This is a genomic window from Brevibacterium sp. RIT 803 (assembly GCF_016892625.1).
In the GTDB taxonomy this organism is placed as follows: Bacteria; Actinomycetota; Actinomycetes; order Actinomycetales; family Brevibacteriaceae; genus Brevibacterium.
In genome coordinates this window covers 228,328-342,210 of the sequence record NZ_JAFEMW010000004.1, presented here as the reverse complement: position 1 = coordinate 342,210, position 113,883 = coordinate 228,328, and the positions used below count along the sequence as shown (strand labels likewise).

The window sequence follows — 113,883 nt, the reverse complement described above, 5'->3', positions numbered from 1 at the left end:
GGTCCCAGCGCATAGCCGCGGTTGGGCAGCTGCCGCACCACGCCGAGGTTGACCAGAGTATTGAGCAGGCGGTGAATCGTCGGGAGAGGAAGGCTCACCTCGGCGGCGATATGACTCAGCGTGGCAGAGCCGGAGGAGTTCGCGATGCACTCGAGCAGCCCGAAGGCGCGCTCGACGGACTGGACGCCGCCCTTTGTCTGGCGGATCGCGGGGGCCTTCGTATCATTGCTGGTCATCCCAGTTCCTCTTCCTCGTCCATCGGCTTCGTGTTCATTGAGTTCGTCTTCATTGACGTGTGTGGCAGCTCGACGATGAGTGCCGACGACATGAAAACCAGCATCGCTGCGCGAAACTGCCCCTCAGTCTAGTCCTGAAATGGAAGAAAGTTTCCGCTGGTGGCAGTTCTGGCTAGATTTTCCACTATACAGAAGATATTATCCGTAATACGGAAATGACTTATCAGAGAGGATAACTCCCATGGCTGTTCCAAGCCCCGGATACTCAATCACTCTTCGAGTGGAGACTGCGGTCGGTCGGACATCGACGTCCGACCTCGTAGCCGCCGCTGCAGCCACCGGCGCAGCGATCACCGCGCTCGACGTCGTCGAATCCACCCCGCATACGGTGATGATCGACGTCAGCGCCGATACCCGCGATGTCGCACACGCCGACGAGGTATCGGCTGCACTCGACACACTTGATGGAGTCGAGGTCCACAAGGTCTCCGACCGGACCTTCCTGCTCCACCTCGGCGGCAAGCTCGAGTCCACGCCCAAGGTGCCTCTGCGCAACCGCGACGACCTCTCTCGTGCCTACACCCCGGGCGTGGCCCGCGTGTGCATGGCCATCGCGGAGAACAAGGCCGATGCCCGTCGTCTCACGATCAAGCGCAACACCGTTGCTGTCGTCACCGACGGCACCGCAGTCCTGGGTCTCGGAGACATCGGGCCCGAAGCGGCGATGCCGGTGATGGAGGGCAAGGCTGTCCTGTTCAAGCAGTTCGCCGGTGTCGACGCTTGGCCCGTGGCACTGGATACCAAGGACACCGAGGAGATCATCTCGATCTGCAAGGCCATCGCCCCGGCCTACGGCGGCATCAACCTCGAGGACATCTCCGCCCCGCGCTGCTTCGAGATCGAGGCCAGGCTCCGTGCCGAGCTCGACATTCCGGTCTTCCACGATGACCAGCACGGCACAGGCATCGTCACGCTCGCCGCGCTGAAGAACGCGCTCAAGGTCGTGGGCCGCAAGCTCGAAGATCAACGCATCGTCGTCTCCGGCGTCGGTGCTGCCGGCAATGCGATCATCCGGCTGCTCCAGGTCGCCGGTGCTGCGAACATCATCGCCTGCGGCCGTGACGGCGCGATCGGACCGAAGTCCACCGTCGACACGGAGCACAAGGTGTGGCTGCAGCGCAACACGAACCCCGAGGGCTTCGACGGCACTCTGAAGGAAGCCGTCGTCGGCGCTGATGTGTTCATCGGCGTCTCCGCTCCGAACGTGCTCGACGGCGCTGACATCCAGGCCATGAACAAGGACGCCCTCGTCTTTGCGATGGCCAACCCCGACCCGGAGGTCGAACCCGCCGAGGCGCTCAAGTACGCCGCCGTCGTGGCCACCGGACGCAGCGACTACCCGAACCAGATCAACAATGTGCTGGCCTTCCCGGGCATCTTCCGCGGACTCCTCGACGCCGAGGCGACCGACATCGACGAGAACATCATGGTCGCCGCGGCGGACGCGATCGCTTCGTGCATTCCCGAAGACGAACTCCATCCGGGCTACGTCGTTCCGTCGGTCTTCGACCCCGAAGTGGCGAAGAAGGTAGCTGAGGCGGTCGCCGCTGTCTCCTCCTGATCTTCGACCGGTCTCCTGAAACAGGGGGCCGGTCGCTGTTTTATGAGAGACAATATTGGAAGACCAGTCCTCCCGCGCAATGATGCTACGAAAGAGAATGTGAAATTGGATCAATCAACGTTGGCCGACATCGACTCACTCCTGGCGGACACGGACGAGCTGCTGAGCACGCGGTATCCCGGCGAGCGCGAGGTCAGGCAGCCCGTGCACACCGTCTACGTCCCCGGGTACCTCTCGTCCCCGGCCCTGCCCCGAGAATGGGGTGAGCAGGCGCTCGAATGCGTCGAGGCCAACGGAGGGATGGTCCAGCTGGCCGAACGCGTCATCATCGCCTCCCGCAAGGAGACGTTGGCCCACGACAGCCAGTCGATGCCCAATCTGCACCAGGTCGCCCGGGAAGCGGAGATGCTCGCCGAGGCGGTCACCAAGAAGCTTGCCGTCGAACCGATCGAGGACCTGCGGATGGACTTCGAAGACGGGTTCGGAGATCGTGGTGATGCGACCGAGGACGATTGTGTCCGTCAGGCCGCTCGCAACGCGATCGCAGGACAGAGTGAGACGGGTGCACCGGCGTTCTTCGGCATCCGGTTCAAATGCATGGAGGCCGATACCCGGGCGCGCGGTCTGCGCACCTTGGACCTGTTCCTCGCCGAGGTGATCGCCGCCCATGGATCCCTGCCCACGGCGCTGGTCCTCACTCTGCCGAAGGTGAGCACCGTTGATCAGGTGTCCGCCATGGTCCTTGCCTGTCGTGGTCTCGAGGCCCAGCACGGGCTCGCCGAGGGGTCGATCACCTTCGAGGTGCAGGTCGAGACCCCGCAGCTCATCCTCGGCGCCGACGGCACTGTGCCGCTGGCTCCGGTCCTCGACGCCGGTGCCGGGCGCATCACCTCCCTGCACTACGGCACCTATGACTATTCGGCTTCGATGGGAGTTGCCGCTGCCTATCAGGCCATGGACCACCCGGTGGCCGACTTCGCCAAGAACCAGATGATGCTCGCGGTCGCCGGCACCGGCGTCCACCTCTCCGACGGTTCGACGAACATCATGCCCCTCGGCGAGCCCGAGGAGATCCAGCGAGCCTGGAGTCTGCACGCCGGACTGGTCCGCAGGCATCTCAAGCGCGGCATCTACCAAGGGTGGGATATGCATCCGCACCAGCTGCCCACACGCTTCCTCGCTACCTTCCGCTTCTACCGCGAAGGCGCGGAGCGTGCGGCGACCCGACTGCGCAACTACGTGTTCCAGGAGGACTCGGCCGTCCTCGACGAGCCGGCGACGGCACGGGCGCTGGCCCGCTACCTGGGCCGTGGACTGTCCTGCGGTGCCCACACCGAGGAATTCGTGACGGACCGGACGAAGATGTCGATCCCGACCCTCAACCACATCGCCGCCACCGGCGCGGCCGAGTGACCTGCCGCGAACCTCGGCGACACACATCCACCTGGTGCTGACCAGCCCCGATCCGAAGGAGAACACGCACATATGACGACGACCGAGCCCTACACCTACTTCGCACCGACCGGCGGGCACCCGCCGCAGACGGACCTGCTCACGGACCGTGCGATCGTCACCGAGGCCTACACGGTGATCCCACGCGGAGTCATGCGCGACATCGTGACCTCGAATCTGCCCGAATGGACGGGGACCCGTTCCTGGGTGCTGAGCAAGCCGGTGGCAGGGGGTGCGGTGACGTTCTCACAGACCATCCTCGAAGTCGCTCCGGGCGGAGGCGCCGAGAAGCCGGAGCCGCAGGTCGAGGTCGAGGGGTTCATCTTCCTCATGGCCGGCGAGCTCGCGATCACCCACGAGGGCCAGGCACACACCCTGACGCCGGGCGGCTACGGTTTCCTGCCCGCCGGTTCGACGTGGAGCGTGAAGTCCACCGGCGCCGAGGCGGCACGCTTCCATTGGATCCGTAAGCGCTACCAGCCCGTGGCCGGCCTGAACCCGGAGGCCAAGTTCGGCCAGGAGTCCGATGTCGAGCCCGCAGCGATGCCGGGCACCGACAACCGGTGGCGCACGACGCGTCCGTTGGATCCCGACAATCTGGCCTATGACATGCATGTCAACATCGTGACCTTCGAACCCGGTGCCGTGATCCCTTTCGCCGAGACCCATGAGATGGAGCACGGCCTCTACGTGCTCGAGGGCAAGGCCGTCTACCGTGTCAACGGCGACTGGGTCGAGGTCCAGGAGGGTGACTTCATCTCGATGCGCGCCTTCTGCCCGCAGGCCTGCTACGCCGGTGGACCGGGCCGATTCCGCTACCTGCTCTACAAGGACGTCAACCGCCAAGTCGAGCTGTAGCTGCAGCTCGACTTGGGGTGAATGCAGTAACCGCTTGCCGGAAGTGCCTTGGTAGAGCACAAGTGACGTGCTCTGGCACTTCTGGCAAGCGGTTACTGCATTCGACCGGCTGCACGGCCGGGTGTTGCCGGCTGTCAGCCGATCAGATCAGCTGCAGGGTGCGCGCCGTGTATTCGGAGAGCTCCTTGAGCAGGGTCTCATCGTCGGCGAGGTTGTGGCCCAGCGAAGGCACCATGTCCTTGATGGAAGGCTCCCAGCTGCTGTACTGGCGAGGGAAGCAGGTCTTGAGCAGGTTGAGCATGATGGACACTGCCGTCGATGCACCGGGCGAGGCGCCCAGCAGAGCGGCGATCGAGCCATCGGCGGACGAGATGAGCTCAGTGCCGAAGCTGAGCACACCGCCCTTGTTCGAATCCTTCTTCATCACCTGCACGCGCTGACCGGCCTGGATGAACTCCCAGTCGCTGGGGTCGATGTTCGGGATGAACTCGTGCATCGATTCGAAGCGGGCCTTCTTCGACGCGGCCAGCTCGGAGACGAGGTAGGTGACGAGGTCGGTGTTGTCCTTGGCTACGTTGAGCATCGTGGGCAGGTTGTTCCCGCGCACTGAGAAGGGCAGGTCGGTGAAGCGGCCGCCCTTGAGGAACTTGGGGGAGAAGCCGGCGTAGGGTCCGAACAGCAGGTAGTCCTTGCCGTCGACGACACGCGTGTCGAGGTGGGGCACCGACATTGCCGGGGCGCCGAATGATGCCTGGCCGTAGACCTTGGCATGGTGGCGGGCGACGAGGTCGGGATTCGAGGTCCGCAGGAAGATGCCGGAGACAGGGAAGCCGCCGTAGCCGCGGCCCTCGGGGATACCCGACTTCTGCAGCAGCGGCAGAGCACCGCCGCCGGCGCCGACGAAGACGAACTTCGCGTTGACCTTGTGGGTCTCATGGGAGAGCAGGTCCTTGACGGTGACGACCCAGCCGTCGGAGGAGCGTTCGAGGTCGGTGACCTGATGGCTGGTGCGGATCGTGGCACCCTTGTCGCCGACATAGTTCAGCAGCTGATGCGACAGCGAACCGAAGTCGACGTCCGAGCCGATCTTCGTGCGCGAGATGCCGTTGACCTGGCCGGGTCCGCGGCCCTCGAACATCAGCGGCAGCCACTCGGCCTGGGTGTCCGGATCGTCGGTGTACTCCATCTCGGAGAACAGTGGATTGCGGACCATCTGCTCGTAGCGGTTCTTGATGTAGTCGCGTCCCTTCTCACCACGGCCGTAGCTGATGTGAGGGACCTGGTTGATGAAGGACTTCGGCTGGGCCAGGACGCCGTTGTCGACGAGGTGCGACCAGTACTGGCGTGAGTGATGGAACTGCTCGTTGATCTGCGAGGCCTTCGCGAGGTCGATGTGGCCGTTCTCGTCCTCAGGAGTGTAGTTGAGCTCGCACAGGGCGGCGTGTCCGGTGCCGGCGTTGTTCCACGGATCGGAACTCTCCTCGGCGACATAGTCGAGCTTCTCGTAGACCCGGATATCCCATTCGGGCTGAAGTTCGGTCAGCATGGCACCAAGAGTGGAGCTCATGATGCCGCCGCCGATCAAGACAACGTCAACCTTTTCCTGCGTTGAGGGCATTTCGACTCTCATCCTTCGTCACTGACTACATGTATTCGACTCACAGACTACTCTGCGCGTCAGGCGAACCAGTAACCCGCCCCCAGGCACAGGAGTCCCATGCGAGGAACCTCACAGCCGATGTTCGTCCGCGGTCCGAGACATTTTCCGACCATTCGGACTTTTAGCCCCTGGACGCCTTGTGTCGCCCGCCACAGGATGTGCAAATATGGGCACATGTCGAATCACTTCCTTCTTCGTGATGCCCTGGCCGAATTCCCGCCCTATGTGCCGGGCAAACCCCCGGCCAGCGCGCCGGGCCTGAAACCGTACAAGCTGTCCTCGAACGAGAACCATCTGGCACCGCTGCCGGGTGTCACAGACGCGATCGCAGACGCCGGGCGGGTACCCGCGAACTACCCCGACCCGAAGGCGTCGAAGCTGGTGAGCGCTATCGCGGCCCACCTCGACGTCGATGAGGCCGAGATCGTCCCCGGCGCCGGAGCCTCGGAGATCCTGTCTGCGCTGACGAACATCACGCTCGAGTCCGGGACCTCGGTGGTCTACCCGTGGCCCTCGTTCGAGATGTACCCGATCCTCGCCTCGGCGCGCGGTGCGGAGAAGCGCCCCGTGCCCCTGCTCGAAGACGGTCGGCACGACTTTCAGGGACTGGTCGCCGCCATCGATGACACCACCCGACTCATCCTGCTCTGCTCGCCCAACAACCCGACCGGACCGTCGGTCTCGACGACCGAGCTCGACGGTTTCATGGCCGAGGTCCCCGCCGAGGTCATCGTCGTCCTCGACGAGGCCTACTTCGAGTTCGCCACTGCCGCCGAGGTGGTCGATGGGGTGGACGCCTACCGGAAGTTCCCGAATCTGGTGCTGGCACGGACCTTCTCCAAGGCACATGGCCTGGCCGGTCTGCGTGTGGGCTACGGCGTCGCCGACCCGACGATCGCCAGCGCACTGCGTCAGGTGATCGCACCCTTCAGCGTCACCTCGGCGGCACAGGTCGCTGCCGTGGAATCGCTGTCGCGCAATGACGAGGTCCTCGTCCGAGCCAAGGAGGTCGCGGCCACCCGTGACCAGCTCGAACAGGACCTGCGAGATGCCGGGCTCACCGTCTCCGACTCCCAGGGAAACTATGTGTGGGTCAGCCTCGGCGCAGAGGATGCACAGGCATTCGAAGCCGCGTGTGCCGAGCAGGCCGTCGCCATCCGACGCCTGAGTGGGGGAGTGCGGATCAGCATCGGCGCCGACGAAGCGCTCGAGAGAGTGCGTGAGGTGGCCAAGTCCTTCGCAGAGTCCAGAACCGCATGAGCATCACAGCCCAGACTCCGACGCAGGACCTCGAGGCTCGGTTGAGCCCCGGCGCCCTTGTCACTGACCGCGATATCATCGACAGCTATGCCGTCGACAGGGCCCTGTTCTGCCCGGCCGGGCAGGCACTGGCCTTGGTGCGGGCGCGAACGGTCGACGATGTCGCGGCGGTGATGGTCTTCGCCACCGAGCATCGCATTCCTGTGGTCACTCAGGGTGCACGGACCGGGCTTTCGGGTGCCGCCAACGCAGTCGATGGCTGCCTGCTGCTCAATGTCGCCGGGATGGACGAGATCCTCGAGATCGACGCGGTCAACCAGACCTGTCGGGTCCAGCCCGGAGTCATCAATCAGGACCTCAAAACGGCGCTGGCCGAACACGGATTGTCCTATCCTCCCGATCCCGGGTCGGTGGCGATCTCGACGATCGGCGGCAATGTCGCCACCAACGCCGGCGGAATGTGCTGCGTGAAGTACGGGGTGACCAAGGATTACGTGCGCGCCATGACCGTGGTGCTCGCCGACGGCACCGTGACGAAGCTGGGGAGACAGACGGCCAAGGGTGTTGCCGGACTGGACCTGGCGGCCCTGTTCGTCGGCTCCGAAGGTACTTTGGGCACCATCGTCGAGGTGACGCTGGCCCTGAAACCGGCACTGCCCTCGCCGATCACCGCAGTCGGAATGTTTCCCGATACTGAGTCCGCCGGTCGTACAGTCACGGAGTTCATGGGGTCAGGGGCCAGCCCGTCGCTGCTCGAACTCCTCGACGGCCCCACAGTGAAGATGGTCAACGCCTACGGTGACTTCGGACTGCCTGACGATGTCGGTGCGCTGCTGCTTGTCCAATCGAATGCCAAGGGCGCCGGAGCTGTTGAGGAGCTCGAAGCCTTCCAGCGCGTCGCCGAAGCCAACGGCAGCAGTGAGGTCTTCGTCTCCGATGACCCGGCCGATTCCGAGATGCTTGTCGCTGCCCGTCGTGCGGTGGGGCCGGCGATGGAGAAGTATGCGCACACGCGTGGTGGGGGAGAGCTCATCGACGATGTCTGCGTGCCGCGTTCGGCTCTCGGGGAGTTCTTCGAGAAGCTGCGCCTCATCGATGCTCGATTCGACGTTGAGGTCGCCACGGCAGGTCACGCCGGCGATGGGAACATGCATCCCTCTGTCGTCTTCGACGCCGGTGATGAGGATCAGGTGTCGCAGGCACAGGAGGCGTTCGCCGCGATCATGCAGCTCGGTCTCGATCTGGGTGGCACGATCACCGGTGAGCATGGAGTCGGGTACCTCAAGCGCGAGTGGTTGAGCAACGAGCTCGATGCCGGGGCACTGCTGATGCATCAGCAGATCAAGGATGCCATTGACCCTGCGGGGATCCTCAATCCGGGGAAGATGCTCGGCTGAGCTCTCTCGCCGAGGCGACGAGACCGGCGATGTCGCCCGGCGTCGTCCGGCAGCAGCCGCCGATGATGCGGGCACCGGAGGACACCCACGATGACAGGGTCGTCGGGTTCGAGTCGAAGGCCGCACCGTCGCGCCATTCCATCGCGGCCGCATCGTAGGTCTCACCCGAATTCGGATAGGCGATGAGCGGAAGGTCCGTGGCACTCGCCAGGGCTTTCAGTGCGGGTGAGACCAACGATGGTCGCACGCAGTTGACGCCCAGTGCGCGGATCATCGGTGAACCGACAACCGCCTCGGCGAGGTCGATCAGGGGTGTCCCGTCGGCCATGTGATGACCATCGGCCAAGGTCACGCTCAACCAGGCAGGAATACCGAACTCTGCGGCCAGGTCCGCGAGCACCCGGGCTTCCGGAAGTGAGGGCTGAGTCTCGATGGCCAGCAGATCGGCACCAGCACTGACCAGGGCCTCGATGCGCGAGCGGTGAAAGTCAGTGAACTCGGCATCGCTCAAGCTGTAGTCGCCGGTGTACTCGGCGCCATTGCCGATAGCGGCCCCGTACGGGCCGACGGAACCGGCGACGAGGGCAGCGCCAGTTCGGGCGGCAACCTCCACGCTGGTCACGATGAGTCCACGCCCCTCCTCGGCGGAGATCGATGCCCGCTCGAAACCCAAGGGCGTCGCCTGATAGCTGGCGGTCGTGACGATTCGGGCACCCGCGCGGATGAAGTCGGCGTGCACCTCTGCGAGCGTGTCAGGGGAATCCCGGAGCAGGGCCGCCGACCACAGCTCATGGCGCAGATCGATTCCGCGGGACTCGAGCGCAGTGCCCAGGCCACCGTCGATGATGATGGGTTCGCCGCTGACTTCCGCGGCCCGGAGCATCTGGATGAAGGTTGTCGACATGCTCCCAGTTAAACTTGTCGGGTGACCCGAATCGAATCCTCCGCAGAATCTGAGACAGCCTCCTCAAACGACGGCGCCGCCGACGCCTCGGCCATCAACGACCGCTCCCGATTCGGGTTCGAGATCGGAACTCGCCTCGACGAGGGTGGGCGCACCGGCGTCATCCACACCCCGCACGGCGACATCGCGACTCCCGCATTCATTCCCGTCGGCACGAAAGCCACGGTCAAGGCCGTGCGCCCCGACGAGGTGGAAGAACTCGGCGGTCAGGCGGTCCTCTCCAACGCCTACCACCTCTACCTGCAGCCAGGGTCCGAGCTCGTCGACGAGGCAGGCGGGCTGGGGAAGTTCATGAACTGGCCCGGCCCGACGTTCACCGACTCGGGCGGATTCCAGGTCATGAGCCTGGGCTCGGGCTTCAAGAAGGTCATCTCGATGGAGTCGACGGGGGAGCAGAACGATGATCTCGTTGCCGTCGGCAAGGAACGCATGTCGAATGTCGACGACGACGGCGTGACCTTCAAATCCCATCTTGACGGCAGCATGCACCGCTTCACCCCCGAGGTCTCCATGCGGGTCCAGCACGAACTGGGCGCCGACATCATGTTCGCCTTCGACGAGCTGACGACGCTGGTCAACACCCGCGGCTACCAGGTGCTGTCCTTGGAGCGCACCCGCCAGTGGGCACTGCGCTGCATCGAGGAGCACAAGCGCCAGACCGAAGCGCGCACGCACCGGCCCTACCAGGCGCTGTTCGGCGTGCTCCAGGGCGCACAGTATGAGGACCTGCGACGCAAGGCCGCGAGCGACCTGGGCGCGATGGACTTCGACGGCTTCGGCATCGGAGGAGCCTTGGAGAAGGAGAACCTCGGCACGATCATCCGCTGGGTGTGCGAGGAGCTGCCGGAGAACAAGCCCCGTCACCTGCTGGGCATCTCGGAGCCCGATGACCTGTTCGAGGCGATCAAGACCGGTGCTGACACCTTCGACTGCGTCTCACCCTCGCGTGTTGCCCGCAATGCGGCCATCTACACGCGCGACGGGCGCTACAACCTCACCGGAGCGAAGTATCGCCGGGACTTCGGCCCGCTTGACCCGGACTGCAAGTGCTACACCTGTGAGAACTACTCGCGGGCCTACCTGCGGCATCTGTACAAGGCGAAGGAGATGCTCTTCTCCACCCTGTGCACGATCCACAACGAGTACTTCGTCGTCAATCTCGTCGCCGAGATCCGTCGGTCCATGGAAGAGGGCCGCTTCTTCGAACTCGAGACCGAGGTGCTCGGCCGCTACTACGCGAAGCAGCGCAGCTAGGCTGCCTTGCCGCCACCGGGCAGTTCGTAGCTGGGTTCGTGCTTCTTCACCAGCTTGATCACCCGATAGGTGACGGGCATGAGGATGACTTCGACGGCGACCTTGTAGACGAAGCCGAAGACGATGTAGTTGATGAAGTCGAGGCCGGGGATAACTCCGGCGAAGGCGATGACGCAGAACAGCAGGGTGTCGACGAACTCACCGACGCCCGTCGAAGTCAGCAGACGGACCCATAGCTTCTGCTCGCCCATCCGCTTCTTCACGGCCACGAGCACATAGGAATTGAGCAGCTGCCCGAAGAAGTATCCGACCAGGGATGCTGCGACGATGCGCGGGTAGAAGCCGAGGACGGCGGCGAACGCGTCCTGGTTCTCATAGCCAGGTCCCGGCGGTGAGATGAGGACGAGCCAGAACACGAAGGTCGCCAGGATCTGCAGCCCGAAGCCGGTGATGACGGCCTTGCGGGCGGCCTTGAAACCGTAGACTTCGCTGATCACGTCGCCGAGGATGTAGGCGATGGGGAACAGGAAGGCACCGCCGTCGGTGACTACTGGGCCGAAGCCGATGACCTTCGTCGCGGAGATGTTGGAGATGATGAGGATCGCCGAGAACACGGCGAGGATCACAGCGTAGTAGCGACCCCTGGAGGAGGCGAAGGCTGCAAATCTGCTCGCAGCGCTCAGCGCATTCGAGCCTTCAGGGCTCGGCTCTTCCGAGCCCTCAGCCTTCGGCACCTTCTTCGACAACAGTGATTTCCTTCCCTCCGGTGATCGCCAGCAGCTGCTCGTATGTCAGCGGCATCACCGAATTCGGTGTGCCGGCGGCAGCCCAGAGAACAGGATAGTCCTTCAGCGCTGTGTCGACATACGTGGGAATCGGCTGCGGGTGTCCACAGGGTGCGACACCGCCGATGACCTGGCCCGTTGCGGTGCGCACCAGATCCTTGTCGGCTCGGTCAAGGGAGTCGGCGCCGATGAGCCCGGCCACATGCTGCGTGTCCACGCGGTGACGCCCGGAGGTCATGATGAGCACCGGCTCCCCGCCGGAGGCGAAGATCAGGCTGTTGGCGATCGCGCCGACCTCGACACCGACCTTCTCCGCCGCCGAGGCTGCCGTGGGCGTGGCATCGGTGAACAGTCTGATCTGCGGCTCGATTCCCTTCCCCTCGAGGACCTTGGCGACTTCAGCATGGTTGCGGTGTTCCTGTGGTTCGACGGCTTCGACCGCGGTGGGCTCTTCGACGGCTTCGGCCGGTTCATCCACCGGCTCCGCCAGTCCGCGGCGGCGCAGCAGCGGCGCCACATCAGGGCGCTTGCCGAAGAACCGTTCGATCGCGCTCATCGGATCGATGGAGAAGCCGGGGGCCAGTATCGCTTCGCGGAACGCATCCCCGGCCTCACGGTTGAGTCCGCCTTGAGCGTCGAACCATTCGCTGACCCAGGCCGCAATGACCTCCGAATAGAGGTAGGAATAATAGCCGGCGGCATAGCCGGAGGCGAAGATGTGGCCGAAGTAGGTGGTGCGATAACGGGGTGGAACGAGAGTGGAGAACCCGGCAGCGGCGAGGACCTCGGATTCGAAGGAGAGGACGTCGGTGATGTGCTCGCCGGCTTCAAGGGAATGCCACGACAGGTCGAGCATGGCCGCGGCGAGATATTCGGTCGTGTCGAATCCCTGCCCGAACTTCTCACTTTCGATGAGGGCTGTGACCAGAGACTCGGGCATCGGCTCGCCCGTGTCGACGTGTTTGGCGTAGTGGGGGAGGACCTGTGGGTGGAAGCGCCACATCTCATTGAGCTGGGATGGGAATTCCACGTAGTCGCGTGGAACGGCGGTGCCGGCTGTCGACGGGTAGGTCGAGTTCGCGAACAGGCCGTGGAGGACGTGGCCGAATTCGTGGAAGAAGGTGTTGAGCTCGGTGGGGTTGAGCAGCGTCGGTCGGCCCTCGCCGGGTTTGGCCAGGTTGAGTGAGAGGGTGACGACGGGCAGGTGTCCGGTCAGTCGTGAACTCGTGACCAACTCGCCCATCCAGGCGCCGCCGCGCTTCGTGTCCCGGGAATACGGGTCGAGGAGGATGAGTCCCAGAGTGCGTTCATTGGCGTCCGTGACCTCGAAGGAGCGAACGTCTTCGTGCCAGCCGATGACTGACTCGCGCGGGGCGAAGGTGATTCCGTAGAGGCCCGTTGCGGCGCGGAAGACGCCCTCATTGAGGACAGTGTCGAACTCGAAGTACTTGGCCACCTCGTCGGCATCGATGCCGAACTCATCCGCCCGGTATCGCGCTAGCTGGTGTTTGACATCCTCGGATGCGACATCATCGAGGCCGTAGCGGTCCTTGACCTGCGCCAGCTCCGCCGCCAGTTGAGCATTGGCCGGGGCGATGAGTGAGGAGACGATGTCCGCGGCCGCATCCGGTCCGCCGGCTGTCTGGTTGTCGACTGCGAATGATGAGTACGAGGGGTATCCCAGCAGTTTCGCCTGCAGCGCTCGCAGCGCAGTGGTGTCGGCGACCTGGGTGCGGGTGTCGCCTTCGCCGCCTCGAGCGCCGCGCGAGGTCGAATTGCCGAGCACCAGTCTGCGGGTCTCAGCGGATTCCAGGGACTCGAGGACGAGTTGCTGAGTGAAGTTGTTCAGTGGCAGCAGATACCCGTCCGTGCCGCGTTCGGCGGCCCGGCTCGCGGCGGCGGAGACCTGGTCCTCGCTCATGCCTGCCAGCTGCTGCGCGTCGCGGAGGTGGACTGCGAGATCCAGGGTGTCCTTCTGCAGTGCACGGGAGAACGACGTCGCCAAGGTCGTGAGTTCGGCCGCGATCGTGCTCATCTGATCCCGCTCCTCTTCGCCGAGGCGGGCTCCTGCACGCACGAACTCTTCGATCGTGAGCTCCTGCTGACGTTTGTCCTCGGGGTTGAGATCGGTGGAGGGGACCTGTTCGATGCGGTGGAAGAGATCGACGTCGAGGAAGATCCGGGTCCGTGCCGCGGACAGGCGATCCCACACCTCGGCGACGGCATCGGCGAGTTCGGGACGGAAATGATTCGACTCCACGGCGCTCACCACGGCCGCGATCCGGGCCATGGGAATGGTCGCGGATTCGAAGCGCACGGTTGTCGACACGAACGTCGGATCGTTCTCATCACCGATGATGTCTTCGACCTCGGACCGCGCGAAGTCGGTGGCCGCCCTGACCGCAGCGATCAGTGATGCTGGAGTGACCGCGGAGAAGTCGGGCAGTGAGAAGTCGCCCTGTGGGTCGAGGAAAGCCTCCCAGACATCGATGCTGTTCGGATCGGAGCTCATCGTCGACGTACCACTTTCTACACGGTTGAAGGATTGTGCCAGGTCTCGCCCTCGATCCTAACGCGTGAACACGCTGAAGCGCATGGTCGCTGGTTACACTTGTCACCATGGGCAAAGGGCAGGGAAAGACGCTGACTCTCCACAGCGCATTCCGGGTCGGCTTCACCGGAACGCTCGGAGTGGGACTCGCATTCGGGCTGATCACGGCCCTGCAGTCCGTGGCGACCGTCATCATCTACATCGGCCTGGCCCTGTTCCTTGCCCTCGGCCTCGAACCGATCGTGCTGTGGCTGGTCGAGCGCAAGCTGCCCCGGTCCCTGTCGGTCGTCCTCGTCGTTCTGGCGTTCATCGCCATCGTCGCCGGGGCCGTGCTGCTCATCGCCCCTGCCGTCATCAGCCAGATCCAGCAGTTCATCGGCGATCTTCCGGACATCGTCGCGAGCCTGGCGGCTACAGGGTGGGTCGCCGACCTCGAACAGAGGTTCACCGGAGCCGTCGATCTCGACAAGATCTTCGCCAACCTCGGCGAGTGGGCATCCGACCCGAAGAACGTGGTGTCGTTGGGCGGCGGGGTCGTGTCCATCGGAGCCGGCATTCTCAGCTTCCTCGCCGGTGTCGTCATCGTCGTCATCCTCACCATCTACTTCGCTGTGACGATGCCGACGATCAAGTCGGCCATGCTCTCCATCGTCGCTGCGAGCTCCCGACCGACCGTCGAATCCGTCACTGAGGAAGTCACCCGATCCATCGGACGCTACGTTCTGGGACAGGTGTCCTTGGGCATCGTCAACGGCGTGTGCTCGGCGATCTTCCTCACCATCATCGGTGCCCCGCTGCCGGCGCTGTTGGCGTTCATCGCGTTCCTCGCCTCGCTCATCCCGCTCGTCGGCCCGATCACCGGTGCGATCATCATCACCGGATCCTGCCTCATGGTCTCACCCGGCCTGGGGATCGCCGTCGGCATCTACTACCTCGTGTACATGCAGGTGGAGGCGTATCTGCTCAGCCCTCGCATCATGAAGACCGCGGTCAATGTGCCCGGTGCGCTCGTCATCATCGCGGCCATCGCCGGCGGCACCCTGGGCGGAGTCCTCGGCGCCGTGGTCGCTGTGCCCGTGGCCGCTTCGGGAATGATCATCATCCGCAAAGTCGTCGTGCCCGCGCAGGATAAGCGGTAGCGGCTAGTCCTGCTCGTCGGTGCTGCTGCGGCGGTTGCGGACGATGAGTCCGATGACATACCTGACAAGGTAGTAGGTCACGAAGTAGGCGACTGCGATGACGACGACGGCCGTCAACAGGTCTCCGTTGCCCATCACAGGCAGGCCGACGAACACCGCGACCGTGAATGCCCCGAGATAGGGAATCAGGCGGAGAACCGGGCTGTCGACGTCGCTCATGTTCGTCAGCGTACCAATTGCCGGTCCCCTCGCCGAGGACGCCCTGCCTGATCATGGTCATGCCGTTGGTATGAGCTCGCGTCGCACCCGGTCAGAGGAAACGACAGTGCGACTCGGGCTCAGCTGCTGAGACGTGACTGTAGTATGGAAAACGGCATGATATGTGGCACACATCACAGATGGGAACAGTCATCATGGCACTCCAGCAGAAACCCACCCTAGTCTCAAAGATCTTCGCCGAATTCCTCGGCACCTTCGTCCTCGTCTTCGGCGGCTGCGGCGCGGCCGTATTCGCAGCAAAGGTCGTCGGTGATGACGGCATCAATATGGGCATCGGATTCCTCGGCGTCGCGCTGGCCTTCGGCCTCACCGTCGTCGTCATGGCCTACGCCGTCGGACATGTCTCCGGTGGACACTTCAATCCCGCAGTGACGTTGGGCTGTGTACTAGCGGGCAGGACCCCGATCAAGGACGCCGTTCCCTACTGGATCACACAGCTGGTCGCCGGAATCGCCGCCGGCGGAGTCGTACTCCTCATCGCTTCGGGCAATCCCGACTATTCGCTTGCGAAGGACGGACTGGCGACGAACGGCTATGGCGAATTCTCCCCGAACGGATTCTCCTTGGTCAGCGTCCTCGTCGCCGAGTTCGTCCTCACCGCCATCTTCCTCTACGTCATCCTCGGGTCGACCGACGACAGGTCCCCGGTCGGAATGGCTCCTCTGGCGATCGGCCTCTCACTCACACTCATCCACCTCGTGGCCATTCCGGTGTCGAACACCTCGGTCAATCCGGCACGTTCCTTCGGTGTCGCGGTATTCGCCGGTGGAGACGCGCTCGGTCAGGTGTGGGTGTTCTTCCTCGCACCGCTCGCTGGTGCCGCCGTGGCCGGACTCACCTATAACCTGCTGTTCCCGAAGGCTGCCGAAGTTCCGATCACCGAGGGCGGATGACGCTGCCACCCTGGCCCGCGGAGGCACTGGTCTCTGGGCAGGTTCTGCTGCGAGCAGTGGACGCGCGGGACGTCGCAATGGCTCGGCAGCTGTCGACCGATCCCTATGTGCCGCAGACGGGTTCACTGCCAGGAGACGCCACCATGCAGGAAGCCAGTGACTGGGTCGAACGCCAGCAGGGTCGTCATGCAGAGGGAGCTGGCTTCTCCTTCACGATTGCGCGTCGAACCGATGATTTCGCGATCGGTCACTGCGGTCTCTGGCTGAAGGAACTCAACGAGGGGCGGGCGAGCGCCGGATATGCCCTTGCGCCGTCCGAGCGCGGGTGCGGCTACGCGGCCGAGGCGCTCGCGGCCCTGACCGAGTTCGGGTGGACTGTTCGGGGAGTACAGCGGATCGACCTGTTCATCGAACCGTGGAACATCGCATCGATTCGCACCGCCGAGCGAACTGGCTATGTTCGGGAGGAACTCCTGGTCAGCCGTCAGCTGGTCGGCGGCGAACGTCGCGACATGATCCTGTATTCCTCGGTACGGCGGGGGCACTCCACGAGGTGACCCACCCCATGACCGACTTGCTCGATATGGACTACCCATTCACCGGCCGATGGCTGGTCCAGAACAGTCCCGCCGACCGGGTGCCGAGTCACGGCACGACCCTCTTCGCGACCTCATACGCAATCGACTTCGTGCCGGTCGATGGCTCTGGGAGATCGGCGCCCTTCACCTTCGACTCCCTCCTCCGTCCGGAACCTCCGGAGAACTTTGTCGGCTTCGGCCGTCCGGTGCTCTCTCCGGTCGCAGGAACTGTCGTGGCTTCTCATGACACGGAGCGCGATCATCTCTCGTACCGCGGTGTCCCCTCGATCGGATACTCGCTGACACAGGCCCGCCGTGTCGGCGCGGGCTGGCTTGCCCTCGCCGGCAATCACGTCATGGTCAGATGCCTCGGCGGTATAGTCTCGCTCTGCCATCTCCAGCATCGCAGCACACGGGTTCGGGTGGGACAGCACGTAGAGGTCGGCGAGGAGATCGGCCGGTGTGGAAACTCCGGCAACAGCACCCAACCGCACCTGCATGTCCAAGCGATCGACCGTGTCGACATTGAGCACGTAGTGGCTGCGCGCCTTGCGTTCAGAGGCGCCTTGCTGTCGAACGGTTCGATCATCTCGGGAAGAACGCCCGTATGAGAACCCTGCGACCAACAGGCCTTCTATAGGTTTCAAACAATGATCGGTACAGCTTGATCGTGGTCACCGTCTCCGCCTCTGAGCACGACCGACTGATCTGAATCATGCTTGCGGCTTGCTGCCAGACACTGAAGAACGTGCCTACGGTCGACAAGAATCCGGATTGGGGCTTCGACAGATCGCTGGTGATCACAGCGCCGGCTGCCCATGTCTGGCCGCACGTGGCAGACCCGATTCGATTGAGCGGATGGTGGTCTCCGCCGCCGACAGTGCAGATCGACTTCGAACCACGAGTCGGCAGCCCCTACGAGGAGCACTACAGCGACCGTGCCTACGAGTATGTGCTCGCTGGTGAGATCACTGTCTTCGACGAGCGGCGCTGCATCGCGATCCTTCGTTGGACGAATGGGCGCTTCGGCCGATCCGACAGTGTCGAGATCACGCTGCAACCTCATGGCGAGGAGACGAGGGTGACCATCGTGCATTGCTTTGACGACATTCCAATCGAACGCCGAGGCGAAGCGCGGGACTTCTTCGCCGACGGGTGGGACTTCAGCCTCGAACTCCTCCGGCGAAATATACTCAGAATCGATGAGAACCAGCGTTATCGTCTGTCGTACCTGGTGCCGAACGCATCCCGTATGAGAACGGCGAACATCTCCGTCATACGGACAGCGACACTCGCATGCTCAGCGATCAGGTCGGCACCCTTTCCACCGAGGGCTGCGCGAACCGGCTTCAGCGCTGAGGCTGCCGGATCAGCTGCTGCAGCACGCAGCAGCTCCAACCGCCTGGACCTGGAGGTGTAACCGAGTTCGAACAGCGTCCAGTGAAAGAGGTGCATGAGGCCGGTGTCACGGTCGAAGCCGCGATGAGTGGACAGCGATGACTCCTCGTCCGCGGTGAGCTCGAAATTGCGGTGGAGCGAGAGTCCGAAATCCGTGAAGATCAGTCTGCCGTCGTGGATGAGGATATTTCCCGGATGCACGTCGAAGTGGTGGAATCCCTGCTTCTCCATCCACGCCGTGGCATCGATGATCTGGCCCACGGCCTCAGCGAACACGGTCGATCCGCTGCCTTCGGCCACGCTTCGGCGCACACAGGACCCCAAGGTCTCAGGCACATGTTCAAGGAAGAGCACCACACTTGTGGGCGCGGACGACATCTCGGCGAGCTTCGTCTCAACGTGCGGCCACGAGGTGCCCCATCGGTGCTTCGGTCCGTCTCCGTCGAATTCGCTGAGGTCGGATTCGCACGGAAGATCGACGACTCTCCACCCGAGCAGAAGCGGAAAGAAGTCTGCCTCCCCGGAGCGGACCCAATCGGAGGTGAGCGTGTGTGCTGCCAGCTCGCGCCCGACACCATGCGCCGGGCTCCCGATCCCGTAGTGGCTGACAAACGGCAGTCCAGCGTGATTGCGGGTGGCGGTCGGATCCGACGCTTCGCTGTGTGTGAGTGGAAGCTGCTTGATGAAGACAGGAGCTCCATTGATCTCAGCAGTTCTCGTGGTTCCACCGATGCCGACCCCTACTGTCTCGGCGGCGTCGACGAGCGCACATACCTGTGAATCATCGAGTCTGTGGATCTCGGCAGAGATTCTACGGGCACTTTCCGCGCGCGCAGTCATGACATTACGCTGAGGCAGATTATGTTTCCGGGTGATCTCTCGCCTGCTCTTGTGAAGAGAGCAGAGCGCGATTCGCAATCAGCAGGAGAGAACGGTCGGGCATGCATGGAGTCATTCTCTCAACTTCACCTCGAAATCGTGCACGTTCACCTCGAAATCGTGCAGGCTATTGTTCGCAGACTCTCTCCACCCTAAGGTGAGAGGACACGGACACATCCGCTCCGCGCAGTCGACCACGACCATGCACTGCACGCGAAAAAATGCGTGCGATGCGAGCGGATGGACTCACACGAAGGAGTGTCATGGCAGTCTACTCAGCACCCGGTACCGAAGGTTCGCTCGTCACGTTCAAGTCGCGCTACGAGAACTACATCGGAGGCGAGTGGGTGCCGCCGAAGAACGGCGACTACTTCGACAACATCACTCCCGTCACCGGACAGGCATTCACAGAGATCCCCAGCTCCACCGCCGACGACATCGAAACCGCCCTCGATGCGGCCTGGGCAGCAGCACCTGCTTGGGGGAAGACCTCGGTGACCGAGCGCTCGAACATCCTCCTCAAGATCGCTGATCGCATGGAAGAGAATCTTGAGATGCTCGCGGTCGCAGAGACCTGGGACAACGGCAAGGGCATCCGCGAACCACTGGCCGCCGACATCCCACTGGCCATCGACCACTTCCGCTACTTCGCTGCAGCGATCCGGGCCCAAGAAGGCGGCCTGTCGCAGATCGACGACGACACCGTTGCCTATCACTTCCACGAACCGCTCGGCGTCGTCGGACAGATCATCCCGTGGAACTTCCCCATACTCATGGCCACGTGGAAGCTGGCACCGGCGCTCGCCGCAGGCAACTGCGTCGTCCTCAAGCCCGCCGAGCAGACTCCGGCCTCGATCCTCATCCTGGCTGAACTCGTTGGCGATCTGCTGCCACCCGGTGTCCTCAACATCGTCAACGGCTTCGGAGTCGAGGCAGGCAAACCTCTGGCCTCGAACAAGCGGATCAAGAAGATCGCGTTCACCGGTGAGACCACGACCGGTCGTCTGATCATGCAGTACGCCTCGCAGAACATCATCCCGGTCACCCTGGAGCTCGGCGGCAAGTCACCGAACATCTTCTTCGAAGACGTCCTCGCCGCCGACGACAGCTACCGCGACAAGGCGCTCGAAGGCTTCGCGATGTTCGCACTCAATCAGGGCGAAGTCTGTACCTGCCCGTCTCGCGCTCTCGTCCAGGAGTCGATCTTCGATGACTTCGTCGCCGCTGGTGTCGAGCGTGTGCGAGCGATCAAGCAGGGCAATCCACTCGACACCGATACCCAGGTGGGCGCGCAGGCCTCTAATGATCAGTACGAGAAGATCATGTCGTACCTGCAGATCGGCAAGGACGAAGGTGCTGAGGTGCTCATCGGCGGTGACAAGGCCGAACTCGAAGGAGATCTCTCAGGCGGCTTCTACGTCCAGCCCACCATCTTCAAGGGCTCGAACAACATGCGGATCTTCCAAGAGGAGATCTTCGGTCCTGTCGTAGCGCTGACCTCGTTCAAGGACTACGACGACGCCATCACCACCGCCAACGACACGCTCTACGGTCTGGGGGCCGGCGTCTGGGCCCGCACCGGCAACATCGCCTACCGTGCCGGCCGTGACATCCAGGCAGGCCGCGTCTGGGTGAACAACTATCACGCCTATCCGGCACATGCCGCGTTCGGCGGATACAAATCATCGGGAATCGGCCGAGAGAACCACCTGATGATGCTCGACCACTACCAGCAGACGAAGAACCTGCTGGTCAGCTACTCGGAGAACGCACAAGGATTTTTCTGATGAGTGAATCGACACAGACAGCAGCACTGGAATCCACTCCCACCATCGGCGGGGAGGAGAAGTCCCGAGTGGCCATGACACAGGCCGCCGTCGACCTCCTCGGCGAACTGGTCGCCAAACACGGTCAACTGATGTTCCATCAGTCGGGTGGCTGCTGCGACGGGTCCTCGCCGATGTGCTTCCCGGAAGGCGACTTCCTCACCTCCGAGGCGGACGTCCTGCTCGGACACTTCGAACTGCCCATCGACGACAGCGAGAAGTCCGGCATCGACTTCTGGATGTCGGTCGAGCAGTTCGAATACTGGAAGCACACGCATCTGACGGTCGATGTGGTGCCCGGACGGGGAAGCGGCTTCAGCGTCGAGTCACCGACGGGCAATCGCTTCATCATCCGGTCGACGCTCATGGACGTCGGCTGACGCCAGTCAGGTCGCCTGACGCCTCTCCTCTGCGCCGAGGTGGCGCTTCGGTGCCGCTCGGATGTGAGCTCGTTCTCCCTGCTTGCCGACGAGGCTGAGGAATTCGACCGGTCCTGAGCTGGTGGCGCCGAACCAGTGCGGAGTGCGAGTGTCGAACTCGGCGGCTTCGCCCGGTTCGAGGATGAGGTCGTGTTCGCCCAGGACGAGTCGGAGTCTGCCGTTGAGGACGAACGCCCAGTCATAGCCGTCATGGGTGCGCAGCTCAGGCACTGCCTCGTCGTCCCCGGCGGGAAGGATGAACTTGTAGGCCTGGATGCCCCCGGCCCGACGGGTCAGAGGCAGGATCGTCCGACCGTCACCACTGGTGATCGGACGCAGATTGATGCGCGGATCCCCGGTCGGTGGAGCATCGACGAGCTCGTCGAGAGTGGCACCGAATGCGCGCGCCAAGGGCAGAAGCTGTTCGAGGCTGGGGCGGCGGTGACCAGCCTCGAGCCGGGAGAGTGTGCTGATCGAGATGCCGGTCTCTTCGGAAAGATCGGTGAGAGTGATGTCGCGGCGCTGTCGCAGCTGCTTCAAGCGTGGTCCGACAGCATCGAGGGTGCGGTCCATAAGTTCGTCCATGCTCACGAGTTTGCCATTTGGCAAACTCATTTGCAATGGCGAGTTGTGCTTGTCACCATCGAAGTAGTGGAACGTCGCAGAGGCAGTTCCTGATCTTTTGGGAGGACGAGAGCATGGCAGGGAATATGAGCGCAATCCGAGACGTCGTGATCGTGGGAGCGGGAGCAGCAGGCCTCAGTGCGGCACTGACATCGGCCCGCGCACGCCGGAGTGTGACCGTGATCGACGCGGGTCAACCGCGCAACGCGCCCGCGGACGGCGTGCACGGGCTGTTGGGCCACGAAGGCATCAGCCCTCAGGAGCTGCTGACACGAGGACGAGAAGAGGTGCTCGGCTACGGAGGGGAGATCATCGACGATGAAGTCGTTGCCGTCAGCGGTGCTGTAGACGGTTTCACGCTCACCCTGCGCAACGGGAACGCCGTCGAAGGCAGGCGCCTGCTCATTGCGACCGGATTGGTCGACGAGCTGCCTGAGATCCCGGGAGTCCGCGAGCAGTGGGGCCATGGCGTGCTCCATTGCCCGTACTGCCATGGGTGGGAAGTTCGAGATGGCCGCATCGCAGTCCTCGTCACCGCCCCCATGGCCGTGCACAAGGCATTCATGTTCCGCCAGTGGAGTGATCAGGTGGTGCTCTTCGCCGGAGACTACGAGCTGAGCGAAGAGGAGCAGATCAAGCTGCAGGCACTCGACATCCCAGTGATCGAAGGCGGCATCGAGGGCCTCGAGATCATCGACGACACACTCACCGGTGTACGCCTGAACGATGGGCAGGTCGTTGCTGTGGACGCGGCGGTCGTGGCCACACCGATGGTCGCGCGCAGCGAACTGTTCGCGGGCATCGGTCTCGAACCCACGCCACATCCAGCAGGAGCTTTCATCGAAACCGAATCATTCGGACTGACCTCCGTCCCGGGCGTCTGGGTTGCCGGCAACGCCACCGACATCGGAGCACAGGTCAGCGGTGCGGCGGCAGCCGGAGCGCTCGCTGCCCAGCACATCAACACCGATCTCATCTTCAAGGACCTCGACCGTGCAGTGGCAGAGCTGAACGACGAGCCGGCCGGGAAGGCAAGCTGATGACTCACTCATTCGATAAGAACTACTGGGATGACATCTGGGACGGCGAACGAGCCCCCATGATGAGTTCAGGCGTTCCGAATCCCCACCTGATCCACGAGATCGGTGAGCTCGAACCCGGGACTGCCCTCGATGCAGGCTGCGGTGCCGGAGCAGAAGCCATCTGGTTGGCGGACAAGGGGTGGGATGTCACCGGCGCCGACGTCGCTGACTCTGCGCTGAACTATGCCGAAGATCGTGCGGCCGCTGCCGGGATGGCCGGACGAATCGCATGGGTCCAGGCCGACCTGTCCGTCTGGGAACCGGAGACGCAGTTTGATCTGGTCACCACCCACTATGCGCATCCTGCGATGGGGCAGCTGGACTTCTACGACCGCATCGCCTCCTGGGTGGCACCCGGCGGAACCCTGCTCATCGTCGGCCACCTCCACCGCGGCCATGGCGAATCTCATCCACCTGCAGAAGCCTCAGCCACCGCCGCCTCCATCACGGATCGTCTCGATCCAACTGTCTGGACTGTCGTCACCGCCGAGGAGTCACAACGGACGTTGGTCGGACCTGGAGGCCGCACGATCACCGTCGACGACGTTGTGGTGAAGGCTGGCCGCGGCCGTTGAGCCGGGTCACTTTCCGGGCGCCAGCACCTCCGGCTCTCCCAGTGAGAGCATGAGCCGGTTAGCCCAGTTGAAGAAGGCCGCGCAGTTGAGGACGTCGACGATGTCCCCGTCCTCGAGACCGGCCTCGCGCAGTGCGTCCACATGCACCGGGCCGAACGCCTGAGGCGTGAGGGTGAGCGCCGCGGAGGCGTTGACGACAGCGTCCCAGACCGGGTCGCCGAGGTTCGACGGTGTGTGAATGCCAGTATCCAGCAGCGACTGCACCAGGTCGCGGCGCCCGGATTCCTCCGTGGCCCGGTCCGAGTGGATCGAGGCGCAGAACAGGCACCCGTTGAGACGTGAGGCCACGGTCGCGGCAAGCTCGCGTTCGGCCCGGCCGATTCCGTCGGTGGTGTTGAAGAAGATGTCGAGGTCGGTCAGCGTCCGGGCCCGCAGAGCCGCAGGATCCCTGGCCAGCAAACGGAAGTAGGGGTTCTTCGCCCGCCCCGCCTCGATCAGAGCCTCGCGCTGGACATCGCTCAGCTCCGCCTCGGCGACGGGCGCGATCCAGGGCACCCACCCCAATCCGGACTGCTGGAACAATGCGGGCCGTTTGAGGTCGGGGTAGGAGCTGACACGATCGCCTACCCGGGACAGAGCTTCGCTGCCTTTCGGCGAGGCAGCCGGCTCCCTCGCCGAGGTGGTCCCGCCGTCATCGTCGACCGCTACCTGAGTCTCGTCAGCGGCGGGGGCCAGGGCCGCGGCCGGGGCGTGGATCAGTGCCGTCAGTCCGGTGCTGATGCGGATCTGGAAGTTGAGGAACGATACAAGCTGCGCGAGAGTGACGATCGAATCCTCGTCCCATCCGGAATCGAGGAGCAGTGCCATATGTTCGGGACGAGAATCACGCGGATGCAGGACCAGGAGATGAGCGAATTCGAGCCCGGCGGCCAGCTGCGGACCAAGCACTTCGGTGGACTTCTTCTCCACCGACAACCATGGTCCGACGACGTTCTCGTCAGCGAGTGCAGCGGATTCGAAGATTCCGTAGGGACCGTGCCCGGATGGCCGGGAGTCGAGTTCGAGCAGAGCCTCGTCGAGGAGTTCGGCAATCGCCCAGGAGGCGACCTCGTCCTCGTCGCGAAGGAGGTCGCGGTAGAACTCCTCGGCGGCGGGAGATCCCAGCAGCCCGGCGGTGAAGGCGGCGACGGCGTAGCGATCTCGCTGGGAGAACCCCTCGGCCTCGGCAGGTTCCAGGAGAGCTTCGAAGCTGAGCTGCGCATTCTCCTTGGCCTGTGCGCGGTGATCGCGGAGAGCATCGAGGGGATCCTGCGCGGCGATTCCCGCAAGGGCGTTGATGATGTCGGTCATGTCAGGCCGCCTGTTCTGTCGTCAATGTCAGTCCCAGAGCCGGTGCCACCTCGGTGGCCAGCAGCTCGATGGATCGCAGGGTGGTCTCATTCGTCGCGGGCACCGAGTGCACCTGGAAGCTGACGTCGGTGGCCTGTGAGAGGACACGGTCTGTCGAGAGGCGTTCGATGACCTGCTCGGGGGTGCCCAGGAACGTATCCGTGGCGACGAGCAGCTCCTCGAGGCTCAAGCCGGAGGTGTCGTAGCCGACGAGGCGGTCTGCTTCGGAGCGCAGCGCCGGTTCCGTCAGCGCACGCAGCGCCGGCAGATCCTTGGTCTCGGCGACGACGGCCGTGCGGGAGGCGAGGATGCGTGGCTCGATCCCTGCCGGCAGGTTCGACAGATAGGTGTCGATGACCGGCAGCTGCACTTCGTCGAGGGGCGCCCCCGGATTGTCCTGTGCACGGGGCTGCGTGCGAGAGAGCATGAGGCCATCGCCCGCGGCACCGGCCGCTCCGGCACCGCCGGAGGAGAATGTGGCCTGCCAGAGACGTTCGGAGAGTCCGCGACCGTCAGATCGGCCGGAGGTCTGCGGATAGAGGGTATGGCCGGTCTCCAGCGATTTCCCTGCCAGCAGAGTCTTCAGCGCGGCGAGGTTGTCGGCGAAGACTTCGCGGCGAACATCGAAACTGGTGCCGAAGGCCGGGAACGACTTGGGGTTTCCGCCCGAACCGAGTCCGATCTCAAGGCGCCCGCCGGAGAGCACATCAGTGACTGCGACGTCTTCGGCCACCCGCACACCGTTCTCCATCGGCAGGGTGATGATCGCCGTGCCCAGTCGAATCCGAGACGTCTGCGCCGCAGCATGGGCGAGGAACACGAGCGGGGAGGGAAGCCCACCCTCGGCCGCGGAGAAGTGGTGCTGGGCGACCCAGGCCGAATCGAAGCCGTGGGTCTCCGCCGCCTGGATCTGTTCGAGCGCGAACCGGTAGCGCTGATCAGCCGGAGCGTCCTCGAGCAGACGTGTGAAGAATCCGAGCCGGGGCCCGGAGGAATTGTTCGTCATCGTGGTGGTCTCATCTTTCTGCGGCTGCAAGCGGTGTCGGATTCTTCGCGTCCTCGCCGCCGTGGAGCATCACGGGGTGTGGGATCGCGTCGAGGAGGGTGCGAGTGTAGTGAGTCTGCGGGCGGGCGAAGAGGTCCTCCGTCAGTCCGTTCTCCATCAGTCGTCCCTGCGACATCACCGACACCGTATCAGCGATCTGACGCACGACGGCAAGATCGTGGGAGATGAAGACATATGTCAGACCAAGCTCCACTTGCAGCTCGTCGAGGAGGTCCAGAATCTGGGCCTGCACGGTGACGTCGAGGGCAGAGACCGCTTCATCGAAGACGACGAGCTCCGGACCGGCGATGAGCGCTCGGGCGATCGCCACGCGCTGCAGCTGACCGCCGGAGAGTTCCTGCGGCCGCCGATCGAGGAATTCTGCCGGCAGTGACACCCGGTCAAGGGCCTCGGAGACGAGTCCGGGGCGCGAAGTTCTGGTCCCGATGCGGAAATTGCGCAGGGGCTCGGTCAGGATCTGCCGGATCGAGTGCTTCGGATCCAACGCCGAATACGGGTTCTGGTGCACCAGTTGGACTCTGCGCCGGAAGTCTCGACGGCGGATGCGTGCGGCATTGCCTTTCACGAAATCAGCGGTGTCGAAATCGCCGATGCGAATGCGCCCGGACTGCGGGGTGAGGAACCCGGCCAATGCCTTGCCGGTCGTGGTCTTGCCGGACCCGGATTCGCCCACGATGCCGTGTGTGGTCCCGCGTTGAACGCGCAACGAGACGTCGTCGACGCCGATGACCTGATCCTCGTTGCGAGCATAGACCTGAGTCAGTCCCTCGACGGCGACGAAGGCTGCCGACGACGAGTCTGCCTGCGAGTCCTCGGCGGACGCGGTGTGGCGCGCTTTCGTCTTCAGTGCCGGAGCATCGGCGAGAAGTCGGGCGGTGTATTCGGTCTCAGGGCGGGAGAAGATCCGAGCTGCCGGACCGGCCTCGACGACCTGTCCAGACTGCATGACGACGACATCATCGGCGCGTTCCCCGGCGACAGCCAGGTCGTGAGTGATGAAGAGGACGCCCATTCCGCTCTCGGCTCGCAGCCCATCGAGGAGATCGAGGACCTGCTTCTGCACGGTCACGTCAAGCGCCGAGGTCGGCTCATCGGCGATGAGCAGACGCGGACGCAGCGCGATGGCCGATGCGATGAGCACCCGCTGACGCATGCCTCCGGAGAGCTCGTGCGGGAACTGGTCGGCACGCATCTGCGGACGATCGATGCCGACCTTGGCCAGCAGGTCGATGACCTGGGCGCGGGCGGACTTCCGGTCGGCACGCTTGTGGATGCGCAGCGCCTCGGCGACGGATTTCCCGATGGTCTGCAGCGGGTTGAGAGAACTGCCGGGGTCCTGGGGAACATAGCCGATCTGACTGCCGCGGACTCCCCGCCAGGCGCTGGCGCCCAGCGCACCGAGATCGACCTCGCCTAAGCGGATGCGCCCACCTGTGATCTGCGCGGAGTCCGGGAGCAGACCGATGACCGCGTTCGCGGTCGTCGACTTGCCGGACCCGGATTCGCCGACGACCGCGGTCATCGACCCGGCACCAACGGCGAACGAGACGCCGTCGACGGCTGGGGCCGCGAAGTCACCTCGGCGGGAGTAGGCGACACTGAGATCCTGGACGGACAGCAGCGGGGCGCTCTCGGTCATGATGTCGCCTTTCGCAGGGTGTTGCCGATCTGATGGGTGGCCAGGACGATGGCCATGACGACGAAGCCGGGCAGGACGGTCAGCCACCAGGCGGTGGCCACGAAGTTGCGACCCTCGGCGATGATGAGGCCCCATTCAGGTGTCGGCGGGGGAGTGCCGTAGCCCAGGAAGCCCAGCGTCGAGATCTGGAGAATCGCGGATCCGATCTGCAGCACGGCCAGGGACAGGACGGGCGAGATCGAGTTGGGCAGGATGTGGCGGAAGAGGACGGAGAAGAAGGTGCCGCCCGAGCCATAGGCCGCTGCCACGAAGTCGCTTGTGTTGATCCGCACTGCCTCTGACCTCGACAGGCGTGCAAATTGGGCGATGGCCGTGACACCGACGGCGATGGCCGCGTTGATGGTGCCGAAGCCCAAGACGATGACGATCGAGAGGCTGAGCAGGATCGCGGGGATCGAGAGCAGCACGTCGATGAAGCGCATGAGCACATCGTCGAGCCAACCGCGGCGGGTGCCGGCGATGAGCCCGATCGCCGTTCCCACGACAAGGCCGACGCCCACTGCCACGAGCGCGGCCAGCAGGGACTGAGATGCGCCGTAGACGACGCGGGTGAAGGCATCGCGGCCAGTCTGGTCGGTCCCGAACCAATGGTCGAGACTCGGGGCCAGCAGCGCCGGAGTGGTTCCGCCGTCATTGGGATCATGGTGGGTGAACAGCCCCGGGAAGAGTGCCCACAGGACGGCGATGAGCAGGACCAGCCCCGAGAGGATGGTGGCGGGCCCGAGGCTCGCGCGGGTGCGGCTGCGCCGCTTCGATGCCGGACGCGGGGTGCCGGTGCCTGGGGTGCGGGCGAAGGTGTCGATGAGGCTCATGAGTGAGTGTCCTTCTCGTCCCAGTCGAGGTCGACTCCGACGCTGGCAGCGGTCGCCGTCAGCGCTCGGCGAGTGGGTTCGTCGGCAGGCTTCTTCCCAGCCGAGGTGGTCCCGGCCCCGGAGCGCAGGCGCACGTCGATGACGGGATAGAGGAGATCGACGATGAGGTTGATGATCACGTACGTCAGGGTCGCGATGACGACGACGGCCAGGAGGATCGGATTGTCGCGGTGGGTCACGGCCTGGGCAGTGATCTGTCCGATGCCGTTGCGTCCGAACACGGTTTCGGTGACCACGGCTCCGGCGACGAGTTCGCCGAAGACCAGGCCGATGATCGTCAGCCCGGGCAGGATGGCATTGCGGGCGACGGAGTGGACGAGGATCCACAGTTCACTCGCGCCCTTCGCCGAGGTGACTTTGACGAATCCGGAGGCCTTGACATCGGTGATGGAGCGGATGAGGACCTGCGTGATCGGAGCCGACAGCGGAACCGCCACGGTCAGGGTGGGGAGGACGAGCGCCTCGGCGGGGCTGGGGGAGACCACGGAGACGAATCCGAGCTGGAAGGAGAAGATCTGGATGAGCAGGATGCCGAGCCAGAACACGGGAATCGAGATGAACAGGCTGGGCACGGAATCGAGGATCTTCCGCAGCCAGCGAAAAGGCCCGTAGGTGGCCAGCACCGCGATGATCACGGCCAGGACCAAGGCTGAGACGAATCCGGACAGAGCGAGGATCGCCGTCGAGGGCAGGGCCGCGGTGATGATCGTCGACACGGCGGCCCCTGTCTGAACGGAGAACCCGAAGTTGCCGGTGAGGAACCCGCCCAGGCTGAGGAAGTAGCGGCTGACCCAGGATTCATCGGCCCCGGTCTCGGACCGGATCGTGGCGATCTGATCGGCTGAGAGGCCCAGTGCCGGGTCGGCGAACCTGGCGGTGACGCCGTCGCCCGGGATGAGGCTGAGCAGTATGAAGGCCGCGGTGAATGCGAGGAGGAGGACGAGAACAGCCTGCCCCAGGCGCAGGAACAGGTATCGGACGTCGAGGATCATTTCTGACCTGCCAACCATGTGCTGTAGAAGTCGGGGCGGCCCACTGGTTCGGTTGCGAAGCCGTTGACGCGGCGGCGGAAGGCGAAGACTTGGGGCTCTTCGAAGAACGGCAGCACATAGGCGTTCTCAACGAGGTAGTCCTGGACCTTCTCCGCGGCCTTCTGCCGATTCTTCGTCACAGGTTCCGAGGCGAGTTCGTCCAGCAGGCGGTCGACCTCGGGATCGATGCTCTCATCGTCGGCGTCCTCGCGGCCCTTCCCGTTGAGGAAGACATCTCGATTGACCGAGGAGTAGTTCGACCGCAGATTGTCGAAGTCGGCACGGGCGACCATCGAATGGTAGATCTGCACGCGATCGAGATCGAGGGCGTCCAAGGTCTGCTTGGACTGGTCGCCGGGGTTGATGGACAGGCGCACGCCGACGTGGCGCAGCTGCTGCTGGATGAGGGTCTGCACCTCGTTTGACCGTGGCTGCGGCAGCGCGATGTTGACGGCCAGCTCCAGGACCTGGCCGTCCTTGACGCGGAAGCCGGCGGCGTTGCGTTCGGACCAGCCCGCGTCATCGAACAGCCGGTTCGCCTCCTCGGGGTCATGGACCCAGGAGCCGGACTGGTCCTTGTAGCCCATGGCTCCCTTGGCCAAGAGCCCGGTGGCCAACGGGTAGTTGGGGGTGAAGAGCTTGTCGACGATCTCCTGCCGGTCAACGGCGGCGATGATGGCCTGCCTGACCTTGAGGTCGGACAGCAGCTCGTGCCGGAAACGGAAGTTGATGCTGTTGTTGATGCCGTTCGTGGCCTTGGCATAGAGGCTCAGGCCCTGTTCCTTCACCCGAGGTTCGTCAGGGGCCTGGACGTCGCGGACACCGTCGGCCTGCCCGGAGAGCACGGCTCCGATGCGCACCGAGTACTCATTGTTGGCCAGGTAGTCGATGCCGTCGAGGTGGGCTCGGCCTTGGTGGTCGAAGTGCGGTGGCGCCCAGTCGTAGTCCTCACGGACGCGCACGGACAGCTTCGTTCCGATCGTCTCCTCGGTGATGTGGAACGGACCGCAGGTGTGGATCTGTGTGGCACCGCCGGGACCGAATCCCTCAGCGTCGAGTCCCAGCGTCGAATCGGCGAGGAGACCGGCATTCATCGTCGATGTCGCCTGGGCGAATCCGGGAGAAGGGGCGCTGAAGTGGAAGCGGACCCGCTGATCGTCGAGGACCTCGCTGCTCTCATAGTTCGAGATCTGCTCGGAGACCGGGAGAGTGCGGGTCTCGTCTCCGCGTCCGAAGAGGTCGAAGTTCTTCGCCACGTTCTCCGGAGTCAGCGCTGATCCGTCGGAGTAGGTCACGCCGCGGCGGATCGTGAACGTGAATTGGGTGGCATCGCCGTTGATCTCCGGCAGCTGCGTGGCGAGCCAGGGGTGGAGTTCGAGAGTCTCCGGGTCCTGCCACAGCAGACGCGCGGAGATGTTGTTCATGATGCCGCCGTTGGGATAGAACCCGACCGAGGGCGGGTAGAGAAGCGTCCAGGTCTGGGGCTCGAAGTAGGTGAGGACTCCGCCCTGCACCGGGTCGCCGCCCTCGGGCAGCGGAGCATCATCGGTGGGGGTGCAGGCGCTGAGCGTGATGATCGTGCCCAGCCCCAGCCCGAGGCTGAGGAAGTTGCGTCGCCCGTAGGCTCGACTGAGGTTCGCCGAGGTGGCTGGACGGAGGTCCGTCATGGGATGTGGTCCTTTGTGCAGATGAAACCGAGCTTGGGGTCTGGTCAGGTGCTCAACAATTGGAGCTGGTGAGCCTTTTGAGATCTATGTGGATCCGACGCCACAGCATTCGAGCCCCTGGGAGTGTCTGCATATTTTGAGTTAAGCGCATCGGCATGCTGAGCGTCAATCTGATCGCTTAACATTGAGTCATGTCGCTGCCTTCGGAATTCGATCATCTCGTCATTGCCGTGCCCAATCTCGCTGAAAGTGTTGAGCAATATCACAACATACTCGGTGTGGAAGCTATTCCTGGGGGTGCTCATCCGGGCCTGGGTACGGCTAATGCTCTGCTTGGTCTCGAGGGGGTCGGTGCAGGAGTCAGCCGCGATATCTACCTTGAGATCCTCGGCCCCGACCCCGAACAGGATCCAGCGCTCGCGGCTTCGCGTCTGACGGGGATCACCGAGCCCACTGTGCAGCGGTGGGCGATCCACCCGGCCGACTTCGACGGACTCGTCACCTCAGCCGCACGATCAATCGAACCGCACATCGACCTCGGCGAGGTTCACGACATGTCCCGCCGCACCCCTGAGGGCATGCTTCTCGAATGGAGGCTGACGCGGCGGACACCGCTGGCACTGGGTGGAATCCAGCCCTTCCTCATCGATTGGAAGGATTCTCCGCATCCCGCACGGCAGGCGATGCCCGCTGTTCGCCTCGAGCGGTTCTGGGCGACGAGCCCAGATGTGGACACAACATCCAGAGTTCTGCGATCCTTGGGGGCTACCATCGAGGTTGAGGCAGGAGTCACAGAAACCCTGCACGCCACATTGAAAGGTCCCGGTGGATCATGGACGATCTGAGTACGATTCCCGCCAATCTTGACCACCTCATCATCACGGTGCCTGAGCTCGAAGCCGGGGCAGCTGAATTCGAGCGCCTCACCGGAGTCCGCGCGGTCGCCGGCGGAAGTCACCCCGGCCGTGGAACCGCGAACTATCTTGTCGGTCTCGTCCCAGCAGGCTGGGACGCCGGCGCTCATACCTACCTTGAGATTCTGGGTCCGGACGCACAGCAGAAGCCACCGGCAGACGGCATCCTGCCTTTGGATGCGCATCTGGCGCAGGGCCTGACGCTGCAGACCTGGGCGATCCACCCACATGCCTTCCTCGCGAAGGTTGCCGGGGCCAATACCGAAGGGATCGACTTCGGCGAGGTCCGTGACATGTCCCGAGAGACCGCTGACGGCACGCTGCTCGAATGGCGTCTGACTTCTCGGTCTCCGTTGCCGAGCACGGGCACCCAGCCCTTCCTCATCGACTGGGGCGAGTCGACCCACCCCGCCGAGGCGTCCCTGCCGTCGGTGGAGCTCCTCGAGTTCACCATCGAATCCCCAGACGCCGAGGATACCCGTCGTGTCCTCGATGTGCTCGGTGCCGGTGATGCTCAGGTCGTCGAAGGCAAGGAGTACCGGCTGCACGCACGTCTGCGCGGTCCCGGCGGTGTGCTCGAGTTCTGAGCGAAAGTCAGCAGGGATTGCGTGGTGAAACGCTAGACTCGGCAGAGTGTCGCCAACTCCTCGCAACTCACTAGGTCCACTGCACTTGCCTCGATCGTCGTCGGGCGCCTCGCGTCGGCTGAGGGCCTCCTCGGCGGCCGTTGCTGCATCCCTGCTCATCGTGCTCAGTGCCTGCGCGCCGGACTCGGGGCAGGAGGCCAGGTCTGCACCGTCCTCGAGCGAGACGGTCGCGTCCGGTGGGAACTCGGCCTCTGCGCAGCCGAGTGAGTCGACGTCGCCGGCGACGTCTCCGGCGCCCAGCAAGTCCGCTGAGCCCGACGTTGATTCCGCGGGTGCCGCCGGTGTGAGTGAGTCCGACATCGATATGACGGGCAGCGGCGAGTGGGACCGACCGAAGAAGGAGGCCGGACCCAACCGGGATCAGGGCAAGACCTTCAAGGTCGCGCTGCGCGTTGAGGACAATCTGCCGATCGACGTCGACGAGGCTGGCGCCTTCATCATCAAGACGCTCCAGGACGAACGCGGCTGGCAGGATCTGGACGATGTGTCGATTGAAATGGTCGACGAGGGTGAGGATGCGATGATCTCCATCGCCAGCCCCGACACCGTGGACTCGATGTGCCTGCCGCTGCGGACCCTGGGCAAACTCTCCTGCCGCAACGGCAATGACGTCATCCTCAACGCCAAGCGCTGGGTGTCTGCCACCGATGAGTTCGATGACACCACTCAGTATCGCCAGTACCTCATCAACCATGAGGTCGGCCACGCGCTGGGCCACGGCCATGAATCCTGCCCGGGGCCGGGTGAGACCGCTCCGCTCATGCAGCAGCAGACCAAGGGACTGCAAGGCTGTGAGCCCAATGGCTGGCCCTCGAAGGGCTAGTCGGGAAGTCGAGGACGGCACTCGGGAATAAGACCATCGCCTTCATCGTTGATTGAGTCGTACACGCTCAAGTTTCAACAGGAGGTCAGATTGGCCACATTCTTCGGACCCGCGGGTTCCGGCGGCGACTCGTTCGACGAGTTCCTCGCTCGCTTCCTGCAGGGACAGCAGGGTTCACGCCAGGGGCGCAGCGTCGACATCAACAAGCTGCTGAGCAAGCGCAGTCATGAGGTCATCGACAACGCCGCCGACTATGCCAGAGAGCATGGTCAGTCCGAGGTCGATGCGCTCCACATTCTGCGCACTATGGCTGAGAACGAACCGGGCGTCACCGCCATCCGCCAGGCGGGAGCAGACCCCGAACAGGTCGCCCACGCCGTGGAGGAGCGCCTGCCCGCATCATCGAACACGAGGTCCGAGGGTGCGCTCACTCTCACCGGCTCGGGCCAGCGTGCGCTGCTCGACGCCTATCAGGTGGCTCGGGCATTCGGTTCGACCTATGTCGACCCGGAGCACCTGTTCTTCGCCTTCGTGCTCAACCATGAGATGCCTGCCGGTCGCATCCTCGCCCAGGCAGGCGTGACGCAGGAGCGGCTGCAGGCCGGAGCCGAAGCTGCAGAGGCCGGCGATCCGCAAGGCGGTCCCGGAGCAGGCCAGTCGGAAGAGACCATGCTCCAGCGCTTCGGCACGGATCTCACGGCTCTGGCTGCTGATGGTGAGCTCGACCCGGTGATCGGACGAGCTGATGAGATTCAGGAGACGATCGAGATCCTGGCCCGCCGCACCAAGAACAACCCGGTGCTCCTCGGCGAGGCAGGTGTCGGCAAGACCGCGATCGCCGAAGGACTGGCTCAGGCCATCCACAGCGGCGAAATCCCGGCGCAGCTGTCTGGCAAACGGGTCATCGCACTCGATCTGCCGGGAATGCTCGCAGGCACACGCTACCGCGGCGACTTCGAGGAGCGTCTGACAGGTGCACTCGACGAGATCGCCGAAGACGGCGAGATGATCGTCTTCGTCGATGAGCTCCACACCCTCGTCGGTGCCGGCGGCAACGGCGAATCCAACTCGATGGACGCCGGCAACATCCTCAAGCCCAGGCTGGCCCGAGGAGATCTGCACCTGCTCGGTGCGACCACTCTCAAGGAATACCGCACGATCGAGAAGGACACAGCTCTCGAACGTCGATTCCAGCCGGTGCGCGTGGGAGAACCGAACATCGAGGATGCTGTGGCCATCCTCGACGGGCTCAAAGGTCGCTACGCCGAACACCACAATGTGACGTACACACCTGAGGCGATCCGCGCTTCGGTGGAGCTCTCCGACCGCTACATCAACGATCGGTTCCTGCCGGACAAGGCGATCGACCTCATCGATCAGGCGGGAGCTCGTCTGTCGCTGCGTCGTGGTCCCACGATCGATGCCCGCGCTCTGCGGACAGAGATCGAGCGGCTCGAAACCGAGAAGAGCACCGCCATCGGCGAAGAGAACTACGAGCGCGCAGGGGAACTCCGCGACGAGATCATGAGTCTTGGGGAGAAGCTGCATGCAGCCGAGAACTCGGACGAAGCCGCGGCGCAGGCGCAGGCCCACGCCGATCCCGGCGTCGTCGACGCTGACCAGATCGCACAGGTCGTGTCCCGTGCCACGGGAATCCCGGCAGGAAACATGACTCAGGGACAGAAGGCCAAACTGGCTAAACTCGAAGAGGTCCTGCATGGTCGAGTCATCGGCCAGGACGATGCGGTGACCGCAGTGTCCAAGGCCGTTCGCCGGTCACAGATGGGCATGGGGGACCCGAACCGTCCCATCGGCAGCTTCCTCTTCCTGGGTCCCACGGGCGTGGGCAAGACAGAATTGGCCAAGTCTCTGGCCGCGACCCTCTTCGACGACGAGTCGGCGATGATCCGGTTCGATATGAGTGAGTTCGGCGAGCGTCACACCGTATCGCGCCTGGTAGGTTCGCCTCCGGGCTACGTCGGCTACGACGAAGCTGGTCAGCTCACCGAACAGGTCCGGCGGAAGCCGTATTCGGTGATCCTGCTCGACGAGGTCGAGAAGGCCCACCCGGACGCATTCAATCTGCTGCTCCAGGTCCTCGACGACGGTCGTCTGACCGACGGACAGGGGAGAACCGTGGACTTCCGGAACACCGTCGTCATCATGACGAGTAATCTGGGCTCCGAGTTCATGGCCGGCAGCACCCCGCTGGGCTTCAGCTCCACCGATGCGAAGGTCACGGAGAAGGACCTGAGTGCGAAGGTGATGGGCAAGCTCAAGGAAGTCATGCGCCCCGAGTTCCTCAACCGGATCGACGAGACCGTGATGTTCTCTCGGCTCGACCGTGAGCAGCTGCGCGTCATCGTCCGACTCCAGCTGGAGCAGTCGGTGCAGCGTCTGGCACACCAGGACATCAGCCTGAGCGTGTCCGAGGATGCTGTGGAATGGCTGGCCGACGCCGGATACGAACCCGAGTTCGGTGCTCGTCCGCTGCGGCGTGTGATTCAGCGTGAGCTCGACGACCGCATCGCGGAACTTCTCGTCAACGAGGCGGTGTCAGAGGGCGGAACCGTCAGCGCCACCGTTGAAGACGGAGCGCTGCGCGTGATCGCGGGCCCTGCCGAGGTCCCCGTGGCAGCCTGAGTCAGAGCCGCCTGCAGGGTGATCACCTGCACGGCACAGGGCCGGATCGGAAGCGATGTCTTCCGGTCCGGCCCTGTTTCCGTCTCGTGACCGTGCAGCGGTTCGCTCAGGCAGCCGAGCTGCTCTGCGCCTTCGGCAGGGTCTCGTCCTGCTCGTCGACCTTGAAGGCGCGGTTGAGTACGAGACGCTCTGCCAAGGTCCATGCTGTCGTCGTCATGAGATAGAGTGTGGCCGCCAGCGGCACGAACAGGGCGATGACCGCCGTCATGAACGGCAAGAAGCTCAGCATCCTCGTCACGCCTGAGAGGTCCGGCATAGCGGGTCCATCGGAAGTCGAAGCCTGGACCGGCGGCGTCTGCGGCATGTCAGGGGTCAGAAGATGCCGCGACAGGGCGGCGACGACAGTGATGGTCACGACGATGACTGCGAAGACCGCAATGCTGACCACCGTCAGATCCCCGTCTCCCAGGAGACCGACGAAGCCGGCATTGAGGGGGATGCCCAGCAGCGAATGATCGAGGAGTTCATTCGCATGCCCGCCGATCGTGGATTGGATGAAGATGCCGTAGACGGCCATGAGCACCGGCATCTGAGCGAGCACGGGCAGGCAGCCGGCCATCGGGGAGGCCTTCTCCTCCTTGTAGAGCTCCATGATCTTCTGCTGCATGAGATCGGGATTCTTCTTGTGTCGGGTCTGCAGCTCGGAGATCTTCGGCGCCAGTCGACGTCGAGTGATTCCGGCCCTGACCTGTGACAGGCCAACGGGGATGAGGACGGCGCGGACGACGAGTGTCAGCACCACGATGGCCAACGCGGCGCTTGCGCTGCCCGCCAGTGGTTCGAGCAGGGTCGTGAGCCAGGTGACGACCCAATAGGCGGCGTTGACGAGCAGTTCAATGGGTGGAAATTCGTAGATGTTCATGGTGAGGGCCCTCCTGGGCGCCGCCGATGCGCATAAGCATGCAGGCAGCAGTGGTGATGTCGTCATGGGGGTTCATGGACGGAACGACGCATGGCGACACCAGGGGCAGACTCTCAAGGAGCAGACAGGAGTGACGTCAGAGACCGTGCTTCAGAGCAGGGCGATGGAGTCGTCGTTCAGGCGAAGGAGCGAACGACGAAGGAAGGAGCCCTGGCTTGCGCGGTGCCCGGAGTCCCGGGTTCCTCAGGTATGCGGAATTCGCGAACTTCGGTTCGCTCACGTCGCATCCAGGGGCCGTGGGGAGCTAGGGACAGAGACCTGATGAGAGCGTTTGCCGCCCAGGGCGCTACCGGTGACAGCAGTACCGCGCCCAGAAGCACGAGGACGATCAGATGCATGGACGACTGGGGAATGACCGAATCGACATCGGCGCTCAACAGCACCACGATGAACTGAACTGTCATCCACAGGTTCAGCAGCATTCCGGTCGACCTTCCAGTTGAAATCGTCGCTTGATTTTATCACGACGGCACTGTACGTCGTCGGGGAAGGCGGCGCTGTCCGCTCACAGCGGCACACTCCCGCTTGGAGCGGACACACCTTCCCTCCCGGCGAAGCGAGGGCCACAGTGGTGACATGAACACACGAATCGACACCAGAAATCTCCCCAGCCCGCCGAGGTGGGGCGACCAGGAGGACGCCCCCACACCGACGCTCATCCCCGAATCCCAGAGAATGCTCTACGCCTATCGCTCGGTCGTCTTCAACGGGGAGCTGCGTGATGAGAACGGCATGGAGATCATCTCCCGCCTCGTCCTCCTCTCCGCAGAGGATCCTCACAGCGACATCCACCTGTGGATCAACTCGCCCGGCGGGTCGGTGCCGATGATGCACGCGATCGCCGACACGATCGAAACTCTGCCCAATGATGTGGTCACGGTGGCGTTCGGGTGGGCCGCCTCGGCGGGGCAGTTCGTGCTCATGATGGGCACGCCCGGCAGGCGACTCGCCCTGCCCCACGCCAGGATCCTCCTGCACCAGGGGTCTTCGGGCATCGGGGGTGCCGCCGCCGACATCGAACTGCAGTCCGGGGATCTGCGCAACGTCCGCGACTCGGTCCTGCACCGCATCGCCGAGGCGACGGGGAAGACCTATGAGCGCATCTTCGAGGATTCCCTGCGTGATCGATGGTTCACCGCCGAGCAGGCGCTCGACTACGGGCTCATCGACCGCGTCGTCGACTCCCCAGCCGATCTGCGCGGCGGTATCGGTGCGCCATGAGCCAGTACACGATTCCGAATGTCGTTGACCGCTCAGGTGGCGGGGAGAAGATCGTCGATGTGTATTCCCACCTCCTCGGCAACCGCATCATCTACCTGGGTGTGCCGATCGACGACGGGGTGGCCAACACCGTCATCGCGCAGCTGCTCCACCTCGAGGCCAGCAGCCGCGAACTTCCGATCCAGTTGTACATCAACTCACCGGGCGGATCGCTGACGGCCATGACCGCCATCTACGATGCGATGCACCACATCGGGGCACCGGTGGCGACTATCTGTGTGGGGCAGGCGGCCGCTGATGCCGCAGTGCTCCTGGCAGCCGGAGAACCCGGTCAGCGTTCGATGCTCGGACATGCTCGAGCGGTGCTGCGCCAACCCCATGCCGAGGGTGCACGCGGAGCAATCCCCGATCTCATCGTCGCTGCCGACGAGATCGCCCGGCAACGACGTGAGGTCGAGCAGATGCTGGCGCAGGGGACCGGGCGCAGCGTGGAGCAGATCCATGCCGACCTCGACCGGGACCTCGTCCTCGATGCGCAGGCGGCCCGGGACTTCGGCCTCGTCGACCAGATCCTCTGAGGTGTTCCCGGGCAGCCGTACTCCGCGGGAAGTCCAGTCGGATACTCCCGTGGTACGACGCCGAATCCGGCAACAGTGACTACGATCGGAGGATGAGCCGATCCAGGCGTGCCCCCGCTGAGGCGAGCGACCCCGATTTCGATCGTCGTGTCCGACCTCGACTGCGCCTGGTTGCACTCAGCGTCCTGACCCTGCTGCTGCAGCTGCCCGTCGCCGTGTTCATGGCCACGTATGGGGGTGCCGATGCTCTGGGCGGCGGTGTGCGCATCGCAGTGGCCCTGCTGTCCCCAGTGATCTTCCTGTTGTGCGCACGCTGGCCGGGCCCGAGAGTCGCGATCATCGCCGGGCTGACGCTGGTCGACATCGTCGTGTGGGCCGTACTGGCACGATCCAGCCTTTCCGGTGTGTGGGCCCACGGTCCACGCAATCGTCCCTGGTCAGGGGAGGGCCCGGACGGAACGTGGGAGCAGGGGCTCACCGGACCTGAGATGACACCGTTCTATGCGGCGTTCCTCTTCGCTCTCGTCGTGGCCATGGTCCGAGGCCATCAGATCTGGGCCATCGCCTCGGCCACGAGTGTCTGGTTGGGCGCCCTGCTGCTCGGCTCCTTCCTCGACGTCGACTGGTCGGTGGGGCGTGTGGCCTCCGCGACGATCGGTCTGCTCATTGCTCTGAGCATCGGAGCCTTCGCCCGACGCAGGCGCGAGCGCCGGAGGATTGCGGCCGAGGAAGCGCAGGCCCGACACCACGAGGTGATTGAGGCCGAAAGGCTGCGCATCGCCAGAGACCTGCACGATGTGCTGGGCCATTCGCTGTCTCAGATCAACGTGCAGGCTGGTGTGGGCGAACATCTCATCGACCGCGACCCTGAGCAGGCCAGACGCGCGCTCGCCGCGATCAAGGAGCTGAGCCGAACGGGACTCAACGAGGTCCGCTCCGTGCTCCACACGATGCGCTCGGACGCCGCCGAGCCCGGCTCGGTCAGCATCGGCGAAGGCACAGTCGGCGAAGGGAGGGCCAAGCCGCTGGCTCCAGTGCCTGGACTCGACGATCTGCCGGCACTCATCGTGGCGATGACGGGGCGACCATCCATCCACCTCGATGACAGGCGCGAACTCAGAGCCGACGGCACTCGAGAGAACCCCGGCAGTGCGACCGATGCGGCTGCCTACCGGATCGTGCAGGAGGCGCTGACGAATGTGGTCCGCCACGCTCACGCCACTCAGGCGCACGTCAGAGTTTCCCGTGACGGCGAGTACCTGCACATCGAGATCGGCGACGATGGCCACGGAACCGACGAAGCAGGCCTCGGGCGAAACGACGACTCGGGCACCGGAATCATTGGGATGCGGGAGCGGACCAAGCTCCTCGACGGAACCTTCGAGATCACCTCGGCAGGCGGGGAGGGCACGCACATCAGCGTCCAGCTGCCCTGGACCAGCAGACACGGACGATCGGATCGGCAGGCTCAGGTATGAGCGATATCTCGGTGGCGATCGCCGATGACCACCAGCTGGTCCGCGCCGGCTTCGCCTCGCTGTTGGACGCGGAACCGGGCATCAGCGTGCGCGTGCAGGCCTCCGGTGGGGAAGAGTTGCTGGAGAAGCTGGCAGCGACGCCGGTCGACGTCGTGCTCATGGACATCCGGATGCCAGGCGGTGACGGACTGTGGGCTACCGAGGCGATCGCAGCCGATCCAGGCCTCGGCCACGTGCGGGTCGTGCTGGTGACGACCTTCGGCCTCGACGAGTACATCGTGCGCGCGGTCAGGGCAGGTGCCAGCGGATTCCTGCTCAAGGACACTGAGCCGGTCGACCTGATCAGAGCGGTGCGTGTCGTTGCCGAGGGTGAGGCGCTGCTCTCGCCCGAGGTGACCAGATACCTCTTGTCGAGGATGTCCCTGGGCCTGCGGGCGGAGCCGGCAAAGCATCTCGACGTGCTGACACAGCGAGAACGCGAGGTCCTCACCCTTGTCGGCCAGGGGCTGTCGAACGACGAGATCGCCGGCCGGCTGGTCCTCTCCCCGCTGACGGCGAAGACTCATGTCTCGCGCATCATGACCAAAACTGCCGTACGAGACAGGGTCCATCTGGTCGTGCTCGCCTATGAATCCGGGTTGGTCTCCCCGGGGTGGATGCGCGACCAGTAGAAGCTCATCCCCAGCGAGTACTCGAAGTGACTCCCGGTGGGGGATTCGCCGTGGCGCCCGCCGGCGAAGGATGGATGCCATATCCACGAGCGACGTGGATTCCTGACAAGGAGGCATCATGCACATGGAACACGGACCCGCGGCCTGGCCGCTCTTCTTCCTCATCCCGATCTTCTGGGTGCTCATCATCGGATTGGTCGTCACCCTCATCGTCACGCTCAACCGGCGTCGCTGGCGCCAAGCAGGGGGACCACCCTGGGCAGATGCTCAGGGCCGTTTCGGATCGACGAAGAACGCGGAGGCGACCCTGTCTGAGCGGTTCGCCCAAGGCGATATCGACGAGGCCGAGTATCGGGCACGGCTCGAAGTGCTGAGAACCAACCAGCTCGATTCCGGGACGAGTTGAGCCGATGAACTGAGCTGACCGGTCTGTGGGATCAGGCGACGAGTGAGAGCTGCGCCCGCCCACCGCTGAGCGGGACTGAGTGCCCGTTGACTGCGAACGCGGGCGCAGCTCTCGTCATGGACGACGCAGCGAGAACGAGGACCTGAGGGAGTGCGAGGCCGAGAACCACGGCGATCGCCTCGATGACCTCCGACGATGGATCCTTGAGGCCGCGCTCGACCTCTGACAGGTATTGGGTTGACACTCCCGAGCGTCGCGACACCTGTGCCAAGGTCAGGGCCAGCTCGGTGCGCCGCAGCCGCAGCACCCGTCCGAGAGTCTCGCGCCACAGCAGTGCCGGGGCCTGATCACCTTGTCCGTCCGTGACTCGAAGTGGTTCCATGATGCGATCCTAGGAGCGTTCGGCTGCAGTGGCACGGGTTTCTGCTCTGAGCAGACGAATTGCCGCTGAGCCAGTCGAGTTGCACCGACACCACAAGGTTAAGTTAGGCTGTCCTATGTTCATGTCGAGGGGTCGACCGCGATCCCCACAGTCGAAAGGGCAGGAATGTCAGCTCATCTCTCTCGCCGGGCCATGGCCATAGGCACCATCGTCACACTCGCCTTCAGCGCGAGCGCCTGCAGCCAGGGACCGGCGGATGCGGAGAAGTCGGCCTCAAGCGACTTCCAGACCGTCACGATCGAACATGCGCTGGGCAAGGCCGTCATCGAGGCCGAACCGAAGCGCGTCGTGACCCTCGGCCAGGGTTCGACCGAGACAGCCATTGCTTTGGGCAAGACCCCCGTCGGCATGGAGGAATACGCCTGGGGCAGCGATGACACCGGCTATATGCCGTGGATCCATGAGGCGGTGAAGGAGAAGGGGGACAAGCTTCCCACACAGTTCCAGGGAGATACGGAGCTTGACGTCGAAGCCGTCGCCGAGCTCGAACCTGATGTGATCCTCGCGCCGTGGTCCGGCGTCACCGCCGATCAGTACAAGCAGCTCGACGCCATCGCACCCACGGTTGCCTACCCCAAGCAGCCCTGGACCATCGAATGGGATGAGCAGATCACCACCATCGGCAAGGCACTGGGTCAGGAGAAGGAGTCCGAGGGGCTTGTCGACGACATCAAGACGCAGCTCTCCGAGGCCAAGCGGTCCGAATACGAGGGACTCACATTCTCCTACATCTACAATGACGGACCGGGTACCCTCGGCGTCTTCTACCCCGATGAGCAGCGGGTGGCGATGGTCTCGGCGCTGGGCCTGACCCCCGATCCCATCATCAACAAGCTCAAGAAGAACTACGATGCTCCGGGCACGGACTCGGCTCTCATCGGACTCGAGAACGCCGACAAGCTCGACGACTCTGATCTCATCTTCACCTTCTACTCCGATGAGAAGAGCAGGAAGGAGATCGAGTCACAGAGTGTGTACTCCAATATTCCGGCAATCAAGTCCGGTGCGGTAGTCGTTCCCGAAGAACAGGCTTTCGTCACCGCTTCCTCGATCATCAATCCGCTCACCGTTCCCTGGGCGCTCGAACGCTACGTCCCGATGATTGACAAGGCGGCGAAGAAGGCCAAGAAGTAGAACTCACACGGGGACCCCAGGTGGGCGCACTGCAGACAATCAGTCGAGTGCGCTCATCTTCTTCCAGTCGTCCCAGTCGTAGACCCAGTCGGAGATGTCGCTGGCGGCGGTGGACAGGCTGACATTCGAACCTGTGATCTCGACCGGATCGCCGAAGATCGCCGAGTCGTAGTACTGCTTGGCGCGCGCTGTCGACAGGTTGATGCAGCCGTGGGAGACGTTCGCCGATCCTTGGACCCCTGTCGACCAGGGAGCGGCGTGAACGAATTCTCCGTTGTTGTGGATGCGCACGGCCCAGCGCACGTCGGTTTCGTAGTCCCACTGTTCGGAGGTCATCGTGTAGTCTGCCGACTTCGACATGACCACATGGGTTCCGTTGTAGGACGGAGACTTCGCCGCACCCAGTGAGGCGGGGAAGTTCATCACCTCTTTGCCATCGCGGGTGACGACCATGCGGTGAGACTTGGCATCGGCCTTGACGATCTGCTTGCGGCCGATGTCGAAGTCGAGTGTGAGGTCGTTCTGGCCCACCGTCTTCGCCGTGGTGGGGACGTTCTTCAGGGGCGCATCGACGGAGACCTTCGAATGCGCGGGCCAGAAGTCCTTGGGGCGGAAGTGCAGACGAGACTGCGGATCATCGGGCAGCCAAGCCCATGAGCCCTCGACCTTGCGCTTCTTGCCGTCGTTGTCGGTGACATCGACCGTCAGGCGGCGCTCGACATCGTCACGGTACTGCTTGCTCACAGTGGAGCCGAAGCTGAGGATGATCGGGGCGCCGACGCCCACGGTCTGGTCATCTGAGAGGGTCGTGCGCACGGACATCGGTGAGGCGTCGCCGGCTGCTACCTTGACCGTGGACGTGAAGTCGTGTTCCTCTCCATCCGCCGAGGTGGCTGTGGCCGATAACTCGTAGGTGCTGTCAGCGACCAGGTCGTAGGCCGAAACCCAAGCCGCAGCGTCGTCGGGAGCGATGACGGAGTGTTTGTCCTTGGCGTAGTCCTTCTTCGCAGCGGCCTCGGTTGCAGCGCTTTCGCTCGGCGACGAGGTGCCCGCCTCATCAGAGGACTTCTGGCTCTGATCGGCTGCCTTGAGTTCGGCCCCAGCTGTGTCGAAGAAGACACCGAGGTCAGACGTGATTCTGGGGTGTTCGGACTCGATGATCGAAATATCGCTGAGCGTCGCGTTCTCGACGCTGAGACTGACGCGCTCACCCGGTGCAGCTGTGGAGTCTGCTCCGGATTCGACGACTTCGCCGTTCTGTCCCGGGCCGGGAGACTTGGTGTCGGTCGGCTCGGCCGACGAGGTGGATCCGGACGTCTTCGCTGAAGATCCCTGCGCAGAGGACTTCGCTGCCTCGCCCTCGGAGACGGTGCCGACTCGGAAGATGGGTTCGGCAACGGCCTGGGCGGATTTCTCAGCATCGCGGGTGGCATCAGGGTCAGAGCCAGAGGGGGTACAGGCTGTGAGCAGAGCGAGTGCCGATAGGGCAGCAAGCGCCCCGTGAATCTTCTTGGGTGACAAAACAGGGATCCTCGTTCGAGCAAAGGGATGAGAGCTGCCGACCATGTTAGTGAAGCCAAATCACGAAAGTATTAAAGCACTGCCTGAAATCCTCGGGAACTGCCCATTTCTCGCCGTTGAGAGTGGTCCTGACCTGGACTGACATAGGGGAGGGGGAGTTGTGGAATTGTGACCTTGAGAAACGAAGGACTCCCCGTGCACCCGCCAGAGCTCGCTTACCCTTGCTGCCTTCCGGCCCTGGGGGAGTTCACAAGATGACGCCGCACGGGGAGCCATCGATCAGTGTAGTCGAGAGCATCCTCGAGGCACAAAACGAGGCGGCTGGATCAGTTGCCAGTGCTTCATCGACGTCCACGATCGGCCTTGTCGGTGCTCTCTGCCGGCCGGCTCTCAATTCTGCGAATCTTGGCGAGGAGGACCTCGCGTTCTCGGCCATTGGTCGTCAGGGACGCCGCGCGTTCGAATTCGCCTCGCGCCTCCTGATCCCTGCCGAGGCGCGACAGGAGCTCACCGCGCACGCTGGAAACAAGGTGAAATTTCCCAAGTGCTCCGGTGGAGTCGATGTCATCGACGAGGCTGAGAGCGCGTGCTGGGCCATGCGCTTCGGCGATCGCGATCGCCTGGTTGAGTTGAGTGACAGGTGAGGGGACGGCTCGGTTGAGCATGTCATAGAGGGACGCAATGCGCACCCAATCGGTGGCCTCAATGCTTCTGGCTTCGGCATGGCACCAAGCGATCATGGCTTGGAGCGTATAGGGGCCGAGTGCAGTGCGGAGACCCTGTGCGGTCCCAAGACTGCGAGAGCCGAGGCGTATGAGCGAGCGATCCCATTTCGATCGGTCCTGATCGGCTAGCAGGATCGGCTCACCATCTGCCCCCAGGCGGGCAGGGAATCTGGCCGCGGTGAAGGCCATGAGGGCGACGAGACCGTGGACCTCCGGATCGTGTGGGAGCAGACCGGCAGTCACACGGGTCAGGCGGAGAGCCTCCATCGCCAGTTCTGGACGCATCCAGTCGGGTCCGGAGGTTGTCACGTGTCCCTCTGCGAACATGAGATAGAGGACCCCGAGCACTCCCTTCAGCCGCTCCGGCTGCTCGTCGGCCGCTGGAAGCTCGAAGGGAACCTGGGCATCTGCCAGGGCCCGCTTCGCCCGGACGATGCGCTGCTGCACTGTCGAGACTGGAATGAGGAACGCCCGGGCGATCTGTTCGCTGGAGAGGCCGCCCACAACCCGCAGGGTGAGCGCGAGCTGGGCGCCGCGACCGAGTACTGGATGACAGGCGATGAAGACGAGACGGAGTACATCGTCCTCGATGTCGTCCGGATCCCAGGGGAGACCGCCCACGTCCGCGTCCTGACGGCTTTCGAGCTCCCCGGCAAGCTTCGCCAGACGAGCGTCGAGTCGCTCTCGCCTTCGCCACGAATCGATTGCCCGACGTTTGGCAACCGTGGTCAGCCACGCGGCCGGGTTAGCCGGAACTCCGGATTTCGGCCACTGGGACAGCGCATCGGTCACTGCTTCCTGGGCGAGATCCTCGGCGAGCCCGAAATCGCCGACGTAGCGGGTCAGAGCCGCGATGATCTTCGCTGCCTCGATCCGCCACGTCGCGGCGATGGCCCGGTGAACCGCATCGGTGTCATCGGCTGGGGCACTGGTCAACTGCCGGCCAGTTTCCCTTCGGTGATCCATTCCTGTTCCTTCTGGATCCACTCATTGTCCTGAGGGAAGTCCTCCGGTCCATTGACGCGTCGCACCTCGATCTGGGATCCGGTGCCCAAAGGGGCCCGCTTGGCCCACTCGATCGCTTCCTCCTGTGAGGAGACCTCGACCATCCAGAAGCCGTTGAACAGCTCCCGCAATTCTCCATAGGGGCCGTCCGTGACGACGGGATCGTCCTCACTGAAATCGACGACTGCCCCTTCGGAGGCATCGGAGAGTCCGGCGCCGTCGGCCATGACGCCGGCGTTGACCATGGATTCGTTGTAGGCGCCCATGTCGGCGATGATCTTCTCGAAATCGGCGGCTTCGAAGGCGTCCACGGCGGCCTGGTCGACTGCGCGCATGATGAGCATGAACTTCATGATGACTCCTTAGTCAGCAATGTTTCAGAGAGTCTCGGTCGAGACCCTCTCATGCACTACGTCGAACAAGTTTATGCCGCATCGACACACGGCGGGAAGATTTTTCTGTGCCCGCATGCTCTCTACCGGGTCGACCTGCGTCAGGCAGGTGAGGGCAAGAGCAGCTGAGAAGCGATTTCACCTGCACTTAGTGTGATGGTTCACACTCGACCGTCAGGATTTCGCATTGTCGACACGACTCGGATAGGCTGGCTCGCGGAGGATTCGCCTAGTGGCCTATGGCGCTCGCCTGGAACGCGGGTTGGGTTAACGCCCTCAGGGGTTCGAATCCCCTATCCTCCGCCGCTGGTCCTGGTCTCCGCTGCAATGCGGGGACCAGGACTTTTTCATTTCGCGCGCCCCTCGCTGATCACTCATTCTGATCATCGACACCCATTCGCATTGCACCGACATATGGCAAATCGCATGAACCCGGATGGCGAAGTGAGTCATTGTGACGCAAACCGAAGCCTCGAGTCATTGCGACCGGCGAAGACCCGGGAAATAAGTACGCTGACTTCAGAACATCAAGAGCGACTCAACATCACGAGCGACCGAGGGATCTGGCCCGAGGACGTCGCAGCAACCGGTCGCACGTCATGGAGGCGGATGGACACGGTGCTCATGCCAGTTTCGATGGAAAGGGGCCATACGCCATGACTGAACGCAACGCCAACCCGATCTGGACCGGTGAACCTGAGGATCTCAAATTCGCCTACTGGGTGCCCAATGTCTCGGGCGGTCTCGTGGTCTCGAACGTGGAGCAGCGCACCGACTGGGGTTATGACTACAACGTCAGACTCGCACAGACGGCGGAGAATGTGGGATTCGAATACGCGCTCACCCAGGTCCGCTACCTCTCCAGCTATGGAGCCGCTCAGCAGCACGAATCCACTGCGACATCGCTGGCCCTGACATTGGCCACCGAGAAGCTCAAGGTCATCGCGGCCATTCATCCAGGCATCTGGGAGCCCGCCGTGTTGGCGAAGTACATTCTCACCGCGGACCAGTTCTCGCAGGGTCGCGCTGCCATCAACGTGGTCTCGGGCTGGTTTAAGGACGAATACACTCGCCTGGGGCTTCCGTGGCTGGAGCACGGCGAACGCTACCGCCGCTCAGCGGAGTTCATCGAGGTCGTGCGGAAGCTCTTCACCGAAGAGAATGTGGAGTTCCGTGGAAACTTCTACACGGTCAACGACTTCACTTTGCGCCCGGGTCCCTATCCTGTGGAAGGGCGACCGTATCCGGAGATATTCCAAGGCGGCAACTCCACCGCAGCACGACTCAACGGTGGCCGTCACGCGGACTGGTACTTCTCCAATGGCAAGGACTTCGACGGCTTCCGTGAACAGCACGCCGAGGTGACACAGGTGGCCGAGGCCCACAACCGCAAGGTTCGCTTTGGGCTCAATGGGTTCGCGATCGTGCGTGACACCGAAGCCGAAGCCCGCGAGCAGCTGCGGGAGATCATCGCGCACGCGGACAGAGAATCAGTGGAAGGGTTCCGCAGATCAGTTCAGGAAGCCGGCGCATCAACGTCCGATAAGAAGGGCATGTGGGCCGACTCCAGCTTCGAAGATCTCGTCCAATACAACGATGGGTTCCGCACCCAGCTGATTGGCACTCCCGAGCAGGTCGCCGACCGGATCATCGAATACAAGAAGATCGGCGTCGACCTCATCCTCACTGGCTTCCTCCACTTCCAAGAGGAGCTCGAGGCCTTCGGCAAGACCGTCATCCCGATTGTGCGTGAGAAGGAAGCCGAGCTGACGGACAAGGGCATGCTGACTGCAGCGGGTGTCTGACCCGCTCTCGGCCGCGAGGACAGGCAGCGCCTGTCACAGAGACGAAATACGCCCCGAACCGATCTGGTTCGGGGCGTATTCAGCCACTTGCGTGAACACATTGCTTCAGCTCAGTGCCTCAGCCCAGTGCGTTCGCGATGGCTGCGTTGAACGCGTCGAGGTCTCCGGGGTTGCGCGATGTGATGAGATTGCCGTCGACGACGACCTCGGAATCCTCCCACTCTGCTCCGGCGTTGACCAGATCGGTCTTCGTCGAGACGAATGAGGTCAGCTTCCGGCCCTTGGCGACGCCTGATTCGGCGAGGATCCATGGTGCGTGGCAGATCGCGGCCACAGGCTTGTCGGCCGCGAAGAACGCTTTCACCAGTTCCACCGCGTCCTCGTCGAGGCGCAGGGCATCGGCATTGAGGGTACCGCCTGGAATCACGAGCGCATCGAAGTCATCAACGTCGGCTGCAGCGACGGGGACGTCGACGGTGAACTCATCGGCATGGTCCCAGTCACCGTTCATCGCCTGCAATGTGCCTTCGGACGGCGAGACGATGACCGTCGTGGCTCCGGCTTCGTCAAGTGCTCCGCGGGGGCTGGTGAGCTCGACCTGCTCGACTCCGCGGGTGAGGAGGAATGCGACCTTCTTGTCTGAGATTGCCATGATGCTTACTCCTAGTCAGTTGTCGGATCCGACGCGTCGCAGACGATCTGACATCGTCGTACGCGATCTCTCAGCACCAGGTGCTGTTCGTCGGTGTCGTCAGGGAGAACGCACCGACCCGGGCACAGTATTCCTGACCGCCCACCATCGGATGCGCACTCGGATCAGCTGCTGAGGAACGCGCGCTGGTCGTTGGTGAGGGAATCGGCGTCGACGCGGAGAACCACCTTGCCGGCCGGGCGTGAGCCCTTGAGGAAACGGTAGGCGCTCTGGACCTCGTCGAGCGAGAAGACCCCGGCGACGGGCACGTGCACATGTCCGTAGGCGATCGCTTTGGCAAGCCACGCGAGGTCACCGCGCTCAGCCGCAGTCTCGCCTGCGATGCTCACCCCGTACGTGTCGGCGACCTGTGAACCCGCTCCGATCGAATTGATGCGTCCGGCGGGAATGTCGAGACTCAGCAGCTGCTTGATCTCGGCCTCGTCCTGGGTCGAGAACGCGGCAGCGATGCCCTCGGGGGCTGCCTCCCGCAGGCGGGCCTCGAGCCCCTCACCATAGGTGATGGGTTCGAGGCCGAGATTGCGCAGAGCTTCATGGTTGGCTTCGCTGGCAGTGCCGATGACGCGGGCGCCCAAGTTGACCGCCAATTGGGCTGCGATGATTCCGACTCCGCCCGAGGCGCCGGTGATGAGAACCGTCTCACCTTCGGTGATCGCCAGGGCGCGGATGCCCGCGATGGCGGTGCGCCCGGCGATGTAGAGGCCCCCGGCTGTATCGATGCCGAGACCGCGAGGTATCTTGTCGAGTCTTTCTGCCGGGTCCCGGATGAGCAGATGAGTCGTCTGCGTGCGATGTGGCCGTCCCCCGAAGACGAGATCGCCGGGGGAGAAGTCGGTGATACCCTCACCGACCTTGTCGATGACTCCCGAGAAGTCGGCGCCGTTGCCCTTCGTGCCGGTGGCCTGCCCGAAGGCTCCGCCGATGACGGCGAGATCGACGGGGTTGAGTCCGGCATAGCGGACAGCGACACGAACCTCACCTGGCCCGACTGAGGGGGCGTTCGCCTCGGCGATGTGGAGCTGGTCGATATCGCCGTTCTGGGTGTACTGGACACTGCGCATGATGGGAATGCTCCTCGCTGGTCGATGTGGCAGGTGCATGAGCTGTCAAAGTGTGCATCTGCCATAACCATCTGCGGTCGCGAGTTGTTCCGCAGCCTGGTCGACACCAGCCATGCTGGCCGCTGCCAGGCTCAGTTGAAGCTGGGGAAGTCGAGTTTGTAGCCGACGTAGCTGCCTGAGACCGATGTGACCCTGACCGTTCCGTAGCGCTTCTCGCCGTATGCGGTGACGTTGCAGGAGGCTGAACCTCTCTTGGAGATGACCACCAGGTCGTTGAGGCATTCGACCTCGTCGACGGTCGTCCCCTGCTTGGAGTATGCCTTCTCAATGTCCCTCTCGAGGAGGGCGGCGGGAATGGTGCCGTTGCCCTGCTCATCGATTTCGAATCCGGGGTCATCGGCGCTGGCATGTTCGCCGCCAGAACTCGATGATCCTTCACCCGCCGAGGTGGATGTGCCCGACGATGATGACGCAGCATCCGACGTCGCTGACGAGTCTGAATCGGAGGACGAGCTGCCGTAACCGCCACCTGATGATGAGCCCTGACTCGACGAGGAATCAGGGGAATCCCCGGTGGCGGTGTTCGACTCAGTCTCCTCCGGCGCTTCCTGTGCAGGAGTTGCGGCCTCTTGCTGCTCGGCAGGATTCGCTGACGTCTCGGATCCTTCCTGGCCCTGCGTCTGCTCCTGTTCGGGAGTGCCGAAGGAGATGTTCATGTCGCAGGCCGATAGTGACAGTGCTGCCGCAACTGCGCCGGCGACGGTGATGGACCGAATGATCTTCGTGGTCTTCATGGTGACTCCTGGTGACGTGAGTTGGTGTGTATAGGACAACTCTGTCAACAGGATCCGCCGAGGTGGGCGTGCTTGTGTTCGCATTCGGGGACTTGTGTTCCAGGTCGGTTACAACCGGACATCGGCGACTATCCGTGGAAGAATCGAAGGATATCTCGCCGAGGATGTCGAGAATGCGCATGTGGCTCCGTCCCAGGGATGTCAGCGAAGTTCGCGACGAGCAGATGATAAGAGGAGAAGATCATGGCTAAGTACCTGATGCTCAAGCACTACAAGATGGCCCCCGAGTACATGCAGTACACCCCGATGGAGGAGTGGACACCGGGCGAAGTCGACGCGCACATCGGCTACATGAACGACTTCGCGACGAGGTTGAAGATCAGCGGCGAATTCGTCGACTCCCAGGCCCTGTCGCCCGAAGGGACGTTTGTCCGTTTCGACGGAGCGGGCAAGCCGCCGGTCACTGACGGCCCCTTCCCCGAGACCAAGGATCTCATCGCCGGCTGGATGGTCATCGACGTCGAGTCCTACGATCGGGCGCTCGAACTTGCGGGTGAACTCTCGGCGGCACCGGGTGTCGGCGGCGAGCCGATCCGGGAGTGGCTCGAACTCCGTCCGTTCATGGGAGTGACCCCGTCTACGACGGACTGAGGGAGCTCGTTCCCATCGTGATCGGCATCCTCGAGCGGAGGGGAGCAGACTTCGCCACCGCCGAGGATGCCGTTCAGGATGCCCTGATCGAGGCGTTTCGCACGTGGCCGGAGAACGAACCCCGGGACAGAAAGGGGTGGCTGATCACGGTCGCCTGGCGCAAGTTCCTCGACCGCATCCGTGCGGAGTCCGCGCGCACTGCGCGGGAGGAACACGCCTTTACGCTGGACACGGATGCGGCGACGACCTCGGCCGATGACACCGTCGATCTCTATTTCCTGTGCGCCCATCCGGACCTCAGCCCAGCCTCGGCGGTGGCACTGACTCTGCGGGCCGTCGGCGGGCTGACGACCCGACAGATCGCCGAGGCCTACCTGGTGCCGGAGGCGACGATGGCTCAGCGCATCTCTCGGGCCAAGCGCACCCTGTCCGGACGCAGACTCAACCGCCCGGGAAACATCTCCGCGGTCCTCACGGTCCTCTATCTCGTCTTCAACGAGGGCTACTCGGGTGATGTCGACCTCGCAGCAGAAGCCATCCGTCTCGCCCGGGCGCTGGCCGCATCGATCGACCACCCAGAGGTCTCCGGGCTGCTGGCCCTCATGCTCATCCACCATGCCCGACGTCGAGCCCGATTCACCGCCGAAGGGGCCCTGATCGCCCTCGCCGACCAGGATCGGTCCCTGTGGGAGACCGAACTGATCGCCGAGGGCATCGCCATTCTGCAGACCGCGCTCGCCCGCGAGGAACTCGGCGAATTCCAGGTCCAGGCCGCCATCGGAGCTCTCCACGCCGATGCACAACGTGTCGAGGACACCGACTGGCCGCAGATCGTCGAATGGTACGACGAACTGCTCAAATTCCACGACAGCCCGATCGCATCCCTCAACCGGGCAGTCGCGATCGGTGAAGCTGAGGGGCCAGCGGCCGGACTGGCCCAACTGGACAGACTCGATGAGACTCTGCCGCGCTACTTCGCCGTCGAAGCCCACCTGCGAGAACGAGCGGGAGAAGACGAGGCGGCGGCGAAGCTCTACGTCAAGGCCGCCGCCAAAGCCGGCAACCTCGCCGAGCGCGACCACCTCATGCGTCAGGCGGCCCGGCTGAACTCTGAGCGCTGAGACCTGAGTACCGAACTCGCGGTAGTATGATCGCATGGTTGAGGCAACCGTGCACAGCGTCATGGAGACACTGGCGACAATGGAGGATCCCAAGGCCCGTGCTGTCAACGAGAAGCATGGTGACGATCACGGTGTGAATCTGACGAAGCTGCGGGCCGTGGCCAAGGAGCTGAAGAAGAACGACGGCCTCGCCGTCGAACTGTGGGACACCGGGGATACCGCGGCGCGTCTCGTCGCGATCCTCATCATGCGCCCCCGCAGCTATGATGCGGAGGGCCTCGATGCCATGCTGCGCGATGCACGTGTGCCGAAGGTCCACGCCTGGCTGGTCAACTACATCGTCAAGAAGTCGAAGCATGCCGAAACACTGCGCCTGAGCTGGATGATCGACCCCGACCAGGTCGTAGCTTCAGCCGGGTGGGCATTGACCAGCGAGCGTGTGAACAAGTCGCCCGAAGGCCTTGACCTGCCCGGTCTCCTCGACATCATCGAGGCGCAGATGCTCGGAGCCGAAGAGCGCCTGCAATGGGCGATGAATGAAACCCTGTCCTACATCGGCATCGAGAACGAACACCTGCGGCCACGTGCCATCGTCATCGGCAACCGCCTCGGTGTCCTCAAGGACTATCCGACCCCGCCGAACTGCACCTCCCCCTTCGCGCCGACCTGGATCACAGAGATCGTGGCCCGCCGAGAGGCGCAGTAAGCGTCGTCTAGACAGCCACGATGTGCGGGTGCTGTCGGTGGAAGTCGGTGGCCTGTTGGAACGCATGCCCCGCGGCCAACAGCAGACTCTCCTGAAAGTCACCGGCGACGAACTGAGCGGCCAGCGGAGTGCCGCGCTCGGAGAATCCGGCGGGCAGGGTGATCGAGGGCATCCCGCAGTTGTCGATGGGGGCCGTCGGAACCGTCACCGCGGCAAACAGCTCGGCATCCGAGCCGAGATTCTCCATCTGCGTGATCGTCGGTGAGGCGGCTCCGATGCCCGGAAGCAGGAGCAGGTCGATGTCGGCCATGAGCCCACGCATGCGACCGGTGAATGCCCGCCTGGATTCGAGCAGTTCGTGGTAGTCGAGGGCGCTCAGTCTGCGCCCCACCTCGATGAGTCCGGCGAGATCGGGTCCGTACTCGGCTGATCTCGACGGGTAGTTCTCTGCATGAACGCCCGCGGTCTCGATTCCGCACAGCGCCGTCCATTCTTGTGCCGCTTCGGGAAACCCCGGGGTGCGTACGTCGAGGACGCGCCAGCCGAGGTCGATGAGCACCTCGATTGTGGACTCCAGCATTTCATTGGTCACGTCATCGAAATGTTCGGCGGCCAGTTCGCGGTCGAAGCCGACGACCGGAGCGTGGTCGAGTTCGAGCTGCTGGCTGTAGCGGGGGACCGGTTCGAGGGCAGAGGTCGGGTCGTTGGGATCGTGCCCGGCGATGGCCTCGAGGATGATGGAGGCGTCCCGTGCGCTGCGCGTCATCGGGCCGATGTGGTCGAGGCTCGGCGCCAGCGGGAAGACGCCGTTGCGCGAGACCCGGCCCCATGTGGGTTTGAGTCCGGTGACCCCATTCGCCGAGGACGGCAGTCGGATCGATCCGCCTGTGTCCGAACCCAGTGAGCCGTAGCAGAGGCCGGCGGCAGTCGCGACGCCCGAGCCGGACGAGGAGACTCCCGACCAGGTGTTCGGCTCCCAGGGATTGATCGGAGTCGGCAGGTCGGGGTGATGGCCGGTGAATGCACCTTCGGTCAGTCGCAGCTTCCCGAGGATCACGGCCCCGGCCGCCCGCAGCCGCGCGACGACGGTGGCATCGTAGTCTGGCCGGAAGTCGGCGTGGATCGTGGTGCCAGCGCCCGTCGGTGCGTCGTGAGTGTAGGCCAGGTCCTTGATCGCCAGCGGCACGCCGTGCAGCGGTCCCAGCCAGTCCCCGCGAGCCAGACGCGCATCGAGGGCATCGGCTTCGGCCAGTGCCGAATCCCGCATCAGGGTGACGAAGGACAGAAGGTGGGAGTCGAGCTCGGCGATCCGATCGAACATGGCCTGCGTGGCGTCTCTGGAGCTCAGCCGCCCGGACCTGATGAGTTCCGATACTTCGTGCAGTTCGCGGAACTCGAGTCCGCTGTTCGCCGAGGTTGTGCTTCTGACCATGGACGCCTCCTTGCATCGGTTTTCCTCATGCTATCGGGGAAAGTCCGGAAAATCACTGCTGGTCAGATCCACCCCCGGCCAGTTCCCGCAGTGCTTGGACCTGAGCGTCGGAGATTGCCGGTGCTGCCCTGCGCTCACATGGCCGCAGCCGCCACGGTGGCCGCGAGTTCGGTCGCACCGGCGAGGTGGTCGTCGGTGACCTCGCCGGTGACGATGAGAGGGTCGAAGGCGAGTTTCCAGCCCAGGCCAGTGGTGATCTGCTTCATCGCGGTCTCCGCTCCGGTCGTGTCATAGCCTCCGTGAATCCAATAGGAGAACGGGCGGCCGGCGGTCGGATCCCTGACCTCGTCGTATGTGGTATCGAAGAAGTGCTTGAGGGCACCGGAGATGTAGCCGAAGTTCGCGGTCGTGCCGAGGACGAAGCCATCGGCGGCGAGCACGTCCGCGGACGTCGCCTCCAGTGCGGGACGGACCGTCACGTCGACGGCACCCAGCTCCGGCATGCGCAGTCCGGACAGCGCCGCCTCGGCGATTTCAGCCGTTGCCTGTGTTGGAGAATGATGAACGAGCAATATGCTGACCATGGGACCAGACTAACCCTGCAGCAGTTCGACGAGGGAGGATTCGTGGCAGTCATCTTTGATCCGCTTCGAGGGCGGACGCGGCCCGCGGCCAGCCACAGTGATGAGGAGATCATCGACGTGCTCACCGGCGCCGATGAGACCGTGGGAGTCGACACCCCCGGGTGGGCGGTGCTGACTGGGGCCGGGATGAGCACGGACTCGGGAGTTCCCGACTATCGGGGACCAGACGCGGTGCCACGGCAGCCGATGACGATCCAGACCTTCCTGTCCCACCCCGATCAGCGGGCCCGCTATTGGGCGCGCTCCTGGGTGGGCTGGCCGCGCATGCGCTCGGCGCGTCCGAACGCGGGCCATCTGGGGCTCGCGGCGCTGCCCGTTGCCGGAATCGTCACGCAGAACGTTGACGGACTCCACCAGGCCGCGGCGAGGCAGATGGGCAGCGACAGTCCGGTCATCGACCTGCATGGCAGCCTTGATCGCGTCATCTGCCTTGACCAGGGGCACATGTTCGACCGCGACTGGGTCCAGACCAGACTCAGTGAGCTCAACCCCGACTTCGCAGAACTCGTGGGAATCGACCCGATCGATGTCGAGACGGCGCCCGACGGTGACGTGGATCTGGAGGAGACGGCGGACTTCATCGTGGCCGATTGCCCCCGCTGCGGCGGATTGCTCAAGCCTGACGTCGTGTACTTCGGTGACTCCGTGCCGCCGGCGCGGCTGCAGCAAGCGAATCGCATCTGCGATGAGGCGAGCGGAATCGTCGTGCTCGGATCCTCTCTCGCGGTGCTTTCCGGGCTGCGATTCGTCCGTGCGGCCGCTAAAGCGTCGAAGCCGGTCGTCATCGTCACTGACGGTCCTACCAGGGGCGATGAGCTCGCCGACTACCGCTCGATCTCCCGCGTTGCCGATTTCGTGCAGGACTGGGCACTCAGAGGAATCCAAGGCGATGATGACAAGCTTCAGACATGACCAATCTTGCGCGAACTGAACGCCTCCGCCTCGTCGATACAGCTCACAGGGCCGGTGAAGACGCCCCGACTCTGTGCGAGGGCTGGACGACACGTGACCTGGCCACACACCTTGTGATTCGTGAGCGTCATCCCGCTGCCGCCCTCGGCATCTTCATGCCGAAGTTCGAGGGCAAGCGCGAGGAGCAGGAGCACGCGTATGCCTCGATGCCGTATTCGCATCTGCTGGGTCTGGTGGCATCCCCGCCGAGGTGGACCCCTGGCGGGTGGCCCGGCGTCGAATCGGTGATGAACACCGCCGAATACGTTGTCCACCATGAGGACATCCGCCGTGCTGCGATCGAGTGGATCCCACGCAGGCTGTCGCTGCCGGAGAACCGTGCGGTGTGGGCCGCGTGCCGAACCGCACTCCTGCCCTTCGTAGCCAAGGCTGAAGGCCGTGTGGAGATCTCCAGCCCAGGCTTCGGCCAGCGCAGCGCTGGCAGGCAATCTGGCGGAAGCAACGGGAGGGCCGGCGGAATCACCATCACGGGCGAACCTGTGGAGATCCTGCTCTACCTCATGGGGCGTGAGCGGCGTGCCCTCGTCGACGTGAAGTGAAACGGCTGCTTCGGCGAAACGGGGGAAAACCCCCGAGCAGCGCAACGGTTTATATCATTCACCCCGCCGCGCAGAGTTCCTAGGCTGGTACCAACAGCACAGAGACGAGCAGAGGCAGAATCATGGACACCAACTACACCCCCAACCTTGACAGCAACCAGCCCTCCGGCAGCCGGAGCTACTACGATCCGACCGAGAACTACGGCACAGGCGCGCAGCCTCAGCCGCCGCAGTCATACCGTCCTCGAGCCGAGGAGGATCCGGGTAAGGTCCTCGGGATCATCTCCCTGGTCGCGACCCTGTCGACGTTCCTCGGTTTCAATTTCCTCGGCCCGATCATCGGCATCATCACCGGTCACATGGCACGCAAGAACTCACGCGGCGCAGGCTTCGCCGACAACGAGATGGGCAAATGGGGCTTCATCCTCGGCATCGTGTTCCTCTCGGTGGCAGCACTGGGGGGACTGCTCGGCCTGTCCATCGCAGGCTTCGCCGGACTCGCCGGTCTGTTGGGAGCCTGAGTCTCAGACAGGCTGAGATTCAGTATCCGACCCAGGCTCCGCGCTCCTGATCGAGCACGCGAGGGTGGAGCAGGGTCGATGCCTCAACGTCACCGACGGAGGCCCGATCACGATCGGGCGGGAACGTGGTGGAGGAGGCGAGCACCTCAGGCGTCGCGAATTTCAATCCCCCGGGAGCATCCGCAGGCATTGTGACGTCCGGACCCTTCTCGCTGGAACCATCGTGTCCAGAGACATCGGCGAGGAAGTAGCCCCAGTCACCGAAGCTGGGGACATCGACGTGATAGGGCGTGGTCGTCAGGCCCGCCTCGGCGACGGCCTCTCCGATGCCCCAATACGCCTCCGGCGCGAAGTACGGGGAGCCGGCCTGGACGACGAGGCGGGCCTCGGGGGACATCACCTGCTTGATCAGACCGTAGAACTCGATGCTGTAGAGCTTCGAGGTGGCCACATCGTCAGGGTCGGGCAGATCGGCGATGATCGCATCGTAGGCGGTGTGTTTGGCTTCACGCAGCCAGGTGAAGGCGTCCGCGGCGATGGTTCTCACTCGGGGATCGTCAAGGGAATCCTCGTTGAAGTCGGTGAAGTGATCCGAGGTCTTCGCGAGCTCGAGGACGCGTGGGTCGAGGTCGACGAGCGTCACCGATTCGACGTCGGGGTACTTGAGGATCTCCCGCACGGCCAGGCCGTCCCCGCCGCCGAGGACGAGGACGTTGCGCTTGGGGCCGTCCATGAGCGGATGGACGAGGGACTCGTGATAACGGTATTCGTCGGCCGAGGCGAACTGGAGGTCCCCATTGAGATAGAGCCTTGTGTCCCCGGTCTTCTGCGACTCGGTGAGCACGATCTCCTGGTAGTCCGTGCGCTGGGAGTACACGATCGGGTCGCGGTACAGACGCTGGCGGGTGGTCATCTCGATGTCGTCGGTGAACACCCAGACCACGGTGAGTCCGCCGACGATGAGGACGAGCAGACCCGCCAGGATCACCTGTGTGCGGGTGCGGATCTCGGTGCGGAAGAGCCAGAGGACGATGAGGATGCCGACGACGGCGTTCGTGATCCCCACAACCAGAGCGCCTCTGGGCAGACCGAAGATCGGAAGCAGGATGAAGGGGAAGGCGAGCCCGCCGACCAGCCCGCCGACGTAGTCCGCGGCGAAGAGATCGGCCACGGCGCTGGAGGCCTTCTGCGCACGGATGCGCTGGACGAGCTCCATGAGCAGGGGGATCTCCGCGCCGATGAGGGCACCGATGACGAAGGCGAGGACGACCATCGCCACGGTGTAGACGTCGGCGAAGGCGAAGGCGAGGTAGAGCAGGATGACCGAGAGCCCGCCGATGATGCCAAGGGCCGCCTCGATGAGGGCGAAGGCGACGGCGGCGAATTCGGTCAGGCGCTTCGTGGCCAGGGACCCGATGCCCATCGCGAAGACCATGACGGAGAGGACGATCGAGGCCTGGACGATCGTGTCGCCCAGGAGGTAGGAGCCCAGAGCGACGAGCGCGAGCTCGTAGACCATGCCGCAGCTGGCGCAGATGAAGACGGCCAGGAGCACGAAGAAGCGGGCAGGTCCTGGCTTCAGCGGCAGCGTGATCGGTCTGCTGCCGCTGATCGAATCGGCGTCACCGGTTTCGGTCGATGAACTCAAAGGAGTGCTGCGGCCATGATGCCCGCGATGCCCACGTGAGCCGTGGCATTGACCCAGACCTCAGGATGAAGTTGATCGGCATTGACGATGTCGCCGAGCTTGCCCGGGGTGAAGGCGTCGATGAGCAGGAAGCTCAGGGCCATGAGGATGATGCCGACGAGGCCGAAGACCAGGGTGGAGATGATGCCGAAGAGGAAGTCATCGGAGCTGGCTCGGATCGCGGCGATGACGATGATCGCGACGCCGGCGAGGTCGGATGCGACGAGGACCGCGGCGTTCCGTGACTTCTGCTCCCAGAGGATGACGTGCAGCTTTCCGGGAGTGAGGAGATCGACGACGAAGTAGCCGACGAGCATGAGCGCAAGGCCGCTCACAGCGTAGGAGAGGACGATCCCGATCTCAAGGAAGAGTTCTGCCAACATGATTGCCTTTCAGAGTGCTGTCGGTGCTGTCATTTGCCGCGAACGCTGTCATTTGCCGGTGCCGGGTCCGCCGCCGCGGAATCCCGAGCCGTCGCCGTAGTTCGATCCGGTGCTGCTGGAGCTGCCGCCGAAGAAAGGCAGGAAGAAGAATCCTCCGCCACCGCCACCCGAGCCGTCCGAGTCATCCGTGCAGCCATTCATGATGTTGCCGAGGATCAGGACGATGACGATGAGGATGACGACGGTGCCGCAGCCGGAGCGCTTCCTCGGGCCGCCGGAGTTGTTGTTCGAGGGCCCGGAGCCGCGATTGCCCCCGGACCCGCGGTCTCCGCCGCCGGATGCGCGCCCGTTCTCGGCGTCGAAGTTGAAGGAGCCTCCGCCCATGGAGACGTTGGGACCGTGACTCATGATCTCCTCCTCAGCTGACTCTGGCTGTGCACGATCTGCCGGTGCTGCGGATAGCAGTGCCAGCTCTGCCAAGAGACCTGCTCCGACGTCATGTCAGTGAGCGCCAATGCTGTGAGCGCACCCGGTTCACCGGGGAAGTCGACGACGAGATGACGGTCGTGGGTACTCGAACGGGCCACCACCTCGGCGGCGGCATCGCTGAAGCTGCCGGCCACATCCGTGAGTCCACACCGGAACTGATGTCGGGTGAAACTCGACCAGATTCCAGCGGTGGTGCGAGTCGTGTCCCAGGCGGGACGCTCATCCTCGCCGAGGCAGGCGAAGGTTTCGATGAACGAGTCGGTGTCGCTCTCGCTCACGATCACCTGGTGGGATGAGCCGATGACGTGGAGTTCGAGACGCGAGCGGTCATGCCCATTCGCCGACGGCAGGTCGATGACGTCTGAGGCCAGAGGGGTGATGCGGCCGTGGTCGAGGCTGAAGGTCAGCGCCTGGGCAGACGTATCGGCGAATGCCACGTCGACGCTCACGTGCTGGGCCGGCACCGGCCCGGTCAATGGGGGAGTGAGCGTCATCAGCTGCCCGAATAGATGGTGAAGGAGCCGACCGGGATCGATTCTCCGGTGCTCACTTCCCAGCGGCCGTGGTCGAAGCGTTCGAAGGCCAGCAGCTTGTGGTCATCGGACTCGTAGTCGACATAGTCCACGCCGCCCTTCTCATTGAGGCCGGTGGTGCCCTCGGAGCGGTAGGAGGCGGTCCCGTGCTCGACGAGTTTGTACTCGGTGCCCTCGATCGTGATGGTCTTCGCCTTGGGCTCGATGTCGAGCTCGGGCCGATCACTCCACCGGGAGACCTGCAGGTCGGGATCCTTCTCGACGGTCAGCCACAGGCGGGTGGCGGACTGGTCTGCCTGGAAGAAGTGCTCGGCCCAGTCGTAGCCGCCCTCGGAGATGCGCAGGGTGCCGCGGACGAAGAACTTCTCATTGCCGAATTCGAGCAGGTCGCCGGCCTTGATCGTCTCCGGATCTCCGCCGGTGTTCTGTTCGGGGGCGAACGGATCCTGCGGTCGGCGGGGTGCGGCCGCATTCTCGTCGAACTTGCGGCGGCTCGCGGCGCGCCTGCGGACGATGATCACCGTGACGATGATGACGACGATGAACACCAAGACGGTGATGAGGATGTTGGACGACACGGGTGCCTGCTTCACTCAGTTAGCCGGAACTTTCATACTCAACTGTAGTCGAAACGTCCCTCGAGCGCGGTCATGGAATCCGCAGGGAGGAAACCGAGATCCCGGTTGAGCGCGTGCATCGGCCCGTTGCTCGTGGCTGTGTAGGTCTGGACCCATGAAGCCTGGGCGGCCTCCGGGATGTCGTGGAGCTGGCGCATGTTTGCGACCTTGAGTCCGCGTCCGATGCCGCGACCGCGATACGCACCGTCGACGAAGGTGTCCTCCTGGATGATGATGTCCGGTTCGTGGCCCGAGACCATGATCTCCGTATAGCCGACAGGGGCGGGGCCGATGGAGTCGTCGTCGATGTGCGCGATCGAGCTGACGAGGATCCAGCCCTGCTCCGCCATCCGCTCCTCATGGGTGCGAATCGCGCTCGCACCGGCATGTTTGAGGGTGCGGGTCAGTTCGCCGACGGGGACATCCTCGTCCATCTGTTCCCGCAGCCTCGCCCAATCCTCGACCACTCCGTCCGGGCAGCCGCCGATCCACGAGGTGATCGACATGGAAGGATCGGGCGCTGCGGTCAGACGCGACTTCGCATCCGGGTTCTTGTAGCGGTTCGCATCCTCGTGCAGGTAGGCCGGCAGGTCGAGTAGGAGGCGATGTTCCTGGTTGCCGATGCGCAGGCCCTGGGTTTGAGCGAAGGCCACGCCTTCCGGGCAGTAGGTCTCGGTCTGGACGAGGTCCGCGCGCCCGCGCAGCAGCTCCTCGACGACTCCGGCTATCGAGGTGCCGTGGCCTCGGCGCCGGCGGGCGGGCACAACTCCGATCTCGACAGCGGCGGGAGCATCGGTGACGATGTTGATCTCCGCACCGCCGATGGCCTCCTCGCCGAGGTGGGCCAGGAGTGCGATGTCCACCTTGTCCGACCGTGGGTGGGCGAACTGGGTGAGGGTGGATTCGAGACTCTGCCACCAGGGTGCGGTTCGATTAGCAGTGTAGGCCTCACGCATGAGGCCGTGCCAACGCGTGAGTCCGACGACATCGTCGGGCTCGATGCGGGTGATCCGGACATCGACCATGTCACGAGTCGACCATGGCCCGATTCGGATTTCAAGGATTCCGGTGCCAGTCTTTGCCGTCCTCAGGTCCTGCCTCGGCGGCGGGATCGTCTTTGGGAAGGCGAGAGCCGATGTGCGCATCGGGACGATTCATCACTCGGTAGACGAGGAAAGCCCCCACACTGACGACCACGATGATGACCAGGATGAGGAAGATGACCGCGCCGAGACCAGGTTCCATCACTTGGCCATCCGACGACGGTCGAGGAAATTCGCGAAACGGGCGCGGAAGGAACCCATGCCGATCGAACCGGTGACTCGGATGATCGGCTTGCGTCCCTCTGGGACGGCGTTGACCACGGACTTCACCGAACCCCATGACTTCGATAGGGAGTCGATGTTGACGGCCCAGTCATCGGGGATGACGACGATCACAGACCCCATGCCGGCGACGACTTCGACATCGATGACCGCGAGGCCGGTCTCGACCTCGAGGAAGTTCAGTTCGATGTTCGCCCCTGTCGGGTGACACCGGATATAGGGAGGAACCTGCCATTTGGCGCGGCGGAGCTCGTTCTCCCAGCCGGCCTTGATGACCAATGGCTCTCCTGTCTCGATGGCCTGCCCTGCGGGGGTCGATCGGGTGAGAGGTGAGCCTGGACGGAAGCGATCGGAGGGCAGATCAGTGGTGAGGTCGGAGAGAACCTCGTCAAGATCGATCGGGAACCGGGCGGTATGGACCTTCTCCATGCGCTCGTCGAGTTCCTCAACCGTGATCCGGCCGTCGCCGGCGGCTTCGCGCAGGACTTCGATCGCTTCATCGCGCTCTTTGTGTCCGATGCGGTAGGTCTTCGCGGGGTCGTTTTCGGCAGGGGAGCTGTCGGGGGAATCGGGGGTGGAGTCGCTCATAGTCTCTATCGTGCCCGATCACACCGCCGCTTACAACGGACTGCACCGGGCATCGGGCGCGGCGATGGGCTGCAGGTCACCACGGCGGTCGAAGAGCGGTCCGTGTGTCGTGTCAGCCGTTGGCATTAGGCTAGGAGAGTGTCCACCGCACTGTACAGAAGATACCGCCCAGAGACCTTCGATGAGGTCATCGGTCAAGAGCATGTGACCGATCCGCTGAAGGCCGCGATCGAACGTGGCCGCATCAACCATGCCTATCTGTTCTCCGGCCCCCGAGGCTGCGGCAAGACCACCTCGGCTCGGATTCTGGCGAGGTGCCTCAACTGTGCCAAGGGCCCGACTCCTGTGCCCTGCGGTGAGTGCCCGAGCTGTGAGGACCTGGCCAACGGCGGTCCGGGATCCCTTGACGTCGTGGAGATCGACGCGGCCAGCCACAACGGTGTCGACGATGCCCGTGACCTGCGTGAGCGTGCGATCTATGCCCCGGCACGCGACCGGTACAAGGTCTTCATCCTCGATGAGGCTCATATGGTGACCTCGCAGGGCTTCAATGCTCTGCTCAAGATCGTCGAAGAGCCGCCGCCTCACATCAAGTTCATCTTCGCGACGACCGAGCCTGAGAAGGTCATCGGCACGATCCGCTCGCGGACCCATCATTACCCGTTCCGGTTGGTTCCGCCCGAGGCACTGGGCAACTACATGGAGGATCTGTGCAACCGCGAAGGTGTGCAGGTCGCCAAGGGTGTGCTGCCGCTCGTCGTGCGCGCCGGCGGTGGTTCCGTGCGTGACACACTGTCCGTCCTCGACCAGCTCATTGCCGGTTCGGGTCCGGACGGTGTCGACTACGCCGGAGCCATCGCACTGTTGGGCTACACCCCTGACTCCCTGCTCAGCGACATCGTCGATGCGTTCTCCGCCGGTGACGGCGGCGGGGTGTACCGGGCCGTCGAACGTGTCATCGAGTCCGGTCAGGATCCGCGTCGCTTCGTCGAGGACCTGCTCGAGCGCATGCGAGACCTCATCGTCATCAATGCTGCTCCTGAAGCCGCTCACGCCTTCCTGCCGGAGGTCCCACCCGACCGCCTCGAACGACTGACTCTGCAGGCCAGAGGGTTCGGCCAGGGCGAACTTTCGCGTGCCGCCGACCTTCTCAACCAGGGTCTGACCGAAATGTCAGGAGCGACCTCGCCGAGGCTGCAGCTCGAGCTGATCTGCGCGCGTATCCTTCTGCCTGGTTCGGGCCGCAGCCGCGATGCCGTGCTCAGCCGTGTCGAACGGATGGAACGCCGGATCGGGATGTCCGCATCGGGCACAGCCGCAAACATTCCGCCCGCCCCGCAGGATGGAGTGCTGGACAACACCGCCGAGCCGGTTGCCGGTGCCCAGCAGCGAGAAGCTGCGCCGTCGAGTTCGACTCAGGCAGCTTCGGCACAGCCTGCGCAGGCGCCTGCTGCACAGCCCTCAAACCAAGCACCTCGTGATGATTTCGACGACCTCGCCGAAATGGCTGTCGCCGCGGAATCCATGCTCAACGAGCCGCCGCGCTCGACTCCAGATCCATCACCGTCAGCGAACGCAGCCGCAGAAACAGAACCTTCCCAACAGCCCGCGGTCGACGCTGAACCGCAGAACCACGCTCCGGCGCCTCCTGATCAGGCGGGGCAGGCCCGAGCTGCACAGGAACCTCGAGCGCAACGTGAGCCGGAAGTCAGTGCACCACTGCAGGAATCAGCCCCAGATGCTGGCTCTGCTCCGGAAAGCGAGGCCGTGGCCGGTGCGGGCAACATCGGCGGCGAGATCGAAGCTATTCGACGAGCCTGGCCGAGCATCCTCGCGGCCGTCGAGAAGCGCAGTCGCCTGACCAGGGCGATCATTGCTGCGAATGCGATCCCGCAGTCGTACTCGGAGGGTGTCGTCTATCTCGGATTCAACAACGCCGGTTCCGTCCAGGGCTTCCAGCAGAGAGACCACGCAGCGAAGCTGGCGATGGCGATCAATGATGTCCTCGGCATCCAAGCTCGCATCGATATCGGCGACGTCGGTCGTATAGGTGGAAATTCGAGTCAGGCGGATGCCGGGCGCGGAACCGGCGGCAAGGGCGCCTCGGCACCGGTGGCGAATGAGGCCCCCGGCAATCGGGGGCTGGCCCCCGCGCAGAGGCGACCCAGCCCTCAGGAAGTCGCCGCGGTCGTCGGCACTCGCGAGGTCGACAAGCCGCAGGTTGATCACGAGAAATTCTGGGAGACGAGCGGCTCTCCTCAAGGTCCTTGGTCCGACGACGACGAGGAGGGAGAACAGCCAGCGTCACACGTAGCTTCAGAATCACCGACTGACTCCGAACCCGACGCCCCAACGGATGTCGACCATCAGGCCTACGACGATTCAGGCAGCCACGCTGGCCCAGTTGGAGAACCGGGTCCGGACGGCCTCGCCGGGTCGGTCGATCAAGCGCAACTGGTCGACGAGCCGACGGTGCCCGAAGGTCCAGAGGAAGAAGCAGAATCCCAGGGACCATCGGCGTCCGACGAGCCGATGATCGAAGAACCCGCTGCGGAGGCACCGAAGCCAGACGAGCCAGCGGCGGATTCGGATATCGTCGTGCCCGATCTCTCGGACGATGACTTCTTCAGCGGCCCTTCCGACGATGCGTCTGATCAGCAATCGGAAGTCGATCCACTGGCGCACACCACTTCACCGGCGACTCCGGATGCACCGATGGAGTATGTGCAGCCACGGTGGGAGGAGCCGACCTGGCACGATGGGCCGAGCGCTGGTGCCCCGAACCTCGGTGGTTTCCCCGACGGCGAGGTATCGTCGAGCGATCCGATCGACGAGTTCACGAGCGCGGGTTCGGGAGCTGTGGAAGTCGGAGCGCTGGTGGTGCCTCCTCCAGAGGATGATGATCTCGACTTCCTCGGCGACTACGCGGAAGGGGATATGGGACTGGCGGATTCTGCGGCACAGCCAACTGCGCAGTCGCAGCAACAGACTCAACCGGCACAGTCTTCGCGACCTCAGGGACACGGTGGCGCGAAGCCGTTCAAATCCCGTTTCGCTGCTCTAGCCGAGAAGCACGGAGGCGCCACCCCACAGCAGCCGGCCCAGACCGGAACAAACGCGTACCCGCAGGATGCCAACGGCTCAATGCCCGGAAACGGTGTGGTGGACGAAAGCGCAGCTGCTCAGCCCCAACGCTCCGGAGCCGACGAAGACGAATATGATCCGGAGACGGACCTCGACGTCTCGGAAGCTCCACAGATCGGCGTGGCCGTGATCGCACGCGTCCTCGGCGGCGAGATCATTGACGAAAGAGAAGTATGAGCGCGGTTTACGAAGGTGCCCTGCAGGACCTGGTCGAAGAATTCGGCAAGCTTCCGGGCATCGGTCCGAAGTCTGCGCAGCGGCTGGCGTTCCACATTCTCCAATCTGAATCCGCCGACGTCAGCGCCCTGGCTCAGGCCCTGATCGAAGTGAAGAAGCGCGTGCGCTTCTGCGATATCTGCGGCAATGTCTCTGAGGAGGCAGAGTGCACCGTCTGTCAGGATCCGCGTCGTGATCGTTCGATGATCTGCGTCGTCGAGGAGCCGAAGGATGTCGTCGCTATCGAACGCACCCGCGAATACAGGGGCCTCTATCACGTCCTCGGCGGCGCGATCGATCCCATGGCAGGAGTCGGTCCCGACAATCTGCGCATCAAAGAGCTGATGCCGCGTCTGCAGGACGGCGAGGTCAAGGAATGTGTCATCGCCACCGACCCCAACCTCGAGGGAGAAGCAACAGCCACCTACCTCGTGCGGCTGCTCAACTCTTTGGGAGTCACCGTGACCAGGCTGGCCTCGGGACTGCCCGTCGGGGGAGACCTGGAATACGCCGACGAGGTCACTCTCGGGCGAGCCTTCTCCGGCCGCCGCGCAATGGACTGAGCTTTCTCTGCCGATCGTCTCCCGCTTCTGGAGAAAGTATCGACCGTCCCGTTGACACCGTATCGATTATCGTGAAGTATATTGTTTATCGATATATCGAGAAACGATAAGAAATCGCAGATCGAGACGGCGAAATCGAGGTCGACTGCTTGCCGGTTCCGAAAGGTTCGCCGAAGAGGGAAGGCAGAATCATGACACAGGGAAACGGGCAGGGTGAACTGCCCGACGAGGCTGCCAAGCGGAAGGCCTTCGGCACTGGTTACGAACTCTGGGTCGGACTGGCGATCGGTTTCTACGTCATCTATGCCGTAACGGAGCTGATCACTGACCTCGCTCATGAGAAGATCAGGCTGCCGCTTGAGTTCGAGTCGGAGGCTGTGGCCACGCTCGACTTTCCGGGAGCGGATGCCACGCTGAGCGGTCTGACGCAGATTACGGTGGCGACCACAGATCTGGCCACCGCGACGTTGGTGCTCCTTCTCATTGCGAAGATCACTCTGATCCTCACCTTCATCGTTGCGGCGATATCGATCGTTCCCATCATCAGAGACATCGCCAAAGGTGACCCGTTCACCGGCCGTTCGATCACAGCGCTCGGAGTGCTTGAGAGCTTCATCGCCGTCGGGTGGCTGGTGTACTTCGGCGCAATGGTGCTGGGCAGCAACATGGTCTCACGAGACCTCGATATCGCCGATGAGGTCGGTCCCGGAGTGACGACCGTGCTGGCGTTCACACTGTTGGGCGTCGTCGGAGGAATCGAGCTGCTGCGCAGGTGCTACAAGTCGGGACAGAAGGCCCAGGAAGAGCTGGACGGTCTCGTCTGATGGTCGAGGAATTCGAATCACTTCACGTCGTCTGTCACCTTGACTCATTGCTGACTCAGCGGGGTCTGAGCCTGACTGAGCTCTCGAAGCTTGTTGATGTGTCCTTGGCGAACCTCTCAGTTCTCAAGAACAACCGGGCCAAGGCCATCAGATACTCAACACTCATCGCACTCTGCCAGGTTCTGGATTGCCAGCCGGGGGACCTGTTCACCGTCAACGTTCGACTCGGCTGAGACGAGCAGGACCCCTCGTCGCTTGAGGACCCGAGATCGTCAACAGCTCGGGGATCTCAGCGGATCCAGGGGGCAAATCCAGGGAACCTGAGCACCGTCTGAATGACGGGCGGGGGTGAAGTGAAACGGCTGACCTCATACAATGGTCAAGGTGCCGGAGAGCCGACACGGCTGAAATCCTGATCGATGCAAGCACGAGACAACCATGTTTGGAAGCATGGAATCGATCGCCCGGCACGGAACTTATCAGCGATAAGGAAGAGACTGCAGTGAGCATAGTCGTCCAGAAGTTTGGCGGGTCCTCGGTAGCCGATGCGGAATCGGTGAAGCGGGTGGCCAAGCGAATTGTCGAAAACCGTCAGGCCGGTCACGAAGTTGTTGTCGTGGTGTCGGCTATGGGAGACAGCACCGACGATCTCATCGACTTGGCCCAACAGGTCTCTCCGATGCCCCCAGCCCGTGAGCTCGACATGCTTCTCACCGCCGGTGAGCGCATCTCCATGGCGGTTCTTGCCATGGCGATCGCCAACCTCGGCGAGGAAGCACAGTCATTCACAGGCTCCCAAGCCGGTGTCATCACCGACGAGCAGTTCGGCAAGGCGCGCATCATCGACGTCACGCCAGGCCGAATCCGCTCGGCACTTGACCAGGGATACGTAGCCATTGTGGCCGGATTCCAGGGAGTCAGCCAGACAGCGAAGAACATCACCACACTGGGACGCGGCGGATCGGATACTACCGCGGTGGCCCTCGCAGCGGCACTGGATGCTGACGTGTGCGAGATCTACACCGACGTCGACGGGGTCTTCACCGCCGATCCTCGCATCGTGCCGACCGCGCATAAGATCGATGAGATCGGCTACGAGGAGATGATGGAGATGGCGGCTTCGGGCGCCAAGGTCCTCATGCTCCGGTGCGTCGAATACGCCCGCCGCTACAACGTGCCGGTGCACGTGCGGTCCTCATTCTCACGTAAGCAAGGCACCTGGGTGACTGACTCACCCATTCCTGAAGCCTTCCGGCCGACACGGGGAGCGAAGGCCCCGGCAGCGGAATCAGAAACGGAGTCCAACATGGAACAGGCAATCATTTCCGGAGTCGCCCATGATCGCTCGGAGGCCAAGGTCACGATCGTCGGCGTTCCCGACGTTCCTGGCAAAGCCGCCGAGATCTTCAACACCATGGCTGCGACAGAGATCAACATCGACATGATCGTGCAGAATGTCTCGACCCGGGAACCGGCCAAGACCGACATCTCGTTCACCCTGCCGATGGACGACGGCGCCAAGGCGCTCGAAGCCCTCGACGCGGTGAAGGCCTCGATCGGCTTCGACCAGGTTCGCTACGACGACCAGATCGGCAAACTCTCAGTCGTCGGTGCTGGCATGCGCTCCCACCCCGGAGTGACTGCCATCCTGTTCGAAGCGCTGAGCGAAGCCCAGGTCAACATCGACATGATCTCCACCTCGGAGATCCGCATCAGCGTCGTCACGAGGGCAGACGTTCTCGACGACGCAGTCCGCGCCGCGCATGCCGCGTACGGACTCGACAGTGAAGACGACGAAGCAGTGGTTTACGGAGGTACCGGACGATGAGCGTCAATATCGGAGTAGTCGGAGCAACAGGTCAGGTGGGCGGCGTCATGCTCGACCTGCTGGCAGGCAACCCAGGATTCGAGATCAACAGTCTGAGGCTCTTCGCTTCAGCGCGGTCCGCGGGTAAGACCATCACGTTCAACGGTGAGGAGATCACCGTCGAAGACGCTGCCGAGGCGGACCCCAGCGGACTCGACATCGCCTTGTTCTCTGCCGGTGGAGCCACCTCCCGGGCGCAGGCGGAGCGCTTCGCCGCGGCCGGAGTCACCGTGGTCGACAATTCCTCAGCCTGGAGATCCGACCCTGAGGTTCCACTCGTCGTCAGCGAGGTCAACCCTGAAGCCATCGACGCGGTGGCCAAGGGCATCATCGCCAACCCGAACTGCACAACGATGGCCGCCATGCCGGTCCTCAAGGCGCTCGACAACGTTGCCGGACTCAAGCGGCTCATCGTCAGCACCTACCAGGCAGTGTCGGGATCGGGTCTGAGCGGAGTCGAGGAACTCGCCGGTCAGCTCGAAGCCGGAGTTGCAGATTCCCGCAAGCTGGCTCGCGACGGCAGCGCCGTGACCTTGCCGGCGCCGGACAACTACGTCGAGCCCATCGCATTCAACGTCCTGCCCATGGCAGGGTCTATCGTCGACGACGGTGAGCTCGAGACCGACGAAGAGAAGAAGCTGCGCAACGAGAGCCGCAAGATTCTCGGAAAGCCGGATCTCCTCGTAGCCGGCACCTGCGTGCGCGTTCCTGTGTTCACCGGGCACAGCCTGAGCATCCACGCGGAGTTCGACTCCGATATCACCCCGGCCAAGGCCACCGAGGTGCTCGCTGAGGCACCCGGCGTCGAACTTGATGACGTGCCCACACCGCTGAAGGCGGCCGGCAAGGACGCGAGCTTCGTGGGCCGCATCCGTGCCGACCAGTCTGCCCCGGCAGGCAAGGGACTCGTCCTGTTCGTGGCCAACGACAACCTGCGCAAGGGCGCTGCCCTGAACACGGTGCAGATCGCCGCGTTGCTGGCGAAGAAGGTCGAGTCACAGGCGGCCTGAACCGTCGGATAGCCGAATCGAACGCCCGAGAGCTGTGCTCTCGGGCGTTCGGCGTTGCCGGAACGTCTTCGACCTCGCAGCGGGGCGAGCGTGGCGGGAACGCATAAACACGTTGCTATATATAAATATTTATATTAGTGGCCGCAGCTCAGGCTGAGTATCGTATTCGTGGTTGATTCATTGATCACCGACCACTCTCTGAAAGGCCCACCATGCGTTCTTCGCGACTCGGCATTGCCTCCGGTGCTGCTGCCCTCACTGCTGTTCTCGCATTGAGCGCCTGTGGGGGTGGTGCGGCCGGTGCGGACTCCGAGAACGCCGATCTCTCAGTTGTGACGTCGACCAATGTCTACGCCGACATCGTGTCCCAGGTGGCAGGAGACTTCGCGAAGGTCACGGCGGTCATCGACGACCCGAATCAGGACCCGCATTCCTATGAGGCAACGACCCAAGACCGATTGAAACTGTCGAAGGCCGATCTGGTCGTCCAGAACGGCGGGGGTTACGACTCGTTCATGACGACGATGCTTGAGGCCTCGGACGCCGAGGTCGACACCATCGACACAGTATCGATCTCAGGTCTGCCTGGATCCGAGGACGTCGGCAACGAGCCTCATGACCATGGAGAGGAAGAGGCCCATGGTGGGGGCCACGTCGACAAGCACGGCAAAGAAGAGGCCCATAGCCATGAGCACGAGGACAACGGTCACGATCACGGCGAAGAAGAGGGCCATGATCACGGCGAAGAGAGCCACGATCACGAACATGGGGAGTTCAACGAGCACCTCTGGTACTCCGTCCCCACAATGACGAAGCTCGTCGACGAGGTCGCAACCCACCTCGGTGAGGCTGAGCCCGAGCACAAGGACGACTTCGCAGCCAACGCGGATGACTACAAGAAGACGCTGGAGAAGCTGCAGGCGCAGATCGACGATGCCAAGGCAGAACATGAAGGCGACGAGGTCGCTGCCACCGAACCCGTTCCGCTGTGGCTGTTCGAGGACATGGGACTGAAGAACATCACCTCAGATGAGTTCCTCGAAGCGGTGGAAGAGGGCAATGACGTGCCACCTCTGGTGCTGAAGAAGGCCGAGGAGCAGATTTCCTCGGGCGAGGCGGTGCTGCTTGGGTACAATACTCAAGCGGCAGGTCCACAGGCAGAGCAGTTGAAATCCACGGCTGAGAAATCCGACGTTCCGGTCGTCGACCTCGGCGAGACGATGCCGGCCGATGCGCGCTACGCGGATTGGATGGGCGACTACATCACTGAAATCTCCACTGCGCTCGAAGGACATGAACACTGAGAATGGCCACTGATTCCGACGTCTCTCCCGAGCAGATCGCATCCGCCGATCACCCTCCGGTGATCCGTCTGCGCGATGCCGAACTGCGATTCGGAGAGCGTGTGCTCTGGCACGATCTCGATCTCGACGTCGCGCCGGGGGAGTTCGTGGCGGTGCTGGGCCCGAACGGGACAGGAAAGACTTCGCTGCTCAAAGTGCTGTTGGGCCAGCATGCGCTGTCCACCGGCTCGGCGGAGATCAATGGTCGGAATGTCCACTCAGGGAACTCGGCCATCGGCTACATCCCCCAGCAGCGCGGAATCGACCAACATACTCCGATGCGGGGTCGCGATCTGGTTCGGATGGGCATCGACGGACACCGCTGGGGACCCGGGCGGTTTCTGAAGCGCCGCCGTCAGCAGGTCGATCAACTCCTCGAATCCGTCGGCGCTCGAGATTACGCGGACGCCCCAGCCGGGACCCTGTCCGGCGGTGAACTGCAGCGTCTGCGCGTGGCTCAGGCCCTGGCCAATGACCCCTCGGTGCTTCTCTGCGACGAGCCGCTGCTGTCGCTGGACATCCATCACCAGAAGGTCGTGGCCAACCTGCTCCATGAGCAGCGAGTCAAACGCAATACCTCAGTCGTCTTCGTCACCCACGAGATCAACCCGATCCTGCCCTACGTCGACCGCGTCCTCTACATCGTCGGCGGCCACTTCCTCGTCGGCACCCCCGCCGAGGTCATGACCACCCAATCGCTGACCCGACTCTATGGTTCCCCGGTCGAAGTCGTTCGGGTAGGCGGTCGGCTCATCGTAGTCGGCGGCGAAGCCGAATGCGTGGACCACCACGTCCACGAGGACGAGATGAGCATGGAACGAGGTGCGATCTGATGTCGGCTCAGGAGATCTTCGGCAGCCTGTTCACCTTCGAGGACTACGGCGAACTGGTGGCACTGCTGACCAACTCGCTCATCGCCGCCGGACTGCTCGGCGTCGTCGGCGGCCTCATCAGCGTCTTCGTCATGGCCCGCGACATCCCCTTCGCCGTCCATGGTGTCTCCGAGCTCTCGTTCGCCGGTGCCGCCTTTGCCCTCCTCATCGGCTTCGACGTGGTTGGCGGGTCCATCATCGGCTCAATCATCGCCGCTCTCATTATCGGCATCGGTGGGGCCAAAGCCTCGGAGAAGAACGCCATCATCGGTGTGCTCATGCCCTTCGGTCTGGGCCTCGCGATTCTGTTCCTCGCCCTCTACGACGGACGTGCCGCCAGCAAATTCGGCCTGTTGACCGGGCAGATCGTGGCCATCACCCCGGGCCAGATCATGACGCTCGTCGTGTGCTCGCTGATCGTGCTCCTCGTCCTCGCCGTCATCTGGCGACCGCTCATGTTCGCCAGCCTCGACCCCGAGGTGGCACGTGCCAAAGGGGTCCCGGTGTCCGGTCTGACGATCGTATTCATGCTCGTCCTCGGCCTGGCCGTGGCACTGAGCGTGCAGGTCGTGGGCGTCCTCCTGGTGCTGGCTCTGCTCATCACTCCAGCCGCGGCGGCCACCCAGCTCTCGGCCTCCCCGGTGTGGGTGCCGGTGTTCAGCGTCATCTTCGCGGTCACAGCCTCAGTCGGCGGCATCCTCATCGCACTGGGCTCGCCGGTGGTGCCGATCAGCCCATTCGTCACGACGATCTCCTTCCTCATCTACCTCGTCTGCCGACTCGTGGGGCGGCGCCGGATGAAACATCTGCATCGTCGCCGCACGGCCCGTGCCGCCGACGAACACGACAAGCCGGTCGCGTTCCCTGCCTGAGGTGCCGTGACGGCGCAGCGGGGGCCGGGTCCACGCGGGGATCCCAAGGCCGACTAGAGTTGGACGAATGAAGAAACGTGCACTATTCGCCGGCGCCCTTGCAGTCCCCGCGGCGGCTGGAATCTGGGGCGCGGCCATCGAACCGCACCTCTTCGCCGTCCGCCGCCACACGTTGCCGATCCTTCCGGCCGGTGCACAGAGCATCAGGATGCTGCACGTCTCCGATCTGCATCTGGCACCCTGGCAGAAGCACAGAGCCGCTTGGGTCAAGGCGCTGACACGATTGGAACCGGACGTCGTCGTCAACACCGGGGACAACCTCTCTGCAGACATCGTGCCCACTGTCCTCGACGTCTTCGACGGACTTCTCGATGTACCCGGCGTCTTCGTCCTCGGATCCAACGACTTCTTCTCACCCAAGGCGAAGAACCCAGCCACCTACCTGCGGTCTCCCTCCGAGGTGAAGCACCGCACGCAGCCCGACCTCGATGTGAAGGCCCTGATCCGCGGGTTCGAGGCCAGAGAAGAAACAGCCAGCATCACGTCGACTGGTGACACGCCCAGCAGCACCCGCGGATGGCATTTCCTCGACAACGCCGAGGCGACTCTGACGATCCGAGGCACTCGTATCGACTTCTGTGGCCTGGGGGACTCCCACATCGACCGTGACCGGATCCGGCCCAGCGACGGTCAGGGTCGCGGTCCTGACGCGTTCGACTACCCTCACTTCGACTCTGAAGCTGGGGTGAAAGTCGGGGTCACGCATGCGCCCTATTCGCGGACGCTGGAGGCGTTCACCTCGGCGGGGGCTGACCTCATCATGACCGGGCACACTCATGGGGGACAGATCCGGGTGCCCTTCTGGGGTGCGCCGGTGACGAACTGCGATCTCGATCGGACACGCGCGAGAGGCGTGTTTCCCTATCGAAAATCTCTCGTCGAAATCTCCGCCGGATTGGGTTTCTCGCCCTTCTCACCGGTGCGTTTCGCCTGCCGTCCCGAGGTCAGCCTGTTGACGCTCGTGCCTGGAGTCTGACGTTCTCAACGATTTTTGAGAACGTGCACAAGTCGTATTAGTTAAACTTGGTTTCATGGTGTCTCCTGAGTCAAATCCGAATCCGACCAAGACAGGCGCGTTTCTCCAGTTCGTCGCCGTGAGCGCGGTGGCGGGAATCGTCGCCGCCGGTCTTGCCATCCCCGGAGTCGGTGTAGCTACTGCCAGTGCAAACAGTGCCGTCGAGATCTTCAATTCACTCCCCGCGACCCTGGAGATCCAGGATCTGGGAGAGAAATCGACGATGCTCGCCTCCGACGGGTCGGAGATCGCGGAGTTCTACTGGCAGAACCGAGTCGAGGTGCCTCTCGACGAGATCTCAGATCATATGCAGGACGCGACGATCGCCGTCGAGGACTACAGGTACTTCGAACACGGCGGCGTCGATATTGAGGGCATCGCGCGTGCAGCGGTGCACAATATGGTGTCCTCGACAACGCAGGGCGGATCAACGCTGACTCAGCAGTACGTGAAGAACGTGCTGGCAGAGAACGCCCATGCCGAAGAGGACAAAGAGGGCGTGTCAGCGGCCAAGGAGTCGGAAGGCACGGCCGGCTATGCGCGTAAGCTCCGCGAAGCCAAACTCGCGGTGGCAGTTGAGAAGAAGTACGACAAGAAGGACATTCTCAACCGCTACATGAACATCAACAACTACTCCGGTTCACCCAACGCCTACGGAGTGCAGGCCGCCGCCCACAAGTATTGGGGCATCGACGCGAAGGACCTGAATATCGAGCAGTCGGCGATGCTCGCCGGCATTGTGCAGAACCCTTCGGCCTTCAACCCGCAGCGTTTCCCCGATCAGGTGAAGAAGCGCCGCAACACTGTGCTGGGGCAGATGCTCAAGTACAAGCACATCACTCAGAAGGAATACGACAAGGCGGTGAAGACCGACCTCGACCTCGATCTGCATGAGACACCGAACGGCTGTTCCTCGGCCAAGAGCAACGCAGAGTTCTTCTGCGACTACGTCGAAAACGTCATCAAGAATGACGATACCTTCGGCGAAACCGTCGACGAGCGGCTCGCCTTCCTGCAGCGGGGCGGGCTGACGATCAAGACCAGCCTCAACCCAGACATTCAGAAGATCGCTGACAAAGAGATCAAGAAGCGTGTTCCTGTGGGCGATCCATCCGGTGCCGGACACGCCCTGGTCACGATCGAGCCGGGCACGGGCGAAGTCATCGCCATGGCCGAGAACCGTGAATACACGGTCGGCGAGGTCAAGAAGAACGAAAAGAACAAGAAGACCAGCATCAACTACACGGTCGACAGGAAGCACAACGGCGGTGGCGGCTTCCAGGTCGGTTCGACTTGGAAGCCCTTCGTGCTGGCCACGTGGCTGAAATCCGGTCGCGGTCTCAACACCACTGTCAACGCCACCAAGCGCAACTTCCCTGCAAATTCGTGGAAGTATGACGGCTGTCCGAACATGGGCGGTGACTGGGACCCGAACAACGCCGGCGACGGTGAAGGCAAGGGCTCGATGACCGCGCTGGAAGCCACGAAGAAGTCGGTGAACACCGGTTATGCGGCTATGGGCAACCAGCTCAACATGTGCAAGGTCATGGACACCGCTATGGACCTTGGTATTCGCTACGGCAGCGGCGAGAAGCTCGACTTCAAGAACAAGGCGGGCTTCATCCAGGCCCTGTCGCCGTCCTCGATCCTGGGCACGACGGAGACAACTCCGATTGCAATGGCCGCGGCGTTCGCGACCTTCGCGAACGAGGGCGAATTCTGCGGCCCGAAGCCGATCGTCTCCATCAAGGACCGCTCAGGCAAGAACATCGACGTTCCGGGAGAAGGCTGTAAGCGAGTTCTCGACAAAGAGGTGGCCAAGGGCGTCGCCTACGCTCTGACACAGACCTTCAACGGCGGTACCACCACCCAGTTGAAGATCGGAGCACCAGCAGGTGCAAAGACCGGTACGACGAACTTCGATGTCGGCCACACCTGGTTGCTCGGGTTCACGAAGACACTGTCGACTGCTGTCTGGACCGGTGACCCGGCAGGAACACGCGACTGGCGGAACAACGGCGAAGGCGTTGTCCGCGGACACGTCTACGGTGCCACGATCTCCGGTAAGACCTGGCAGGCCTATATGAATGACGCGGTCAAGGAGACGAAGGGCAACACCGGATTCCCTCAGCCGACCAGCAAGTACATGGGCGGCGGTGGCACCGGTGGCGGAGGCGGCACCGGCGGTGGCGGCGGTACTGGCGGTGGTGGCGGTACTGGCGGTGGTGGCGGCACCGGCGGCGGCAACGGTGGCGGTGGCACCGGCGGCGGCAACGGTGGCGGTGGCACCGGCGGCGGCAACGGTGGCGGTGGCACCGGCGGTGGTGGCGGCGGCGGCGAAGCGCCGGGCCTCGGCGGCAACTGAGCACCGGGCGCCAGACAGAGCCTGAGAAACAGAGCCTGAGAGACGGTGGGGTGGGACGGTCATCGTGATCGCCCCACCCCGCTGTCGTCTGTCAGCGGTGTTCACACTGTGGCATGGCTGGCGGTAGGTGCACGGGTTCTCGGCTAGGGTTGGCAACGACAGTGATGAGCCGGTCGCACTCCTGCAGAACGATCGGCTGTCTGTCCATGAAGACGCTCGTTCCGATGATGCATCGGGGACTCGGGCACACAGAGACTCAAGGAGAATCATGACCAAGTGGGAATACGTCACCGTGCCGCTCATCGTTCACGCAACGAAGCAGATCCTCGACCAGTGGGGCGAAGACGGCTACGAGCTTGTCCAAGTTGTCCCTGGCCCCGATAACAATGGACTCGTTGCCTACCTCAAGCGTCCCAAAGCCTGAAGCAACAGTGCTTGAAGCACCACAAGCCTGACGCTTCAGAGTATGGGCGCTCACCTGACCTGCAATACCCTCGTCGAAGGACCAACCATGTCGAAGACTCTAGACCGCATCGCTGAACTCGGTCTCACCCTGCCCGCTGTCGCCGTTCCTGCTGGCGTCTATGTCCCGGCGCTTCGCACCGGCAACTACGTCTACACCTCGGGCCAGCTGCCCGTCGTCGACGGGAAACTCCCGGCGACTGGCCACATCGGCTCCGACGTCGACCTCGAGACCGGCTACGACCTGGCAAGGACTGCAGGGCTCAATGCTCTCGCCGCAATCGCCGGCGTCATCGGCGACCTGGACAAGATCGTGCGCGTCGTCAAGGTGACCGGATTCGTGAACTCGGCAGATGACTTCACACAGCAGCCATCGGTCATCAACGGAGTCTCCGAACTCTACGGTGAGATCTTCGGCGACCGCGGCCAGCACACGCGCAGTGCAGTGGGAGTGAACACTCTTCCTCTCGGCACTCCCGTCGAGGTCGAGGTCATCGTCGAGGTTGAGGACGATGCCGCTTAGCGGACGCTCTCTGCCCGTCTCGTCGGAGCTGCGTTGGCTCTTGGACCAATGGCAGTCCGACGGGCGGTTCCCGGTCCCAGAGGCTCCACGCCCCGCCTCGGCGATCGTGTTGATCAGGGACTCACTGGAAGGTTTGGAAACCTTCATCACCCGGCAGCTCGATGCCCGCGGAATCGAAGACCGCAACCGCTTGTCCTACCCGGTCAGCAACCTGCGCCCCGGCGACGTGCGAAATCTGCCTCTGGCCGGATGGAACTCGGCTCGCTGTGCAAGGACCCTGAGCATCGAGAACAAGTCACGGGCACTGCACCATTTTTCGGCCGCGGCACGCATCTCGTTCGCCGCGACCGGTGTCCTGCTTGCCGAAGACGTCGATCGTGACATCGTCGCTGCGCCCCAGACGGATTGGCGCGGAACACGGGCTCGGCTGTTCTCCAATGAGATCTCCTGGTCCCAGATCCTGCGCGAACGTGATCTCAAGCTGCGCCCGGACCTCTGCAAACCTTGGCTGCGTTGGATCAACACGGGAACCCAGCTGCACCGTTTCGACACCACCTATTTTGTGGCCACAGTGCCCTTCGGGCAGAACGTTGACTTCCTCTCACCGAATGAGACCTCGGGAGGATGGAAACGGCCCAAGGAGATCCTCGCCGAGGCAGCCGGAGATCCCGACAAGATCAGTGCGAGCACACGCATCATCGCTGAGAGCCTGATAGATGTCCCAAGCGTCGGAGCCGCCATGGCCCAGGTCCGCGACCTGCATCCGCTGCGGCCAGAGGTCACCAAGGAAGACGGCGAATGGCGCGTCGTCATCCACCCCGGACGCGACATCTACCGCAAAGGCACACTGCGGGACTACGCGATAGCCGTCGGTGACGACGAGAACGACCAGAGCCCAGGATTCCTGACGCTGAGTGACGATGACAACAACGCCGAAAACGGCGAGAAGGAGACCGACGAATCATGAGGATCCGCGCGAACAACCCATCCCCGATGACACTGACGGGCACCAACACCTATGTCATCGCCTCGGCGGACGACACCACTGCTGTGCTCATCGATCCGGGTCCCGAACTTGCGCGGCACCGTGAGAACTTCCTCGCTGAGCTCGGCGACAGGAAGCTGTCGGCCATCATCCTCACTCATCAGCATGCCGATCACTCGGAGATGCTCGGCAGTGTGGAACAGTGGGCACCCGAGGTGCCCGTGTACGCCGTCCTCGAGAAGTTCGCCCGTCTGACTCCTCCTGTGGCCGATGGTGACACGATCGCATTCGGCACTGCCACAACCGATGTCATGGAGGTCATCGCGACTCCGGGGCACACGATGGACAGCATCAGTCTCATCCACGACCACGTGCTCTACAGCGGCGACACGGTCCTGGGGGAGGGGACGACCATCGTCACCCACCCGGAAGGCTCTCTGCGCGACTACCTCAATTCCCTGGACCTGCTCCTTCGGCTGCTCGATGAGGGGGCATATTCGACCATTGAGCCTGCACACGGTCCCAGCATCGAATCCCCTGCCCAGGTGCTCGAGTACTACCGCAGCCACCGACTCGAACGCATCGAGCAGGTCAGAGGGGCACTGGCGCAGGGAGCCACGCGCGCCGCAGACGTCTGCGACATCGTCTACCACGACGTTGATCCGAGTGTCCGCGGTGCCGCCGAGCAGATCGTGCGCGCCCAGTTGGCCTACCTCGGAGTCCTCGCGCCCGACGACCAGTCCTGACTCGACCGTGCCAATCGCAGGCAGGGCGCACCACACCGGACGCACCAACGCCCAGGCACGATGTGTGCCTGGGCGTTCGTGGCTGAGAATTCAGTGGTCCGGCATCAACCGGCTGAAATTCCGATCAACGGGCGCGGTTGCGCATGCGCTCCATGTCGAGGATGACGACGGAACGAGCCTCGAGGCGGATGAAGCCGCGAGCGGCGAAGTCGGCCAGAGCCTTGTTCACGGTCTCACGTGAGGCGCCGACGAGCTGCGCGAGTTCTTCCTGCGTCAGGTCGTGCGCGACGAGGACACCGTCCGGTGCCGGCTTCGAGAAGCGAGACGCGAGGTCCAGCAGTGCCTTGGCGACGCGACCGGGAACATCGGAGAACACGAGGTCGCCCACGGTCTCGTTCGTGCGGCGCAGTCGCTGTGCCAGAGCCTTGAGCAGGTTCATTGCCGCCCGCGGGCGTTCATCGAGCCATGTCGTGAGGTCCTCATGCTTGAGGCTGAGCAGCTCAGACTGAGAGACGGCGGTGACGGAGGTGGAACGTGGGCCCGGATCAAAGAGGCTGAGTTCACCGATGATCTCGCCCGGCCCGATGACCGAGAGCAGATTCTCGCGGCCGTCGGAGGACTCGCGGCCGATCTTGAGCTTGCCACTGGAGACGATATAGAGTTCGTCACCGGCATCGCCCTCGTGAAAGAGCACGGTTCCCCGACGGAGGCTCCGCGGGTTCATGAACTTCATCAATGCGCTTGTGGCTTCATCGTCCAAACCTGCGAAGAGCGTGGCGCCCCGCACAACTTCAATATCCACTGTGTCCTCCTTGTCGTGGTAATCACAGATAAATCTACCTGGTCAACGGTGCTGATACCAGCAAAGGCGCGGGAGTTTGCGGCATTAGTGTAAAACAAGGGGTTTTGCTTGCGTTTCCTCCACCCTCGCCGAGGTGGGCCACGGTTGCGTACGGACGACCCCGTTCGACGGACGACTGCAGAGCCACCTCGGCGATGTGAGGGGTGCCACTGCGGAAATGCAGGGCACGGATTAGGATGGTGAGTCGTGTTGACGGTGGCAGAGAAGAGCGCGCGGAAGTTCGCCAAGGAAACCTCATTGGGCAAGACCCGACGCGCGAGGAAGATTCATCGCATCCTCGCCGAGGTGTACCCGAACGCGAAATGCGAGCTTGACTTCGAGACCCCATTCCAGCTCCTGATTGCGACCGTCCTGTCTGCACAGACCACAGACATCAGAGTCAACGCGGTGACACCAGGGTTGTTCTCCGTCTTCCCTGATGCTCACAGCCTCGCGGTGGCCAACCTGATCGAAGTCGAGGAACTCATCCACTCGACCGGCTTCTACCGAGCCAAAGCCCGCAACATCGTCAAACTCGCCAATGAACTCGTCGACACCTATGACGGTGAGGTCCCCAACTCATTGGACAGACTCGTCAAGCTTGCCGGAGTCGGACGGAAGACCGCGAATGTGGTCCTCGGCAACGCCTTCGACACCCCGGGCCTGACCGTCGACACGCACATGGGGCGGTTGGCACGCCGCCTCGGATGGACCGAAGAGGAGGACCCGGTCAAGGCTGAGCACGATATCGCGGCGCTGTTCCCGAAGAAGGAACTCACCCTGCTCTCCCACCGAGTCATCTTCCACGGACGACGCATCTGCCACTCGCGCAGACCAGCCTGCGGAGTGTGCCCGTTGATGGCACTATGCCCCTCGTTCGGGGTCGGGGAACTTGATCCGGAGAAGGCGCGGGCGATGCTCAGATTCGAAATGGCGCCCCAGGCATGAGCGCCGAAGCATGTGATCATCCTCCGGCGGGGCCAAGCTCGGCGGTGCGGGCGTCGACCGGGCGGGGCTCCGCTTCGCACGATGAGACCCTGCGGACGCAGCTGGAGAACCTCGCGGCCTCGAATGGTTCGCCCGAGTGGCTCAGACGGGCACCGACACCGGGTGACGAATCGGTGCGTGATGCGGCCGTCCTCATGCTCTTCGGCAGGGGCGGTCAGCCGCGCACAGACGCCGGCCGTGCCGAGTCATCACGTCTGGCGGATTTCGGAGTCGACGACGTCGACATCGTTCTGCTGCAGAGGGCAAGCACCCTGCGCAATCATCCCGGACAGGTGGCGTTTCCCGGAGGCGGACGGGACCCGGAAGACGATTCCTTGGTCTCCGCAGCCCTGCGTGAAGCTCAGGAGGAAGCCGGAATCGTGCCATCGACGGTCGATGTTCTCGGTCAGATGGATCCGCTCTACATTCCCGTCAGCAAGTTCCAGGTCACGCCCGTCATCGGGTACTGGGCGCAGCCCGGTGTCGTGCGGGTGATGGACAAGGCGGAGTCGTACTCGGTCTACCGGGTCTCTGCTGCCGATCTGGTGGCACCGGCCAATCGAGGGACGTTCTCCCGGCCGGACCTGAAGATCACGACACCGGCCTTCGACGTCGGAGTGCTCAAGGTGTGGGGCTTCACCGCAGGAATCCTCGACTTCACTCTCGACCACCTCGGGTGGGCCGGGGACTGGGATCGCGACGCACACATCGACATCGACTTCTGAGGACGTCGCTCCTTTCCTCGAAGACGACTGACTCCGGCCCTCAGCGAGGCGAGGCTATCCGGGCCAGAGCAGCCTTGATCTTCGACATGCGCCGGCGCCACAGCCAATCGCCGGCGGAGGCTCGAGAGCAGCCCGCTGGATGCGCTGGTGGTACCGGGCTGAGCCCGATGCCACCGATGCTCACAGCTGTCAGCGCCGACCGGCTCTGATCGTGAACAGCTGAGCCGTCCACACGATGGAGATCGCCAGGATTGCCACACACCAGATGACCGAAAGCAGGGCTGAGTCGCCCATATTGGTACCGACGAGCAGGCTTCGCAGTGCATCGATGATCGGGGTGATCGGTTGATTGTCGGCAAACCAGGTCAGCCATCCGGGCATCGTTTCGACCGGAACGAATGCGCTCGAGACATACGGCAGGAACAGCAGAACGAATCCATAGCCATTCGCCGACTCCGCTGATTTGGCGGCCAGGCCAATGCCCGCGAACAGATATGTGATGGTGAAGATGTAGAGAGTGATGAGGGCGATGACGGCCACCCATTCCGCCACGTCCGCCGATGGGCGAAAACCGATCGACACTGCCACTGAGAAGACGATGCCAGTGGCGAACAGGTTCTTCACTACGCTGGCCACCACATGTCCTGTGATCACCCCACTTGATCGGACGGGCATGGTTCTGAGCCGGTCGATGAATCCTGAAGTCATGTCGTTTGCCACGGACAGTGACGTTGATGCCGCGCCGAATCCGGCGCATGTGAGAATGATTCCGGGAACGATGTAGTTGACGTAGTCTCCGCTCGGATCGATGGCTCCACCGAAGACGAAGGTGAACATCAGCATGAGCAACACCGGCAGTGCGACTGCCATGAGCATGGATTCGACGTCCCGAATGGCATGACGAAGACTGCGACCGATGAGTGCAAACTCAGTACTGATGCCACGAGGAGGGGTTCGTCGTCGAGCAGGCGACGGGTACTTAGCCGTCAGTGAGGCTTCTGCAAAATCGGTCATGATCATTCTCCTGTCTGCGAAGGTTCGGCGGATGGGCCGGGGGTGGTGAGCGAGAGGAAGACGTCGTCAAGGCTGGGGTGGTGGAGGCTGACCGAGGACTCGGCGAACTCTGGTGCGACTGCTGCCAGGACAGATGAGAGATCGCGTACAGTTCCAGTGGTCGGCAACTGTGAGACGGTCGTGCCACGATCGTCGTGGACGGCCACCATTCCCTGACCGACCTTCGCCTTGAGTTCTCTCGGCGTGCCCAGCCCGGCCAGACGACCGCGATCGAGCAGGCCGATTCGATCAGCCAAGGCATCGGCTTCCTCGAGGTACTGTGTGGTGAGAAAGACGGTCGTGCCGCCCTTTGCCAGCTCCTTCACTTCGTCCCACAGCTCGCGACGCGAACGAGTGTCCAATCCAGTTGTCGGTTCGTCAAGGATCAGCACGTCGACCTGCACCACCAGGCTCAGCGCCAGATCGAGCCTGCGCCTCATACCGCCGGAGAGTGCGGCAACTTTCGTATCGATGAATGAGGTCAGACTCAAACGCTCGGCCAGCTGTGCGGCTCTGACCTTCGCTTCCCGGCGCGAGAGCCCCGACAGGCGTGCCAACAGGACGAGGTTCTCCCGCGTCGAGAGGTATTCGTCGACTGCCGCCGACTGCCCAGTGACAGCGAATCGCCGTTTTGCCTCATTCGGCTCTTCGGCCACATCGATTCCCGCAATGAGAACTGTGCCCGAATCCGGGCGGATCAGAGTGGTGAGGATGTTGATCGATGTGGTCTTTCCAGCCCCGTTCGCGCCCAGCAAGGCGAAGACCTCACCCTGGCTGATTCTGAGGTCGAGCCCTTGGAGGACCGGGTTCTTCCCGAAGCGTTTGCGAACATCAGAGAACTCGATAGCTGTGGCGGGCGCTGCGGAGTCTGTCGTTTGAGCGCCCGTGCCAGCTGACGTCATTGTGCGTTTCATGTCGTGCCTTTCGGAGATCCTGCGTGGAGCTGACTGTGTACGTCTGCAACTGTATATGACAGTAACACGCAATATATGCCGTACACAATATAAGCTGGTGAGATGAGTACAGAAGACCCGATCGAGCAGCTTCCACGCGGAATCGCACTGGCCTGGGGCGTGGCCGCAACACCGCAGCGCGGGCCCAAGCGCGAGATGAGTGTCGAGCGAATAGTCGATGCAGCCATCGAGATCGCCGATCACGACGGCATTCAGGCGGTGTCAATGTCGGCGGTCGCGAAACGCCTCGGATACACGCCGATGTCGCTCTATCGGTATGTCAGCGCCAAGGACGATCTGCTGCTTCTCATGCAGGAGGAAGCAACAGGGCTGCCGCCGGAGTCCGAAGCGGTGGAGAATTGGCGCACCCGACTGGAAGAACTCTACGAAGCCCAGTCGCAGGTCTACCGGATGCAGCCGTGGTTGCTGTCTCTGTCGATTATGGGCAGTCCCATCACACCCAACAGCTCCGCGTGGCTGGACGCGAGCCTCGAGGCGCTCCACGACACTCCACTCACACAGGACGAGCGCATTGCCGTCTCGATCTTCGTCACCGGCGCCGCCCGATGGAAGGGCGCCGTGTTCGCTGGGTACGAGGATCAGAAACGCGCCACTGGCTTGAACGATTCCGAGCTTGCGCAGCAGGAATCTCGGCTCTTCGATGCCGTCATCACCGATGATGGGTACCCCTCGCTGCGCCGTGCCATCGACGCAGGTGTCTTCACCTCCGAAGCTGATCCATTTGCCTTCGGTTTTGAGTGTGGGCTCGATGGCTTGGCGGCATACATTGACAGAGTCCGCCGCGAGCGAGGCGATGGAGCTTCAGCTGCGGCAGGAGAGATTCCGGAGACCGCCTCGGAGGAAGGCGAACCTTCGGCTTCAGGGGCGACATTGCCTGCTGAGGAGACCCCAGGTGAGCAGTCGGTTCCGACCGATGATGATCCAGAAGTTGCGGCCGATAAGAAGTACCGCGAATCACAGAAAGCCGTCAGACAAGCGCAGAAGGTGCTTGCCGAGGCGCGTAAACGGGAGCGTCAGACTCTGAGAGAAGCGAAGGAGCGGGTCGCCAAAAGGCGTTGAGACCAGCGGTGACGCGGTCGACGGTGATTGGCCCCGGGCGTGAATGCAACGGTGGCGCCGGGCTGAGCCCGACGCCACCGAGTGTGGAACTATTCTGCTGTTCTCCCTTGCGAGATCTGTCAGTATCGCGGTCCGGAGGGATTCTTCACCGCACGCTTGACCGACGCGACCAAGGACTTGGCTGAACCGATCGCCGTACCCGGGACCGGGTTGCCTTTCTTGAACAACGGCAGAGCAATCAGCACGAGGATGATGGCGAGCACCGCAAGGATGCCGAAGACAATGAGGAAGCTGCCCCACCATGGCCATCCCAGACCCTCGTGGAAAGCAGCGGCCCCGGCGAAAATCACCATGAACGATGACAAGAACAGGAAGAACAGGGCGACGACGGCAAGTGCCGACCCGATGCCCAAGTTCTTCGCACCGGCTGTGGCTTCAGCCTTGGCCAGCGCAATTTCTTCCTCGGCGATCGCTTTGGAATCGTCGCCGATGCCTTTGATCAGTTCGCTGATCGACCTCTCAGCCATGAGTGCTCCTATCGACAAAAACTTGGACAATCCTTCTTAAGAGTAGTCTGAACGCGCGTGGTGACCAAAGAAATGCGGCCAGTAAAACGAGAAAAACCCGCCAGATGAATACGGAACGCCTCTGTGCGAGCATCCGTTCTCACCGGCGGGTTCGTCTCAGAGCATGGTCAGTCCTTCGCCACAGATTCTTCGATCAGGTCCATGACCGATGAGTCGGCCAGGGTCGAGGAGTCTCCCACCTGGCGGTGTTCGGCGACGTCCTTGAGCAGGCGGCGCATGATCTTTCCGGAGCGGGTCTTTGGCAGTTCGGACACGATATGGACCTTCTTCGGCTTCGCGATCGGTCCGATGTCCTTCCCGACGTGTTGACGCAGCTCCTCGGAGATCTCTGGGGAATCTTCGACATCGTTGCCCACGATGACGAAGGCAACGACGGCCTGACCGGACGTATCGTCCGCTGCTCCGACCACTGCCGCCTCGGCGACATAGGGGTGAGCGACCAAGGATGACTCGATCTCGGCTGTCGACAGACGGTGCCCGGATACGTTCATCACGTCATCGACACGGCCGAGGAACCAGATGTCCCCGTCCTCATCGCGCCTGGCGCCATCGCCCGCGAAATAGGTGTTCTCGAACCGAGACCAGTAGGTCTCCTTGAAACGCTCGGGATCTTTCCAAATACCGCGCAGCATCGACGGCCATGGCTGGCGGATGACGAGGAGCCCGCCCTCCGGGCCAGCTGGGCTGTTGCCCTCATCGTCGACAACATCGACGGAGATTCCCGGGATCGGACGCTGCGACGAGCCTGGCTTCGTCGACATCACGCCGGGAAGCGGAGCGATCATGTGCGCGCCCGTCTCCGTCTGCCACCAGGTGTCGACGATGGGGCAGCGCTCACCGCCGATGACGCGGTGGTACCAGCGCCAGGCCTCAGGATTGATCGGTTCGCCGACGCTGCCGAGCAGACGCAGGCTGGAGAGATCGTACTTCGCTGGAATCTCCTCACCCCACTTCATGCATGTGCGGATCGCCGTTGGAGCGGCGTAGAGGATCGTTGCCTTGTACTTCTCGATGATCTCCCACCAGCGTCCCTGGTGGGGCGTGTCAGGAGTGCCCTCGTAGACGATCTGGGTGGCTCCGGCTGCCAACGGTCCGTAGGTCACATACGAGTGTCCGGTGACCCAGCCGACGTCGGCGGTGCACCAGAACACATCGGATTCGGGCTTGATGTCGAAGACGGCCTTCATCGAGTACAGAACCTGGGTGAGGTAGCCGCCCGAGGTGTGCAGGATGCCCTTCGGCTTACCTGTGGTTCCGGACGTGTAGAGGATGAACAGCGGGTTCTCGGAGTCGAAGAATTCGCATTCGTGCACAGGGCTCGCGGTTTCCACCGTCTCGTGCCACCACTGGTCCCGCCCGTCGACCATCTCGACGTCCTGACCCGTGCGGCGCACCACGAGAACGGTTTCGACGGGAGTGTCACCCTGTGACAGGGCATCGTCCACGGCCGGTTTGAGACTGGTGGCCTTGGCGCGACGGTAGCTGCCGTCGGCGGTGATGACCACGCGTGCTTCGGCATCGATGATGCGTGAGCGCAGCGCATCGGCGGAGAAGCCGCCGAAGACCACAGAATGGGCGGCGCCGAGGCGGGCGCAGGCCAGCATGGAGATCATCGCTTCGGGGATCATGGGCAGGTAGATGGCCACACGATCTCCGGCTTTGACCCCAAGATCGGTGAGAGTGTTGGCAGCCTTGGACACTTCGGCGAGCAGCTCCGCGTAGGTGAAGGAGCGGGAGTCTCCGGGCTCGCCTTCGAAGTTGATGGCAACGCGATCGCCGTTGCCGGCGATGACATGGCGATCGAGGCAGTTGTAGGCCACGTTGATTCTGCCGCCGATGAACCACTTCGCGAATGGCGGGTTGGTCCAGTCGAGTACTTCGCCGAAGTCCTCATTCCAGTCGACGAGGTCACGAGATTGCTCGGCCCAGAAGCTCAGGTAGTCGGCATCGGCACGTTCGTATTCGTCGGCCTTGACATTGGCGGCAGCGACGAACTCTTCAGGTGGGGCAAAGGTTTCGGATTCTGCTGTGCTGTCGGTCATTTTTCCCTCCGGCTTCTTTGATGGATCGAAAATTCTAGTTGCACTGTATACCCGAGGCGGGGCCCAGGGGCACCGTCGTCCGTGCGATGAACGGTGGTGTCCGGGGGTAGCAATCACTTAGACGCTGTGCTATGCGACACACTCTAGGCGCCGAGTGTTACGCGGGAAGACGGATGCGGAGATTCGCCTGCATCGGATAGGCGGCAGAGAAGGAGTGCGCAGGGGTTCCTGTTCTGCAAGGATGGGGTAGGAGTCTGTCAGGATGGAAACCAGACAGACACATGAAGTTTGACGACCCTGTCCCCAAGAGCGACTGGAGCAATCGATGAGTTCGCCGCAGCACCCCACTGGATCAGGACCACAGCAGTGGCATGATCCGCACGCGCAGAACCCCGGCCCGAACAGCCAACCACAGTTCGGCCAAGGGGCGGCACATGGATCAGGACCTGCCTTCGGTGCAGGACCTGAATCTCAGTCCTCCGGGCCCGGTGGATACGGCGGCGGTCCTGCCGGCTCGGGTGGACCGGCTCCCTATGGTTCGGGAGGGCCCGGTCCCTATGGCTCGGGACCAGGCTCACAGAACTCAGGCCCCGGTCCTTATGGTTCAGCGCCGGCGCCGGGACCATACGGTTCGGGCCCAGCCCCAGGTCCGCAGAGCACTGGTCCAGGCCCTTACGGGCCAGGAGGCCCAGGGCCTTATGGTTCGGCACCGGGTCCCTATGGTTCCGCTCCCGGCCCTCAGGGGTCAGCGCCGGGTCAGTTCGGTTCCGCAGGTCCAGCAGCGCAGAAGAGTCCGCGCAGCGGCCCGGGTCTTCTCGGACCGCTGACCTTGCGCGATCTGTTCCTGCTCTTTGCAGGACTCCTTTCACTGGTTGTCCTTTTCGTGCCGTTCAAGGGCGATGGGTTCGTATCGCTGTCGCTGTGGCATTGGACCATCGACGCGATGGGCACCCTGACATTCGACGTGTTCGGAATCTGGTTGATTGTGGCGGCAGTCTTCGTCAGCAAATTCGGCAACGGTGGACTCAAGGTCGGTTCACTCAGTCTTGATCAGGCGATCTCGGTTCTCTCCGGCGCTGCGTTCACCTTTGCCTTCGTCCACCTGCTGACGTCGGTTCAGTTCTGGCACGTCGGTGCGTATCTTGCCTTCTTCGCAGCTCTGATTGCCTTCTTCGCGGGCGTATTCACCATGCTTCCCTTCTTCAGCAAGGAATTCGCGGTTCGCGATGATGTTGCCGCACATCCGAAGGCACGTCCCGTGAGCAAGCGCGCACCGCATCCAGCTCCTGTGGCGAACGTGCCAGGCGCCCATAACGGCCCAGGCGGATTCGGCGCACCCTACGGCGGTCAGCCCAACGGGCCGATCGGTTCGCAGGGTCAGCCAGGGGCACCCCTACATCCGGGTCAGCAGGGTGGACCGGGTCAGTTCGGCGGACAGAGCCAGTTCGGTGGCCCAGGTCAGCAAGCTGGACAAGGCCAGCCAGGTGGAATGGACCAGTTCGGCCAGCAAGGACAGTACGGACAGCCAGGACAGCACGGCCAGCCCAACCAGTCAGGGCAATTCGCTGCGCCAGAACAGAGCGGCCAGCCTGTTGGGCACGACCAGTTCAGTCGACCCGATGGACAGGACCAGTTCGGTCAGCCCATCGGAGCCGAACAGGACAATCCGTATGCTCCGCCGGAGCAGCAAGCGCCGGAGTCGTCTTTCGATTCTGCAACGGCTGCCGATGGCTCGGCGGACCAGGCGGTTCAGAGTACAGGGTCAGGCCAGACCTACCTGGGGGCCAAAGATTCACAGGATCCCCAGCACACGCAGAGCGAACCGACGCAGACCTTCGGCTTCGGTGCTCAGCGTGAGGAATCGCCGTGGAGCAACGACGGCGAAACAGCAGTTCAGGCTCCCGTGCCTGCAGACGGCTCAAGCACGGGCGCGGACAGCCGGGGCACCACCGAGTCGAAGTCCGACAGCGCCGACCACGATTCGTCGGGAGCGGGCACGACCGCGGCCGTCGCAGGCGCGGGTGCTGTCGGAGTCGGTGCTGCTGTTGCCGGAGCAGCCTCAGCGAGCTCGGAATCTGAATCGACGTCGGAATCAGAACGTCGTCGCGGACGCCATGCCGCTCCGAATGCGGATGGTGAATCCGAAACAGCTGAGGGACACGCCGATGGTCAGGCCGAGCGTTCAGAAGGTGGCCCCGACCGGACCGAAACCGCCGATCGTGAAGCGGTCAGCGACCGGGGGGACTCCGCGTCTCCTGCGGAGAGCAGCTCGTTCGCCTCGAAGGTCAACGCTCACGAAACGGACACCAACGTTCGTGCCTCCGAAGGGGTTGCGCTCAAGTCGGAAGACGACTCAACTGACTCAAGCGCTTCGGCCTTCTCGGGCGAATCAGCTGACTCAACCGCTTCGGCGAACGCCGGACGCAGCGAGAGAAGCACGACCGCCGACGAGGACCGTGGAAGCGAGGCTGGCGCCGAGAAGCCGCGCACAGGGGCTTCGGACGACGATGCCACCGTCGTCAGCGGTTCCCCCGCCGATGGTGCTGCCGGCACTGCTGCAACAGGTGCGACTGGTGGTGCGGAATCGGCTGCGGAACGTACCACCCACCCGGAAGCTGACGAACCGACGCAGTATGTGCCGGTGGCTGACTACGGCAGCAACGGACACGGCAACAACGGCTCGGACATCGGAGAGGCGAGAAGGCGCGGCGGAGACAACGCCGAGAACGCTCCTTCGGCTCCACAGTTCGGAGCAGCGACCGGCTCGTCGAACTCCTTCGCGATCGACGAAGACGAAACTGTCGTCCAAAGCGCAGTTCAACCGGCCACCGGCCTGGACGATCGCGAGGACCGCTCGGGTCATGGCCAGAACGATGCCGACCAGGACGAGTCCGATCAGGGCGCTGGCCAGAACGTGATCCAGGCGTTCTGGTTCGCTGTTCCCGAACCGCGCGAAGCCGTGGACGCGACCACCGGAATGCCGGTGTTCACGATCTACCCGGGAGACTGGTTCCTCGGTCTCGAGGACAACGGTTCGTGGTTCAAGGTTCGCGATTCAGATGGTCGCGAAGGACTCCTGCGCAACACCGAAGGTGTCCAGCGGGGCTGAGACCACAACGGTCGACTCGTGTGCTCGGGCTGTGGACGACGGTCCGAGCACACCTCGTCTGACCACCGTGCCAGATGCTGTCAGACTGTGCATGTGAGGGTTCTGACCATGCGAGATGCTCATGCCGACTGAGATGGGGCGGCTCCTGTGACTTGAGTGCACAGGAGCCGCCCCTTCTGTCTTTTGTCCACAGCCCATCGTGTGGACCTGTCGTCAGGACCTACTGCGGTCCACACTGACTCCATGCAGGTAGCACTCATCACCGACCTCGGCGCCATCACCGACGAATGCGCACGAGTCGCCGAAAGCATCGGCATTTCGCTTAAAGTCCTGCCTCCGGACTCGGGCGGCTGGCAGAACTCCTCCCTGATTCTCCTCGGCGAGGATGTTCGTGAAGCTCCGGCCACTGACCATGCGGACCGCATCCTCGTCGTCCTCGACGGCGACGAACCCAGCTCGGCGTGGAAACGTGCGGCCCACCTCGGCGTCGAACAGTTGGCGGTTCTGCCCTCGGCCGCGGAGTGGCTGAGCGGACGCATGATCGCAGCCGTCGAACCGCCGGTGGCCCCCGGCGTCACTGTCGGCGTCGTCGCCGGGTGTGGAGGAGCGGGCGCCTCGGTCCTTGCCTGTGCTCTCGCCCGCCGTGCCGGACCAGATGTGAGCACGGTCCTCGTCGACGCCGATCCGCTGGGCGGTGGACTCGATCTGGTGCTCGGGGCAGAACAGGTTCCGGGCCCGCGTTGGGCCGATCTCAGCGCATCACGGGGGCAGCTTCGGCCCTCGACGCTGAGTCAGGCGCTGCCCCGGCACGACGGTCTGGCCATCCTGTCGTGGGGCCGCGACGACATCCTTGACCTCGACCCGGACGTATTCGACGACTTCCTGGCAGCCGCCGGACAGGCGTTCGAACTCGTCATCGTGGACCTGCCTCGCCACGCCCCACCACAGTGGACTCGCCGGTGTCATCACGTCCTGCTCGTCTCCCCGGCACGGGTCCGGTCTGCAGTCGCAGCATCTCAAGTCGCCAAACGCCTGTCCCAGTCCCATCCCGACGTCCGTCTTGTCGTTCGCGACACCGGTGCCGGAGGTCTTGACGCCGAGCTCCTCGCCGAATCCATCGGGCTCGACCTCGCCGGCAGCATCCGTGACGATCGTGGCCTGTCCGCCGCCGTCGACCGGGGCGAGGGCATCCCCGGCGGGGCACGACTGGGAAAGCTCGTCGACCGGCTTCTGGGGGAGTGGGTGGAATGAGCGAATGGCTCGACGCCTCACTCGTGGCAGAGGTCCGCAAGACCCTGCTCGACAATCCGGGACCGGTGACCACAGCTGCCGTCGCCGAGGCGGTTCAACGCACCGGGCGGGTGCTCGGTTCCAGCGCCCTCCTCGAACTCGTGAACCGACTGTCCGCGCAGCTCTCCGGAGCAGGTCCCCTCCAATCAGTGCTCGAAGTCGCTGACACCACCGATGTGTTCGTCAACGGACCACGTGAGATCTTCGCCGACACCGGAACGGGACCCCACCTTCTGGACCTGTCCTTGGGTTCTGAAGACGAAGTGCGGTCATTGGCTGTGCGCTTGGCAGCTCTGGGCGGCCGCCGTCTCGATGATTCGAGTCCGTTCGTCGACGTCAGGCTGCCCGATGGGGTGCGTATGAATGCGATCGTGCCACCGATCTCCGGTGAGCACACGACGATCTCCTTCCGAGTTCCGCGGCACGCCGGCTTCACCTTCGACCAACTGCTCACCGGCGGATTCATCCCCGACGAAGTGCACGAACTTCTCATCTCAGCGGTCCGATCCCGAGCCAACATCCTCATCTCCGGCGGTACCGGAACCGGAAAGACGGTCCTCCTCGGCGCGCTTCTGGGGCTTGTCGATACCGACCACCGCATCGTCATCGTCGAGGACTCGCGAGAGCTCATCGTCGGACATTGCCATGTGGTCCAGCTCGCCGCACGTCAGGCCAATGTCGAGGGCGGCGGTGAAGTGACGCTGACGGACCTCGTTCGAAACGCCCTGCGGATGCGGCCCGACCGCCTCGTCGTCGGAGAGTGTCGAGGCGCCGAGGTGAGGGACATGCTCACCGCGCTGAACACCGGCCACGAGGGCGGCAGCGCCACGATCCACGCGAACACTGCCGAAGCCGTTCCCAGCCGCCTGGCAGCGCTGGGTGCATTGGCGAACATGAGCCCACAGGCCGTTTTCTCCCAGTTCTCAACGGCAATCGACCTCGTCATCCACCTGCGTCGAATTGGAGCCGACCGAGGAATCACAGAACTGGCCATTCCCACCCGGGAGAGCAGCAGCGGGGTGACGATGGAACCCGTCTGGGGCCGACCGTCCCCACTGTCCGAGGGCACCTTCAATCGTCGAGCCCTGAGCCGATTCGAAGCAGTGCTCGAGCAGAAGGCTGCCTGATGCTCACCGCCATCGCCGTACTGGTGGCCATGAGCATAATCCTCAGCGCACCGCTCGACCCGGTATCGCGACTGCAGGATCTGCTCCGCACACGACCGGACAGGGACGACTCCCGCCGTGGGGGACGACAGGCCAAAGAAGATCCCGAACAGGACAAGCTGTGGGCCATCTCGGCCGTGGAGAGCTGTGCGCATCTGCTCAAGGTGGGAATGACTCCGCAGGCAGTGATGGCGACTCTGAGCCGGCAGAATGCGCAATTGGCACCGATCTCTCGTGCGATCTCCTTGGGCGAGGAACCTGGACGAGCCATTGCCTCAAGGGGCGCAGCACTGTCACCTGCCGCCGCCGAAGTGTTCGCCGGCATGTCATCGGTGTGGACCGTGTCGGAGCGTTCCGGTGCACCTGCCGCGGACATGATCCTGCGCTATGCCAAAGCACAGCGCAGCGCCCTCGATGCTGATCGGGAGAGACGCATAGCCATGGCCGGGCCTCGAGCGACAGTCCGAGTCCTCAGCTGGCTGCCGTTGATCGGGGTCGGTCTCGGGCTGCTCATCGGCGTCCAACCCGTTGAGCTGTTCTCAGGACTTCCTGGCCGGCTGAGCATCGGCGGCGGTCTCGCCCTCTACCTCGTCGGGCGCTGGTGGATGCGACGAATGATGGCTCGGGCGGAGCGCTGATCGATATGACCACAGTCCTGATGGGAGTGCTCATCGCGATGGGAGCCCTGTTGTGGTCGGGCAGATCCGACGGGCGGCTGCGACGCTTGCTGAACGGGCGGAGCGAACGACGGCAAGGCGGTGTCGAGGCGACCCAACCGGATTCCCAGCTGGATTCGAAGGACCAGCCCCGGGTGGTCGATGACCTGCTCGCCTTCGACCTCGATCTCGTGGCCATCTGCCTCACCTCCGGGCTGCCGATCCCGGTCGCTCTGGCATTGACCGCCGAGGCGACAGGCGATCGGTCTGGGCTGGGACGAATCTCGCGGTCCATGACGATCGGGGGCCAAGACCTGTCCCACGATGATCGACTCATCCCGGTCCTGGAAGTATTCGACTTCTCCGAACACACAGGCGTCGGGCCCGCACCACTCATCGAGTCCGTGGCGAAGGAGCTGCGGGACTCGTCCCGCAGGCGCAGGCAGGAGGCGGCGGCCGCTCTGGGCGTCAGACTCGTCGTACCGCTCGGAGTCTGCATCCTCCCAGCCTTTCTGCTGCTCTCGGTGGTTCCCGTGGTCATTTCGCTGCTGTCGGACCTGACGACTGTCTTCTTCTGACAGCACCTCTGACCCATGGGCCGACTACGCGTACTGACTGTCGTGAGTGGTTGTCGACCGACCGTTCAGCTGGCCTTGGTAAGGTCGGGGAATGGCACCGGTTACGCCCTTCAATCAACTGTCCAACGTCGAACAAGCCGAAGAATACGCCGACAAGCTCTTCACGGGCCGGCATGTCAGGCTTCGTCCGCTGCAGCAGGAGGATCTGCCCTACCTCGAACAGTGGTGGTTTGATCCCTCGATCGTGGTCCTGCAGAACCACACGGTGCTGCCGCGTCCCGAGGGCGGTGTGTCCGAACAGTTCTCACTGTGGAGCGCGAACAAGGACACGGATGCGGTCGGATTCAGCATCGAGCTGCTCGAGACCGAGGAATTCGTCGGTCACGTGACACTCTTCGGTCGGAACTCGATCAACCAGTCCGCGACCTTGTCCATCGTCCTCGGGCCCGAGTTCCACGGTCGCGGCTATGGCTCCGATGCCGTGCGTCTTGGCATCAAATACGGCTTCCTGCAGCTGGGACTCAATCGTATCGAGTTGCAGACCTGGGCGTTCAACACCCGCGGCATCGCTTCGTACACGAAGGCCGGATTCGTCGAAGAGGGACGTCGCCGTGAGGCTGTCTTCTTCAACGGCCGGCGTCACGACGAGGTCCTCATGGCAATCCTCAAAGAGGAGTGGGCCGGCCGGGGCTGACTCGAGTGCTTCAACCTGTGGAATCGGCCTCGACTCGTGTGCGTTTCGGTTGTGGACGCTGAACCTGTTTCCACAGCTCGATTGTGATCTCTGGACGTGAATCCTCGTCTCATCCAACACTGAAACCCTCATCGCAGACCGCGAATGAGGGCTTCAACGAGGAGGAGACTATGAGCATAGAGACAAGGCCGACCGACTGTGACGGGCCACCCTACCCGCAATGGGGTCAGGCGCGTAGCATCGATACCAGCGATGTCGATTGGGCAGGAACAGCCCCGTACCCCGACGCCGGGTCCTGCACCGGCATTGGCACCGATTCCGATGCTGCAGTGGGTCTCAACGACGGTGAAGAACCCTGGCGAGACGATGGCACTGCAGAACCCTGGGGTCCCGACGCGGGGGCGACGACCGCAGAATATGCGATCACCACCCTTGCTGCCTGCGGGTTTGCGGCGCTTCTGGTCGTCATCCTGAAATCGGAACCGATCAAAGAACTCGTCACCGGCGTCATCCAGACCGCCCTCGGTCTCGGAGCCTGACATGGCGACCGGATGCTCCTGTGACTCACGAAGACAGAAGCAGCACCGGGACGCGGGAACGGCCACCGCGGAATTCGCTGTGGTCATGCCCGCCATCGTGCTTCTCATCATCGTACTCACAGGGGCAGCCGCCGTCGGCTTCTCCCAGCTGAGAGCCTTCGACGCAGCCAGATCTGCCGCCAGAGAGATCGCGCGCGGTGAACCCCAGGCAGCGGTCGTGACCGAAGCCAAGAAGCACGCTGGAAATGCGTCCGAGGTGCTGGTCCGCTCCGAGGGAGGATATTCGACGGTGACCGTGACCATCGAACTCCCCGCAGCGATCATCTTCCTCAGCGAAGTCGAAGCAGGAGCGACGGCGAGAACAGAGGGAAGTCGCTCCACTGCCGATGAGGCCCTGGGCCAGCCCACTTCTGGTGGACTGCCGTGACGAACATCGTGGTCGGGCTGTGCTCGATGATCCTGGTCCTCGTCACTGCTATCGGCAGCCTCAGCCAAGCGTTCGCAGCCCACAGCACAGCGCAGAGTGCCGCCGACCTTTCGGTGCTCGCGGCAGCAGACGCAGTTCGCGGTCTCGCCACCGGCGATCCCTGTGACATTGCCAAGGAGGTTGCGAAGCGCAACGGCGCAGTCGTCAAAGACTGCCGAGCCTCAATGGCGGAACAGAGCGCATACGTTCAGGTCGAGGTCGACATCCCCGGCCCGCTGCCGAAAGTGAAGGAGAAGGCCGTGGCCGGGAAATAGAAGGAGTGGTCAGAAACGACGGAGATCATCAGTCCAGGACGGCGCGCAGCACCCGCAGAGCCGCATCCTTCTCCAACGGTTCATTGCCGTTGCCGCATTTTGGTGACTGCACGCACGAAGGACAGCCGTCGACGCATTCACACGCAGCGATCGCATCACGAGTCGCTGCCAACCATCCTTCGATGACTTCGTAGCCGCGCTCGGCGAACCCGGCCCCTCCGGCGAGCCCGTCGTAGACGAAGACCGTGGCCATGCCGGTGTCAGCGTGCAAGGCGGTGGAGACGCCGCCGATGTCCCACCGGTCGCAGCCGGCGAACAGCGGCAGAAGACCGATCGAGGCATGCTCGGCTGCGTGGACGGCACCGGGCAGGTCGGCAGGGACGACTTCGGCTTCGTCCAACAGAGTCTGCGGAATCGTCCACCACACGGCTTTGGTCTCCAGTGTGCGTTCGGGCAGATCGAGCTCGTGTTCGGCGATGATCGCCCCACCGCGCTTCGCCCGCATCCGGTAGGCGATGACATGGTCCTTCACATCGACCGTCCCGCTGTGCACGGACACACCGGAGGACAGAGTCCGCTGCTGATCGGTGTCGACGATGTCGATCTCGGTCTGGGACCGGGCCTGCGTCGTGTAATCGACCTCAGCACGTTCGACCAGCGCCACATGATCCTCGAGATCAAGGTCGAGGACCGTGAAGTCGGCGCCCTGATGCGTATAGACCGCACCGGGGTGAGCCCCGGTGAAAGCACCGGACTCGTCGACGGTGCCCAACAGCGCACCCGTGCTGGCCTCGACGAGACGGAACTGTCCACCCCCGCTGCCACGGATGTCGGACATGTCCGCTGCGGAGGAGTCCTTCGCCCAGAACCACCCGGTGGGTCGTGCACGCAGGAGCTTTCGCTCGACCAGGTCAGCGAGCACCTCGGCGGAGTTGTCGGGGAAGTGAACGAGATCCGCCTTCGTCAGCGGCACCTCGGCGGCTGCGGCACACAAGTGCCCGCCCAGAACATGCGGATTGCCGGGATGGATGACGCCAGCGTCGACGGGAGCATCGAAGATGACCTCGGGATGGTTCACGACATAGGTGTCCAACGGGTCATCACGGGCGATGAAGACGGCCATCCACCGCTGTCCTGCACGTCCCGCACGACCGGCCTGCTGCCACAATGATGCCAGGGTTCCGGGCCACCCGGAGATGATGACGAGGTCGAGGCCGGAGATATCGATCCCGAGCTCAAGGGCATTCGTCGACGCCACCGCCAGGAGGCGTCCTGATCGCAGTGCCGACTCGAGGAGTCTGCGCTCCTCGGCAAGATAACCGCCGCGATAGGCCGCGACCTTGTCTTTCAACGAATCATCGACCTGAGCGACCTGGTCACGCACGGTAGACGCCAATGCTTCTGTGCCGCGGCGGGAGGCGATGAATGCAATCGAACGATAGCCTGCGCACATTGCGTCGGTGAGGATATCTGCCGCTTCGACGAGGCCGCTGCGGCGCTCGCCGCCGGGGGAGACCGGTGGCTCCCAGAGAGCGAAGCTGCCCGAGGCGCGGGGAGACGAATCCTGGCTCACAGCATGCACTTTGCGCCCCGTGAGCTTGGAGAACGCCTCATCGGGGTTCGCCATCGTCGCCGACGCTCCGATGACCACAGGGTGAGCCCCATAGTGCGCGGCGATGCGCAGCAGTCGACGGAGGATCAGCGCCACGTGGGAGCCGAAGACTCCACGGTAGCGGTGGGCCTCGTCGATGACGATGAAGCGCAGCGACTTGAATAGCCGAGCGAACCGTTCGTGCTGCGGCAGGATCCCGCGGTGGAGCATGTCCGGGTTGGTGAAGATGATGTTCGCATGCCGTCTGGCCCAGTCCTTCGACGCTTGGGAAGTGTCCCCGTCGTAGGTCGCAGGCCGCATGCCCTGGACGATGAGCTTCTCCAGATTCGCCAACTGATCAGCGGCCAAAGCTTTGGTCGGTGCGATGTAGATCGCCGAGGAGGTGCGCAGCTTCGCACGGGTGCTCTGAATTGATTCGACGACCGGCAACCAGAACCCCAAAGACTTCCCTGATGCGGTCGGCGTGGCGATGACGACGTCGGAGCCGTCCCTCGCAGCCTGGGCTGCCTCACACTGATGGTCCCACAGTTGATCGACGCCGATGGCATGACAGGCGTGTTTGAGTTCCTCATCTATCCACACCGGCCAGTCCGACTCATGTTCGAACCGCTGTGGAACATCGCGGACGTGGACAATCCGTTCATCCCTGGCACCGAATCCGGTGACGATGTCGAGAAGAGCAGAAGAGGCCATGGCCCCAATTATGGCGCAGTCAGAGTCGTCGGGGTGCAGTCGCTAGGATTTGTGTGTGATTGAACAAGACATGACTCTCGTGGCAGACCGACTCTACCGGGCCGGATACACCGAGCCACGGCTCCGACAATTCTGGGGTGGACCCACCGCCTCCGCGCTGGTGCGCAACAACGCGGCGCCCGCGATCCATTTCTGTCAGACGGTGCTCGAGTCCGCTCAGACCCAGACCCAGACCCAGACTCAGACTCAGACTCGGACTCAGACAGAAGCACAGGAACCGGGTGAGGCTCCACAGCAGTTCGACGAGCACCTGGCGACGCTGGCTATGCTCTTCCACTTCCATCGCAAGGTCAGTACCGAAACTGCTCGTGCAGCCCTCGGCGACGACGCGTTCGATATCGCAGTCGACAGCGGACTGCTTGTGACCAGCAGTCGTGGCACGAGAGACGATGGTGCCGAGATTTCGAACGGCGAGGTGGGGGAACCGGGACACGTGTCCGCTCCTTTTGCGGTCACGCCCTACGATCTGCCGGTCGGCGTTCCACGCGGGTTCCGCCCCGGCGACGAAAACCTCTATCTCGTCAGCGACCATGGAACTCTCATCAATCCCGATGTTCTCGACGGTGACTTCGTGCTCGGACTCGGCGGGGCCGGACGCACGCTCGTGTCACTGACGCCGCGTGACCTTGTCTCCATCTCCGCCGACATCGGCACCGGATGTGGGATCCAGGCTCTGCTGTTGGCCCGGCACAGCGACCGCGTCATCGCCACCGACATCTCCGAGCGCGCTCTGCACCTGACCGGGCTCAGCGCCGGACTCAATGGCGTGGACAACATCGAACTCAGGGCAGGTTCCATGCTCGAACCGCTCAGCGAACCAGTCGATCTGCTCGTGTCCAACCCACCTTTCGTCATCACCCCGCGCACCACTGTGGCCAACTTCGAATACAGGGACGGCGGGATGACCGGCGACCGGCTGGTGCGGTCCCTGTTCACCGCGATTCCCGACCACCTGCACCCGGGTGGACGGTCCGTCTGCCTCGGGAACTGGGAGACCACCTCGGCGGTGGATGCAGGGCCGGAGGCCTGGGTCACGGACCCGGATACCTCGGTGCTCGCCATCGAACGTGAGGCGCTCGACCCCATCGCCTACGCAGAGACATGGATCAGGGACGGAGGCATCCCTCGTGCCAGCGAGGACTGGAACGCGGCAACTGCAGCATGGATTGAGGACTTCGCCACACGTGATGTGATCGAAGTCGTCTTCGGATACGTCATCATGCACAGGGCCGAGCACCCCTCGGCCACAGATAACGATGTCTCAACAATTGCCGACCACACGATGGCCGGCAATAGCGAACAATCGTCCTCCGTGTTCAAGACCAGGGTCAGGACCACCTCGGCGATAGCGAACAATCCGCATGGACTCGGACAATTCATCGCGACCACATTCGCGTTGCGATCGTGGCTGGCGACTGCCGGCGCCGAAGAGATCGCGAACACTATATTCACTCGCTCCCCGGACCTCGTCGAGCACCGCCACCATATGCCAGGAGAATCAGACCCGAGCTCGATCACGCTGGAGCAGGGCATCGGATTCGGACAGGTCTTCGACCTTGACACAGCCCTGGCCGGATTCGTCTCGGTCGCTGACGGAAGCCTGACTCTGCGGCAGACAGCGGTGGCTCTCGCACAGCTGCTCGACGTCAATCCGACCGCACTCGAAGACCAGCTCATCGCTCAGGTGAGACAACTCGTCACCGCCGGTGCGCTGTTGCCAGTGAACGAGGGGAAGCAGGAATAACGGTAGTATCGAAAACCGTTGCCGTTGAGGTTCGCTGCATCAACCCGATGCAGGTCGGGCACGATCATCAGTGTTACATTGGGCCGGATCGTCCGTTTATTCGATCAACCGGCGCCGTGAGAGGAATGTGAAAGCGTGACCACAACCGAGAAGCAGCCCCGCCGTCTCGTCATCGTCGAGTCCCCGACGAAGGCGCGAACGATCGTTGGGTACCTCGGAGAGGGTTACGACGTTGAAGCGTCGGTCGGCCACATCCGCGACCTTCCCACCCCGTCCGAACTCCCGGCAGACATGAAGAAGGGACCGTACGGAAAGTTCGCTGTCGACGTCGACAACAACTTCGATCCTTACTACCGCGTCGACCCGGGTAAGAAGAAGAAAGTCACCGAACTCAAGCGCCTCCTCAAGGACGCCGACGAACTCTATCTCGCAACAGATGAGGACCGCGAAGGTGAGGCCATCGCCTGGCACCTTCTCGAGGTCCTCAAGCCGAAGATCCCCGTCAAGCGCATGGTCTTCCACGAGATCACACCCGAGGCCATCGAGCGGGCTCTGGCGAACACCCGTGAGATCGACACCGCTCTCGTCGATGCACAGGAGACTCGCCGCATCCTCGACCGCCTCTACGGCTACGAGATCTCGCCTGTCCTGTGGCGCAAGATTCGCGCCGGACTCTCCGCTGGTCGTGTTCAGTCGGTGGCAACCCGACTCGTCGTCGAACGTGAGCGCGAACGTATGGCCTTCGTCTCCGCCGATTACTGGGACCTCGATGTCGACCTGGGACTTCCCGACGGCACCAGCCCGTTCGCCGCGAACCTTTCGACCCTCGACGGTGCTCGCGTGGCCTCAGGCCGAGATTTCAACGACAAGGGTGAGCTGAAGAACTCATCGGCCACCGTCGTCGACCAGGCCAGGGCCGAAGCGCTGGCCACGGAGCTCAACGGCACCGCGAAGGACGCGCTGACGGTCACTGCCGTCGAGTCGAAGCCGTATTCGCGCAAGCCTGCGGCACCGTTCACGACCTCGACCCTGCAACAGGAAGCTGGCCGCAAGCTGCGTATGAGTGCTCGTCAGGCCATGCGCACCGCCCAGTCGCTGTACGAGCACGGTTACATCACCTACATGCGTACCGACTCCTCTGCACTGTCGGGCCAAGCGATCTCCGCGGCACGGAAACAGGTGACCGAACTCTACGGTCCCGAATTCGTCCCGCAGTCGCCTCGCACCTACTCGGGCAAGCAGAAGTCGGCGCAGGAGGCCCACGAGGCGATCCGTCCCTCAGGCGACTCCTTCCGCACCCCGGCCCAGGTCTCGAAGTCGCTCAGCGGCGAAGAATTCCGTCTCTACGACCTGATCTGGAAGCGCACCGTCGCCAGCCAGATGGCCGATGCCAAGGGCAAGACCGCAACGATCAAGGTCCGCGCCGACCTTGCCGACGGTCATGATGCGGGCTTCAGCGCCAGCGGCACCGTCATCACCTTCCGCGGATTCCTCGCCGCCTATGAGGAAGGCACCGACGCCGGACGCTACGACACGAAGTCCGGGGAATCTCGCCTGCCGCAGGTCGAAGAAGGTCAGGCCCTTTCCGTGGTCAAGGCCGAAGCCGACGGACACACGACGGCCCCACCGCCACGCTTCACGGAAGCCAGCCTGGTCAAGCAGCTCGAAGAGCTCGGCATCGGCCGGCCCTCGACGTATGCTGCCACGATCTCCGTCATCCAGGACCGCGGATACGTCACCTCCCGCGGCAATGCCCTCGTGCCCAGTTGGCTGGCGTTCTCAGTCGTGCGCCTCCTCGAAGAGCACTTCACTCGGCTTGTCGACTACGCCTTCACCGCCGACCTGGAATCCGAACTCGACCGGATCGCCATGGGCGAGGAAGACCGCAAAGCGTGGTTGGCCAGCTTCTACTTCGGCGACAAGTCCCAAGACCGCGAGGGCCTCAAAGAAGTCGTCGACGACCTCGGCGACATCGACGCCCGCGAAGTCAACACCGTTGTCATCAGCGAAGGCGTGAATCTGCGCGTAGGTCGTTATGGCCCCTACCTTGAGGTCCCGGCCTCCGAAGAGGGCGCGGATCCGAAGCGAGTGTCTGTGCCAGAAGATCTGGCACCGGATGAGTTGACCGCAGCCAAGGCCGCCGAACTCATCGAATCGCAGGGTGATGGCGACCGTGAACTCGGTGTCGACCCAGAGACCGGGCACACGATCGTGGCGAAGAACGGGCGCTTCGGCCCCTATGTCTCCGAGATTCTGCCCGAGCCCGAAGAAAAGCCCAAGCGCGGAGCGAAGAAGCCGAAACCGCGCACCGGCTCCCTGTTCAAGTCCATGGACCTGAACTCGATCGACCTTGAGACGGCACTGACCCTGCTCAGCCTTCCCCGGGTCGTCGGCCAGGACGAAGAGGGCACCGACATCACCGCCCAGAACGGGCGCTACGGTCCGTACCTCAAGAAGGGCACGGACTCACGGTCGCTGACCGATGAAGAGCAGATCTTCAACATCACCTTGGACGAGGCACTGAAGATCTACGCCCAGCCGAAGCAGCGCGGTGGCCGTCAAGCCGCAGCACCCTTGAAGGAATTGGGCGAGGATCCCATTTCGAAGAAGCCGGTCGTGGTCAAGGACGGCCGCTTCGGTCCCTACGTCACCGACGGTGAGTTCAACGCAACTCTGCGCAAGGACGATACGGTCGAGTCGATGAACATCGGCCGTGCCGCCGAGCTCCTGGCGGAAAAGCGTGCGAAGGGACCGGCGAAGAAGAAGGCACCAGCGAAGAAGGCACCGGCGAAGAAGACGACGGCTGCCAAGACGACCACCGCAAAGAAGACTCCGGCGAAGACAGCTGCGAAGTCGACGACAGCCAAGAAAGCCACGACGGCCAAGTCGACGACAACGAAGACTGCTGCCGCGAAGAAGACGACAGCCGCTAAGAAGTCGACGACTGCGAAGCCGAAGACTCCCTGACGAGCCTTGGTCGGCTGGCATCGACGCCCCTTAGGTGGACGTTTTGGACTGATTTCCCGCTCTGGGATCGGCCCAAAACGACCATCTCAGTCGTCCACAGTGGCTGAGATGCGAGTTATCGATTCTTATTGAGCACCTTCACCCGATGCATTTGCACCCGATGAGTTCGCGGCTGATTCATCGGCGAACGAGTGCAGGGCCTGACCATCGAGACGGAAGGTCTCCCACTCGTCCTGAGCCTTCGCGCCCAGCGAGCGGTAGAACCCGATCGAGGGTTCGTTCCACTTGAGCACGCACCATTCGAGTCGGGTCAGCCCCCGTTCCTGGCAGATCTGGGCCAAGCGCCCCAGCAGGGCTCTGCCCGCCCCGATGCCGCGATAGTCAGGGTCAACGAACAGATCCTCGAGCCAGATCCCGTTCTTTCCAGTCCAGGTGGAGAACGAATGGAACCAGATCGCTATGCCGACGATCTGCCCGTCCACCTCGGCGACGAGCCCATAGGTGTTCGGACGGCCATCGTCTGGGAACATCACCGCAGCGAAGTCGTCCTCGGTGGCGTCGACCGCGTCGGGTTCCTTCTCATACACGGCCAGAGCATGGACAAGCCGGAGAATGTCCGGCAGATCGTTCTTCGTCGCCTCGCGCACATTCATGAGGTCATAGTCTCCAATCGCTTCAGCGTCACAGTGCAGGAATCGTCACAGTTCGGGGGGCTCACAGCACGTGAGTGCCGATTTTCTCCGGCAGCGCCGCGAGCTCGTCGGCGGTGGGCTCACCGGGTGTGTGCGGATCTGCAGAAGAATAGTAGGAGGCGAACGCCTCGGTGACGGCATCGGTCGTGATCTCGGGGTGGACTTCACTGATCGAACCGCCCGTGGCCGGGTCCCACTCGATGCCCAGGGCCGCTTCGACGTCGGTGAGGACGGCGCGGATGGGATCAGGATCGTCGACGATCACGGACGACGAGAACAGCCACGCCCCCGAGACCACCCGCTGCGCAGTTCCGATGGCCTTGATCCGACCGGCTACGTTGACGCTGTGCTCACCGGGGCAGTATTCACCGGGAATCTCGCCGAGGCGGGCGTCGATTCCGATGCCCCGCAACACCTCGACGTAGTCCTGCCCGAACCCGGTGAACCTGGCAGTCGTGTCCTTGATGAAGGCATCACTGGGTTCGATGTGGTCGATGACCAGGGACCCCCGATGATAGGCGGCGGCTCGCCCGCCGAGGCTGCGCAGAGCTGGGGTGAAACCGTGATCACGGGCTGCTTCGACGGCGCTCGGGAACCCGGGGAGGAAACGGTCCCTGGCCCCGAAGGCCACCGTCGGAGCTGGGCGGTACATCCGCAGGGTCGCCCCGCGCCTGCCGTGCTTGACCGAGTCGAGGAGGACTCGGGCGAAGGCGAGCTCCTCGATCGGACTCAGTCCGGTGGTTGCAACTGCTGACATGGCGGTATTCGTTGTGTGCACGCAATCAAGAGTAGAGGATCAGGCGTCGGTGAGAAGAGATCCGGCCTGTTCCAAGAGATATGTCAGTCGCGGCAGATATTGTAGAGCTGTGAGTATGTTGACGACTACAGGACATCGACTTCCCGGAGCCCCTGGCCGGTTGGTTGCCGAGACCGCTGCCTGGGGTGCACTGATGGTGCTCGTGGCGATCAGCTATGTCGTGGCGGGCACCAGCGGATTCTTCGCCACGATCGGTGGGCGGGCGTTTACCGCAACGGCAGACAGCATTGGTGCGGGTGGCTTCGACAACCAGTTGGGAAGCCTGTCTCTCCTCATCGTCTTCGTCCTCGCCGGGGCCGGACTGTTCATTCCGCAGAAGATCTTGGCGAGCAAGGGCCCAGCCGTCCGCAAACTGGCGCTCAGCATCTCTGCTGTCGTCGAGGCAGGGCTGCTCATCGTCCTCTCCCTCGCGCCGAGTGCCTGGCTGACCTGGGTCACCGCACTGTTCCTCGGGGCCGTCGTCGGCCTGCTGATGAGCATCAATCCGTTCACGAACGAGAAGCCGTGGCGTCGAGTCGGCATCCCCGCAGCGATCCTCGTCTTCGTCGCATTCGCCTTCCAGATCATCGGTGGGTCCGCCGCAGGCACTCAGTCCCTGGGGTGGATGAGTCTCCTGGTGGGCATCGCCATGGCCGTGGGCGCCGTGATCATCTTCCTCACCCCTGAGCGCGCCCTCCACGCCGAAGCAGCGACAACCGGCGCATTCCCCTCAACGAAGGCACGTGTGGCCCGACCTGCCGCGACCATTAAGATGCCGTGGGTCTGCATCGCGCTGTTCGCAGTGCTGGGAACCACCGTCATCCTGGCCCAGCCGACTGCTGTTGAACACAGTTTCGGCCAAGCCGGCTTCGCGCTCATGATTGCGTCGTGCCTGGTGGGTTGGGCCATCGGCTTCGAGATGGGCCCCACCTTCGCGCCAGGAATGTCTCGGCCGCGCGTCTCCGCCTTCGCGTTGACCGTGTCTGGAATTCTGCTGATCGCCACGGGAGCCATCAGCGAACTCTCCGGCAAGGTCGTCCTTTCCGCAGTCATCGCCTTCCTCGTTGGAATCGGGGTCCGCTCACAGCCCTATGACTTCTCGCGGCGGATCGGAGCCGTCGGCGGGGCGGTGGTCGCCCTCATCCTCAACTCCATCGACTTCGGCATCACCATCCCTGTGGGCTCGGCCATGGAATGGCTGCTGGCCCCCAGCGACGTTGCCTTCGGAGCCTTGGGATTGGCCGCTCTGGTCGCCGGAGTCATCGGACTCTTCATCTTCGACCCGCACGGTCTCCAGGGACTGTCCGTTGACATCGTGCACGGGTTCCGTCCGCCCAGCGCCGCCGAGAACGGAGCGAACGACGGTATCGGAAACTCCGCGGAGCGACTGGGAGCCGGATTCTTCATCGCCATCGAAGGCGGCGATGGTTCGGGCAAGAGCACACAGATCAAGCGAATCTCACAGACTCTGGCCGATGAGGGACACAACGTCGAAGCGACCCGGGAACCAGGCGGAACCGAGCTGGGACGACAGATCCGTTCGGTGCTGTTCGACTCCGAACCTCCGAGCCCCCGCACCGAGGCGCTGCTCTTTGCCGCCGATCGCGCCCACCACGTGGCTTCATTGGTCGATCCGAGTCTCGACGGTGGAAACATCGTCATCACCGACAGGTACATCGATTCGACGATCGCCTACCAGGCTGCGGGCCGCAACTTTGACCCGAAGACGATCCTGGCGCTGAGCAAGTGGGCGACTCAGGGGCTCGTCCCGCATCTCACAATCGTCCTCGACATCGATCCCGAGACCGCCGCGGCCCGGATGGGCAAACGTGGCGAGAACAATTACCTCGACGAGGAGAACCTGCAGTTCCACCAACGGGTCCGTCAAACCTACCTGACCCGTGCGCACAAAGAGCCCGACCGCTATGTCGTCCTCGACGCATCGGTGTCGGAGGATGAATTGACCGCCGAGATCCTCACCGCCATCCGCACCCGGTTGCCGCGGCAGGTGGGCAGTGCGGCGCCCACCGATGCAGGTGTCGTCACAAGCACGTCAACCGACCCCGAGGTAGAGGAGAATCACCCCTCTGACGCCGCCGTCGGCGGTGCGCCCGCCGAAGAGTCCGATGAGGGGGTATCGACCACCGCCGACGAGTCGGTCGCACCCGAGCCCGGAGTTCGGTTCGTTCCCGCTTCGAACGAACGGTACATCCCGCAATCCGCTGACCGCCTCGAATCCGAAGAACGCAATGACGGAGTCGAAACGGAGAGAGTCGACCTCGGCGCTGATCTGCGACAGCCAGACGAAGAGGGCGAAGATGAGGCGGCAACGACGGTGCTTCCAGCTCACGCAAGCGCACCTGAGTCCGAACCTGAGCTTGAGTCCGAACCTGAGCTTGAGTCCGAACCTGAGTCCGAACCTGAGTCCGAACCTGAGATCGACGAGGATGCGGCCACCACGGTGCTGCCGACCCGTGGAGTTGCGCCGAGTGCTCCCTTGGCGGATGACGATGATGAGGACGCAGTGCCGACGAATGAGATCGCAACGCCGGACTCGGAGGAAGCAGAAACCCGTGTGGTCAGTCAGGTCGACCCTCGCAGTGGTGATGGGAGGCCACCGAAGTCCGAGGCTCAGCCGGGTAGCGAGTCCGACTCAGGTGACGAAGATGCAGCGACAACTGTCCTGCCCATGAGAAACGCCCGACAGATGAGCCGAGAGCGACTGCATGCCCAGGCTGAGATCGAACGGCAGGCACGCGAGCGGCTGCGCAAACAGCGAGAACGCAACCATCAGCGCTTCAACAACCCGGAAGGCCACTGAGTGAGCGTCTTCAATGAGCTCGTCGGCCAAGACGACGTCATCACCCAGCTCAAGTACGCACTCTATTCACCAGGCGCGATGACCCATGCCTGGCTCTTCACCGGGCCCCCGGGGTCCGGTCGGTCCAATGCAGCTCGGGCCTTCGCTGCGGCGCTGATCTCCGGCAGCGAGCAGACCGACGAAGTCACCTCGCGCGTGCTCAAGGGACATCACGAATCGTTGACGATCATGTCGACTCAGAAATCGGTGATCGCCATCGATGAAGTGAGGGAACTGGTATCGAGAGCGCAGTCAGCCCCGGTCAACTCCCCGTGGCGGGTCGTCATCATCGAAGACGCGGACCGGATGAGCGAGCGGACGGCCAACGTCCTTCTCAAAGCCATCGAAGAACCGCCCCCGGCCACTGTCTGGCTGCTGTGCGCGCCGAGCCCCATCGATGTGCTCACCACGATCCGTTCTCGGTGCCGGCCAGTTCGCCTGCGCATCCCCTCACGGGACGCCGTGGCGCAGCTCCTCATCGAACGTGACCACGTCGACGAGGACAGGGCCAAGTGGGCAGCCGCGGTGGCTCAGAACCACATCGGTCGGGCCAAGTACATGGCGCTCAACGAATCCGCCGGTGAGGAGCGCAAGCAGATTCTCGCGATCCAGGGGAAGCTGACGTCGGTCGGCGCGACGATCCGCCTGGCGGGGCGCATCGTCGATGAAGCCGCAGAGACCGCTAAGTCTCGTGTTGAGGAACGCAATGCTTCGGAGCGCAGCGATCTCATGGCGACCTTGGGCATCGAATCCGAGAAGTCCATCCCTCCTTCTGCGAGGTCTCAGATCAGGAAGCTCGAAGAGGAGCAGAAGCGACGGTCGGTGCGCGCCCGCAATGACGAACTCGACCGTATCTTTCTCGAACTCATGAGTCTCTACCGCGACATCCTCATGCACCAGTTGGGGATCCGCGAGGGATGGATCAACGCCGGAGAAGGCGATCTCATCGCCGAGCAGGCGAACCGGGACGGACCTGACACGACTCTGCTGCGCATCGATGCCATCACCGAGGCAAGACGACGGCTGCAGACGAACATGTCGCCCGTTCTCATCGTCGAATCGGCATTCGTGCTGCTGTCGAATCCCTGGCTGCTCGAGGACCGTACAGGGGCGCTGTGAGGTTCAGTCTTCGGCGAGGAGCTCACCGACCAGAGCAGTGGTGAGGTCAACACGGCGAGGGATCCACACCTGAAGGGCATGCTCGGTTCTCGCATGTGAACCTCCGCCTACGGTGCCGAGTCCGTCAATGGTCGGTGTTCCGACTCCGGCTGTGAAATTGCCGTCCGATCCACCGCCGACGGCCACGGACCGCAACGGCGGGTGCCCCAGGTGAGCACTCAGGCGCTGGGCTCGGGCGTAGAGCCCCATAGCCATACTCTCCTCCAGCGGGGCTCGGTTGATTCCACCGAGGACGTCGATCTTTGCCCCCGCCACAGTGGGGGAGAGCGAGCTCATGATTGCGTCGATGCGTTCCTGTTCTGCGACTGAGGCGGCTCGGGAATCGACACCGACGACAGCCTTGGCCGGCACGGTGTTCGTCGTCGAACCGCTGTGCATGACGGTCGGCACAACCGAAGTTCCCGCAGACGGATCATGAAGGCCCGCGATCTTGACGACCTGGTTGGCGATTTCGATCGTGGCGTTGATGCCCTTCTCCGGCTCCACACCCGCATGAGCGGCCAAACCAGTGACTTCCAGTGAGTAGATGGCGACACCTTTTCGGGCGATCTTCACAGCCCCGTCGGGTGCGCCGCTTTCGAAGACCAAAGCCGCCTTGGCTCCACGGGCCTCGTCCTCGATGATCTGGCGTGAGCCGGGGGAGCCGAGCTCTTCGTCTCCGGTCATGAGGATGCTGACGCCATCGAGGTTCCCGCGCTCCTCGCGCAGACGCGCCATCGCATAGAGAGCGATGAGCAGACCGCCCTTCATATCGTCGGCGCCCGGTCCGCGCACGACGCCGTCGGTGACCGTATAGGGGAAATCGGCAAGAGTGCCGGTGGGCCACACAGTGTCGTGATGGCCGATGAGCACGACCTTGCGGGGCCCGGGCCCGAAGCGCCACAGTACGTGTGGGTGCGAGTCGGTTTCGATGATGTGAGGGGCTGCTCCCAGCAGACCGGTGCCGATCCGAGAGACGAGCTGAGCGCTGCGGGCCAATGATTCGGGATCCTGCGAGAACGACTCACATTCGATGAGCGCCTGGAAATCACTCATGAAGTCCTTCGAGTCGAACTCGACCACGTGCGTCAACCTTTTCTCTTGTGGAATGTCTGTCTCCACCAGGTTAACCGGTGAGCTGCCGCAGAGACGTGAGGGCGGGGAGGCTTCAACTGCCGCGGCGAAGATCCTTCACCTGGGGGCGAGGAATGTAGCCGGCAGACGAGTAGGCGGCGACGGCGCCCATGTTCGAACTCTCGGTGCAGACTGATGCTGACGACGATCCCAAATGCTGCAGGCGTCTTGCGGCAGCAACCGCCATGGCTTTTCCGTAGCCGTGACCCTGTTGGTCACGGTGGACGGCCAACGGTTCGAGCAGTCCGGGACGGTTCGGGCCCGCAGACCATACTGTCGCCACGGCGACCGGCAGACCACTGTTGTCATACCCCAGCAGGCACTGTGCTCGGGAGGAGAAAGGGCCAGACATCATCGTGTGCCATCGGTCGACGAATTGCTGTCTCTTGTCAGAGGTATAGGGCACACCGCGAAAGGCCGACCAGTGAATGGTCGTCCAGGCCGCAGCATCGTCTGGCCCGGCAACGTCAACTCGGATGTCGGATTGTTCCACCGGCAGACTCAAGTCACGGCTCATCGGAGTCCACGGCTCATCGTTGCCCCATCCGCGGGTCTTCAGAAGATCGCAGAGGCGAATTGCTCCCCGAGCTTCGACGATTGCCGTTCCCTTTTCGAAGACAGCGGTGTCCGTCCTCGAAGCAGTCCCGTCCGATGATTCGATGTCGGATTCGATCTGCCGCGCCAAAGCGTCATCGTGAGTGAGATCCGGGTCAACAGACAGACGTAGAAGGTTCTCGCCGTCAAGCAACCCGATTGCCAGGATCCTGTCCTGGCATCGCCAGACGCGCAGTGCCTGAGCTGTTGCTTCTGCACCTCTCAGCGAATACCAGCCCAGGTCGCCGGTGTGGAGGTGAAGTGGGCCGGCATCGGACTGCCATCGATCGAGCACAGCACCGATATCGGGAAGTTCAGAGACCTGAGGGACGGTCAGTACCACGGTTCTCATGTTCCTCCTGAGATGGGGAGAGAGTGCGCAGGGAAGTCCAGCATATGTGAGCTGTGTTACGTCGGTGGGGTTCGGCTGCGTTCCTTTTGACCAGGAGTCCTGGTTTTGGCTAGAGTTAGCTCGGTTGCCGCCTTAGCTCAGTCGGTAGAGCGATTCACTCGTAATGAATAGGTCGCGAGTTCGATTCTCGCAGGCGGCTCGTCCATCCTCTCCCACCAGGCTTAACGGTCTGGGGGAGGGGATTTTTCTTGCTCAGAGCTACGAATGACACGCTTTGCACGCACTTGTCGAGCACGCCAACGGCACTCGCGGGACCAATATTGAACCGCTGGGCATAGTGTTTCGCCGTCACGCCGATCTCGGAGTGGCCCAACTACTTGGACGCATTGTCCACATCATCCGACGTGTAACCAGGTAGCTTAAGGTAAGAGAGAAGCGCGAAGGAAATAGCCGTCTGCAGCAATCTGACTCGATCGACGACGTCCGGAGCGTAACTGTAGGCCACATCCGCATCCAGGAGTCTCCGCGAGTCCGTCGAGTACGACGGTGTAACTCTGGAGTGGTCAATCGATGCGTCGGTACAACGCCTCACAGGCCGCCGCAGTCTGCGCAGCCTTCTTCAGGTCGCGAATCAGCCGGTCATGCTTCGACGGCTCGTGCAAGGTGCCTGGAACCATATGCGGCAGTGTGCCACGGGAGGCCGAATCTCATACTTATGAGGGTCGTGAAGAAGCGCGGCGGCAGGTAGGTTCACGAGGGTCGCTAAATAGTGGCAATCTAACTTGTGGAATACCTCAAAGGGAAAACTGATGAAGCCGATGAAATCTCAGGTGCCACTCGGAGCTGCGGCCGTACAAGTGGGGCGGACCAATGCGTCAGTCTCGTTCAAAGGCAAAAACATAATCACCTCATACACCTCATGCCCGGCAAAGAAGCGCGAATGACCAAGAAGATCCGAGACTTAGACTACGTTCTCGCCGGACGCCTGGCCGACATGGTGGGGGCTGTAGGAGACCGTGAAGTTCGTGGCCCTGAAATGACATTCCCGATGCGTGACAGTGAAGGGTCTCCTGTGAGTTTCAGCCTCAACGTCCAGGGACTCGCAGACGAAGTTGAGGCGAACAGTGCAGACGCGGTCGTCGCGATGGGAAACAGTCGTGGGGCACAGCATGCAGCGCTCGCGCTTATCGCAAACCGTATCCTCGAGGACCATCACGAAGGCCGGGATACGGCTTCCGGTGGTGAAGTCGTGTACCACGATGACAATTGCGAACCGATCGTAATCGACATGGAGAACTTCCCAACCAGGCGACGTAATTGGAGTCATCTCATGTAGAACAACCCTCGGGCCGTCATAGCCTGGGTGGGTGTTTATGTGGGGATTCCAGCCGTGCCTGATTCTCCGCGTGTCGTCTCTGGTAACGCTACCGTGCCCGGTCACAAGCTTCGTGCGTGATCGCACGACACTTCGACGCGGCTGAACTCGGCACGACAATCGTCTTGCCGAACCCCTCAGCCCCATGATGCTGCCGCAAAGGCACCCTCACCAACATCATCCCCAGCCACGGATTCGATACCAGCATCCTCATCATCGGCGGCCTCCAGCACGTTGTTCTCAACGGCGTGACCGTGCATGTCGAACAGACCGTCGTGGTCATCGGACTATGAGCACCGTTGATGAGACGGGCTCGGGGCCC

108 protein-coding genes, 2 tRNA genes, 1 other RNA gene, 1 pseudogene and 1 riboswitch (1 of these 113 only partly in view) are annotated in these 113,883 nt (G+C 63.3%); of the genes and pseudogenes, 66 read left to right on the top strand and 46 right to left on the bottom strand.

Translation table 11 applies throughout. From position 1 onward, the window contains the following. Positions 1–236 carry the beginning of an IclR family transcriptional regulator gene (locus tag JTF07_RS14710; protein WP_204234969.1) on the bottom strand. Its footprint begins 550 nt before the window's first position, so only the first 236 of its 786 coding nucleotides appear in the window; it begins with the start codon at positions 234–236; its stop codon lies off the left edge, out of view. 241 nt (positions 237–477) lie between these two features. On the opposite strand from JTF07_RS14710, the gene JTF07_RS14705 reads away from it, so the two are divergent. The 3 genes from JTF07_RS14705 (at position 478) to JTF07_RS14695 (ending at position 4,167) form a co-directional block, all read left to right on the top strand. After that, positions 478–1,857, top strand: a complete 1,380-nt coding sequence (locus JTF07_RS14705; RefSeq protein WP_204234968.1) for an NAD-dependent malic enzyme — start codon at positions 478–480, stop codon at positions 1,855–1,857. Positions 1,858–1,962: 105 nt separating this feature from the next. Beyond that, positions 1,963–3,270 carry a DUF6986 family protein gene (locus JTF07_RS14700; protein WP_204234967.1) on the top strand — a complete coding sequence of 436 codons (1,308 nt, stop codon included), beginning with the start codon at positions 1,963–1,965 and terminating at the stop codon, positions 3,268–3,270. 72 nt (positions 3,271–3,342) lie between these two features. Beyond that, entirely contained in the window at positions 3,343–4,167 is an 825-nt protein-coding gene (locus tag JTF07_RS14695) for a bifunctional allantoicase/(S)-ureidoglycine aminohydrolase (protein WP_204234966.1), read from the top strand. A gap of 142 nt (positions 4,168–4,309) precedes the next feature. Here JTF07_RS14695 and JTF07_RS14690 read toward each other — a convergent pair whose 3' ends face one another. Further along, positions 4,310–5,785 carry a malate:quinone oxidoreductase gene (locus JTF07_RS14690; protein WP_204234965.1) on the bottom strand — a complete coding sequence of 492 codons (1,476 nt, stop codon included), beginning with the start codon at positions 5,783–5,785 and terminating at the stop codon, positions 4,310–4,312. Between the two features lie 216 nt (positions 5,786–6,001). Between JTF07_RS14690 and hisC the strand changes: the two genes are divergently transcribed. Together hisC and JTF07_RS14680 are read left to right on the top strand one after the other, a co-directional pair. After that, a complete protein-coding gene (hisC, locus tag JTF07_RS14685) occupies positions 6,002–7,087 on the top strand; it encodes a histidinol-phosphate transaminase (RefSeq protein WP_204234964.1) in 1,086 nt (361 codons plus the stop codon). Continuing rightward, positions 7,084–8,484: an FAD-binding oxidoreductase gene (locus JTF07_RS14680; protein WP_204234963.1), complete on the top strand. Its 1,401-nt coding sequence runs from the start codon at positions 7,084–7,086 to the stop codon at positions 8,482–8,484. Before hisC ends, JTF07_RS14680 begins: the two co-directional genes overlap by 4 nt. On the opposite strand, the gene mmuM is transcribed toward JTF07_RS14680, so the two are convergent. Continuing rightward, the gene (mmuM, locus tag JTF07_RS14675; RefSeq protein WP_204234962.1) at positions 8,459–9,388 is read right to left on the bottom strand and encodes a homocysteine S-methyltransferase; all 930 of its coding nucleotides are present in this window, start codon (positions 9,386–9,388) and stop codon (positions 8,459–8,461) included. The two genes, JTF07_RS14680 and mmuM, sit on opposite strands and share 26 nt — an antisense overlap. Positions 9,389–9,409: 21 nt before the next feature. Between mmuM and tgt the strand changes: the two genes are divergently transcribed. Next, positions 9,410–10,702: a tRNA guanosine(34) transglycosylase Tgt gene (gene tgt / locus JTF07_RS14670; protein ID WP_204234961.1), complete on the top strand. Its 1,293-nt coding sequence runs from the start codon at positions 9,410–9,412 to the stop codon at positions 10,700–10,702. On the opposite strand, the gene JTF07_RS14665 is transcribed toward tgt, so the two are convergent. Together JTF07_RS14665 and JTF07_RS14660 are read right to left on the bottom strand one after the other, a co-directional pair. After that, positions 10,699–11,448 carry a queuosine precursor transporter gene (locus tag JTF07_RS14665; protein WP_204234960.1) on the bottom strand — a complete coding sequence of 250 codons (750 nt, stop codon included), beginning with the start codon at positions 11,446–11,448 and terminating at the stop codon, positions 10,699–10,701. The two genes, tgt and JTF07_RS14665, sit on opposite strands and share 4 nt — an antisense overlap. Next, a complete protein-coding gene (locus JTF07_RS14660) occupies positions 11,423–13,999 on the bottom strand; it encodes a M3 family metallopeptidase (protein ID WP_204234959.1) in 2,577 nt (858 codons plus the stop codon). The genes JTF07_RS14665 and JTF07_RS14660 overlap by 26 nt, the downstream gene beginning before the upstream one ends. Before the next feature lie 107 nt (positions 14,000–14,106). Between JTF07_RS14660 and JTF07_RS14655 the strand changes: the two genes are divergently transcribed. After that, positions 14,107–15,177 (top strand): AI-2E family transporter, encoded by a 1,071-nt coding sequence (locus tag JTF07_RS14655; protein ID WP_204234958.1) that lies wholly within the window; start codon positions 14,107–14,109, stop codon positions 15,175–15,177. Positions 15,178–15,180: 3 nt separating this feature from the next. On the opposite strand, the gene JTF07_RS14650 is transcribed toward JTF07_RS14655, so the two are convergent. Next, positions 15,181–15,396: a hypothetical protein gene (locus JTF07_RS14650; protein ID WP_204234957.1), complete on the bottom strand. Its 216-nt coding sequence runs from the start codon at positions 15,394–15,396 to the stop codon at positions 15,181–15,183. A 179-nt stretch (positions 15,397–15,575) separates the two neighbouring features. Between JTF07_RS14650 and aqpZ the strand changes: the two genes are divergently transcribed. From aqpZ to JTF07_RS20930, 4 genes and pseudogenes are all read left to right on the top strand, one after another. Further along, positions 15,576–16,349, top strand: coding sequence for an aquaporin Z (aqpZ, locus tag JTF07_RS14645; protein WP_252199834.1), 774 nt, complete (start codon positions 15,576–15,578; stop codon positions 16,347–16,349). Continuing rightward, positions 16,346–16,906, top strand: coding sequence for a GNAT family N-acetyltransferase (locus JTF07_RS14640; RefSeq protein WP_204234956.1), 561 nt, complete (start codon positions 16,346–16,348; stop codon positions 16,904–16,906). Before aqpZ ends, JTF07_RS14640 begins: the two co-directional genes overlap by 4 nt. 8 nt (positions 16,907–16,914) lie before the next feature. Then, the gene (locus JTF07_RS14635) at positions 16,915–17,538 is read left to right on the top strand and encodes a M23 family metallopeptidase (protein ID WP_204234955.1); all 624 of its coding nucleotides are present in this window, start codon (positions 16,915–16,917) and stop codon (positions 17,536–17,538) included. A 104-nt stretch (positions 17,539–17,642) separates the two neighbouring features. Continuing rightward, positions 17,643–18,101 (top strand): annotated as a pseudogene (locus JTF07_RS20930) (SRPBCC family protein); the annotation flags it as partial. A gap of 41 nt (positions 18,102–18,142) precedes the next feature. Here the strand turns inward: JTF07_RS20930 and JTF07_RS20410 are convergent. Continuing rightward, positions 18,143–19,165, bottom strand: coding sequence for a BUD32 family EKC/KEOPS complex subunit (locus tag JTF07_RS20410; RefSeq protein WP_252199833.1), 1,023 nt, complete (start codon positions 19,163–19,165; stop codon positions 18,143–18,145). A 302-nt stretch (positions 19,166–19,467) separates the two neighbouring features. Here JTF07_RS20410 and exaC point away from each other — a divergent pair, with 302 nt between their 5' ends. Both exaC and JTF07_RS14615 read left to right on the top strand, forming a co-directional pair. Further along, positions 19,468–20,991 carry an acetaldehyde dehydrogenase ExaC gene (gene exaC, locus JTF07_RS14620; protein ID WP_143922165.1) on the top strand — a complete coding sequence of 508 codons (1,524 nt, stop codon included), beginning with the start codon at positions 19,468–19,470 and terminating at the stop codon, positions 20,989–20,991. Further along, positions 20,991–21,410: a DUF779 domain-containing protein gene (locus tag JTF07_RS14615; RefSeq protein WP_204234952.1), complete on the top strand. Its 420-nt coding sequence runs from the start codon at positions 20,991–20,993 to the stop codon at positions 21,408–21,410. The genes exaC and JTF07_RS14615 overlap by 1 nt, the downstream gene beginning before the upstream one ends. A gap of 6 nt (positions 21,411–21,416) precedes the next feature. Here JTF07_RS14615 and JTF07_RS14610 read toward each other — a convergent pair whose 3' ends face one another. Further along, positions 21,417–22,034: a helix-turn-helix domain-containing protein gene (locus tag JTF07_RS14610; protein WP_204234951.1), complete on the bottom strand. Its 618-nt coding sequence runs from the start codon at positions 22,032–22,034 to the stop codon at positions 21,417–21,419. A gap of 125 nt (positions 22,035–22,159) precedes the next feature. On the opposite strand from JTF07_RS14610, the gene JTF07_RS14605 reads away from it, so the two are divergent. After that, on the top strand, positions 22,160–23,113 hold the full coding sequence (locus JTF07_RS14605) for an NAD(P)/FAD-dependent oxidoreductase (RefSeq protein ID WP_252199832.1): 954 nt from the start codon (positions 22,160–22,162) through the stop codon (positions 23,111–23,113). Further along, positions 23,113–23,730, top strand: coding sequence for a class I SAM-dependent methyltransferase (locus JTF07_RS14600; protein ID WP_204234949.1), 618 nt, complete (start codon positions 23,113–23,115; stop codon positions 23,728–23,730). Before JTF07_RS14605 ends, JTF07_RS14600 begins: the two co-directional genes overlap by 1 nt. Before the next feature lie 6 nt (positions 23,731–23,736). Here JTF07_RS14600 and JTF07_RS14595 read toward each other — a convergent pair whose 3' ends face one another. Genes JTF07_RS14595 through JTF07_RS20925 form a run of 7 tightly spaced genes read right to left on the bottom strand, consistent with a single transcriptional unit; the run spans position 23,737 to position 31,563 of the window. Further along, complete coding sequence (locus JTF07_RS14595) at positions 23,737–25,080, bottom strand: alkylhydroperoxidase domain protein (RefSeq protein ID WP_204234948.1); 1,344 nt, start codon at positions 25,078–25,080, stop codon at positions 23,737–23,739. A 1-nt stretch (position 25,081) separates the two neighbouring features. Continuing rightward, a complete protein-coding gene (locus JTF07_RS14590) occupies positions 25,082–26,125 on the bottom strand; it encodes a putative FMN-dependent luciferase-like monooxygenase (RefSeq protein ID WP_204234947.1) in 1,044 nt (347 codons plus the stop codon). Between the two features lie 10 nt (positions 26,126–26,135). Next, positions 26,136–27,824: a dipeptide ABC transporter ATP-binding protein gene (locus JTF07_RS14585; protein ID WP_204234946.1), complete on the bottom strand. Its 1,689-nt coding sequence runs from the start codon at positions 27,822–27,824 to the stop codon at positions 26,136–26,138. Next, complete coding sequence (locus JTF07_RS14580) at positions 27,821–28,696, bottom strand: ABC transporter permease (RefSeq protein ID WP_204234945.1); 876 nt, start codon at positions 28,694–28,696, stop codon at positions 27,821–27,823. Before JTF07_RS14580 ends, JTF07_RS14585 begins: the two co-directional genes overlap by 4 nt. Then, the gene (locus JTF07_RS14575; protein WP_204234944.1) at positions 28,693–29,748 is read right to left on the bottom strand and encodes an ABC transporter permease; all 1,056 of its coding nucleotides are present in this window, start codon (positions 29,746–29,748) and stop codon (positions 28,693–28,695) included. The genes JTF07_RS14580 and JTF07_RS14575 overlap by 4 nt, the downstream gene beginning before the upstream one ends. After that, entirely contained in the window at positions 29,745–31,454 is a 1,710-nt protein-coding gene (locus JTF07_RS14570; protein WP_204234943.1) for a TIGR04028 family ABC transporter substrate-binding protein, read from the bottom strand. The genes JTF07_RS14575 and JTF07_RS14570 overlap by 4 nt, the downstream gene beginning before the upstream one ends. 52 nt (positions 31,455–31,506) lie before the next feature. Next, complete coding sequence (locus JTF07_RS20925) at positions 31,507–31,563, bottom strand: putative leader peptide (protein ID WP_353843990.1); 57 nt, start codon at positions 31,561–31,563, stop codon at positions 31,507–31,509. A gap of 82 nt (positions 31,564–31,645) precedes the next feature. On the opposite strand from JTF07_RS20925, the gene JTF07_RS14565 reads away from it, so the two are divergent. The 4 genes from JTF07_RS14565 to JTF07_RS14550 all read left to right on the top strand — a co-directional run bounded on the left by JTF07_RS14565 (position 31,646) and on the right by JTF07_RS14550 (position 36,481). Then, on the top strand, positions 31,646–32,299 hold the full coding sequence (locus JTF07_RS14565; RefSeq protein WP_204234942.1) for a VOC family protein: 654 nt from the start codon (positions 31,646–31,648) through the stop codon (positions 32,297–32,299). Beyond that, positions 32,287–32,955, top strand: a complete 669-nt coding sequence (locus JTF07_RS14560; protein WP_204234941.1) for a VOC family protein — start codon at positions 32,287–32,289, stop codon at positions 32,953–32,955. Before JTF07_RS14565 ends, JTF07_RS14560 begins: the two co-directional genes overlap by 13 nt. Before the next feature lie 46 nt (positions 32,956–33,001). Next, positions 33,002–33,838: a DUF3152 domain-containing protein gene (locus tag JTF07_RS14555; protein ID WP_353843980.1), complete on the top strand. Its 837-nt coding sequence runs from the start codon at positions 33,002–33,004 to the stop codon at positions 33,836–33,838. Between the two features lie 90 nt (positions 33,839–33,928). Then, the gene (locus tag JTF07_RS14550) at positions 33,929–36,481 is read left to right on the top strand and encodes an ATP-dependent Clp protease ATP-binding subunit (RefSeq protein WP_204234940.1); all 2,553 of its coding nucleotides are present in this window, start codon (positions 33,929–33,931) and stop codon (positions 36,479–36,481) included. Positions 36,482–36,587: 106 nt separating this feature from the next. Here the strand turns inward: JTF07_RS14550 and JTF07_RS14545 are convergent, their stop codons facing one another. Further along, positions 36,588–37,403, bottom strand: coding sequence for a YidC/Oxa1 family membrane protein insertase (locus JTF07_RS14545; protein ID WP_204234939.1), 816 nt, complete (start codon positions 37,401–37,403; stop codon positions 36,588–36,590). 176 nt (positions 37,404–37,579) lie between these two features. Beyond that, positions 37,580–37,885 carry a hypothetical protein gene (locus JTF07_RS14540; protein ID WP_204234938.1) on the bottom strand — a complete coding sequence of 102 codons (306 nt, stop codon included), beginning with the start codon at positions 37,883–37,885 and terminating at the stop codon, positions 37,580–37,582. 154 nt (positions 37,886–38,039) lie between these two features. On the opposite strand from JTF07_RS14540, the gene JTF07_RS14535 reads away from it, so the two are divergent. From JTF07_RS14535 to JTF07_RS14515, 5 genes are all read left to right on the top strand, one after another. Further along, on the top strand, positions 38,040–38,684 hold the full coding sequence (locus tag JTF07_RS14535) for a ClpP family protease (RefSeq protein ID WP_204234937.1): 645 nt from the start codon (positions 38,040–38,042) through the stop codon (positions 38,682–38,684). After that, positions 38,681–39,262: a ClpP family protease gene (locus JTF07_RS14530; RefSeq protein WP_204234936.1), complete on the top strand. Its 582-nt coding sequence runs from the start codon at positions 38,681–38,683 to the stop codon at positions 39,260–39,262. The genes JTF07_RS14535 and JTF07_RS14530 overlap by 4 nt, the downstream gene beginning before the upstream one ends. 92 nt (positions 39,263–39,354) lie before the next feature. After that, complete coding sequence (locus tag JTF07_RS14525) at positions 39,355–40,740, top strand: sensor histidine kinase (RefSeq protein ID WP_204234935.1); 1,386 nt, start codon at positions 39,355–39,357, stop codon at positions 40,738–40,740. Further along, on the top strand, positions 40,737–41,411 hold the full coding sequence (locus tag JTF07_RS14520; RefSeq protein ID WP_204234934.1) for a response regulator transcription factor: 675 nt from the start codon (positions 40,737–40,739) through the stop codon (positions 41,409–41,411). The genes JTF07_RS14525 and JTF07_RS14520 overlap by 4 nt, the downstream gene beginning before the upstream one ends. Before the next feature lie 118 nt (positions 41,412–41,529). Further along, positions 41,530–41,817 (top strand): SHOCT domain-containing protein, encoded by a 288-nt coding sequence (locus JTF07_RS14515; RefSeq protein ID WP_204234933.1) that lies wholly within the window; start codon positions 41,530–41,532, stop codon positions 41,815–41,817. 31 nt (positions 41,818–41,848) lie between these two features. On the opposite strand, the gene JTF07_RS14510 is transcribed toward JTF07_RS14515, so the two are convergent. Then, the gene (locus JTF07_RS14510) at positions 41,849–42,199 is read right to left on the bottom strand and encodes a helix-turn-helix domain-containing protein (protein WP_204234932.1); all 351 of its coding nucleotides are present in this window, start codon (positions 42,197–42,199) and stop codon (positions 41,849–41,851) included. 165 nt (positions 42,200–42,364) lie between these two features. Here JTF07_RS14510 and JTF07_RS14505 point away from each other — a divergent pair, with 165 nt between their 5' ends. After that, on the top strand, positions 42,365–43,393 hold the full coding sequence (locus JTF07_RS14505) for an iron-siderophore ABC transporter substrate-binding protein (protein ID WP_204234931.1): 1,029 nt from the start codon (positions 42,365–42,367) through the stop codon (positions 43,391–43,393). A gap of 39 nt (positions 43,394–43,432) precedes the next feature. On the opposite strand, the gene JTF07_RS14500 is transcribed toward JTF07_RS14505, so the two are convergent. The 4 genes from JTF07_RS14500 to JTF07_RS14485 all read right to left on the bottom strand — a co-directional run bounded on the left by JTF07_RS14500 (position 43,433) and on the right by JTF07_RS14485 (position 46,997). Further along, a complete protein-coding gene (locus JTF07_RS14500) occupies positions 43,433–44,914 on the bottom strand; it encodes a L,D-transpeptidase (RefSeq protein ID WP_204234930.1) in 1,482 nt (493 codons plus the stop codon). A gap of 181 nt (positions 44,915–45,095) precedes the next feature. Then, positions 45,096–45,191: signal recognition particle sRNA small type (gene ffs / locus JTF07_RS14495), an RNA gene on the bottom strand. A 64-nt stretch (positions 45,192–45,255) separates the two neighbouring features. Further along, entirely contained in the window at positions 45,256–46,605 is a 1,350-nt protein-coding gene (locus JTF07_RS14490; protein WP_204234929.1) for an RNA polymerase sigma factor, read from the bottom strand. Continuing rightward, positions 46,572–46,997: a YciI family protein gene (locus JTF07_RS14485; RefSeq protein ID WP_204234928.1), complete on the bottom strand. Its 426-nt coding sequence runs from the start codon at positions 46,995–46,997 to the stop codon at positions 46,572–46,574. The genes JTF07_RS14490 and JTF07_RS14485 overlap by 34 nt, the downstream gene beginning before the upstream one ends. Before the next feature lie 257 nt (positions 46,998–47,254). Here JTF07_RS14485 and JTF07_RS14480 point away from each other — a divergent pair. Both JTF07_RS14480 and sfnG read left to right on the top strand, forming a co-directional pair. Then, positions 47,255–47,339 (top strand) — tRNA-Ser (locus tag JTF07_RS14480). 235 nt (positions 47,340–47,574) lie between these two features. Next, positions 47,575–47,679, top strand: a riboswitch (SAM riboswitch). A 13-nt stretch (positions 47,680–47,692) separates the two neighbouring features. Next, the gene (gene sfnG / locus JTF07_RS14475; protein ID WP_204234927.1) at positions 47,693–48,841 is read left to right on the top strand and encodes a dimethylsulfone monooxygenase SfnG; all 1,149 of its coding nucleotides are present in this window, start codon (positions 47,693–47,695) and stop codon (positions 48,839–48,841) included. Positions 48,842–48,959: 118 nt separating this feature from the next. Here the strand turns inward: sfnG and JTF07_RS14470 are convergent, their stop codons facing one another. The 3 genes from JTF07_RS14470 to JTF07_RS14460 form a co-directional block, all read right to left on the bottom strand. Continuing rightward, positions 48,960–49,493: a type 1 glutamine amidotransferase domain-containing protein gene (locus JTF07_RS14470; protein ID WP_204234926.1), complete on the bottom strand. Its 534-nt coding sequence runs from the start codon at positions 49,491–49,493 to the stop codon at positions 48,960–48,962. Positions 49,494–49,657: 164 nt separating this feature from the next. Further along, a complete protein-coding gene (locus JTF07_RS14465; protein ID WP_204234925.1) occupies positions 49,658–50,614 on the bottom strand; it encodes an NADP-dependent oxidoreductase in 957 nt (318 codons plus the stop codon). Between the two features lie 131 nt (positions 50,615–50,745). Next, on the bottom strand, positions 50,746–51,408 hold the full coding sequence (locus tag JTF07_RS14460; RefSeq protein ID WP_204234924.1) for a hypothetical protein: 663 nt from the start codon (positions 51,406–51,408) through the stop codon (positions 50,746–50,748). A 243-nt stretch (positions 51,409–51,651) separates the two neighbouring features. Here JTF07_RS14460 and JTF07_RS14455 point away from each other — a divergent pair, with 243 nt between their 5' ends. The 3 genes from JTF07_RS14455 to JTF07_RS14445 are packed head-to-tail and all read left to right on the top strand — an operon-like array spanning position 51,652 to position 53,886. Further along, on the top strand, positions 51,652–52,059 hold the full coding sequence (locus JTF07_RS14455) for a YciI family protein (protein WP_204234923.1): 408 nt from the start codon (positions 51,652–51,654) through the stop codon (positions 52,057–52,059). Continuing rightward, positions 52,008–53,180, top strand: a complete 1,173-nt coding sequence (locus JTF07_RS14450) for an RNA polymerase sigma factor (protein WP_204234922.1) — start codon at positions 52,008–52,010, stop codon at positions 53,178–53,180. The genes JTF07_RS14455 and JTF07_RS14450 overlap by 52 nt, the downstream gene beginning before the upstream one ends. 34 nt (positions 53,181–53,214) lie before the next feature. Then, positions 53,215–53,886: a DNA alkylation repair protein gene (locus JTF07_RS14445; RefSeq protein WP_204234921.1), complete on the top strand. Its 672-nt coding sequence runs from the start codon at positions 53,215–53,217 to the stop codon at positions 53,884–53,886. 7 nt (positions 53,887–53,893) lie between these two features. Here the strand turns inward: JTF07_RS14445 and JTF07_RS14440 are convergent, their stop codons facing one another. Continuing rightward, positions 53,894–55,318, bottom strand: a complete 1,425-nt coding sequence (locus JTF07_RS14440; protein WP_204234920.1) for an amidase — start codon at positions 55,316–55,318, stop codon at positions 53,894–53,896. 134 nt (positions 55,319–55,452) lie between these two features. After that, positions 55,453–55,902 carry a flavodoxin family protein gene (locus JTF07_RS14435; RefSeq protein ID WP_204234919.1) on the bottom strand — a complete coding sequence of 150 codons (450 nt, stop codon included), beginning with the start codon at positions 55,900–55,902 and terminating at the stop codon, positions 55,453–55,455. Positions 55,903–55,944: 42 nt separating this feature from the next. Here JTF07_RS14435 and JTF07_RS14430 point away from each other — a divergent pair, with 42 nt between their 5' ends. The 3 genes from JTF07_RS14430 to JTF07_RS14420 all read left to right on the top strand — a co-directional run bounded on the left by JTF07_RS14430 (position 55,945) and on the right by JTF07_RS14420 (position 57,994). Continuing rightward, entirely contained in the window at positions 55,945–56,874 is a 930-nt protein-coding gene (locus tag JTF07_RS14430) for a Sir2 family NAD-dependent protein deacetylase (RefSeq protein WP_204234918.1), read from the top strand. Beyond that, a complete protein-coding gene (locus tag JTF07_RS14425; RefSeq protein ID WP_204234917.1) occupies positions 56,871–57,473 on the top strand; it encodes a TIGR03085 family metal-binding protein in 603 nt (200 codons plus the stop codon). The genes JTF07_RS14430 and JTF07_RS14425 overlap by 4 nt, the downstream gene beginning before the upstream one ends. A gap of 122 nt (positions 57,474–57,595) precedes the next feature. Further along, positions 57,596–57,994: a DUF4190 domain-containing protein gene (locus JTF07_RS14420; RefSeq protein ID WP_204234916.1), complete on the top strand. Its 399-nt coding sequence runs from the start codon at positions 57,596–57,598 to the stop codon at positions 57,992–57,994. A gap of 19 nt (positions 57,995–58,013) precedes the next feature. On the opposite strand, the gene JTF07_RS14415 is transcribed toward JTF07_RS14420, so the two are convergent. The 8 genes from JTF07_RS14415 to JTF07_RS14380 are packed head-to-tail and all read right to left on the bottom strand — an operon-like array spanning position 58,014 to position 63,616. After that, positions 58,014–59,642 (bottom strand): polyamine aminopropyltransferase, encoded by a 1,629-nt coding sequence (locus JTF07_RS14415; RefSeq protein WP_204234915.1) that lies wholly within the window; start codon positions 59,640–59,642, stop codon positions 58,014–58,016. Next, positions 59,639–60,064: a DUF350 domain-containing protein gene (locus JTF07_RS14410; RefSeq protein WP_204234914.1), complete on the bottom strand. Its 426-nt coding sequence runs from the start codon at positions 60,062–60,064 to the stop codon at positions 59,639–59,641. The genes JTF07_RS14415 and JTF07_RS14410 overlap by 4 nt, the downstream gene beginning before the upstream one ends. 48 nt (positions 60,065–60,112) lie before the next feature. Then, a complete protein-coding gene (locus JTF07_RS14405; protein ID WP_204234913.1) occupies positions 60,113–60,472 on the bottom strand; it encodes a hypothetical protein in 360 nt (119 codons plus the stop codon). Continuing rightward, entirely contained in the window at positions 60,469–61,047 is a 579-nt protein-coding gene (locus JTF07_RS14400; protein WP_204234912.1) for a DUF2617 family protein, read from the bottom strand. The genes JTF07_RS14405 and JTF07_RS14400 overlap by 4 nt, the downstream gene beginning before the upstream one ends. Then, a complete protein-coding gene (locus tag JTF07_RS14395; RefSeq protein WP_204234911.1) occupies positions 61,047–61,664 on the bottom strand; it encodes a DUF4178 domain-containing protein in 618 nt (205 codons plus the stop codon). Before JTF07_RS14395 ends, JTF07_RS14400 begins: the two co-directional genes overlap by 1 nt. A 38-nt stretch (positions 61,665–61,702) precedes the next feature. Beyond that, a complete protein-coding gene (locus JTF07_RS14390; protein WP_204234910.1) occupies positions 61,703–62,728 on the bottom strand; it encodes a GNAT family protein in 1,026 nt (341 codons plus the stop codon). A gap of 31 nt (positions 62,729–62,759) precedes the next feature. Beyond that, on the bottom strand, positions 62,760–62,948 hold the full coding sequence (locus tag JTF07_RS14385; RefSeq protein ID WP_204234909.1) for a hypothetical protein: 189 nt from the start codon (positions 62,946–62,948) through the stop codon (positions 62,760–62,762). Beyond that, positions 62,948–63,616, bottom strand: a complete 669-nt coding sequence (locus tag JTF07_RS14380) for a DUF1707 SHOCT-like domain-containing protein (RefSeq protein WP_204234908.1) — start codon at positions 63,614–63,616, stop codon at positions 62,948–62,950. Before JTF07_RS14380 ends, JTF07_RS14385 begins: the two co-directional genes overlap by 1 nt. A gap of 138 nt (positions 63,617–63,754) precedes the next feature. On the opposite strand from JTF07_RS14380, the gene JTF07_RS14375 reads away from it, so the two are divergent. The 15 genes from JTF07_RS14375 to JTF07_RS14305 all read left to right on the top strand — a co-directional run bounded on the left by JTF07_RS14375 (position 63,755) and on the right by JTF07_RS14305 (position 80,483). After that, entirely contained in the window at positions 63,755–66,937 is a 3,183-nt protein-coding gene (locus tag JTF07_RS14375) for a DNA polymerase III subunit gamma and tau (RefSeq protein WP_204234907.1), read from the top strand. Continuing rightward, positions 66,934–67,539 (top strand): recombination mediator RecR, encoded by a 606-nt coding sequence (gene recR, locus JTF07_RS14370; protein WP_204234906.1) that lies wholly within the window; start codon positions 66,934–66,936, stop codon positions 67,537–67,539. Before JTF07_RS14375 ends, recR begins: the two co-directional genes overlap by 4 nt. Before the next feature lie 191 nt (positions 67,540–67,730). Then, complete coding sequence (locus tag JTF07_RS14365) at positions 67,731–68,363, top strand: DUF2975 domain-containing protein (protein ID WP_204234905.1); 633 nt, start codon at positions 67,731–67,733, stop codon at positions 68,361–68,363. Next, positions 68,363–68,596 (top strand): helix-turn-helix domain-containing protein, encoded by a 234-nt coding sequence (locus JTF07_RS14360; protein WP_204234904.1) that lies wholly within the window; start codon positions 68,363–68,365, stop codon positions 68,594–68,596. The genes JTF07_RS14365 and JTF07_RS14360 overlap by 1 nt, the downstream gene beginning before the upstream one ends. Before the next feature lie 269 nt (positions 68,597–68,865). Continuing rightward, entirely contained in the window at positions 68,866–70,191 is a 1,326-nt protein-coding gene (locus JTF07_RS14355) for an aspartate kinase (RefSeq protein WP_204234903.1), read from the top strand. Beyond that, on the top strand, positions 70,188–71,240 hold the full coding sequence (locus JTF07_RS14350; RefSeq protein ID WP_204234902.1) for an aspartate-semialdehyde dehydrogenase: 1,053 nt from the start codon (positions 70,188–70,190) through the stop codon (positions 71,238–71,240). Before JTF07_RS14355 ends, JTF07_RS14350 begins: the two co-directional genes overlap by 4 nt. Positions 71,241–71,452: 212 nt before the next feature. After that, positions 71,453–72,544: a metal ABC transporter solute-binding protein, Zn/Mn family gene (locus JTF07_RS14345; protein WP_204234901.1), complete on the top strand. Its 1,092-nt coding sequence runs from the start codon at positions 71,453–71,455 to the stop codon at positions 72,542–72,544. A gap of 2 nt (positions 72,545–72,546) precedes the next feature. Beyond that, entirely contained in the window at positions 72,547–73,416 is an 870-nt protein-coding gene (locus tag JTF07_RS14340) for a metal ABC transporter ATP-binding protein (protein ID WP_204234900.1), read from the top strand. Further along, on the top strand, positions 73,416–74,327 hold the full coding sequence (locus JTF07_RS14335) for a metal ABC transporter permease (RefSeq protein WP_204234899.1): 912 nt from the start codon (positions 73,416–73,418) through the stop codon (positions 74,325–74,327). The genes JTF07_RS14340 and JTF07_RS14335 overlap by 1 nt, the downstream gene beginning before the upstream one ends. A 67-nt stretch (positions 74,328–74,394) precedes the next feature. Then, complete coding sequence (locus JTF07_RS14330; RefSeq protein WP_204234898.1) at positions 74,395–75,363, top strand: metallophosphoesterase; 969 nt, start codon at positions 74,395–74,397, stop codon at positions 75,361–75,363. A gap of 55 nt (positions 75,364–75,418) precedes the next feature. Further along, a complete protein-coding gene (locus tag JTF07_RS14325) occupies positions 75,419–77,767 on the top strand; it encodes a transglycosylase domain-containing protein (protein ID WP_204234897.1) in 2,349 nt (782 codons plus the stop codon). A gap of 268 nt (positions 77,768–78,035) precedes the next feature. Beyond that, complete coding sequence (gene sp36 / locus JTF07_RS14320; protein WP_096158366.1) at positions 78,036–78,191, top strand: Sp36 family protein; 156 nt, start codon at positions 78,036–78,038, stop codon at positions 78,189–78,191. 87 nt (positions 78,192–78,278) lie between these two features. Continuing rightward, entirely contained in the window at positions 78,279–78,752 is a 474-nt protein-coding gene (locus JTF07_RS14315; RefSeq protein WP_143922114.1) for a RidA family protein, read from the top strand. Further along, complete coding sequence (locus JTF07_RS14310) at positions 78,742–79,719, top strand: NUDIX hydrolase (RefSeq protein ID WP_204234896.1); 978 nt, start codon at positions 78,742–78,744, stop codon at positions 79,717–79,719. The genes JTF07_RS14315 and JTF07_RS14310 overlap by 11 nt, the downstream gene beginning before the upstream one ends. After that, positions 79,716–80,483 (top strand): MBL fold metallo-hydrolase, encoded by a 768-nt coding sequence (locus JTF07_RS14305; protein ID WP_204234895.1) that lies wholly within the window; start codon positions 79,716–79,718, stop codon positions 80,481–80,483. The genes JTF07_RS14310 and JTF07_RS14305 overlap by 4 nt, the downstream gene beginning before the upstream one ends. Positions 80,484–80,607: 124 nt before the next feature. Here JTF07_RS14305 and JTF07_RS14300 read toward each other — a convergent pair whose 3' ends face one another. Then, positions 80,608–81,285, bottom strand: coding sequence for a Crp/Fnr family transcriptional regulator (locus JTF07_RS14300; RefSeq protein ID WP_069599638.1), 678 nt, complete (start codon positions 81,283–81,285; stop codon positions 80,608–80,610). Positions 81,286–81,531: 246 nt separating this feature from the next. Between JTF07_RS14300 and nth the strand changes: the two genes are divergently transcribed. Then, positions 81,532–82,272 carry an endonuclease III gene (gene nth / locus JTF07_RS14295; protein WP_143922111.1) on the top strand — a complete coding sequence of 247 codons (741 nt, stop codon included), beginning with the start codon at positions 81,532–81,534 and terminating at the stop codon, positions 82,270–82,272. Beyond that, on the top strand, positions 82,269–83,036 hold the full coding sequence (locus JTF07_RS14290; RefSeq protein WP_204234894.1) for an NUDIX hydrolase: 768 nt from the start codon (positions 82,269–82,271) through the stop codon (positions 83,034–83,036). The genes nth and JTF07_RS14290 overlap by 4 nt, the downstream gene beginning before the upstream one ends. A gap of 189 nt (positions 83,037–83,225) precedes the next feature. Here the strand turns inward: JTF07_RS14290 and JTF07_RS14285 are convergent, their stop codons facing one another. After that, complete coding sequence (locus JTF07_RS14285) at positions 83,226–84,050, bottom strand: ABC transporter permease (RefSeq protein ID WP_204234893.1); 825 nt, start codon at positions 84,048–84,050, stop codon at positions 83,226–83,228. A gap of 2 nt (positions 84,051–84,052) precedes the next feature. Continuing rightward, a complete protein-coding gene (locus JTF07_RS14280; RefSeq protein ID WP_252199831.1) occupies positions 84,053–85,003 on the bottom strand; it encodes an ABC transporter ATP-binding protein in 951 nt (316 codons plus the stop codon). Positions 85,004–85,105: 102 nt separating this feature from the next. On the opposite strand from JTF07_RS14280, the gene JTF07_RS14275 reads away from it, so the two are divergent. Further along, positions 85,106–86,122 carry a TetR family transcriptional regulator gene (locus tag JTF07_RS14275; RefSeq protein WP_204234892.1) on the top strand — a complete coding sequence of 339 codons (1,017 nt, stop codon included), beginning with the start codon at positions 85,106–85,108 and terminating at the stop codon, positions 86,120–86,122. Positions 86,123–86,241: 119 nt separating this feature from the next. Here the strand turns inward: JTF07_RS14275 and JTF07_RS14270 are convergent, their stop codons facing one another. Both JTF07_RS14270 and acs read right to left on the bottom strand, forming a co-directional pair. Beyond that, positions 86,242–86,649, bottom strand: a complete 408-nt coding sequence (locus tag JTF07_RS14270; protein ID WP_009883350.1) for a phage holin family protein — start codon at positions 86,647–86,649, stop codon at positions 86,242–86,244. A gap of 167 nt (positions 86,650–86,816) precedes the next feature. Beyond that, positions 86,817–88,751 (bottom strand): acetate--CoA ligase, encoded by a 1,935-nt coding sequence (gene acs / locus JTF07_RS14265; RefSeq protein ID WP_204234891.1) that lies wholly within the window; start codon positions 88,749–88,751, stop codon positions 86,817–86,819. An 829-nt stretch (positions 88,752–89,580) separates the two neighbouring features. On the opposite strand from acs, the gene JTF07_RS14260 reads away from it, so the two are divergent. The 9 genes from JTF07_RS14260 (at position 89,581) to JTF07_RS14220 (ending at position 97,524) form a co-directional block, all read left to right on the top strand. Then, on the top strand, positions 89,581–91,860 hold the full coding sequence (locus JTF07_RS14260; RefSeq protein WP_204234890.1) for a hypothetical protein: 2,280 nt from the start codon (positions 89,581–89,583) through the stop codon (positions 91,858–91,860). 243 nt (positions 91,861–92,103) lie between these two features. Continuing rightward, positions 92,104–93,111 (top strand): septum site-determining protein Ssd, encoded by a 1,008-nt coding sequence (ssd, locus tag JTF07_RS14255; RefSeq protein WP_204234889.1) that lies wholly within the window; start codon positions 92,104–92,106, stop codon positions 93,109–93,111. Further along, positions 93,108–94,277, top strand: a complete 1,170-nt coding sequence (locus tag JTF07_RS14250; RefSeq protein WP_204234888.1) for a TadA family conjugal transfer-associated ATPase — start codon at positions 93,108–93,110, stop codon at positions 94,275–94,277. The genes ssd and JTF07_RS14250 overlap by 4 nt, the downstream gene beginning before the upstream one ends. A gap of 29 nt (positions 94,278–94,306) precedes the next feature. Then, a complete protein-coding gene (locus JTF07_RS14245) occupies positions 94,307–94,954 on the top strand; it encodes a type II secretion system F family protein (protein WP_252199830.1) in 648 nt (215 codons plus the stop codon). A 5-nt stretch (positions 94,955–94,959) separates the two neighbouring features. Beyond that, entirely contained in the window at positions 94,960–95,550 is a 591-nt protein-coding gene (locus tag JTF07_RS14240) for a type II secretion system F family protein (RefSeq protein ID WP_204234886.1), read from the top strand. A gap of 91 nt (positions 95,551–95,641) precedes the next feature. Continuing rightward, on the top strand, positions 95,642–96,244 hold the full coding sequence (locus JTF07_RS14235; protein ID WP_204234885.1) for a GNAT family N-acetyltransferase: 603 nt from the start codon (positions 95,642–95,644) through the stop codon (positions 96,242–96,244). Between the two features lie 170 nt (positions 96,245–96,414). Beyond that, positions 96,415–96,783, top strand: a complete 369-nt coding sequence (locus JTF07_RS14230; RefSeq protein WP_204234884.1) for a DUF4244 domain-containing protein — start codon at positions 96,415–96,417, stop codon at positions 96,781–96,783. A 1-nt stretch (position 96,784) separates the two neighbouring features. After that, on the top strand, positions 96,785–97,210 hold the full coding sequence (locus tag JTF07_RS14225) for a TadE family protein (protein ID WP_204234883.1): 426 nt from the start codon (positions 96,785–96,787) through the stop codon (positions 97,208–97,210). Further along, positions 97,207–97,524, top strand: a complete 318-nt coding sequence (locus tag JTF07_RS14220) for an Rv3654c family TadE-like protein (RefSeq protein WP_204234882.1) — start codon at positions 97,207–97,209, stop codon at positions 97,522–97,524. Before JTF07_RS14225 ends, JTF07_RS14220 begins: the two co-directional genes overlap by 4 nt. A gap of 28 nt (positions 97,525–97,552) precedes the next feature. Here JTF07_RS14220 and JTF07_RS14215 read toward each other — a convergent pair whose 3' ends face one another. Beyond that, positions 97,553–99,829, bottom strand: coding sequence for a DEAD/DEAH box helicase (locus tag JTF07_RS14215; RefSeq protein ID WP_204234881.1), 2,277 nt, complete (start codon positions 99,827–99,829; stop codon positions 97,553–97,555). A gap of 55 nt (positions 99,830–99,884) precedes the next feature. Here JTF07_RS14215 and JTF07_RS14210 point away from each other — a divergent pair, with 55 nt between their 5' ends. Both JTF07_RS14210 and topA read left to right on the top strand, forming a co-directional pair. Beyond that, on the top strand, positions 99,885–101,633 hold the full coding sequence (locus tag JTF07_RS14210) for a DUF7059 domain-containing protein (protein ID WP_353843979.1): 1,749 nt from the start codon (positions 99,885–99,887) through the stop codon (positions 101,631–101,633). 135 nt (positions 101,634–101,768) lie between these two features. Further along, positions 101,769–104,600 carry a type I DNA topoisomerase gene (gene topA / locus JTF07_RS14205; RefSeq protein ID WP_204234880.1) on the top strand — a complete coding sequence of 944 codons (2,832 nt, stop codon included), beginning with the start codon at positions 101,769–101,771 and terminating at the stop codon, positions 104,598–104,600. A 125-nt stretch (positions 104,601–104,725) separates the two neighbouring features. Here the strand turns inward: topA and JTF07_RS14200 are convergent, their stop codons facing one another. Both JTF07_RS14200 and JTF07_RS14195 read right to left on the bottom strand, forming a co-directional pair. After that, complete coding sequence (locus JTF07_RS14200) at positions 104,726–105,253, bottom strand: GNAT family N-acetyltransferase (protein ID WP_204234879.1); 528 nt, start codon at positions 105,251–105,253, stop codon at positions 104,726–104,728. 61 nt (positions 105,254–105,314) lie between these two features. Continuing rightward, positions 105,315–106,049, bottom strand: a complete 735-nt coding sequence (locus tag JTF07_RS14195) for a lipoate--protein ligase family protein (protein ID WP_252199829.1) — start codon at positions 106,047–106,049, stop codon at positions 105,315–105,317. A 115-nt stretch (positions 106,050–106,164) separates the two neighbouring features. Here JTF07_RS14195 and tmk point away from each other — a divergent pair, with 115 nt between their 5' ends. Together tmk and JTF07_RS14185 are read left to right on the top strand one after the other, a co-directional pair. Then, entirely contained in the window at positions 106,165–108,909 is a 2,745-nt protein-coding gene (gene tmk, locus JTF07_RS14190) for a dTMP kinase (protein ID WP_252199828.1), read from the top strand. Next, a complete protein-coding gene (locus JTF07_RS14185; protein ID WP_204234878.1) occupies positions 108,910–110,067 on the top strand; it encodes a DNA polymerase III subunit delta' in 1,158 nt (385 codons plus the stop codon). 3 nt (positions 110,068–110,070) lie between these two features. Here the strand turns inward: JTF07_RS14185 and JTF07_RS14180 are convergent, their stop codons facing one another. Together JTF07_RS14180 and JTF07_RS14175 are read right to left on the bottom strand one after the other, a co-directional pair. Beyond that, entirely contained in the window at positions 110,071–111,162 is a 1,092-nt protein-coding gene (locus tag JTF07_RS14180; protein ID WP_213018839.1) for a M20/M25/M40 family metallo-hydrolase, read from the bottom strand. Positions 111,163–111,274: 112 nt separating this feature from the next. Beyond that, positions 111,275–112,186 (bottom strand): GNAT family N-acetyltransferase, encoded by a 912-nt coding sequence (locus tag JTF07_RS14175; RefSeq protein ID WP_204234876.1) that lies wholly within the window; start codon positions 112,184–112,186, stop codon positions 111,275–111,277. Between the two features lie 126 nt (positions 112,187–112,312). Here JTF07_RS14175 and JTF07_RS14170 point away from each other — a divergent pair. Together JTF07_RS14170 and JTF07_RS14165 are read left to right on the top strand one after the other, a co-directional pair. Next, positions 112,313–112,385: transfer RNA gene (locus JTF07_RS14170), tRNA-Thr, on the top strand. 741 nt (positions 112,386–113,126) lie between these two features. Continuing rightward, positions 113,127–113,522 carry a hypothetical protein gene (locus JTF07_RS14165; protein ID WP_204234875.1) on the top strand — a complete coding sequence of 132 codons (396 nt, stop codon included), beginning with the start codon at positions 113,127–113,129 and terminating at the stop codon, positions 113,520–113,522. Positions 113,523–113,698: 176 nt separating this feature from the next. Here the strand turns inward: JTF07_RS14165 and JTF07_RS20685 are convergent, their stop codons facing one another. Further along, the gene (locus JTF07_RS20685; protein ID WP_286672966.1) at positions 113,699–113,821 is read right to left on the bottom strand and encodes a hypothetical protein; all 123 of its coding nucleotides are present in this window, start codon (positions 113,819–113,821) and stop codon (positions 113,699–113,701) included. Between the last annotated feature and the right edge of the window lie 62 nt (positions 113,822–113,883).

Bases quoted from the DNA above. Each gene is read 5' to 3' on its own strand.
- JTF07_RS14705 (WP_204234968.1), top strand. From the start codon at position 478: ATGGCTGTTCCAAGCCCCGGATACTCAATCACTCTTCGAGTGGAGACT.
- JTF07_RS14695 (WP_204234966.1), top strand. From the start codon at position 3,343: ATGACGACGACCGAGCCCTACACCTACTTCGCACCGACCGGCGGGCAC.
- JTF07_RS14690 (WP_204234965.1), bottom strand. From the start codon at position 5,785: ATGCCCTCAACGCAGGAAAAGGTTGACGTTGTCTTGATCGGCGGCGGC.
- hisC (WP_204234964.1), top strand. From the start codon at position 6,002: ATGTCGAATCACTTCCTTCTTCGTGATGCCCTGGCCGAATTCCCGCCC.
- JTF07_RS14680 (WP_204234963.1), top strand. From the start codon at position 7,084: ATGAGCATCACAGCCCAGACTCCGACGCAGGACCTCGAGGCTCGGTTG.
- mmuM (WP_204234962.1), bottom strand. From the start codon at position 9,388: ATGTCGACAACCTTCATCCAGATGCTCCGGGCCGCGGAAGTCAGCGGC.
- JTF07_RS14660 (WP_204234959.1), bottom strand. From the start codon at position 13,999: ATGAGCTCCGATCCGAACAGCATCGATGTCTGGGAGGCTTTCCTCGAC.
- JTF07_RS14655 (WP_204234958.1), top strand. From the start codon at position 14,107: ATGGGCAAAGGGCAGGGAAAGACGCTGACTCTCCACAGCGCATTCCGG.
- JTF07_RS14650 (WP_204234957.1), bottom strand. From the start codon at position 15,396: ATGAGCGACGTCGACAGCCCGGTTCTCCGCCTGATTCCCTATCTCGGG.
- aqpZ (WP_252199834.1), top strand. From the start codon at position 15,576: ATGGGAACAGTCATCATGGCACTCCAGCAGAAACCCACCCTAGTCTCA.
- JTF07_RS14640 (WP_204234956.1), top strand. From the start codon at position 16,346: ATGACGCTGCCACCCTGGCCCGCGGAGGCACTGGTCTCTGGGCAGGTT.
- JTF07_RS14635 (WP_204234955.1), top strand. From the start codon at position 16,915: ATGACCGACTTGCTCGATATGGACTACCCATTCACCGGCCGATGGCTG.
- JTF07_RS20410 (WP_252199833.1), bottom strand. From the start codon at position 19,165: ATGACTGCGCGCGCGGAAAGTGCCCGTAGAATCTCTGCCGAGATCCAC.
- exaC (WP_143922165.1), top strand. From the start codon at position 19,468: ATGGCAGTCTACTCAGCACCCGGTACCGAAGGTTCGCTCGTCACGTTC.
- JTF07_RS14615 (WP_204234952.1), top strand. From the start codon at position 20,991: ATGAGTGAATCGACACAGACAGCAGCACTGGAATCCACTCCCACCATC.
- JTF07_RS14610 (WP_204234951.1), bottom strand. From the start codon at position 22,034: ATGGACGAACTTATGGACCGCACCCTCGATGCTGTCGGACCACGCTTG.
- JTF07_RS14605 (WP_252199832.1), top strand. From the start codon at position 22,160: ATGAGCGCAATCCGAGACGTCGTGATCGTGGGAGCGGGAGCAGCAGGC.
- JTF07_RS14600 (WP_204234949.1), top strand. From the start codon at position 23,113: ATGACTCACTCATTCGATAAGAACTACTGGGATGACATCTGGGACGGC.
- JTF07_RS14595 (WP_204234948.1), bottom strand. From the start codon at position 25,080: ATGACCGACATCATCAACGCCCTTGCGGGAATCGCCGCGCAGGATCCC.
- JTF07_RS14590 (WP_204234947.1), bottom strand. From the start codon at position 26,125: ATGACGAACAATTCCTCCGGGCCCCGGCTCGGATTCTTCACACGTCTG.
- JTF07_RS14585 (WP_204234946.1), bottom strand. From the start codon at position 27,824: ATGACCGAGAGCGCCCCGCTGCTGTCCGTCCAGGATCTCAGTGTCGCC.
- JTF07_RS14580 (WP_204234945.1), bottom strand. From the start codon at position 28,696: ATGAGCCTCATCGACACCTTCGCCCGCACCCCAGGCACCGGCACCCCG.
- JTF07_RS14575 (WP_204234944.1), bottom strand. From the start codon at position 29,748: ATGATCCTCGACGTCCGATACCTGTTCCTGCGCCTGGGGCAGGCTGTT.
- JTF07_RS14570 (WP_204234943.1), bottom strand. From the start codon at position 31,454: ATGACGGACCTCCGTCCAGCCACCTCGGCGAACCTCAGTCGAGCCTAC.
- JTF07_RS14565 (WP_204234942.1), top strand. From the start codon at position 31,646: ATGTCGCTGCCTTCGGAATTCGATCATCTCGTCATTGCCGTGCCCAAT.
- JTF07_RS14560 (WP_204234941.1), top strand. From the start codon at position 32,287: ATGGACGATCTGAGTACGATTCCCGCCAATCTTGACCACCTCATCATC.
- JTF07_RS14545 (WP_204234939.1), bottom strand. From the start codon at position 37,403: ATGAACATCTACGAATTTCCACCCATTGAACTGCTCGTCAACGCCGCC.
- JTF07_RS14540 (WP_204234938.1), bottom strand. From the start codon at position 37,885: ATGCTGCTGAACCTGTGGATGACAGTTCAGTTCATCGTGGTGCTGTTG.
- JTF07_RS14535 (WP_204234937.1), top strand. From the start codon at position 38,040: ATGAACACACGAATCGACACCAGAAATCTCCCCAGCCCGCCGAGGTGG.
- JTF07_RS14530 (WP_204234936.1), top strand. From the start codon at position 38,681: ATGAGCCAGTACACGATTCCGAATGTCGTTGACCGCTCAGGTGGCGGG.
- JTF07_RS14525 (WP_204234935.1), top strand. From the start codon at position 39,355: ATGAGCCGATCCAGGCGTGCCCCCGCTGAGGCGAGCGACCCCGATTTC.
- JTF07_RS14520 (WP_204234934.1), top strand. From the start codon at position 40,737: ATGAGCGATATCTCGGTGGCGATCGCCGATGACCACCAGCTGGTCCGC.
- JTF07_RS14515 (WP_204234933.1), top strand. From the start codon at position 41,530: ATGCACATGGAACACGGACCCGCGGCCTGGCCGCTCTTCTTCCTCATC.
- JTF07_RS14510 (WP_204234932.1), bottom strand. From the start codon at position 42,199: ATGGAACCACTTCGAGTCACGGACGGACAAGGTGATCAGGCCCCGGCA.
- JTF07_RS14505 (WP_204234931.1), top strand. From the start codon at position 42,365: ATGTCAGCTCATCTCTCTCGCCGGGCCATGGCCATAGGCACCATCGTC.
- JTF07_RS14490 (WP_204234929.1), bottom strand. From the start codon at position 46,605: ATGGATCACCGAAGGGAAACTGGCCGGCAGTTGACCAGTGCCCCAGCC.
- JTF07_RS14485 (WP_204234928.1), bottom strand. From the start codon at position 46,997: ATGAAGTTCATGCTCATCATGCGCGCAGTCGACCAGGCCGCCGTGGAC.
- sfnG (WP_204234927.1), top strand. From the start codon at position 47,693: ATGACTGAACGCAACGCCAACCCGATCTGGACCGGTGAACCTGAGGAT.
- JTF07_RS14470 (WP_204234926.1), bottom strand. From the start codon at position 49,493: ATGGCAATCTCAGACAAGAAGGTCGCATTCCTCCTCACCCGCGGAGTC.
- JTF07_RS14465 (WP_204234925.1), bottom strand. From the start codon at position 50,614: ATGCGCAGTGTCCAGTACACCCAGAACGGCGATATCGACCAGCTCCAC.
- JTF07_RS14460 (WP_204234924.1), bottom strand. From the start codon at position 51,408: ATGAAGACCACGAAGATCATTCGGTCCATCACCGTCGCCGGCGCAGTT.
- JTF07_RS14455 (WP_204234923.1), top strand. From the start codon at position 51,652: ATGGCTAAGTACCTGATGCTCAAGCACTACAAGATGGCCCCCGAGTAC.
- JTF07_RS14445 (WP_204234921.1), top strand. From the start codon at position 53,215: ATGGTTGAGGCAACCGTGCACAGCGTCATGGAGACACTGGCGACAATG.
- JTF07_RS14440 (WP_204234920.1), bottom strand. From the start codon at position 55,318: ATGGTCAGAAGCACAACCTCGGCGAACAGCGGACTCGAGTTCCGCGAA.
- JTF07_RS14435 (WP_204234919.1), bottom strand. From the start codon at position 55,902: ATGGTCAGCATATTGCTCGTTCATCATTCTCCAACACAGGCAACGGCT.
- JTF07_RS14425 (WP_204234917.1), top strand. From the start codon at position 56,871: ATGACCAATCTTGCGCGAACTGAACGCCTCCGCCTCGTCGATACAGCT.
- JTF07_RS14420 (WP_204234916.1), top strand. From the start codon at position 57,596: ATGGACACCAACTACACCCCCAACCTTGACAGCAACCAGCCCTCCGGC.
- JTF07_RS14410 (WP_204234914.1), bottom strand. From the start codon at position 60,064: ATGTTGGCAGAACTCTTCCTTGAGATCGGGATCGTCCTCTCCTACGCT.
- JTF07_RS14405 (WP_204234913.1), bottom strand. From the start codon at position 60,472: ATGAGTCACGGTCCCAACGTCTCCATGGGCGGAGGCTCCTTCAACTTC.
- JTF07_RS14400 (WP_204234912.1), bottom strand. From the start codon at position 61,047: ATGACGCTCACTCCCCCATTGACCGGGCCGGTGCCGGCCCAGCACGTG.
- JTF07_RS14390 (WP_204234910.1), bottom strand. From the start codon at position 62,728: ATGGTCGATGTCCGGATCACCCGCATCGAGCCCGACGATGTCGTCGGA.
- JTF07_RS14385 (WP_204234909.1), bottom strand. From the start codon at position 62,948: ATGGAACCTGGTCTCGGCGCGGTCATCTTCCTCATCCTGGTCATCATC.
- JTF07_RS14380 (WP_204234908.1), bottom strand. From the start codon at position 63,616: ATGAGCGACTCCACCCCCGATTCCCCCGACAGCTCCCCTGCCGAAAAC.
- recR (WP_204234906.1), top strand. From the start codon at position 66,934: ATGAGCGCGGTTTACGAAGGTGCCCTGCAGGACCTGGTCGAAGAATTC.
- JTF07_RS14365 (WP_204234905.1), top strand. From the start codon at position 67,731: ATGACACAGGGAAACGGGCAGGGTGAACTGCCCGACGAGGCTGCCAAG.
- JTF07_RS14360 (WP_204234904.1), top strand. From the start codon at position 68,363: ATGGTCGAGGAATTCGAATCACTTCACGTCGTCTGTCACCTTGACTCA.
- JTF07_RS14350 (WP_204234902.1), top strand. From the start codon at position 70,188: ATGAGCGTCAATATCGGAGTAGTCGGAGCAACAGGTCAGGTGGGCGGC.
- JTF07_RS14345 (WP_204234901.1), top strand. From the start codon at position 71,453: ATGCGTTCTTCGCGACTCGGCATTGCCTCCGGTGCTGCTGCCCTCACT.
- JTF07_RS14340 (WP_204234900.1), top strand. From the start codon at position 72,547: ATGGCCACTGATTCCGACGTCTCTCCCGAGCAGATCGCATCCGCCGAT.
- JTF07_RS14335 (WP_204234899.1), top strand. From the start codon at position 73,416: ATGTCGGCTCAGGAGATCTTCGGCAGCCTGTTCACCTTCGAGGACTAC.
- JTF07_RS14330 (WP_204234898.1), top strand. From the start codon at position 74,395: ATGAAGAAACGTGCACTATTCGCCGGCGCCCTTGCAGTCCCCGCGGCG.
- JTF07_RS14325 (WP_204234897.1), top strand. From the start codon at position 75,419: ATGGTGTCTCCTGAGTCAAATCCGAATCCGACCAAGACAGGCGCGTTT.
- sp36 (WP_096158366.1), top strand. From the start codon at position 78,036: ATGACCAAGTGGGAATACGTCACCGTGCCGCTCATCGTTCACGCAACG.
- JTF07_RS14315 (WP_143922114.1), top strand. From the start codon at position 78,279: ATGTCGAAGACTCTAGACCGCATCGCTGAACTCGGTCTCACCCTGCCC.
- JTF07_RS14310 (WP_204234896.1), top strand. From the start codon at position 78,742: ATGCCGCTTAGCGGACGCTCTCTGCCCGTCTCGTCGGAGCTGCGTTGG.
- JTF07_RS14305 (WP_204234895.1), top strand. From the start codon at position 79,716: ATGAGGATCCGCGCGAACAACCCATCCCCGATGACACTGACGGGCACC.
- JTF07_RS14290 (WP_204234894.1), top strand. From the start codon at position 82,269: ATGAGCGCCGAAGCATGTGATCATCCTCCGGCGGGGCCAAGCTCGGCG.
- JTF07_RS14285 (WP_204234893.1), bottom strand. From the start codon at position 84,050: ATGACCGATTTTGCAGAAGCCTCACTGACGGCTAAGTACCCGTCGCCT.
- JTF07_RS14280 (WP_252199831.1), bottom strand. From the start codon at position 85,003: ATGAAACGCACAATGACGTCAGCTGGCACGGGCGCTCAAACGACAGAC.
- JTF07_RS14275 (WP_204234892.1), top strand. From the start codon at position 85,106: ATGAGTACAGAAGACCCGATCGAGCAGCTTCCACGCGGAATCGCACTG.
- JTF07_RS14270 (WP_009883350.1), bottom strand. From the start codon at position 86,649: ATGGCTGAGAGGTCGATCAGCGAACTGATCAAAGGCATCGGCGACGAT.
- acs (WP_204234891.1), bottom strand. From the start codon at position 88,751: ATGACCGACAGCACAGCAGAATCCGAAACCTTTGCCCCACCTGAAGAG.
- ssd (WP_204234889.1), top strand. From the start codon at position 92,104: ATGCAGGTAGCACTCATCACCGACCTCGGCGCCATCACCGACGAATGC.
- JTF07_RS14250 (WP_204234888.1), top strand. From the start codon at position 93,108: ATGAGCGAATGGCTCGACGCCTCACTCGTGGCAGAGGTCCGCAAGACC.
- JTF07_RS14245 (WP_252199830.1), top strand. From the start codon at position 94,307: ATGAGCATAATCCTCAGCGCACCGCTCGACCCGGTATCGCGACTGCAG.
- JTF07_RS14240 (WP_204234886.1), top strand. From the start codon at position 94,960: ATGACCACAGTCCTGATGGGAGTGCTCATCGCGATGGGAGCCCTGTTG.
- JTF07_RS14235 (WP_204234885.1), top strand. From the start codon at position 95,642: ATGGCACCGGTTACGCCCTTCAATCAACTGTCCAACGTCGAACAAGCC.
- JTF07_RS14230 (WP_204234884.1), top strand. From the start codon at position 96,415: ATGAGCATAGAGACAAGGCCGACCGACTGTGACGGGCCACCCTACCCG.
- JTF07_RS14225 (WP_204234883.1), top strand. From the start codon at position 96,785: ATGGCGACCGGATGCTCCTGTGACTCACGAAGACAGAAGCAGCACCGG.
- JTF07_RS14215 (WP_204234881.1), bottom strand. From the start codon at position 99,829: ATGGCCTCTTCTGCTCTTCTCGACATCGTCACCGGATTCGGTGCCAGG.
- JTF07_RS14200 (WP_204234879.1), bottom strand. From the start codon at position 105,253: ATGAATGTGCGCGAGGCGACGAAGAACGATCTGCCGGACATTCTCCGG.
- JTF07_RS14195 (WP_252199829.1), bottom strand. From the start codon at position 106,049: ATGTCAGCAGTTGCAACCACCGGACTGAGTCCGATCGAGGAGCTCGCC.
- tmk (WP_252199828.1), top strand. From the start codon at position 106,165: ATGTTGACGACTACAGGACATCGACTTCCCGGAGCCCCTGGCCGGTTG.
- JTF07_RS14180 (WP_213018839.1), bottom strand. From the start codon at position 111,162: ATGAGTGATTTCCAGGCGCTCATCGAATGTGAGTCGTTCTCGCAGGAT.
- JTF07_RS14175 (WP_204234876.1), bottom strand. From the start codon at position 112,186: ATGAGAACCGTGGTACTGACCGTCCCTCAGGTCTCTGAACTTCCCGAT.
- JTF07_RS14165 (WP_204234875.1), top strand. From the start codon at position 113,127: ATGACCAAGAAGATCCGAGACTTAGACTACGTTCTCGCCGGACGCCTG.
- JTF07_RS20685 (WP_286672966.1), bottom strand. From the start codon at position 113,821: ATGCACGGTCACGCCGTTGAGAACAACGTGCTGGAGGCCGCCGATGAT.